The following is a 95,563-nucleotide window of genomic DNA, read 5'->3' as shown; positions in this document are numbered from 1 at the left end:
CTATATATAAGACGTATAAATAAACACTTATTATTAAAGGCTTTATATGCTTTTATATTAATTTCATGTCAATAGAATATTACCACGATTTATTACACGTCCTATTTAAAGGTCTTATATGAAAGACTTATCAATAAAACGTGTATATAGACCTATAAAAAAGAGTAATACTTCTTAAGTATTACTCTTTTAACTATATAGTTTTATATAAAACACTTAGTTTATTAAACAGATCTTTATGATCCTGCTTCTTTTTCAATAACTCATTTTTCTGTTGGTTGTCTACAGAAAGGAAAGGGGATGTCAATGTCATGTTATATTTCGTTATTTCTTTTATTAATTCCGTAGTTATTTTTGAGATTTGTAGAAATAACACATAAAATTGTGATTCATTTTCATTCATTTGTTTTTCTCTAAAATTAAGTTCTACAAACTTGTCAGTATAACTTGTCAATTTCATATCAATATAATCACTATAACTCACATGTAAAGCCATAAAGCGATTAAACTCTGATAAACTAATTAATTTCTTTGTTAAACATAGATGTACTAAATAAATCTTATATACAGCTTTAAATGAAATAACATATTTAGTTCCTTTTTTTATTAACTGGATGTATTCACCGTATCTGTTAATTAAATACCTTAATTTATTAGGTTTCAGTCTCAATAGTCTACTAACTTGTGAAGTATTGTAGATTTTATAAGGATCTAGAGCAGCAAACTGTAATGGGATTATCTCATATTCGTTATTTAATGTGTTAGTTACCATGTTATAAAGAACGTCTGTTTCAAATTCACTTTGTATAATTGTTTTTATTAGCCCATATTCTGTGTTTAAATTCCGCATTTTTTCACCCCTTAAATCAGATTGTAACATGCAAAATATGAAATATACACAATTTTCATTTACTTTATTATGTTTATTTACTTATTTCTTTTATGATGTGATTTTTCCTTCTGATAAACAAATAGCTCTACAGAATTAAATACAATTTTGTTTAATACTTAATATCATCTATGCAAAAGAATATTCACTGTACATTTTATTTATTTTTGTTACTCTACACATATATGACGAGATACATATGCCGAACCCTTTTTTCATTATTAGAGTTCATCATATGTTCTTTTATCTATGTCGAAGTACAAATGACGAACTCTAATAGTAAATTCTCACTTGATATCATTGATTTTAATTACCTACACCTGATGAAATAATATGTGTTTTTAAACCGAGATTCTATAGGGGATAATGGGTTACTTTTTTGCAAATTTCCGTTAAAATATACACTAATCATTTTTATGTACTGAACTGCTTAATTTATCCAACATTAATTACTTTCATTTCATGACAATCGCAACCGATTTTATTCAGATTCCCGTACATTATTTCCATATCAAGGGAGTGTTTTAAATTGAAAAAATCATTTGATCATGCCGTTAAATATATCGTCGGAGAGAATGACCGTGGAGTTTATTTTAATCGTTCTGACATTTTTACAGTCTTATTTTTATATGAACAACGAACAGTATCTCAAATTCAATTACGAAAATTTTACGAATTGATAAGTGGGGGACCTATAAGTCGAACCACATTTTCATCCAAGTTAACAAAGTGGGCAAAAATGAAATTAATAAAAAAAGAAAATATAAGTGTGAGAAAAAAGCGCGGCTTTACATTGGATTTCGTTTCTATATCTTCAAAAGGAGCAGAAATATTACATCGTTTAAAATTAATTACTGATTGCAATACCTCGTTTGTTACCAAGAGACAATATGAACACAATATAGCTATTACACAATTTGTGCAAAATCTACTTGAAGCAGAATCCAAAAATGAATATACCGGTGCAATTGTAGGTGGTAATGGCGATTATCTTTTTCCATTAAACTCAATTGTGAAGCAAAACTTACATTTACCCAACCTAATGTATTCCGATTTAAATGATGTTTACTTCTTATACGAAGATGAAGAGTATCGCGAAATGTTTCAGCCAGAACTTCAACCCGTTTCCTTCCAACAAGATTTACCTCAACTCGTTTATTCATTTCGTCCATCTAAAGAGTTTTATCCGGACGCAAAGGGAAACCCATTAATCATTCCTGATTGGGTTCTTACATGTAACGATTCTATTATCAATATTGAAGTTGATACAGGAACAGAAAACATTCCATTTCTAGAAAACAAACTAAAAAAATATCTTGATATCGCTGCTTCTAATCCGTCTAAACGGTTTTACGTGTTATTTTCAGTAATCGATGATTCTTATCACACAATTTCTACTTACAAAAAAAGAACTACACGTGTAACAAATTTAAAAAAGGCTTTCAGCAATATACCACGTTTAAGTGTAGTGAATAACCTACATGTTTACGTATGCAATATGGGTGGATCAGAACTTGTAATAAACAATATTCTTCAAGAAATTCGCGAAATTAATAGTTTAAGCAAAAGTCATCTGTTCAAAAAAATCACTGAACGTTTGAACATAAATTCTTCTTTCCCTTATTCGGTAGAGTGGATATCTAATAAAAACGAAATGCAAACGAAAGGGATTCAGCATTCTAAACTACTTGAGCTAACTGATGACATTTTGGTATTACGAAAAAAAGCACCTGATGAAGAAAAAAAATCTTTAGATTACTTAGAAATATTATGTATATTAACAATACTTAAGGTAGGGGAGGTTAACACACACTTAAAATTACAGCAACTATCAGGATTGTTGGCCATGCAAAATCAACACAGAACACTAAACCCAATTAAGATTTTGGGGATATATGAATCGGATGAATTAGAGCATGGGCAGCAAGCCATTTTCACTGATCTGTATCATAATTCCATAGCACCAGAGAATATATTATTGGCTACTTCTGCTGAATTGCTTAATTTCACTGCTGCTTTTTATTCGTTAAAAGAGAGGGTGAAACAAGAATTTGGAGAATGCAGTTCAAAAGAATGCTGAACTCAATAATGCACCAGGTAATGGGGAGGATCCAAAAACCGAAAAAAGCAAAAAAAATTCCTATACAGTTACAATCGACATTACAAAAAGCTGGAAATATCGTTTAGCAGCCCGCTCATCTTACTATGTTGTGACATTACTACTTCTGCTAGCTTGGTATTTTGCTTTTAGAGGAATTTATAAATACGCTTCTTTCTGGTCCATACAAATGGGGGCTCCATTACCTACTTTAAGTATCTTCGGTAATCCGTTTGAAACTAATTATTACATTGAAACCTTTTTTAGCTTTTGGATTTTAATTTATACTTGGAAACTATCAACCAAAGTTAAGACCTATCAGGAGATAAAGCGTCGATGGTTTATTTTCTCGATGATGTTAATTGGTATAGTTGCCCAGTACTTATGGGCGTTTAGTGTTCCATTAGCTAAGATATTTATTCCATTCTTACATTCGAAAGCTGGAGAGGTTTCACTAAATGACAAAGGATTAGAGGATACTATACTTTCAAATTTTAGTAATATCATGCACCTTGTATTTGCTATACCTGTAATTATTATTATTCTCGTACTTTTATGGCTCTTTAAGATTTTTTATGAACATAAAAAAGAGCTTATAGATGAATTCGGAAAATGGGAATACGTATTTAAAATACCTGGTTGGATGCTTTCCTTTTTGAATGATGATTGTCAACGGAAACTTGCTACTTCATTACACAGATTTTTCACTGAAAAAAATCCATCAAAATTGCCAGAACCCGATATCTTTCTTGGTCCTAACAGTGCTACACGGGAAATGGCAGTAATACAGGGCAAGTCTCTAACGCTTAATATAATGATCATCGGTAACATTGGTACTGGTAAATCAGCTGCACTAGGTTTGCCAATTGCCAATCAAATTCTTGACTATATGGCTTCAATGATTAATAACTTTAAAACCTTATATGCAAGAAAAGATTATCATTCAGAGGATGTAAAAGGAACACAGGTTAATGGTCTTACAGTTATCGAGCCATCTAATGATTTCTGCGAAAAAGTATATAAATTGGTATTAGCACACAAGATTCCTGAAAGTATTATTTTCTATTTAGACCCAACAAATCCTGATACCCCTTCAATAAATTTTGTACGTGGTCCAGTCGATAAGGTTGCTGAGATGTTATGTTCAGTATTAACGGGTCTCTCTGATAATGGAGCAGGAAATCCGTTCTTCGTTCAATCTGAGCGTTCCCATCTTAAACAACATATTTATTTGTTAAAACTCCATGATTCTAATTTTGAAGCTAGGTTTGAGCATTTAATTGATATGTATAATGATGCTAATCTCGTGTTTGAGATGCATCTCAAATTAAAAGAACGACTTCCAAATGATATTGAATCCATTCCAGATAGGGATGAACGAAACCATTTCCGCATAATGAAACAAGTTGATGAATGGTTTGATTTAAATTATATTCCTGAAATTTCTGGTGGCCGTGGGGGAGGGGAAGTTGTTTATCATACTGAAGGGAAATACTATGGTCAACCCAAGATAATTGATAAACAAGAAACCTTTGTTCGCGGTTTACGAAACACATTAAATGATATTTCTGCTCAACCTCTGCTCCGACGTGTTTTATGTGGTCCATCGGATTTTGATTTTGAGAAGCATTTGGAATTTGGAGGTATTCTGTTAGTCAATACAGCGAAAGGGGAACTTTCTGATTTATCTGATGTATTCGGTAAATTGTGTTTATATGCCGTACAGAACGCTGTTTTCCGTCGTAAGCCTAACGTATCTCCTTATCATCCGGTTTTAGTCGATGAGTTTGCGGATTACATTTATAAAGCATTTAAAAGTTTTCCTGCTCAATCACGTAAATATAAAGCACCTTTAATTGTTATTGCACAAACCATTAGTCAATTAGCAATTGAACATGGCCCAAGATTCATGAATATCCTGTTAGGAACATTTCGTAATAAACTTGTTTATGGTGATGTTACAAATGAAGATGCTAAATTGTTTAGTAAGCTAATGGGTACGAAAACAATTTATGAGGCACGTGAAGGTGATCAAGAAATTGATATGGTAACTGCAGAAACGAAAACTCAAAGTACACGAAGAACATCCTACTCTTATTCGAAACTAGAGGTACCCATTCTTTCTGAAAATGATATCTTAATTCAAAAAGCATTCCAGTGTGCGGCTAAAATTGTAAAAGATAATGCTCCACAAGGAGGAATACAAGTAAATGCTAACTTTGTTCCTGCCTCTGAGTTTAAAACAGCTAAGATTCAAGTTGATACAGAAGCAGCTGCTTATTGGTTAAAAATTCGTGAAGAGTCATTGAATGTGGAAACTAAATATAATGATTATGTCACAGATACAAATGTTGATAGTGAAGAAGCTGTAATTGAGGAATTGAGTACACCTAAAACAGCACCTACTGCAATAGAAGGCTGGTTACAAACGTTAAATCCTGATACTTACGATTTTTATAATAATGAAGATGATACAGACAATGAAGGAGAGTTAACTAATAGTCAGTCTGTGCAAGATTACTCAAGAAATTCTGCTCCTAAACTAGAAAAGGAAAACAGTATAGCATCAATTGCTACTTCTAATAAAACAGAACCCGAAAAAATTAATGAAGTAATCGATGTTCAAAAAGAAAATGTACCAGATACAAGTAAACATAGAGAACCTATTGAACTTAACAACAAAACATCAGTTATTACTGAAACTCCAATAGATGTGCCAAGGGCGAAGCATACACCACAATATAGAGAACCTGCTTACACATCAACTGTTACCCATAATCAGCAGGAGCAGGAAATTCAACGAACTGCAGAAATCAATGGTAAAAATACAACATCTAACTTAACAATGCAATGGTTACAACAAATGGCTGCCACTGTTCCTCAAGAAGAAGAAAATACATTACCTTTAGATGAAATGGAAGGTGGCTCTCGTCTTCGCAATCGTAAAGTAGCAGAAGTAACTCCAGAAAGTGCGGCAATTAAGGATAAACTCAGTCAATATATCGAAGGTGACATTGATCATAATTGATGCACTAAGCATATAACGAATATTTATAACGGTAAAAAGGTGTGGGTTGTATACTCATACCTTTTTATTATTTCATATTCCACTTTCCGCAAGAAGACCATTTCTTTATGCTAAAATTTAATTGAGTTTGTGTAGAAACAGAAAATGGATTAAATATTAAGGGTTGGAGGAATGACATTGGAAATAGCCAAATTAAATTTGCCCATTGATAGTATGCACTTTTTACTTAAGCATCAAATTAAAGGACATGAATTCGAATGTCTCAATGTAGAATTTTACACCTATTCAAATGGTTTTCTTTTAGATGTAGTGGAATGGACAAAACAAAATGATTTTTCTTTATCAATATTGGATAAAGAATATACAGAAGCGTTTTTAGCGAGTTTAGAGAAGTTTAAACCATACCTTGTTATTGGGAGTAATATAGATTCAGGTAATCTAATTACTATCTACCAGCCCACAGGCGAGATATATGAGCTAGAGCATGAAATTACAGAAAGAGTAGAAAGATATTTTGTTAATTCTTCTATAGAGAAAATGCATTCCTGCTTCAATTGCTTTAAAAAGTATTGGGTTCAGCTAATAGGGCAGGGGCACTACAACGATTATGATCTAATAAAGACTTTTCATGATTTGAAGAACAAATTAGTCGAGCTTGATAATAACATATTAATTAATGATGATAACTACAATAGACACTTTTGGAATTGTTTATATCACAACAAGTTAAACTTCTTTTTAAAGAAATCAAACAAAATATAGATTATTTCTAATGAGGGATACTTACATGAAATAAACTTTATATCAAAGTAAAAACAATTTTTTTTAGAAACAAAAGCAGATAATAGGAAATCTCCTTACTGGTTAAAACTTTCACTAAATAAAAAACAGTAAGGAGTGTTTTCTTAATCCCGCATTGCACCTGCTTCTCGGGAAGTCATTGCTCCTTGTCCTTCCCTTACATCATTTTGAATTTCTTGTTTCACTTTTTGCGCATCAGTTTCTGCAAAATTTGGTTTCATAATAGAACCAGACGTTTCTATATCTTTTTTATCCTGTTGCATACAAACCCTCCTGACTTTAATATTTGCAAATCTTATTATGTACAAAAGGACACATGGTATCCACCGAACAATCGAGCGCGTTTATGGATTAATACAGGCAGAATATGAACAAATTAAAAAGAAGCAGGTACCTCTCCATTTTTAAAAGGTATCTGCTTCTCTTTACATTGACTCTATAATCATTTGTCTTTCATACCACTTGTTTAGTTTTTCATTAACACTTTTTGAAATACGCTTCATTTTGTTATTACAGAATCTTGATAGCGTAGCAGGGGATAGACCTATTTCATCAGCTATTTCACGCATTGTTTTATTTTGATGCATATGCTGATACATAATTTTTTCTCGTATCATATCTTCTGATCCTTCAGGAGTTTGTTTTACAGTCTCTGCAATATAATGGTCCTCCGGATTCTCTTGCATACCTATTGCTTTTTTCTTTACCATACTATCTATATTATTCATCAATTCTTTTGGTGGTAAGATAATGATCCCTAATTTTGAATAGTAATTCTTAAACCAATTACGTTCTCCTATCTTTGTTTCATCCAATTCCTCTGCATACGCCCAATGTGAAATTACATTTTCTTTTTCTAAATCAATTAAAACATTTTCTAGTTGTTCACGAATTCGAGTTGGGCGACCCTTTGTGGTTGTAATACCCATTACAGATAGTAAACCTTTTTCTCCACCAATGGAGTATGGTCTTTTTAAAGTACTGTATTGTTGACGGATTCGCCACTGCCAGGATAAATAACGTATTAAACGTTTATGAAACTTGTGTCTATAGCTATTATACTCTAATGCTTTTTTCGATAATAAAGCAGTTGTGCTATTAGATCCATACAAATAGCCTGATAAAAAACTACCTGGTTTAATCTTACAGGATTCTATCCCCATATATTCATTAGTATTCTTATCTCTCCATAACACTACAGAGTCCAGTACGAATAACCTTTTGATTACTTCACGTTTCACTTCAAATTTTTCCCCAGTTTCAGCTTGATCGTTCAATACTACAACTTCATTATCATCATTCAAATAAATAAAGATGCTTGCTAACGCTGCAATACGTTGTGCTACTTTTATCTTATCTTCTGCACGATAATACTCTACACCGTTTGCTGATGCTTTTGGCATATTACATAATTCCAACACATTTTCATAACTAAAATCTATGAATTCATCTGGAGATTTAGCTTGATTTAACCATTGTATTGTAATGGTATCTAAACAGTCTGCTGTAAGATCATCCATATTACTAATTACTCCATCAACCAATATAGACCATCTTTCTGCTTCGTTTGTATTCACTAATCTCAAATCCTCATCCTTATGTGAAGATAGTTGTGCGACTCCGCTTGAATTTTTTGTTTCTAATGGCAGTACCGGTTTTGCTACTGCTTCATCTTCCTCAAAATGATTTTTTGCTATTCCATCACGTAATTGATAGTACATTGCGTCATTGGTTACAGGATAGTAATCATCCGATATATCTTCTATATGCTCTGTTACCTGACTATCTTCAAAAATTGAAATTTGAGTTGGTTCAACTGCTTCAACTTTTTCTCCAAATTCTTGTTCAATGATCTTATCTAGTACATTTTGAATCTCAATTTTATATTTATTCAGATTGGCATAAATGTTTAACAACGATATTCCTTGCTCTTGTTTCTGACCTAACCAAGAAACAAGTGTCGAAAAGGAAGGGGACATATTAGCTGATGTTACTAATTTATCGTGATTCTCTTGTACTTCTTTATAATATTTATTCCATTTGGCCCATAACTGCTTATTTTCTTCATAAATTGGAGCAGCAAGTAGGAGGGCATCACTAAACAATGCTAACACTTTCTCCATATTTAAATACCTCCTAACAATATTAATTACAAATATAATTTGAATCTTAAAAATGTGAAACGTCATAGCTATATGATGGCTATATAACCTTTAAGTTGAAATATTATCAGAATAATCAGCACATTTGTTGATTTTTACTCGTTCTATTGTGGATCATTTAAATTCTCTTTACTTGTCTTTAATTATATAAAACTGCTTCTATTTGTAAAATCATTACTTTACAATACAATTTCAATTTTTAAAAGTGTTTAATGCTCAAATTCAGTTACTGTTACATTTTTAACATCTATATTTTTGATTCAAAAAGTTGTAAACCCGAGTGGTAAATATGTTGATGTAAGTCCTTGAATATCGTATTCTTCAGTTTTCCATTCCCTAAATCTTCTTCATCAACAATAATAGTTTTTGGGGCGACTCGATTTGTTAGCTTGATAATTATGGGGCTTTCCTCTAAAAGGACCAAAGCAAACAATAAAAGCGCTTGCATAATTAAAAATCCGAGTTATAATACTTGTATACAAGTATACTTGATTAACATGAGGTGAATTTATGGCGAAATCAATGGAATTTCTTTATCCTGAAAAATGGCTTTCAAAAGCCTCTACAGGTGATCGTGTTGCGAGCGAACTGAGAATGCGCATTATTGCAGGGGAGATTGAAAGCGGTACCATCCTGTCGGAAAATAAATTAGCTGCCGATTTTTCTGTAAGTCGGTCACCCGTTCGTGAAGCATTAAAAGTACTAGCTTCTGAAAATATTATTCGCTTAGAAAGAATGGGCGCAGTTGTCATTGGTTTAACCGAGAAAGAAATCGAAGAAATATATGATGTTCGTTTACTTATAGAAAAGTTTATCTTTGAGCGACTTGTAAAGATGGACACAAATGATTTAGTAAGAGAACTAAATAAAATAATGGAAATGATGAAAATCGCCATTAAATATCATGATTCTGATGAGTTTTCTTATCAAGATCTTTTATTCCATGAAACGATTATTCTAACCATTGAGCATTCCTACATCCTGATGATTTGGAATAATTTAAAGCCTGTTATGGAAAGCTTAATCCTTTTATCAATGCGTACTCGTTTCAAGGAAAAGTACGAAGACTTTGAACGGGTTATTAAAAATCATGAGCTTTATATAAAAGCAATCGAATCAAAAGATCGAGCCCTCATGATTGAGGCCTTACATCTAAACTTTGATGATGTTCAAGGGAAAGTTGAAGATTTCTGGATGTCACAACAAATGTTATCTAAAGGAGTAGAGCAAGGACATGAGTAGCTATATGTTAGGTATAGATATCGGTACAACAAGTACGAAAGCAGTTTTATTTACTGAAAAAGGCGAAGTCATCCAAACCGAGAATATTGGTTATCCACTTCGCACACCGGATATATCCACAGCGGAACAAGATCCAGAAGAGATTTTCCAAGCTGTTTTACAAGCAATATCAAATATAACGAAACAGCATTCAGATAAAAAACCATCGTTTATTTCATTTAGCAGTGCTATGCATAGTGTCATTGCTATGGATGAAAATGATCAGCCGCTGACACCTTGTATCACTTGGGCAGATAATCGTAGTGAGGCATGGGCACATAAAATCAAAGATGAACTGAATGGCCATGAAATTTATAGACGAACAGGAACACCTATTCACCCAATGTCACCATTAAGTAAAATTACATGGATTGTGAATGATCATCCGGAAATTGCTATTAGAACGAAAAAATATATTGGAATCAAAGAATATATCTTCAAACAATTCTTTGATCAATATGTTGTTGATCATTCCATCGCCTCGTGCATGGGTATGATGAACTTAAAAACACTAGATTGGGATGAGGAAGCTTTAAAAATTGCTGGTATAACACCAGATCAATTATCTGAACTCGTACCAACCACCCAAATATTTAGCAACTGCAATCCAGATTTAGCCCAAAAGATTGGTATCGATTCACAAACACCGTTTGTCATTGGTGCCAGTGATGGGGTGCTTTCTAATCTAGGTGTGAATGCAATTCGAAAAGGTGAGATCGCTGTCACAATTGGAACCAGTGGTGCTATTCGGACCATCATTGATAAACCACAAACAGATAAAAAAGGAAGAATATTTTGTTATGCCTTAACGGAAAAGCATTGGGTAATTGGTGGACCGGTAAACAATGGAGGGATGGTCCTTCGCTGGATTCGTGATGAACTTGCTTCATCAGAAGTAGAAACTGCGAAAAGACTAGGAATTGATCCATACGATGTATTAACTAAAATAGCTGAACGCGTGAGGCCTGGTGCAGACGGATTATTATTCCATCCATACCTCGCAGGGGAACGTGCACCATTATGGAATCCAGATGTACGTGGCTCCTTCTTCGGTTTAACGATGTCACATAAGAAGGAACATATGATACGTGCAGCTTTAGAAGGCGTTATATATAATTTATACACTGTATTTTTAGCATTAACCGAATGCATGGATGGTCCTGTAACTCGTATTCAAGCAACAGGCGGCTTCGCAAGGTCTGACGTTTGGCGACAGATGATGTCTGATATTTTCGCATCTGAAGTCGTTGTTCCAAAGAGCTACGAAAGCTCTTGTCTAGGTGCATGTATATTAGGTCTCTATGCCACAGGAAAAATTGATTCTTTTGAAATCGTTTCCGAAATGGTTGGGAGTACCTACAAACATACACCGAAAGAAGAAGCAACAAAAGAATACAGACAATTACTGCCGATATTTATTAACCTATCAAGGGCGCTAGAAGATGATTATACACGAATTGCAAATTATCAAAGAAATTTAATAAAGTAAAATTTTCATGAGTAATTCCCCACGCCTCGCTTCTATCTAAATCTTGAGGTGGGGGGAATTACTTCCCGCGAATAGTGGGATAAATACAAATACAGCTAAGATTAGGGGGGAACTACGATGCCATTAGTCATTGTAGCAATTGGGATTTTAGCATTACTTTTACTGATTATGCGCTTTAAATTAAATACCTTTATTTCATTAATCATTGTATCGGTCGGGGTTGCTTTAGCACTTGGAATGCCACCAGAAAAGATTTTTAAAACCATTGAAGCGGGATTAGGCGGAACACTTGGTCATTTAGCACTCGTTTTTGGACTTGGTGCGATGTTAGGTAAGTTGCTTTCAGATTCTGGGGGCGCACAACGCATCGCCATGACACTTGTGAAGAAATTTGGTGAAAAGAACATTCAATGGGCTGTTGTGACTGCCTCATTTATTATCGGGATTGCATTATTTTTTGAAGTAGGATTAGTATTATTAATTCCAATTGTATTTGCGATTTCAAGAGAATTAAAAGTTTCTATCTTATATCTCGGTATTTCGATGGCAGCAGCTTTATCTGTAACACACGGATTTTTACCGCCACACCCAGGACCAACTGCTATCGCTGGTGAATTGCATGCAAACATCGGTGAAGTATTACTTTACGGTTTTATGATAGCGGTTCCAACGGTTGTGTTAGCTGGACCTGTATTTACTAAACTTGCAAAAAAACTAGTACCTGATGCGTTCACAAAAACCGGTAATATCAAATCTTTAGGTGAGCAGAAAGTATTTAAACTTGAAGAAACTCCTGGCTTTGGAATCAGTGTTTTTACCGCTTTACTGCCTGTTCTTTTAATGGCAGTCGCTACAATTATTACTTTGCTGCAAAAAACAATGGGATTCAAAGATAATAGTTTACTAGCAACGATCGAGTTTATTGGGAATGCGGATACTGCCATGTTGATATCCTTACTGGTTGCGATCTATACAATGGGTTTGGCAAGAAATATTCCAATCAAAAACGTGATGGAATCTTGTACAACAGCGATCTCTAATATTGGGATGATGCTTTTAATTATTGGTGGAGGCGGTGCTTTCAAACAAGTATTAATTGATGGCGGCGTTGGTAACTATGTAGCCGAATTATTCAAAGGAACTTCATTATCACCGATCTTGCTCGCATGGATTATCGCTGCCATCTTACGTATTTCATTGGGGTCTGCTACGGTTGCTGCATTAACAACTGTCGGTTTAGTAATTCCGATGTTAGGTCAATCTGATATTAACCTTGCTTTAGTTGTCCTTGCAACAGGGGCTGGTAGTTTAATTGCTTCACACGTGAACGATGCTGGTTTCTGGATGTTCAAAGAGTACTTTGGTTTAAGCATGAAAGAAACATTCGCAACATGGACTTTACTTGAGACTATCGTTTCTGTTGCCGGATTAGGGTTTACTTTATTATTAAGTTTATTTGTATAGATCTTTCTAAACAGTAAAAGGGATACGGAAGCTGTTAAATGTGATTTTTCATAATTAACCGGTTATTTTTCATGATTGATTAATAAGGATGAAAATTTCTCTTTATTTTTTAGCTTGATAGTGATGTACCGTGTCCCTATAACCTTTTGCACGAATACTGGCGGAGCCTATTGAAATGAAAAAGATTGATTATTTGATTAAAGTGTTATTTTAGGTATATATACTATAATACAGAGTAACATACATGGAAAGGAACGATGGAATATGGAAAAGTTACAAATTGGAGTTGTTGGTGTGGGCGTTATGGGAAAAAGCCTCGCACTTAACTTTGAGAGCAAAGGGTATTCTGTTGCCCTATATGATATTTCGAAGGAAAAAGTTGATGAAATTATTGAGGAAAACCGTGGTAAAAACTTAGTTGGTACTCATATAGTTGAAGAGTTTGTTAACTCACTTGAATCACCTAGAAAGATTTTATTAATGGTTAATGCAGGGGAAATTACAGATAAGGCGATTGATTCTCTAGTCCCTCACCTCGATAAAGGTGATATTTTAATTGACGGTGGTAATACATACTTTGTCGATACAATTCGCCGAAACAAACGTCTTGCCGAAGAAGGAATCAATTTCATCGGGGCAGGTGTGTCAGGCGGCGAAGAGGGTGCATTGAAGGGACCATCTATTATGCCAGGCGGACAGAAGGATGCATACGAAAAAGTAAAGGATATGCTTGAAAACATCTCTGCAAAAGTGAATAACGAGCCTTGCTGTTCTTATATCGGACCTAATGGGGCAGGCCACTATGTAAAGATGGTTCACAACGGTATTGAGTATGGAGATATGCAATTAATTTGTGAAGCATATTTCTTCTTGAAACAAACACTTGATTTGACGGCAGAAGAGTTCCATGAAATATTTGCTGAATGGAATAAAGGTGAACTGAACAGTTATCTAATTGAGATTACAGCCGATATCTTTAAGAAGAAAGATGAAGAAACTGGTAAGCCATTAGTGGATGTTATTCTTGATACTGCAGGACAAAAGGGTACAGGGAAATGGACAAGTCAAAGCGCACTTGATTTAGGTATCTCTCTTCCTATTATCACGGAATCTGTATTTGCACGTTGTATATCTGCTTTAAAAGAAGAGCGCGTGAACGCAAGCAAAGTTTTATCTGGCCCTAAAGATAAAACAGCGATTGGAGTTGAAAAAGCTGAATTAATTGAAGCAGTGCGCCAAGCTTTATATATGAGTAAAATTTGTTCTTATGCACAAGGATTCACGCAATTGAAGGCAGCTTCTGAGGAATATGATTGGAACCTTGATTTTGGCAGCATTTCTATGCTTTGGAGAGGCGGATGCATTATCCGTGCTGCCTTTTTACAGAACATTAAAGAGGCTTATGAGACAAACACTGACCTACCGAACCTTTTACTTGATCCATACTTTAAAGAAATTGTAGAGTCATATCAAGGCGGATTACGCCAAATTATCTCAATGGCGGTACAACAGGGCATTCCGATACCTGCATTTTCAGCAGCAATTTCTTATTATGACAGCTATCGTACTGCTAAACTACCTGCAAACTTGTTACAAGCGCAGCGCGATTATTTTGGAGCGCATACGTATAAACGAGTAGATAAAGAAGGTACATTCCATACAAAATGGATATAAAATAAGAAATGGACTAAGATTAAATTCTTAGTCCATTTTTTCATTCCACAATTCGTATGCTATAAGACTCCCACTGATGGAAGTACACTTTAAACGAATGTATGAATCAAAATGCGTTTATTTTTCCCATTTAGATGAAAACCACATAACCTTTAATTTGAAATGTTATCTGAATAATCCTCACAATTGTTGGTTTTCACACGTTTTATTGTGGATCATTTAAATTCCCTTTACTTGTCTTTAATTATATAAAACTGCTTCTTATTTGAAACTGCATAGCCTTATCATGGCTATTACTTCTTACTTGAAACTATATAGCCTTATCATGGCTATAAGCCCTTACTTGAAACTATATAGCCTTATCACGGCTATAAGCTCTTATTTGAAACTGTATAGCCTTATCGCGGCTATTACTTCTTACTTGAAACTATGTAGCCTTATCTTGGCTATTACTTCTTACTTGAAATTGTATAGCTTTATCGTGGCTATAAGCTCTTATTTGAAACTATATAGCCTTATCTTGGCTATTACTTCTTACTTGAAATTGTATAGCTTTATCGTGGCTATAAGCTCTTATTTGAAACTATATAGCCTTATCTTGGCTATTACTTCTTACTTGAAACTACATAGCCTTATCTTGGCTATTACTTCTTACTTGAAACTACATAGCCTTATCGCGGCTATTACTTCTTACTTGAAACTACATAGCCTTATCGCGGCTATTACTTCTTACTTGAAGCTATATAGCTTTATCAGGGCTATTACTTCTTACTTGAAACTGTATAGCTTTATCGTGGCTATTACTTCTTACTTGAAACTGTATAGCTTTATCGTGGCTATTACTTCTTACTTGAAACTGTATAGCTTTATCGTGGCTATTACTTCTTACTTGAAACTGTATAGCTTTATCGTGGCTATTACTTCTTACTTGAAACTGTATAGCTTTATCGTGGCTATTACTTCTTACTTGAAACTGTATAGCTTTATCGTGGCTATAAGCCCTTATTTGAAACTGCATAGCCTTATCGCGGCTATTACTTCTTACTTGAAATTGTATAGCTTTATCGTGGCTATAAGCTCTTATTTGAAACTGCATAGCCTTATCGCGGCTATTACTTCTTACTTTTAATAATTAATAGCTATATGATGGCTACAATTTCGTAATTTATGAAACGTTATAGCTATATGATGGCTACAAATTTGAAAAAATGAAACGAGAATATCTTGAAAATCATTTGACTAAAAATTTTTTTATTCTATGTAAATTAGTAATAAACGTTGATATAAAGCCATTTCATAAAATATGAAAGAAAATACGCAAAAATCATTATAGCTATATGATGGCTACAACTTTCACTTTAAAAATTCCAACAAAGCTATATACACCAACGGTTGCAGTACTTTTTAATAAAATATAATTTGTTTTAAAAACATGAAACGTTATAGCTATATGATGGCAGTAAACATGAAACGAACTGAAACGTTTATAGCGGTATGATGGCTACAACTTTCACTGCAAAAACCCCGACAAAGCTATACACACCAAGGGTTACAGCAGTTTCCAATAAAATATAACTTATTTTAAAAACATGAAACGTTATAGCTATATGATGGCTACAACTTTAAAACGAAATTAGCGTAAAACCCTATAAAATCAATGGTTTAGTAAGATTCACCCCACAACATACTACGTTTCATATTCAAAAAACTTCATAGCCCTATGGTGGCAACAAACTTTTTTTTATGAAACGTCAAACCCCTTGTCCCCCAAGGGATTTGGGCACGTTTCATTTTTTTATTTTTCCTCTTAAAGGGACAGATTTCACCAGTATTCGATTTGATATAATCAAAAATGAAATTCTATATCTAATTGTGGGGAAAACTGCAACTTAACATAAAAGGAGGTGAAAAAGATGGCAAAACCTTTCGTTATAAAGAACAAACGTAGTTTGAATGGTGAAACAACAACACCGGTAATTGTAACAATTAAATCATGGCAAAGATTAGTAGAAGCTTTAGAAGGTAAGTATTACAGTTTTAAAGATACTTATCTAGAAGACATTGTAAAGTCAATGTCTTATGAAGAACGAATTGCAGATGAAGAGGGATTTGTTGAACAAGCAAAGCCATCTTTTTCACTGAAAATGAAAAAGATTGTAGATAAAGTAAGTGGATTTGATAAAAATGAGGGCAGAAAACATAAGCTATATGGTATTACAAATGCTGATTTAGAAGTATTTCTATTTCTTCATAAAAAATGTAATACATATGGTGAGCTTTCGCATGTATCAATCCATATGCTTTGGGAAGATTATAAAAATTATAAAGAAGCATTTGCACATATTCACCACTCACAATTTTATGTAGCTTTGAAGAAGTTAAGTTTCCATAACATCATTACAATCGAAAATGAGTACAGTGGTAAATATAAAATCACCTTAACTGATTTCATGAATAAAGAAACGAATAAAGCAAATGCATATACATTTATTAGCCCGATAGTATTTACCAAAGAATTCTTTGAGTTATCCATTGCAGCTAAGAAACTATTCATGGATGTAGCAATGCAGCAGAAACGCGAAACTACCCTGAAACGTTCTTTATTCAAAGTTGATGAACAAGGAAACTCAACACACTTTGGTGGTATGTATCGTTACTTACATAAGAAATACCCACATCAGATTCGTGCTGTACTTGAGGAATTAGAAACAAAACTTTCTGCTACTGGATCTCCTTTATTTAAAATTTGCAAGTTAGAAAAAGGGAAGCAGAATAAAAAGCAATACACAACACTGCATTTATCTGTACATCCTGATTTCTTATGTGCAAAAGAAGAAGGAGCAGAATACCGTGATCCATTTACACCACGAGATACATATAAGCGTAAAGCTAAATTCATAGAAAACTTGTTAGTTGAAATGAATATTTCTGAATTTGCAAAGGATATGAACCAATTCATTAACGTTTTAAAACACTCCTGTCATCGTCAAATTCGCCAAGTAGTTCGTGGCTTACGGGAAATGATTGATCGACAAGAAGGATATCCGAAAAAGCTTGTTTATACACTAAGTAAATTATTAAAGCAATCTTCTCAATATCGTGTATTAGATACAGCTGCTAAAACTGGTATTTATCCTTTAATTACACACAATGTACCTAAACATGAACAAGAAGAGGCCATTTTTAAATTTGGTACTCATTTTGCTATATACTCTTTACGCAATGTTCAAAAGCTATTCCGTAAAGCGCATGACCTACTTCATGCAAAATATGCTGTACCTGTAACTATAGATGCATATCATCGTAATTACATGCAGTATCAAGAGGAATCACTATTTAGAAAATATGCTTATGAGCAAGGAGTAAATATTAACGCATATACAGCATTAGAAATTGAAATTCGCGAACTATTAAAGTCTAGTGGGTATAAAGGAAATCAAATCCCTAGCGATATTCGTGAACTGTTCATTGAAAAAATTGATAAATTGCCGAAGGAAAAGATTCGTGTAATTGAGGTCCCTGAAGACTTTGAGTTAATTCCGTTTCTACAATCTTTAGAAGCATATTACCGTTCAACAAATGAAATACCACATACGGTTGATCAGCTGCTTCCAGCAATGCAATGATACAGCTCTCTATTTTTGAAAAAAGCAAAAGTGGAGGGCTATTCGTGTTGGAGATAACATGTGAAGAGTATTACTTCAAACAAAACAGAGAGTAAGTTTTCAATTTTAATGATCACGACTCTCTATTTTTTATGCAATTACATACATTGCACGTAAATCAAAATAAGATATTCACAATTTCTGTTTTTTAAAATCTGAATTTTCGATTCTTTTGTGTCATTTTATCTACAAAAAAGCATAAATAATTTTTGTAATTCTGTTGATATCTTAATAATTTTGACCTGATGTGTATAACATAAAGCCTTAAGTACTGTTCTTATCATGTTTTATCTCTAAATCTACTTAAAATCAGAAAAACTTCTGTTAGTTATGTTTAAAAAGTGGATTCTGTTCCTAACTTGACCTATTTGTTAATAAATTGTGTGTAGTTTTTAAGAAATGTGGAAAGCTTGTTCATAAATCAGCAAAATTTGCATTTATTATTTATTCATTTACTCGCATCAAATTAACGATGATTATATGTAGTTTTTATATACCTACTTTACGATATTTTGTAGTTTTTAATCATCATCCAGCTCATTAAGTTCATTCCCAGTATTTACTTTTTATGATTTTTTACGGCTAGAGTAATGATGAACCCTTAGCACAGCAATGTTTTAAGACGATTTTTTCTCTGTATAAAAGTTTTATCTTTTTTCTTTATATATATTAAAGATATATATTATATTAGGTTTTTATATTGTGTAATACTTACTATAGAGAATAGATCCTGTGTAAAACCAATTTCATTTCTTAATGGAATTGGTTTTTTTATGTACTTTAATAAACAGTATATTTAGTTTTAATCATTCTAAAAAATTTTTGATATAAAACACAATTTTTTTTATTTCTCTTAGATTTCCGAAAAAAGTAAATCATACTTAAAGTAGATAGTTGATTAGTGGAAATTACAATGAACTTGGTAATCTCCTAACCATTTAAAAAGAGAGGTAAAGACATGGTAAAAAAGAAATCCCAGGAAAACGCGGAAAAAAAGAAATTTACATTCTTTAAAAAAGCAAAGAATAAAACAACTGAAATATTAGATATGCAACAAGAAAATTCAGAAGCACTTAAAGAAAAGAAGAAACGTAAAACAAGGGAGAAAGTTCCAGCGATAACAGGAAGAAAAGTAGGTAAGGTTACATTTTGGTGTGTGATGGGATTCGTATTTGCAGGAAGCTTCCTTTCATTTACCCAACTTGCCGGTCCTCCTAGAGCAGTAGCTGTTCAGGAAAAGAAGGAGGAGCCCGTAAAAATTAAAATGTCAGAAGCAGAATTAATTGCATATGCGAATAGTTTTGCTGCTAATTATTTTAATTGGAAAGTTGATATGAATGTAGCTGAAGAACGAAAAAAACGATTAGAGAAATTTCTAGTTGAAGGATCCGATGAGCAAGGTGGATTAAATAGAGATACTTTAAAAAACGCTTCTAGTAATTTAGTTAAATCGGAAGCAGTAGAGGTCCGACAAAAAGGAAATAAAGCAGAAGTTACATTGAAAATCATTCAGAAACTAGAACCTGTAAATAATCCTGCTCCTGGAACGACACAAGCTCCAGACACACCAAAAGAACCAAAAGAAGTAACAAGGTACTTCTCAATTCCAATTTTAATGGAGAAAGGGAAGATGGTAGTCCCTAACAATCCTACAATCGTTCATGGAGAGAGAGAAAAGGCACCTTATAAAGTAGCCACTTTCAAATCAGAAGGACGAGAAATTAATACAGATGCAGAAGTAAAAAAAGTAGAACAATTTTTACAATCTGTATTTAAAGTGTATACAGAAGGAACACCAGAAGAAATTGCTTACTACTTTGAAAAAAGTAATATAACAAATGGACTAAAAGGTATTATGACATTTAGCAAATTAGAAAACCTACGAATTTATGAAGATAAGGATAAAGGATACAGAGTCTTAGTTGATGCCAAGTTAAAAGACAATGATAGCAGCTTAGAGTACACATACACATATGATTTAAATCTTGTAAATAAAGATAACAAGTTTTCAATTAGCTCTATGAAGAAATTTGAAAGCACATTAGAGAAAGTGGAGGGTAAATAATTATGGAGCTTTTGGGATTAGATATGGTTGCTCAGCAATTACCTGCTATTACGGATGCCGCGGTTCTAGGAAACATTAATTTTGGGGTAAATATTAAAAACTGGTTAGTAGCTCAGTTAGGTCCAATCTTTTTAGTTTGTGCAATTATCGGTGTAATTGTTCTACTTGTAAAACGACAAATGGCAGGTTTAATTGGTTGGCTGGTACTTTGTGCAATTGTTTCAGTATTTGTATTCTCACCAGACGTATTTAAAGACCTTGGAACAAAATTATATAACTTAGTTTTCAAATGATAACTATTAAAACTCTTCAACTACTCAACACTTACGTCCTTACGGACTGTTTGAAGTGGGAGATTCCTGCGAACACCGATGTAACCACCGGTTATCTTAGCAGGCTCTACCCGTAGTCCCTACGGTGAAAATATAAGTATCTTGTACGTTGACTCACCACACTACCTACTTTAGCTTGGTTTTCGCAACTTCAGCAAGCGTGGGGCGAAAGAACGTTGAAGATTTTGCGGTTGCAACGTTTTTCTGCAACCAACCTCATATCTTCAGTTTTCAAAGAGCAATCTGTACAAGTAATTGATAGCAAACATGTTGGCTTATGCCAACCGACATTCATCTCCCACCTAAAATTGGTGCTTCACATTTTTGAGGAAGGAGTCTTCTGTCGGAAAACGATAAATTTTTAAGGAGTTGGTATAAGTGACTCAGAAACCGACTCGTAAGGAAGTAAGGACTTATAACTCTATTTGGGATATTCCAAATAGTTTATATGGGATAAGGGACATAACACTCCCTTTTCCAGTCCCTTACAGACAACTGGGAATCTTTGTTGGGACACTTTTAGTAATTATATTTTTAAATCAGTTTTTACCCTTAGGAGAGAATGTCTTTTTCAAATATTTGATATTACCTGGTGGTATAGCGTACTTCTTTGGAAATGTAGAATTAGATGGAAAAAGCCCACACAAATTTATGTATCGATTCTTTGTATTCACATTTGAAAGAAAAAAGTTGAGTCGTTATAAAGGTACAACTAGTAATATTGGAAGCTATCAATATAAGACAGTAGTTCGATTTAAGGATGATTCAATTAAGAAGAAATAATTAATTAATCTATACAGAAGAATTAGTTTATTCTCATATTCTTCTCTAAGGAGGCACAAATGAATCAGGTTGAATTTCCAGTCAAATATTTTCATGATAATTTGATTTTTAACCAAGATGGTTCTTGCTGGGCGTATTATGAGGCATACGGGATTCCTTACGAATTTAAAGGAGACGATGATAAAAATACGTTGTTTATGCGACAACTCGGTTTATTTTGGAATTATGAAGAAGAAAAACATCTATTAATGATTCCTGTTTATCAGAATTTCAAAGAAAAAGCCGATGAGTTTAAAGAAACAGTAAGCGGTGAACTAAAAGAGCTTGCAATTGATCATACTGATGACGTTGTCCATGAGTTAGAAAGAAAGTTTGGTAAAAACGCTGTAGAATATCGTTATTTTATAGGTGTGAAATTAAAAGTAAGACACATACAAGAAGGACTTAAGGAAATGCTTTACACAGCATTCCATACCTTTAAAAACACTGCAGAACAGTTTGGATTACTTGGTGACACCAAAATACTAAAAACTGATTTGGAGATGTTTAAAAGGGAAGCTAGCGCCTTTAGAAACAAAATAAGAAAACATTTAGCCGTAAGAAGTTTAGAAACAAATGAAACACAATGGATTGTATTACGCAACTTCTATCGTACATTGGAAGCACCTGTTACAGCAGGATGGACGCCACCAGTAGTTGATGATGATTCTGCTATCTTTCCGAATCAAGAGAGTTTATTACGCTTAACAGAATCCGAAATAGACGTTAAAGGAAGACATATAGAAATGTCTCAAATCGGTTCTGATGGATTAGAGTATCCAGCATATATGAGTTTCTTATCTGCATCGAAGATTCCATACACAATGGAATTTCCAGACCAAGAGTGGATGTATACGATCCAAAATATAGATTTTCCAATCGAACTAAGTGTTCGTACAGAAAATATTAACCATCGTAAAGCTCTATCTAAACTTAATAAAAAGAAAAAAGATTTAGAAGATCAAGAAGCACATGCAAGGGAAAATGCACAAACTGTTGGGTTAAACGTGTATGAAGGTGTTCAAGAAGCTACTGAATTACAAGCCCTTATACAAAAGACACGTATGCCACTAGTTAAGACATCAGTATCTTTCTGTATATGTGATGAAGATTTAGATACAATGCGCCGAAATACCAATTCACTTATTTCTATTTATAGAGAGATGATGGTTGAGCTAGTTAGACCATATGGGGATCAGTTCCTGCTGTTTAATGAATTTATCCCTGGTGCTAGAAGATATGTAAATGATTATATACATTTTATGGAGCCCGGAGTTCTGGCAGCCGGTATGTTTGGTGCCACACAAGATTTAGGTGATAATATCGGATTTTATATAGGTACAACTGGTATTTTAAACAAAGCAGTTTATATGACACCTTCTCTCGCAGCGACAAATACCGTTGCAAATCAAAAAACGAGTGCACTTTCAGTTGCAGTAACAGGAAGTACTGGTTCTGGTAAATCATTTGGAACAAACTTAATTGTTTACCTAGCGGTACTGGGAGGAGCTCAAACACTGATAGTCGATCCAAAAGGTGAGAGGGGGAACTGGACAGAAGATTTACACGGCTTAGAAGGTAAGGTAAATGTAATTACACTAGGGACTGATAGACGAGATGAAGGGAAACTAGACCCATTTATCATTTATAAACATAGCCGAAAAGATGCAATTGAGTTAGCGATGACAATTCTTACTTTCATTACAGGTATTAAACCAGATAACTCGGAGAAATTCCCGCGCTTAGCTTCAGCCGTAGAATTCGTAGCAGGAATGGAAGAGCCGTGCTTAACAGCTGTATCTCAATACCTTGAAGATAGTGAGGATAAAGTGGATCAACAATTAGCTGCTCATATTCAAGCATTTGAGAATTTATCATTTGCACACTTAATCTTTGGTGATGGAACAAATAGAGATATTGAACTTGATACAGCAGTGAATATCATACAAATTCAGCATCTTGATATGCCGGATATTCAAAAAGATCCGAAAGATTATACCTTACAAGAAAATTTATCAGTTAGTATGCTGGACTATGTTTATGCTAAATGCATCGAACATAATGGAAAACACGATCTTGAATTTGATACATCAGATGAACGCTTTTGGGATAATAAAGAATACGGTTATATAGCCAAAGGAGATGTGTTTGAGATAGTTTCCTATGAAGAATCAGACGAGGTAATTTCACATCGTAAACTTGATGTAGAAGAAGCTATGAAGGTTGAAGGGCTTATTGACTAATAACCCCCTAATAAAGTAAGGAAAAGGCACCTTAGGGTGTCTTTTTTTCATTTCGACATGATACGACAAAATAGTTATGATTATATTTGTTATGATAGTTCAGGTGAATCTTACATTTTAAACGCTGGGGGATACATACTATGAACAAAAAACTATTAACAACACTTACTTGTTTAGCTTTATTCATGGGATTAGCAGCATGTTCATCTAACGAGACAGCAAGTACTTCCAAAGAATCTAAAGCTGAGCAAGAAGCACAAAAGGAAGCTGAGAAAGCGAAGAAAGCTGAACAAGAGACGGCTGAGAAGCAACGCAAACAGCAAGAAGAGGCTACAAAAAAGGAACAACCAACAACTACTTCTGGTAACACTATTAAAGGCTTAAAAGACGAACTATCCATTGGTATGCCATTTAAAGATTATCTTGCTAAAAAGAAATCATTAAATGTAGAGAATCCCTTCAGTATTTCACTCGGAAAAGGTAATGTAGGTAGTGTTCTTCAAGCTCAAGATGGAGTATTAGTTGTATGTATTGATGGAGAAAAGATATTCGATTTAAAAACATTTAAAAATGTTGAAGAAGCTAAAGAATACGAAAAGAGCTTAAAAGTAAAATAATAGATTCAATTCATATTTCTCAATCACCAATATAACTTAATATGGTAAAATGTTATTTGGATGAAAGTCCAAATACATATTATTAAAATTAAAGTGGTTCAAGTCGGAGGAAGGCATCTTAGGGTGTCTTTTTTTCTACCTATAAATGATTAATTGTTATATAATAATATTATTGTATTTTAGGAGGAACATAAATGAATAAAAAACTAATCATTGGAATTATCGCTGTACTAGTAGCTATCATTGCTTCCGTAGCTATTTTTAAAGATTCCAAATCAGAAGATATGAAACCTAAGTATTCACAAAAAGATATGGATAAACTTATCGATCAACACTTTAATGAACAGCAAGAATTAAAAACACAAATCAAAGAGTTGAAATCTAAAGTAGACACCTATGAAAAAGAGCAAACTAGGTCACTTCAAAAAACTACACAGCCGAGTCAAGAAACACCTAAACCGCAAGAACAAGAACAGCCTAAAAAAGAAGACGTAAAGCCGGAGTCTCAACCGGAAAAGAAAGAAGTACCTAAACCAGAACAAACTACTGGAACATTAGCGAACCCAGTAAAGAACATCGACAAAACAGAAGCTATGAATAAGGTTAAAGAAAAAGCTAAGAAAGACTTCCCAGATGATTATTCTACTCAAAATTATGTTGCAAATAAACAATCCAAAGCATTTGACTATTTAAATAACATTGAAATTAAATCGCAAGAAGAATTAAATATTATAAATAAGGCACTACGTGATTTTCCTACTGATTTTTCAACAGCAAAATATGTATATGAAAAACAAATGAAAGCTAAAGGTGAGCAAGAGGCCCAGTAATAATTTAATAAAATAGATAATAAATATGGTAAAATAATATTTGGATGGGAGTCCAATACATATTATTAAAATTAAAGTGGTTCAAGTCGGAAGGCACCTTAGGGTGTCTTTTTTTATTACCATTCGACATAATATGACAATATACAGATTGACAGTTTGTTATGATAGTCTAGGAAATCTTACATTTTATACATCGGAGGATATATATTTTGAAAAATAAACTATTACTCGCACTAACAAGTTGCATTTTAATTATGGGATTGACAGCATGCTCATCTAACGAAACAGCAAGTAATTCTAATGACTCTAAAACTGAAGAAAAAGCACAAAAAGAAACAGAGAAAGCCCAGAAGTTGGAAGAAAAAACGAAGCAAGAAGAACAGCAACGTCAAGAAGCAGAAGTTCAAAAACAGGCAGAAGAGAAAGCAAAACAAGAAGCCGAAGCTCAAAGACAGGCGGAAGAGAAAGTACAGCAAGAACAAGCAAAAAGAGAAGAACAACAACGTCAAGAGCAGGAACAGGAACAAGCCCGTAAACAACAAGAAGCACAAGCGCAAAAGCAACGTGAAGTGAAGCAACAAAAGAAAGAAGAACCTGAACTTTGCGGTTCACCAGAAGTTGGAATAACATGTGAACATGTTCAAAAAGAATGGGAAAATGAGCAAAAGATTGAAAAAGAACTCAAAGAAAAAGAAGAACGTCAGGAACGAGAAGATTTGGAGTATGCAAAAAGGAAAGCACAATCATTTGAGGATAAAGAACGAGAAAAAATGAGTTGTGATGACGCAAAAAATGTTCTTGAACAATTAAAAAATGCCGAACAGAATCCGGCCACAAAAGAAAGTATTGTAAAGTACCAAGAAAAAGTTAATATGTGTAGCAAGTAATAAAATAATATTTGGATGGAAGTCCAATACATATTATTAAAATTAAAGTGGTTCAAGTCGGAAGGCACCTTTGGTTTTCTTTTTTTATAAAAAAGGACTCATAAAACGCCTTGAATTATTTAATTTAAATATTTATATTATATTAATACATTATAACTAAATATATTAATATAAAACACTAAAAATTTGTTATAATTAGTAAATAATTCTATTAATTAGATAGAGAGGATACAATATTATGGGTTATAAATTTCGTAGAATTATCCAGTTTTCCCCGGGTGTGAAAATTAACTTTACATACACAGGTATGGGAGGGAACTCTATTTCACCTGAATCAAGAACAACAACTTATGTACCTGGAACTGGAATCTCGTATACACCACGAATAGCTGAGTCAAACAACTATTATATACAACGAGGGTATCAAGGACCAAACACTTCCTATCCCACTATGGATGAACAAGATTACAATACGGTAAATGCATTTGAGCCAATAAAAGAAACCCAAACTTACCTTGTTACTGCTTTTCGTAAAAAGGATAATCAAGTAAACTCCGTAGGTAGAAAACTAATGAAACCACTTTCCATAATTACAGGCTTGTTTGCGGGCCTATTCTTAATTATGATGCTTATTATACCTGCTCTAATTATGGCATTCTTTTCTTTCCTATGCTATAAAAATATAAAAACACCATTTGCAGTTGTATGCCCAGAATGTGATGCTGAAAATCTATTCATTTTTGAAGAAGAGAAGATTGCTTGTCGTAAATGTGAGAGTACTCTTATAATCCAAAAATAAATGGTTCTCAAATTAACGTCTCTTTATTAGTCAAAACAATATAAATCTAATTATAAATATAAATAGATAAAAAAGAGGGATAAGTGAATATCATTATTAACTTTGAAGCGTTTAATCCAACTATAAACGACTTAGCTATCAAACTTGCTATGGTACTATTTATACCGTTATTCTTAGCATTGATTGTCAAAGTGATACTTATGAAATTTATGAAAGAATCAATTGCTGGCAGATTAGCAAGTCTATCTTTGTTATTCTTTATGTACTATGTATTTAAATTTATTACAGCGTAAAAGGCACCTTTGGTTGTCTTTTTTCTGCATTAAAAATGCCTACCTATTTCCCTAGGTAGGCATTTTGTGACTTTGTATTTGCAAACGATGATATTATGACAAAACTCCTTAATCCCCAAACTCTCTGATCGTTCTTCTGCAATACGCTTAAAATGGTTCTATGTATACTAGTCTAAAGTACGAGCAGCTGCATAGAACGATCCAGAACCACCATTTCTGTGAGTAACTTTAAGCTTATATTTACCTTTTGGAAGAGTATTGTACGTATTTGTAAAACCCTTTCCTGCTGCTAACGATCCAGAACCAATAACATTACCTTTTGAGTCTTTTAAAGACCAGTCAAGTGTACCTTTAGTATTGTTTGTCATATGAACTCTCATATCTGCTTTTTTTACATGCTCAAACGATACTTCTCTTTCACCATTTATCAGACTGAAATCATCTTTAAGTATTTGGGTACGTTGGATAATTGGTGCTGAATTTTTAGTATTATCTACACCTTCTGTACTTGCTGATGCTGCTCCAATCCCTCCAGTTAATGCGATACCAGTTGCTAATGTTCCTACTACTAATTTCTTAAACATAATAAATCCTCCTTAAATGTATCACTTTTTAAACTTTTGTAAATATTTTGAATTTGTGGAAATATTTATTTAAATATTTATTAATATTGGTAATACACTTTATCAAATGGAAAATAGAGGGGTTTGTGATGATATGTAATAATGCATGTTCATTCGGCAAAAGAATATGATAAACTCTAACCACCTGTTCTATTTTTTCAGTTATCTTGGAAACCTTACTTCTTATTTACCCAAATGGGAGGCGCTTTATGGCGTCTTTTTTTTATTTTTAAGAGGACCTGCTCAATTCATTCCTAAATACATAAGGTAATGTGAACCCATTAAATCACATGGAATGAACCCTATTTTTACCTTCTGATCTAAAGGAGGCACCATTGTTATGGGATATGGTGGTAGTTGCGGCGAAGGCTGCGGTTTCGCTGGAGGATTTGCTTTATTAGTTGTATTGTTTATTTTATTAATCATTATCGGATGCAGTTGTTTCTGCTAAAAACTATTGGAAAAGGCACCCTTATATGGGCGCCTTTTTGTAAATTAAAAACTTACCTATTTCCGTAGGCGGTCTAAATGTGATTTTGCACAATTGAGTTATAGCAAAATCATTTATATTGAAAGTAATTAAAATTAACTTAGTAATCCTAATACCCTAATAATCTCAATTGTTTTATTATCTTTTATTTTAAAATGTAGTCTTTTCCCTATGCGTTCACTAATTACAATATTTTCAGAGGCTAATTTACGTAAATGTTGTAGAATCAAATCTTCTGTAATTTTTGTTTGTTTACTTAAATCAGAAACTGACAACGATCCATATGTAATCAATTTACAAACAATTGATAATCGAGTAGAATTCCCTAATAACCCTAAAACTTTTATACTTTCGGTATAGAAACTAAAATCCATATGAAAAGCATGTAACAGATCTTCCAACCTCCTAAAATAAGATGAATATCAACCAAAATATCTTAACATAAAAATAGTAAAAAACACCCTAAAATATACCAATTGTTCATTGAGAAAAATGATACTTGAAAGGAAGTCCAATACATATTATTAAAATTAAAGTGGTTCGAGTCGAAGGGAGGCACCTTAGGGTGTCTTTTTTAGTATAATACTTCTAAACAAATAGAAAAGCCTCATTAGTAGAGGCTTTTCATGATATATTCTATTATTTTCTTCCCTCATATAAAGCGACATATTTTCCACAAGATAATTTTTTCCAACCTTTAAAATAAAAAGTAATCCCATCTTCCTTGTATACATTATTAAACTTGTCACCAGGTTGAACAAGATATTTAGTATATACACCATTATTATAAGATACATGCGAGCTATAACATTCGTCATATGGAATATATACGTTTGCTGATGCTGCACCAATTCCTCCTGTCAATACAATACCTGCTGCTAATGCTCCAACTACTAATTTCTTGAACATAATAAATCCCCCTTTAATAGTTCTTTATAACTTGCACCTTAAATATATCACTTTTTTCATTTTTGTAAATATTTTGAATTTGTAGAAATATTTATTTAAATTTTGTCAATATTGGTAATATACTTTATCAAATGGAAAATAGAGGGATTTGCGATGATATGTAATAATGCATGTTCATTCAGCAAAAAATCGTGATAAGATCTAAGCACCTGTTCTATTTTTTCAGTTATCTTAGAAACCTTACTTCTTATTTACCCAAATGGGAGGCGCTTTATAGCGTCTTTTTTTATTTTCAAAAGAACCTGCTCATTTAATCCATAAAAACATAAAGTAATTTGAATCCATTAAAATACATGAGTGACTCCTTATTTTTCTCCTACTATTTAAAGGAGGAATTATTATGGGCTTTGGTGGTAGTTGTTGTGGTGGTTGTGGCTTTGCAGGAGGATTTGCTTTATTAGTGGTATTATTTATTTTATTAATTATTGTTGGAGCTTCTTGCTTCTGCTAAAAAACTATCGGAAAAGGCACTCTTATATGGGTGTCTTTTCTTTATGCATAAAAAAGCCTCATCTTCCTATAGAAAAGATAAGGCCTTTATATACTATTTATTATAAACACATTTTGCTTCTCCAAAAAGACCACCAGTGTCCCATTCGCCACCATAATGAGCACAATTCAAAGGTGTACGATTGTTTCGCATACTAGGATTTGAAGGTGGTTTATAGCCATTATTTACAATACTACCAACAATAAATATTCCTCCAATTACAAATACCATAGTAACAATTGATAGTGTTTCCCATTAGGACCAGTGACAATGTCGTTTACAACTTCTTTTGCTTCTTGCTAAGGTTCACCTTTTGAAAATAATGAAAGAATAATAGGGATTATAAATATGAAAAATAGCAAGATTATAAATTTCAGAAAATATTTCTAAAAAGCTTAGTTTCTTAGCTAAAAGTAACAATAATTCAAGTAGAAGTATTATTTTTGAACTTTATAAATATTGAACAAGAGAGAGGAGATATTTTTATGGATTCAAAAACTTATGAAAAACTACAGGCACTACGTAGATATAAAGAGCCAATTCAAGCGGTATTGAGAACGGTTAAAAGACACGATAAAGACGATCCAGATACTGAATATGCTGAGTTTGCCCTTGAAAACGGTAAGATTATAGGTGTTTGTAAAAAAGAGAACTTCTCTGATTACTCTTTTAGAAGTATTACACAATTCACAGGTAATATTTTTAATGTAGTAATTACTCAAATGTCTGATGAACTAGATGTAAATAAAGTTCAGGTTTCAGTAAAAGAAGCAAGCAGAAGATCTGCGGATGCTTTAATGCGTGAGTTAATAGAATTGGAGCAAGATCAAAGACTGCAAGAGCCAACCTACGAAGCAGAGATAACTGGATACAACATGAATGCTCAGGTTCCTACTATATTTTTACGCATTAATGGTGCGGAATGCTTCATGAAATTACATGAACTAAACTATGGAAGAGTTTATAAAAATGCTGTGGATCGCTATGCGCCTATTGGTGAACGCATCCCAGTTAAGGTTCTACAATTTAGTCCGGAGCAACGACTAATTCATGTTTCTAGGAAAGCGGCAGTGGAAAATCCTTATCAGCTGTTATCTGAATTAGCTGAAGGGGACACAATTGTAGGGCGAGTTGTAAATGTTGATCCGCGTTTTGGAGTTTTTGTTGAATTGGACCAAGGCTGCACAATTAAAGGAATTGTCCCTAAAACAATCGAACAGCCAGTATTGGATGAAGTAGTAAGTATGAGAATTGTGAATGTGGATGTAGAAAAAGAGCGAGGGTCGGGGGTTATTTTTAAGTTTCCTTTTGGACGCAAAAAAGTTAACGACCCAACGGCGTTTTTATATAACTAATGAGTGCGCCGCAGGTTTCCGTACAAGAGAAAGGAAAGGCGGTTCAATATTGGCTTAATAGGGACCAATCTTTATCACTTTGGGATGACCCCTCTTTGCAGGGGGGACCAATTCTTCCAGATAAATTCAAACCACTCACAGATTTACGTAGTATTTATGACAGGATTAATTCAGGTTTTATAAATGAAAAAGATAATTTAATACTAAAGCTTATTTGGGATTCATTAGCGATTACTGAAGCACAAATCAAAAATTTTGTGGAATCTAAAATTAGTAGGTCACAGGTTTCAGAATCGTTGAAAAAACTGGTACTGTATGGGTTTGTTAGTCGATGGGAGATAAAATCGGGGTTATTTCCGGATCAGCCCAAAACCTCTGCTCCAATTACATTAAATACTGCTGGTCATTTGATGATGTGGGCTTATCATAACCGTAATACAAATTATTCTTTAAAGCCAGAACAGTGGTTAAAGCTTGGGGTGGCAGGTGTACAAAGATTTGTCACTATGAATCAGATAAAATATGAGTTTGCAGTAGGCCAACAATTATTAAAAAACTGGTGCTGGTATCCAAAGCTAAAAGGTACTGGTAATGGACATAATCCAATTGCTGTTGGAGAAATTCAAACTCCAATTGGAAATCAAAACTTCATATTTGAAAGGGTACAACAAGGTCAGCGATATGCACAACATTTAAAATCGCGATTGAAAATTTGGGAAGATCAAATTCAAAATGGACCAAATAATGTATTGAATTTCGAAAACACAAAGAGTTTACCAGGAATTTTTATATTATCTATATCTAATCTTGCTTTAGCAGAACATGTTAGAAAGGAGCTAATGTTAGACTTACAAAAGATTCCTATAATGCTTTTAATAGATGAATGTATTCACAGTGAGGGATTCGCAAAATCTTTTTATATCTCAACTCAAAACGGAATTCAGCAAGCACCATTACCATTTTTGAGATAACAAGAGCTGCTTCAGGTAAATATGCTGAAGCGGTTCTTTGTTGTTTTAACGATGAATCGATATTCACAACTCAATTTTTGTTTGCAATATATCTAATTTCATTTTTTATAGACTTCAATTAGAGTTGTTTTAATGAAAAAACAATGTGTTGAATAGATAATTAAATAAGGCTTTTCTATTCCTTTCTAGAATGAACAGTAATGTATAATCAAATGTCCCTAAATGTAACAAGGGGGCAGTAAAATTTGGTTTATATTCATTTTTTTAGCTATTTTAGTAGCTAGTTATGTTGTGGCCCAATATTTTATTATGGATGGATTTCAAACAGGACTTGTCAAAATGAAGCTTATGTTTGTATCTAAATTAATTGTTTTTTGGTATATAATGTTATTTATACATATTACAACTAGTATAGTAGCATTAGTAATCGGTCCGTTTACATTATCCACAAAATTTAGAGGAAAGAATATTAACCGTCATCGAATAGTTGGGAGAATCTATATGGTTGATATATTATTAGGCGGCATTTCAGGACTGTACTTATCCTTTTACGCTATGGGGGATTGGTAGCAAAGCTTGGTCTCGGTTTGTTATCCGTATTTTGGCTAACATCAGCATATCAAGCATTAAATAGAGTTAAGAATAGGAAAATTCAAGACCATCGAAATTGGGTGATTAGAAATTATTCTTTAACCTTTGCGGCAGTTACATTAAGAATTTGGCTACCTTTGTTTGTATTGTTATTTGGATTACAGCAGTTTGAAGTTAGTTATACTGTTATTGCTTGGTTAGTATGGGTACCAAATTTAATTATTGCAGAATTATTTATAAGACAAAGACTTAATAAAGGAAAATACCTGGTAAATGAGGATGTACATTTATGATGCAAATCTGATTTAATGTTAAGGATTGAAATCCTCAGCAATTCAATGTTTTTTGTAATTTTTCCCGCCGAGATTATGGAGTAACCTACCTTGGCGCTAGCGAGAAAATAATTGAACGAATGAAGTACGTTATTCAAAAGATTACTTTACCTTTTAATATTTTTACAGTATTCAACCAGACCAGAGAACGTTTCTTATGTAAGGAAGGGATATGAGGGGTTATATGAAAAGAATGAAAAATGTATGGTTATTAGTGTTATGTTTCTTATGTTTGAGTGGGTGCAATTATGAAAATGAAGATCAGGTGAAAAAATATATAAAAGAAAAACATGGTTTCGATGTTGTTGTAACAGATTGGGGCGGGATACATGAAGGAAATATGGGACATACGTACCATACTGTTCAGGCAAAGGATAATAAAAATATTCAATTTCGAGTAGAGGTAAATGGTATCTTCTATTCCACAATACAAGGTGATGAATACGAATATGGGAAAAACACATACGAGGAATATAAGAAATTCAAACCCATTCTTGAAGAAATGAAAAAGTTAGGTTACGAGGAATCTGAAAATAAAAATGTTCTTCAATATATAGTAGATTATAACAATGCAGCAGAAAAACCAACAGATGAGTTGTTATTAACCTTAAAAATGAGTAAGGAAATCGATTATAGTCAATTTGAAACTATAGAATTAGATCGTTTACATGCATTATTCCAACTCATTCAAAAGAGTAATAGAAAGATAACAGAACTTGAAATTGAGGATCATAATGATAAATCGATTGGTCTTCCTTTCGAAGATGTGCAAAAGGGTATAACGAAAGAAGAACTTCTACTAACAATGAAAGACACAGTAAGCGGTTATTGGACATATTTAATTGAAACACAAACAAAAGTCGTTGAAAGATTAAAAGAAATTCAAAATGACCGCTTTGTAATTAAAGATATTACTTGTGCACATCCGAAGGAAGGGAAATGCCCAAAATATGAAGCTACGATAGTTTTTAATGACAGTTCTATGGAGTATAAAAATGATCCCGATGTAATGGAGGATTTGACAAAGGTGGTCACGATTCTTAAAGAAGAACTACATAACGAGAAATTTGATATATTTGTATCCAACAAAGATAGAACAAGCTATTCACTCTGGCTAACGTCAGAGAAAATTCAAAACAGTAGTAACATTTATGAACTTATAAAATAATTGTATATCAAAAATAATATGTAATAGGTTCTATTGATAACTTTGTTTTTTCGACGCAAAGTGTATGAATGGTTTTGCTGCTTTTTACAGAAAATGAAAGTTTGTATTGGTTTTTCAATAACTAACATAACCATCTAACTCTTAAACGATAGATGGTTATGTTAGTTCTAAATGCTATATTTTTAAATGAAAGTCGTATAATTTTAAAAAGTATAAAGTTATGAATTAAGTTGTATCAGTATGAAATATCTCTTTAGAATGAATCAACCAAAAGTTTATATTTTCTAGGAACATGAACAGAAAATGAACAAATTTTTTTATGAAAACTGTTCATGCAATCCTAATGAAAGAGTTGATTCTAATCAATCTTTTTTTTAAAATCGATTCTTTTTTGTGAGTCATAGAATCTAATTTGGTAAGAGATTTTTGATTAAACTTTATTTTAAAGCAACGTTTAAAAGGAGTAAAAAATGAATACAATTAATAAAATCTTAAGTGATTTTGCAGATATAAATACAGATGAATACGTGAGGAATTATTATGAGCTTAGTATTATGTCAGAAAATAAAGAGGACAATATTTTTGTACTTGCCAAAAAGGCGACATATGCTACTAGTAATGACACATTAGAACTCATCCGCTTGAAAGAATGGAAAAAAGAATTCCTAATTTGCCAATATTCCAATGGAGAGTCTTCTTGGTTTGGGAAAATACCGTGCGGATATGATTTACATGGATTGACTCCGAAGGAATTTATAATAGAGCAGTTATTAAATGTATTCAAACAAGAACCAGATGAGGTTTATTGGATTAAATTAGATCCAGGAGGTTATTATGCATGCTGTTATGAAGAATATTTGTTTAAGACAAACACAGGAATTTATTTTTTTAGTATGCAAGTACACGATTAAATAATCAGGATTTGAAATGTAGTTTTATTAATAAAAAAGATTGATAACTTAATAATAAAGAAGAAGTCTCCATGTCCAAGGAATAAGAATTAAATGAAGAATACAGATAGTCCAGGTGAATTTTGTATTCTTCTTAACTCCTATTATCTTTTTGAAAATAAAGTTAAAAAACCAAGCACCTAAAATTGTAACAGATAACTCAAAAATCGTAATTATCCATTCTAGTATAGTATGTTCTACATCAGGAGAAGCACCAGCCATACTAAGAATAACTATAACTGGAAATGAGGGTATATAAACAAGTAAATAAGAAAAAAAGTAAAAAATATATTTTATCAATGTTTTTCCTTCCATAAGATCCACTCCTAATATAGAACTAATAGTTAAAGGCGAATTATCAAACTTAGTCAAAAGTTACACATGTTATATTTTAAGTATATAAAGTTAGTGCTTTTATACATAATTGGAGGTCCCTAAATAATGTTATTTTAGAGGTCTTCAGTGGTGAAATATCATATAATATCAAGAAGTGATAAGGAACTATAGCAAACAAATAGTCTGCATATATCAATCTAATTATAGTAAAAAAGGAAAATTATTAGAATCTTGACTTTTTTCTACATGCATATCAGAAGGAAATGAGGAATTATAGCTTAATCCTTTAAAATATATCCATATTATAAAGAAAAATAGAACTTGAATACAAACAGGAGTCTGAATATTCTGTTTAAAATAAATTGAATATGGTGATGATAATTTATATAATGTATGTAAGACTTTCTTTTTTCTTTTTTTAATCCATAAATACTACAACCCTTTCGGGGAAATGACTTTGTAAAGCAGCCTTGCTTACAAAAATTCATATACCCGAAAGGGTTTTTTGTGTTTAAAAACAATTAGGCTTATGCCGTTTATATAGATATTTCTATAAGGAAAGGATGAAGGGTGTTGTATATATTTGAAAAGGAATTTTATTATGCAGTTACTCTAAAGGGGTTGTAACACTTCCACTAACTTATTAAACAAATTTCATACTAAGTAGTAGGAGTAAAAATAATGTATGTTACTACTAAAACGAATGAACTAAATGGATTTGAGCGAATAGCTAAGATTTTAGAGGAAGTTGAGAGATCTGGTACTCATCAGCAGATGATAGAAGTTCTAGTAGAAGGTAAAACATATCAATCTGCCTTTTGCTTTGCACATGTTGTTGCGGATATAGGACAGTGTGTTTCCTTACTACTTTGCACAATAATTGGGGGCATTGAGCGTACAGTTCAAAGTATAAAAGATGCGATTGATAATGGGATTTTCAATTTGAAGTTTGGTACTGAAGAAAAAACCTCAATAAGTTATTTAAATATTTCTAGGTGTTAAAGTTCAATTTCAATGAATATGAAATGAATTATTGTATTAGTGAAATGGTAAAAGAGTAGAAAATCTTGTTTCCGAAGGTGGATTATGGAAGCGTGTTAGAAGAGGGTAATAGTTTAACTGACTACATGCTTAAATATGCAGAAATTATAGTAGAGAAGGTTTTACATGAGGTGAAACCATCCTATAACCCTCTAATAGATTTGCCTTTAGAGCATTTTCTTTCATAAAGGGAGGAAATTATAATGATAGGTGAAACTTTTAAAAATTTATTATTAAATCTGGCTGGTTTAATAGTGGGGTTAAGTGCTATATATTTAATAATTAAATATAGCTTCAAATTAACAGTAGAAAAAGCTATACCTAATTTAATAGCCTATGCTAGCTTATATTTACCAGGAGTTATAACATTTAGCTTAGTTGGGTATTTTTCAAGCTCATGGATTTTTGGAATTGCAATGGGTGTTATAGTTGAGGCAATTCGTTTCTATGGATTAGGAAGAATACTAAATAAAATATCCTCTTCATTAAGAGCGATGAAAGTGAAAATTGCTATAGCAAAAGCAAATAAAATTGCAAATACTAAAAATAAACCTTTCGAGGTAATTGAAGTTGCTCAATTTAGCCTTGAAAAAGAGAGCATAGTACAAGAGCAACCAGCAGTAATTGAATTGAAAAAAGAACAGAGGGAGATTATAAAAACAGAAGGATCAGAAATAATTGACGATGCAGATGATGTAGAAGATTTAGATGAAATGGAAGGCTTAGAGCGTGTAGCGGTACTAGAGCACATAGAAATGGTCGCAGAAGCTAAAGAAGAAATATTAGTGGAAAATGATACTACAGTTAAACGTGAACGTAAGCAGGCAGAAAGTACACCTGATACACAGGAAATATATGAACAATTACAACTTGTTTTAGTTGGTGGGGATTTATAAAAAAATAATCAAGAAATTAGTTTGGATTAATATAAGAGCTATCATCATGTTTAATGATGATAGCTCTTTGTATTTAGAATTAAAAAGCCCGCTTTAAGATGAACTAGCTACTATCTTACTCTGTTTTAATAATGGCAAAATAAATATCATTGTACACTTGATGTACGCGAATAATAAACCTGTTAAAAAGTAATAACGTCATTTCAAAAAACTTTAGAAACGCATGGTAATAATTGGTGTAATCATTCTTTATCCTGTATGATAAAAATGGGAATATTCAATGTTTTAATAGACAATAATTGGCTTAATAGAAGTAGAAAAAATTATTAATAGGAACGAAAAGGATGACCAAAATGGGAATAAAAAGGAACCTATAGAATTTGCAATTTATATTTAATATATGAATTGTTTAACAGGAAAGGAGGTAGTGAAAAGCATTGAAAAAAAACAGTTGTAGTAAAGGGAATTACTGTTTTATATGGTTATAGATATGTATCACTACGTTGAAAATATTTTAACTTTTAAACAAAATAAACAACAAGGGGTAGATAAAATGGGGAAATATGTGAAAGACCAAAAGGTAGTTGCCTATACACTATTAGGATTAGAACCTTGTACAGTTGTAAGAGTTGGTTGGATTTTTATTACGGTAAGAGAAGAAGAAACGGGTCATCTATATTCTGTTAGAAAAAGTAAAATGACACCTATAGAGGAAGAGGAACACTATCTTGTAGAAGAAAGTATTGATGATGAAGGGTTATTCGGTATAGGTAGATTGTTTGCTAAAATAGAAGCAGAAGACATGGAAGTTGCAAAGAAATCATTTGAAGAGAATGAAGACTTCCCTAAATACGAAGATTTCCATAAACCATCAGAAGGGAAACTGTATGGTGGAGAGTACTATACTACAATCAAAACAGGTAAAGAGTTACTAGAACAATACTTTAATCGAGAAGAGCTAGAACGTAATGGTACTAATTAAATTAGATGTGTAAACGGTTAAAGGTCAAATTTTATTTATGTTAGGTATATAGACTAAGAAAATTTATATTCGTTTTTTGGGAGGACAAAATAATGGATTTGGTAAACAAATTTTTAAACGGTTTGAAAGAAGCCTTATCAACAGATGATCTCGAAGCACTAAATAAAGCATACGGTGCTACAAAAGGGGATATTGATATATTAAGAACGAAATATCCAAATTGTCCACAATCGTTAATCACTTTACTTGAAAATATCGATGGTACATATTGGCGGAAATATGGAGAAAACGAAGTCACGGTATGTATTTTAGGTTCAGATGTTGAAGGGTATCCATATTATTTGCTTTCTACACAGGAAATGATCGAAAGTTCAAAAGAAGGAGAAGACGTCTCCTATCTTTTAGAATACCAAGATGACGAGGATGCTGTTGACTCCAAGATAAATCCAGAAGGTCTTCTCCCTGGCACGTATATTCACTTTTCAGATTGTATGAACAACGGTGGAACATCAAAGCTGTATATTGATTTTAATCCTTCTGAAGAAGGGGTATGTGGTCAAATCATTCGTTTTTTACACGACCCCGATGAATATGAAGTGATTGCAAACAGCTTTGATGAGTATTTACAGAATCTTATTGATGGTAAATTTAATTTTCTAGACGGAGAAGAATCTCAATAATGTGTGAAGAATTTTACTCAAATATTGGAGGAGATTACGATGAATCAAGATCCAATTTTACCAAAAGTAATAAATGGGAAAATATGAGCCATGATTCTTCTTTCCGAACAGTATATGAAGCTCGAGAGAAATTACTTCTAGATGAACAAGCTAAGTTAGCGCATGCAGAACAAGAGGGCATGGAAAAAGGAATTGAGCAAGGTAATATGCTGATAATCCGAGGAATGCATGAAATTGGTGTACCACTTGAAACTATTGCAAAAGCAAGTAAGTTGAGTGTGGAGGAAATTGAACGTATCTTAAAGCTAAAATAAATATATATGAGTATACAAAGCCTATGTGTAGAAAAAATTAGTCGTTTATTATCATAGTAGGTTTAATGGGAAAGCATTGTTGAAGATTTTGGCAGTGCTTTTTCTTAATCAATTTTTGGATGTTTTTCATGCTGCTCACAATTATATAAAAAAGTCGAAAGAAGAACGTGAAATGTATTCACGATTAATAAATATGATGCAAATCTAATGTAATGTTGAGGACAGAATTCTTCAGTAATTCAATGTTTTTTTTATGATTCTTCCCGCTGAGAGTTTGTAGGAAGAAAATACTAAAATGTTTACTATAAAGCCTCAATATATGAGATTTTTTCTATGTGTAAAGTTACTTTTCAAAAAGAATAGCTAACTTAAGGAGCCTTTCTCATACTTGAACCGTCTTAATTTTAATAATATGTATTGGACTCTCATCCACATCTTATTTTCCCGTGTTATGTAATGTCGGTCAGTGAGAAAAAAAAGGTACTCTTTCGAGTACCTTTTTACTATTCTACTTTTAACTTAATTTCTTTACCCGTCATACCACCACTAGCTTTTAAGAAAATTCCTTCAGCATCTTTTGGTATATCAAATACAATTTTACCTGTTTGTGTTAGACCAGGATTCAATTGTTTTAAGAAGAAGTCAGTTTTTCCACCGTTAGCTAAGTCAAAAGATGTTTGACCTTGTGTTGAATATGTGAATTCGCGACCTTTACTATCTACTAATTTAAAGCTGTTAGCATCAACAGTGATAGCGTCTTTTTGATTATTAGTAAGTGTAACTTCTAAAATTTTAAATACACCTTGTGCTTGTTCTTTTGTATATTCATTGCCTACAGAATCTACTGTTTCCATAGATCCTACAGCGATTTTCACATCAGAAGATACCCCTTCTTTTGATACTGCTTTAGTGTCTGTTGAAGTTGTTTCTGTTGAATCACCGCCACCAGCAACCATAGCAATTATTCCGATTACAAATAAAACTATAATGCCTAGGCATCCAAACTTAAATATTTTTCCCACGTTTGTTCCTCCAATTATGTAAAATTTAAGATTGCAACAGTAATAATAACACATTATATATCTTTATATTGTCATATTATGTCGAAAGGAAATAAAAAGATAGTTTGGAAGTTTCAGATATCATTTCTGTCCTATGACCTATTTTTCCAAGTATTTCGTCTGTATCTCATATTCATAAAGGTAAATGCGCTATAGCCAAAAATTTTCATCTATTTTTGGTAATTGATTCATGTAAAATTTGTTTGTTGGTACATAACTTCATCTATTTTTTAAATATTGTATTATTAGGATGCCGAGGTGAAAATAATTATGTATATGGGTTTCGACAATCAGGAAGATTGACAAAGTATTGAGAATTACTGGACTGTCTGGCCAAATTTAAGAATTTAAACAAATGCATTATTAAAAAAGAACTCTTATGGAAAGATAAGAGTTCTTTAAAAAATGTTGTATTTGAAACCCGTGATGTTTCACAAAAATATTACGTATATGCAATATATAGAGTCAATGAAAATAATAAAGGTGCATATAATCTATATTTTAATTAGTTCAGCCCCTTGGAGGGCGCTCCAAGGGGCTAAGATTCGAGAATTTTTAAACTCTTGTTAATTTATATGAGAACTCCGTGAACTACTCGCCACTTAGCAAAGCTTGAAGGGGGAGCTTCTCAGTTCCACGACGAAAGTAACCTTTCGTCTCCCTGAGCGTTACTTCGGGGTGTTCCATCCCTAGATGTCCAACGCATGGATGCTCAGTTGGTACGGTTGATATTTTACGCAGGAACCGAATGGCTTGGTTTTCGCACTCTATTTTCTTCCTGCAACCTTCTATATCAAGTTATCAAAGAACTTCATATAGCAAGTTTATCAAAAGTTTTTGGCTATGCCAAACCGAAAGTCATCTCCCACCTATCGTAGGGCTACGCCCTTCACACGCTTGAGGAAGGAGAATTCTTTCGGGGAATACGTTAAAGAGTACCTATGCAATTTTAACACTCAACCATATATTTTTGAAACTATATATAGAGATTTATGTGTTAGTAGGTATCATGTTGCGTAACCATAATTGGTGAGCGAAGGTGAGGGGACAACAGAAGTACTGACTGGACCTACGGAGTATAAATGAGAAGATTCTTGGTTTTCTCCCAACCACCAAACATAAAGCGAATAGTTAAGAAAGATAGAAAGTTATATGATGCAGGTGCTTTTTTTAGTTATATAGAAATTATACATTAAACATACTTAAGGAGTCATTTAAGTATAAAGATAATTTATAATCATACAATGATATGGAAAGTCTTTTCGAACATGTTAGTTAATTCAAAGTATATGTATTATTTGGAACCTGTGCGAGGGTGCTTTTTTAATGCACATTATTATAAGGACAAGCATATTATGTAATAGGACGAGTTCTTCGTGTCCTATTCAATGCTCAGGAAAACCCCGATTCACATTGAGAGTACCGGTAGCGGGGGTGCTCTCTTTTTATTGAAAAATATATTTAAATGTATATAATATGATTATTCAATTTATTTTTCGATATAAGGGGTACAAATTCGATGCGACGTAAAGAGGATTTGTTAAAACAATGGAAGGTGGATCTGCAAGCTGTTCAAGAAGAAAAGAGAATGAAGAAGAAAGCTAAGAATAAAAAATATAGCATTCCTGGTAATACAGCGGGATTCATGAATGGAAAGAATACTTATCGTAAAGAGAATGGGGTATGGAAACAAAGAAGTAAATGAAGTGAAGGTAAATAAGTTTAGTTAAGTTTATAGCAAGTATTGTAGGCGCTTCCGTGATCTGGTTGGCGTCTTGTTTTTTGTTAAGGAAAAATAACAAAATCAAAGAATATAAGTACGGGATTAGAAGAAAAAATAATAGTCTTGTCGTTTACTATAACCCATTAGGAAAAAGCGAATAACAAGACAATAGACAAGTAGTGAGAGGGAATTCCCATTCTCGATTGAAATTACATCGCAAAATCCAAATGCCGTATAAGAAATATTAAACTTATAAATGAAAAAAGAAACATGCTAGTGTCCCAAAAATATAAGTTTTTAAGGCTCTACCAGGATATGAATTGCAGGTACATCCCCGTATCGGTATAACGAGGAACACAATGTTCTTGGAACGGTGGACAGTAGTTGCCATGGAGAAGTCGGAGTGTTGGTTGTTAACAATGAAGTTCCTAAAGAGGATAATTATGCAAGATCATGAAATTGAAAGAGGTACTCGTATTGCTAAAGGCGACATAGCTTCGGTGGAAAAAGCTCATTTATAGAAAAAAAGAATGAGGAAAGTGGATTGGATTATTAGCTAAATCCAACCATAATCATTTCTTCATTTTTTATTTCAATTATAAATTTATATTCTTTATCCAATAACCAGAAATAAAAACTGACTGCATCAATATCAACTAGTGATTGGAATACTTTATCAAGATTTGTGCTTATTACAGGGATTTCATTATTATCCCATAATATAAAAATCTGTTCATCAAAATCTGGTTTGTTTTCTTTAATAAGGGAAATTAGTTGCTCTTTATTTAAAGCTATTAATTGATTGTCTATCTGTTCCCAATCTATTCTTCCAGAGACAGTTATGGGAAATGAATTTATTAAAGTATTTACAATCTGTTGGCTTTTATTTTGAGAGAAAATGAGAGTTTCTGCTCCGAGGGATTCAATACATTCATTAAACAAAGGGTTTGTATCATTGTTATTTTTGGTTTTCAGTGCCCGTAATTTTTGTTGCATTTTCCATCGTCTTGAGGATCTATCACTCATTTTTATCATTCCTTCTACAATTAATTAGGAGTCAGTATAGCATATAGAAACAGTTCTTTGGGAAGAAACTATTAGGCAATTGAAATCAGCCTCTACTTTCACCATATTTAGTTTAAGAATTAGATTGTTCAATTCTTTTGAAACATAACTATAATAATTCAATTTCAATATTGTAAGCAACTCAGTTATTATATAGAAATACAAATTCAATGACTTGAATTCAATGTTTTGTTACGCTATAGATAGCTTGATTTGTTTTAACTTAAACATATTAAGAGTACTTAATAATTTTTAGGAGGCTTTTTTGAATGAAGTTATGTAAGGCGAAAACCTGGTTACCATTATTTGCTGCAATGATTACAGTAGTAACAAATCCAGTAGGGACTGCGGCTTCAACGGTTTATACGGTTCAAAAGAATGATACCCTAGAAGCAATAAGTAAACAATATGAGGTTTCTGTACAATCACTTAAACAAGAAAACAATAAAGCAAATGATCAAATTAATATTGGAGAACGTTTAACAATTCCGGTATCGTCAACTGCAAACAAATATGTTCAAAAAAATAATTCAACAGTTTCAACTAATACATATCAAGCAATTTACCAAGTGAAAAGCGGGGATACACTAAGTTCTATATCACAACAATATAAGGTTTCAATACAGTCAATAAAACAAAACAATAACGTAGATGAAAATCATATTTTTGTCGGGCAGCACTTAAAGATTGATACTGGTATTTCATTACAAGAAGTGGATTTAATGGCTCGATTAGTAAATGCAGAAGCAGGAGGAGAACCGCATGCAGGAAAGGTTGCAGTTGCAAAGGTAGTATTAAATCGTGCTAACGCAAATGGTTTTCCAAATACAATTACAGGTGTAATTTATGAACCCATTAAAAATGGTTATGCATTTACTCCTGTTACAGACGGTAGAATTAATCAGCCTGCTACACAGGAAGCAAGAATGGCAGTAGAAGAGGCTCTCACTTCAAAAGGAACAAATTCTGATTGGCTTTATTTCTACAATCCCAAAACCTCGACTGATAAATGGATTACAACACGTCAAACCGTTGCACAAATTGGAAACCATCTGTTTGCTAAATAAAATAATAGTACATTAATATGTTTCCAATGAGATAAGGAGAGGTTATTTTTGCGTGTAGTTCATTCACTATTAGCAATATTAGCAGTTATATTTTTAATTTGTGGTGTTATTATTCACGAGTATGTATTGGTGTTTTTGGTAGGGATTTGTTGCATGGTGATAGTAAGTTTTATAATTTCCAGTATACGTAATTGGAAAGAGAATAGAAAGCGTATTTCCATCTTGTATTTTACTTGTGTATTAATATTATTGCTATTAACAATATATCTTTTGTTTGTCACTTTTTATACACGTTCTTTTGAATTTTAGCACTTTTATATAATTTAACATGGCCCCAAAATCAAAAAGAATGATGAAATCCTTAAAAAATAATCAGCTCGATTTATCGAGCTGATTATTACATCCAGAAATCCTCAAAGTCTACGCGTCATTTTACTTTATGAAGATTATCCCATTATTGAACTACTCCCACTATTATCTCGTATAGACGAGGGAAATTAATAAGTAATGGGGCTTAATCGAATTCTAACTTATTAGTAGGGTATCGCCATAATTATTGTGGTTAGAAGCCCTATCCCTTCATTCTTCCAATTGATATTTACGGAAATATCCAGACTATGGTTTGTTTGCTATACCATTTCGCTATCAAGCTAACAAAGAGATTAAAAATATTAAAGAGGATTTTTCTAAAAATGAAAGCGCTTTACAATTAAGAGGAATATGCAATTATGCATATCCTTTTTTTATTATGTTTTTATATGCAAAATCTTTTACATATGCATTATCGATTATATTCAAAATGTCACAGGCCTTGGCATCTCTGTAAAAACGTATCAAAATTTTACTTTAAGACACACGGTATATAAATTTTTGATTGGGCAAATTCCTCTTGTTTAGGAAGAGTAAAAACATCTACTATAAAAATTTTCACAACAGAGCCAGATAACGTGATAAAGTATTTATTGCTGTGCATGTAAATAAAAAAAAGCCTTACAAAATGATGTTTGTAATGGTTTATTTAGCTTATATGATTTTAGGAAATTAATAGCATTTTATGCCGTTATTATTAACCTAGTTACCAAGAAATAGAGGTGAATATAGAATGACTAAACCTTTTAAAAAAAATAGTCGTTATATGGTTGGGTTGGACAGTCTAAGAGGGCTAGCTATACTAGGTGTTATTTTGTATCATATTAATTTTAATTGGTTACCTGGAGGGTTTTTAGGGGTTACAGTATTTTTTGTACTTTCAGGTTATTTAATTACAGATATTCTAGCCATGGAGTGGAAGAGAAATAAGAGAATTGATTTGAAAAAATTCTGGCTTAGTAGAGCAAGAAGATTGCTTCCAGGAATGATTGTTATGCTCGTTATAACATTGGCATGGATTACGATTTTTCATAGCTCTTTACTTGAAAAAATGCGCGGAGATTCATTAGCGGCATTATTTTATGTTAGTAACTGGTGGTATATTTATCATAAATTATCTTACTTTGATAATTTTAATCAGATTTCTCCATTAAATCATTTTTGGTCGTTAGCAGTCGAGGAACAATTCTATGTTGTCTGGCCGTTTATTATTAGTTTAGGACTTTACTACATAAAAAAACAATCCCGTATGATTTTATTGATTTGTCTAGGAGCGTTTGCTTCAGCTTTAGCAATGGCAAATTTATATGAACCTGGAGTTGATCCGAGTAGAATATATTATGGTACAGATACGAGGGCCTTTTCTTTACTTATCGGAGCGGTACTTGCCTTAGTTTGGCCAAGCAATAGGCTTGCTAATAAAATTATCCCGAAGGCGCGTTTCATTCTTGATGTAGTGGGGGGCATAGCTCTTATTATAATTTTGGTTATGTTTTGGAAGACCAATCAATATGATCCATTTCTATACAAGGGAGGAATGGTTCTCTTATCAATTGCAACAGCATTGTTAGTGGCAAATCTAGCTCATCCAGCTAGTCGCATTGCTCAATTTTTGCGATTTAGGCCTTTACGTTGGGTAGGGGTAAGATCGTATGGCATATACCTCTGGCATTATCCAATTCTTACATTAACGACTCCAAAAGTAAGTGTAGGGGATTTTTCAATAATAAGAGCAATCTTTCAATTTCTTTTAATCATATTGATTGCGCAAATTTCATGGAAGTTTATCGAAAAACCAATCCGACAAGGTGCGCTTCGGAACATTCAGTTTAAGAACTTAAGACTTCAAAATGTCACTTTAGGTGTTAAGTTAGCTTTAGTTTGTTCATTATTCTTTTCGTCAATAGCAGTTTTAGGGTTATCAAATGCTAGTAAGGCTAAGGAGAATTCTCAACAAGATAAGGTGGAAACAGTACAAACAAAACCGGCGCCACATCCAGTTGCTGTTTGGGAAAATGCAGATCAAGAAACTCCACTAAATCAAGGGGAATCAAAAGAAGTAAATCCTGCAAAACCTAAAAATCCACTCACAGTTACTGCGATAGGCGATTCCGTTATGATTGATATTACTCCATATTTAAAAAATACTTTTCCTGATATTAGGATTGATGCGCAAATTGGTCGTCAGCTGTCAAAAGCGATTCCGGTAGTTGAACAGTTAAAAAATGAAGGGAATTTAGGAAACTATGTCATTATCGGATTAGGTACAAATGGAGCCTTTACTACTGAGCAACTTGTTTCATTAATAAAATTAATTGGAAACGAACGTAAAATAATATTTATTAATACGAGAGTGCCACGTCCGTGGGAATCAATTGTGAACGAGAGACTGAAAGTAACAGTACCTAAATATCCTAATGTAACTCTAGTTGATTGGTATGCAGCAAGTGCTGGAAAGAAAGACTACTTTGCACCTGATGGTGTGCATTTAACCAATATAGGTGCAGAAGCATACGCAGTACTTGTAGCTAAAGCGGTTAATCAATAATTAATTATATTTGATCAAATTCTTTTGCAAAGTTAGCTGAAATAAAAAAGATTTATATTTGGAGAAATACACTTTTGGCATTTAGCAATAATTCCTGTAATTCATAATACATTGAAAAGCGAAGTTTAGTTAAAGACTTCGCTTTTTTGTACGGGACATGAATGGTGTCGATGCCTTTTACTATACATACGGTATAACGAAAATGTTGAATTTCTGTAGTTTTGAAAAATAGGTTGTCACTTTACATGTTAATAAACCTGTTCTGCAGGGTTCTTTAACGGGCTACCTATATTTTTTCTTGAAATATAAGGATACCGTCAGTTATTAACAATAATAGCTAAAAAACCATTTTCTTTCTTAATCCACATAATTTTCAAAAATAAATCCCGTGGATGTTAATATTTGTTATATAATATATTTGTCAAAGCATTACCCCTAAAGTTTCTACAGTCAATCTGTAAGATAGTTTGTTTGGCCCGTATATTCACCTTAAACTAAAAAGAACTTGTAGAGAGTCCTACAAGTTCTTTTTGTTTTAAGGGTTAAATGTGGATTTAAAATATAGTTGCAATTCTTTGAGGGGGAAAAGTAATGTTTATAGAAACAGAAAGGTTATTAATACGAAGATTTGAGTTCAAAGATTGGCAAGCTGTTCATGAGTATACATCAGATATTAATGTTATGAAATACATACCTGAAGGGGTTTTTACTGAAGAAGGTGCAAGAAACTTTGTGAATGAAAACATTGGTGAAAACGCTAAGAACTTTCCTGTAGTATTAATTGATAAAGGTATTCTGATTGGTCATATAGTTTTTCATAAATATTTTGGTGAGCATACATATGAGATTGGTTGGGTGTTCAATCCTAAATATTTCAATAAAGGATATGCTTCTGAAGCAGCACAAGCTACAGTAAAATATGGCTTTAAGGAAATGAATTTACATAGGATAATAGCTACATGTCAGCCACAAAATATTCCATCATATCGGGTGATGGAGAAGATTGGAATGAGAAGAGAAGGCTATTTCAGGAAGTGTATACCACATGGGAATGAATGGTGGGATAAATATTATTATGCTATTTTAGAAGAAGAGTTGTGTCTCAGAACGCATTATTTAAATTGAAGCTCCTATCTCTAAAGAGGCAAGTTGACTAACGTTAGTAGGATTCTTGTTACCAAAGGCAAAGTCCATTTCTGCTATGGCTGACGTGCAAGACCATGGTGTCCCATTGCCACTCTCGTGATTGCCCTATGCATTCTCAAAATAAAGAATATTAGAAATATATTATGGTAAAATGTGTATAACTATAAATTATTAAATAGATTGGAGAATACTAGAATGAAAGTACAATTACTAAGAATAGGGATATTGGCTTGCTTCATGATATTCTGTTGGTCCTATGAAGATGTCTCTGCTGCATCTACATGTGAGCCATATGGTGAAATTAAGCCGAACCAAAATCCCTCTCGTCAGCACATAAATTGCCTACTAACGAACGCAGCATTAAAAGAAAATGTTCCTCCTGAAGTTGTAAAAGCTGTAGCTACACAAGAAAGTGGATGGAAACAATTTGATGGAAACGGCCAGCCAATCATAGCACAAGATGGTGGAATTGGGATTATGCAAATTACCAATCAACCTCAGTTCAATCAACAAAAGTTAAAATATGATATTAATTATAATATTGAAGCAGGTGTTAAAGTTCTTCGTAGTATGTATCAGCGAACAGATCTACCTAAGGTAAAAGTTGCTGGACCAGAAATAATTGAAAACTGGTACTTCTCTGTTATGGCTTATAATGGAACAAAACCTGTAAACAGTCCTTTGTATAAAGCTACCGGTCAAAAAAATTTAAATGCTTACCAGGAAAAAGTGTTTTCTATTCTAGAACAATACAGTTTTTTAAATGATACAAAATTGGGGCAGTTTCCTTTCAGTACAGCTGATTTCGAATATGATCCTAACACGAGCACAAACATTATATTTAAAAAGAAGGAGTACATACTAACTAATCTACATTCTTCTATCTATCACCTAAAAACAGGTGATCAAGTACTTGTAACAAGAGATGGAGTAAATTTAAGATCTAAACCTACTTCCGCTTCAAGTGGGAAACCATTAAGTAAAAATACGAACTTGATTATTCAAGGAAACGCAGCATATGATGAATCTGTAGATAGTAGCAATCAGTTTGTATGGTATCCAGTTAAAACTGCAGATCAAAAACTAGTAGGTTATATTTCTTCTACATATATTATGAAAAAATTATAATTTAAAATCAAACGGTGAAGATAATCACTGATAAAGATATGGTAGTGATAGGAACGGTTGAACCAAATATAGTTGTGGGTTCTGGTACAAAAAAATATTAAACTTGAACATACCGATACTGCTACTCTACAAAGGACTGTAACAGTTATGGAACAAAATGGTTGTTCAAGTGGAAGCATTTCGTTCCTAACTGTATTTTGTAAACAGTGAAATGATACAAGCGGTACAACTTGAATCTTCGTAAAGAAGCACCCCTGCGTGATATTACTTAGGAAAGTTTGGGAGGAAGTGAAGAGAGACGAGCTCCCAACGAAAGTAAAAGAAAGAATAGATATGAAATAATTAGTTACTTGTGATGGCGGATTCTCTTACATGGAGGAATCGCCGTTCTTTTTATTTACAATGAGAAACGCATGTTAGGGTGAATATTGAGGTTAATTGGAATGCCAGACTGATCGATACATTGAACGTATCAATTATTGATTTATATAAGTACCTATACATACCAGGTTAACGAAATTTTGTTCATTTGTTTTCATTAGAGGTGCATCTCGGGGAAAGAAGAAAGTGTGCAAAAGAAGTGCTAGAAAGCCGTAGCGTGTTTGACAGAATTAAACTCGTAAGATATCTCGTAATAGATAGCATAATAGAGAATTAAATCGTTGTATATTTTAATATATTGTTATAATATTACGAAAGGGAATAAGGTAATATAAGGTAAATACGCTAATGTTATTGTATAAATATAGCGCAAACAGGGAGAATGAACATGAAAAAGTATCTAGTAGCAGGATTATTGTTGTCAAGTTTATTAGTGGGGTGTGGTCAGGAGAACGCCTCTACCAAGAAAGAAACGCCTAAGAGTGAGCAGGAAGTGAAGAAGGACCCGCAAGCCAATAAGAAGGTAGACGAAACAAAGCGTGATGAATTAAAGGACACGGAAAAGTTGGATGATAATGTGCCAAAGGATAATGAAAACAAAGCGCTTGATACGAAAAATAGTGAAGATAAAGTTGATATTGTGCAGTATCAGCTTCCATCAGATGAAAGTAGTTCTACGATGCCTGTGGATTACTTTGAAGCACTTGAACATGGTATGCCATATGAAGAAGTAGCTAAGGCGTTACACCGTAATGCGACAAGTGCAATTAAAACTAAGAAATTTGATACTGAATTAATTGAATATACTTATGAGGCGCCAGAAGCGGTGATACAAGTTCAATTTAAGGATGGTAATTTATTTGGTGCGGAATATGTTGGTCAAGATAAGGAAATGTATTCAGTTATTCCTGTTGGATGGGATGTAAAAAATAATCGTTGGGATGAAGAGAGAAACGTAGGCTTGCAATCTAGTGAGAGTAAGTCAAACAATCACAAGTCTCAAAGGAACGAAGGTAAGAATGTTGAAGCAAATGATAAGCCCGCATCTAGTACAGCAGGTGTAAAGGCAAATAAAAAGCCCGGAGAATTTACTACGAATCATAAACCTAATAATAACGAAGTTGAACAACATCATAATAAGGAACAGCAACGTGAGGAAATAGAAGAATTTAAGCCAAGTGATGCAGACATGGAACGCATTAAACGACAAGAAGACCGTTGGAATACGCCATCAGGTGGGTTTGGTGCTACATGGCAGCAAGAAATGGAAGAGATGAAAAAACAGAAATAAAATACTGTATATACCTATTATGCGGATTAAATGAATTTAAAGCGGGAATTTTATAGGATTTACTAACTCTTAATAAGAGTTAGTAAATCATAAGGTAAATTAATTATTGTTTTAAAATACTTTGGGATAATTTATAACAGAGTCTGATTCTTGATAGAAATACTTGTTGAACTACTCACCACTTAACGTCCTTACGGACTTTTTGAAGTGGGAGATTCCTGCGAACACCGGTGTATCCACCGGTTATCTTAGCGGGCTCTACCCGTAGTCCCTACGGTGAGAACATAAGTATCTTGTACGTTGATGCACCACACTCCCTACTTTAGCTTGGTTTTCGCAACTTCGGCAAGCATGGGGCGATAGAACATTGAAGATTTTACGGTTGCAACGTTTTTCTGCAACCAAGCTCATATCTTCAGTTTTCGAAGAGCAATCTGTACAAGTAAATGATAACAAACATGTTGCTTATGCCAACCGACATTCATCTCCCACCTAAAATTGGTGTTTCACACCTTCACACTTTTGAGGAAGTAGTTTTCTGTCTGAAAACGATAAAAACCCCTATTAATTTTTAAGTTAATAGGGGTTTTTATCGATCTTATTTTCAAAAAATGCTCTTTAGACTTGCCTATAAATCAAATTTTATTTTTAACTAATACTAAGTTTTAGAAATAATAAAAGTTAATCTAATTCTAAATTTAATTGGCTACAATTAAATTTCTTGTCTTATCAATATGATTAAGTAACATACGATACTCTTCTTCGTACATAGTTACACTTTGTAGAAGGGACTGGTTTTCTGCTTCTAAGTTTTTTATTTGGTTTTGTAAGTTTGTAAATTCATTTGTTTTTTTATAATTTTGTAGAAAGAGAATAATATCATCTAATGTCATAGATAAAGAGTTTGTTTCTTTTTTTGGTTGAGAGGGAGAAATATTGTTTCCCCCTTTTCGATTTTGTTTTGCTTGTTGTATTTCCTCTTGGTATTGTTTTCTCACGTATGAATTCCAACGAAATCCACAAGCTGCAGGTGTCCTATTTAGTAGTTTTGCTACTTCTTTGAATGCAGCTAACTGTGTTCCTCCGTTACGAATATTCTGGAGTACTGTTGATGCGAGAAGTGAATCGTTATCGTTAGTCCAGGAATCTTGCCTTGAGATTACCACGTTTTGACCTCCTTTACATGCTTTATATTACATATATGCAATTACCTATAATGATAGAAGCCTAACTTCTATTAAAATATTTAAGACTAATTGGATGTAATTAGACATTCTTTCTTTAAAATGCGAAATTGCATAAAAAATTAGATTGACTATTCGTTATAGGTGTAACTATAATGGTTACAGTTATGTAGCTAAATTAATAGGTTTGATGGTATGAAGTAGTTGTATTAATGATGGTTAAGCAAATATTAAAAAATGAACGGAGTTGGAAATATAAGAAGCTTATATAAATAAAGAATTAAGGCCATATAAAGCATTTTATAATCATATATAAATTAAAAGAGGTGCACATTTTGAAAATTTTTAAGGGAATTATAGTTTCTTCAATTGCATTAACAGCATTTAATGGGGTGGGTGGACTACTTCCAAGTGATAAATCAGAAGTTGCCTATGCAGCTAGTTACAATTATTCAAATAAGCAATTGAATTCTACTGTACATAAGCAAGTTACGAAACAATTAATTTTGAAATTTAGAAATGAGGCAAATTTGCCATATCAGGATGGAATAGAAAAATTCATTAAAGAAGAAAAACAAGATCCTGAATTAATTGGAATTTTAAACGAATACCCAAATGTAACTATAAATCGACTTTTTAGTTCTTTAAATCCTAAAGAAATTAAAAATTTAGGTAGAGAAATAAACGACTCCGAACATATTTCTTCCAATTTGCTAAACTATTATATTGTAGAAAACCAAGGTGATATTGATGTACAAGCCTTACTTGTAAAGTTTGAGAAATCATCTCTTATTGAAACGGCGTATTTACAGGAAGAAGAAACGCTACCTCAAGAGCGTTTACCAAATTTATCTGTTAATCCATATGATGAGCCTAGACTTACAAGACAAGGTTACCTTGAACCAGCACCATTAGGAATTAATGCACCTTATGCTTGGAGTATAAATGGTGGGGATGGAAAAGGAACTACTTTCGTAGATATGGAGTATGGTTGGTTACTAAGTCATGAAGATTTAGTGAATCAAAAGATTGAATTGATGTCCGGACAGAATAAGAGTGAACACCATGATCATGGTACCTCAGTATTGGGAATTGTTTCTGCAGAGGATAATAACATAGGTGGAATTGGGATTGCACCAAAGGCTAAGGTAAAGGTTGTATCCCAGATTAGGGATAGCGGAACTTATAATACAGCTGATGCTATTTTAAGTGCGGTTAACAATATGCAAGCTGGAGATATTCTTTTACTAGAGGCACAAGCAACTTACGATGGATATGGAGATAAGAACTATTTTCCAGTGGAAGTAAAACCAGACATATTTGATGCAATTCGTATGGGAACAAATAAGGGAATTATTATTATTGAAGCAGGTGCAAATGGTGGAAATGACTTGGATCAATTTAGAGACCGTAATGGTAAACAAGTTTTAAATCGTAATAGTCCTGATTTTAAAGATTCAGGGGCAATTATGGTTGGGGCAGCTTCTGCAAGGGTTCCTCATAAACGTTCATATTTCTCTAATTACGGTAGTAGAGTGGATGTGTATGGATGGGGGAATGCAGTAGATACTACAGATGCTAAACCAAGTGAATTTATAACAAATCTATATACATCTAGTTTTGCTGGAACATCTAGTGCATCACCTATTATTGCTGGTGCTGCAGCATCAATTCAAGGAATTGCAAAAAATAATCAGGGGAGAGTATATACACCAAGACAGCTTAGGGATATTTTAAGTGATTCTAGCACCGGAACGAAATCTAATGATCCAACTTCTGATAAAATTGGTGTTTTACCTGACTTAAAAGCCATTTTGTCTAAACTTGGTTTTTCACCAAACTTAAGTAATGATTCTTCCATTGTATTTCCTGAGGAACAAGAAATAAATAAAGGAAATAAGGGAAATGAAGGATCTACTATTACATTCCCGAAAGAAGATACTGTTAATGAAGAGGACTCTAGCTTTATTTTCCCAGAATAATAGAAATACCTCCTATTAAGCATGGGGCAAAATAGTTTACTCAATAAGAATAAAGGATATGAATTCAATAGAAATATGAATTTATATCCTTTTTATTTTAAGCTGTTTTTACTACCTTACAAAAACGTAATGTTAGCGTAATGGAAATGAATTTTGGCAGCCAATAGATTAGGATATAATTTTTGTGAGAAAAGATATGAGGTGAATAATATGAAACGAATAGTGCTTATGTGTAGCGTTTTTGTGATGTTTACTGTGGTGTTATCCGGGTGTAATTTAAATCGTCTTGGTACAGATACATATTATGTGCAAATTACCAAGGATGGTGAAAAATTAAAAGAGAAAAATGTAAATGGGGATACGACTTACGAATATAAATTACCTGGATTTGATAAGGATGGTAATGAGAAAGAAATGGAGTTTACAGCGTTAAAAAATCTTCGTAAAGAAGCGTTTTTACGTATATATTACTCTGAGAAAAAAGGTGTGAAATCTTGGGAAGAAGTTAAAAAAGATGAACTCCCTACAAAGGTAAAAGAAAAAGTAAAGGTGGATTAATATATAATGCTTTGTTAGAGCAATATATCCTCAAACTATTAGAATGTATATTGTGAAATAGGCTAAAGTTCTTTAGAGTTGTTAAAGTAAGAGGCTGACAGTTATTGTCAGTCTTTTGCTTTTGCAGGAAGAAAATATAAAAGGTATTTAACAGGCAAGTGTTGGATTATTAACAATTATTTAAGATCCAAAGCTACAATATATCTACCCCTGAACTATAATAATTTTAGGTCAGAAATAAGCTTCTGATTTTGTGAGGAGTTAAGTACTAAAAAAGCTTAATTTTGTTTACGTATTTATAGTCGTTTAAAGGATTTATGATTGGTTATGATATAATAAAATTCAAGTACAATAAGGGGGATTAATTAAATGATTTTTCAAAGCATGATAACAGCTATTATAGAAAAATTACAAGAGACGGTGAATCCCTATTGGATAATTGTGTTTGGATCAACGGCTGAGAACAGAGAACGAGAAGACAGTGATATTGATATAGCTTATGTAAGTGACACAACATTAGGGAACTATGAACGTTTTTTATTAGCACAGGAGTTAGCTAACATTGTTCATAGAGATGTTGATTTAGTTGATTTATCCGAAGCTTCTACAGTTTTTCAAGCTCAGATTATACATACAGGTAAGACAATATTTTGTTCGGATGAAAAACGTAAGGTTATTTTTGAAATGAAAACCTTAAAAATGTATTCAAAATTGAATGAAGAACGACAGGTAGTATTTGATGATATAAAGAAAAGAGGTTCTATATATGAAGAATGAGGTTATTTTAAATAAAATTTCTACAATAGAGCGTTGTATAAAAAGAATCCAAGATGTGTATGGAAATGACCCTGAAAATTTAGAGGACTTTACAAAACAAGATTCAATAATATTGAATATACAAAGAGCTTGTGAAGCGAGTATTGATTTAGCAATGCATATTGTTGCAGGGAAAAAATTAGGATTACCCCAATCTAGTCGAGAGGCCTTTGACTTATTGGTTACAGCAGGATTACTTAGCGCTGATCTAGCAAATAAGTTAAAGGCGATGGTTGGATTTCGTAATATTGCTGTTCATGATTATCAAAGTGTAAATTTAGATATTGTTCGTCAAATTATTGAAAAACATTTAACTGATTTCAAACTATTTACGAAGGAAGTAATGGGGATATTGGAATTTTAGGCGAAAGAACAGAATAATAAAGCTGAGAGAGAAAGTAATTCTATGACTAAAAAACCAGCTATTGAAACAATTACTTAATTTCGTAAGAAGAAACGCGGTCATAAGATGAGTTTGTTTTTGATTTTAGTGAATAAAAACAACATAAAATAATAGAGTTTCAAAAAAATAGCCCTCCACCAGACCTTTTTTGGTCAGATGGAGGGCTATTTTTTTCATGTTTTGATAAGTTGCGGTGAGATAAGCCTACATTTGGACAGACTTCAGCCCCCGAAATCGAGCATATCGATAGCCATGTAGTTCTTTGGCGTCCGCAAAGCTTCGCTCTATAGTTGAACAGCGTACTTTGAAAAACATACCTCACGTAGCGGACAAACAGCGTAGTCTTCTGGGTTGGATTTATATTGATGATATCCTTTATGATCCGTTGTCGCATACTCTAAAATACATCCCATGGGACAAGCAAATGCATTTATTTTAATTGGCTTTTTGACCCTTTACGCTCCTTGAGGAAGGAGTCTTCTTGGCTAAAATGATAAATTTGAAGCTATAAAAGCAACAGAATTATGTAATAAGTGAATCAAAAAAACAACCCCAAAAGCAGACATGGTAACCTGATATTTTTCATTCTTTTTTTTATATACCCAATAAGCATAGTTATATAAAAGACCAATTATCGTTGTACCAACTATATAAGTGATTCCATATTGATGATTTAATCCAAATATAATTGAAGCTATTAAAATGATAAGGTAATCGCGATTTTTAATGTAAGGAATCCAACTTAATAGCCAAAATAAAAATACTTGAAAAACTACTGTTTCATATATAGGTGCCGCTAATACCCCTAATAAAACTTGAAGAATAAGAGGTGCTTCTGTTATTGGGTTTTTTTGTATTTCAGGTAAGAATAGATCTAATGGTATTACAAATAAAAATGATCCTAATAAAATAAGAAAAATAAAAGAAATTGTAGGCAAAGCAAACATAAATTTATTTATTTTTTTGAGCATATATATTTCTCCTATAATCTTTTATTACATCTATACGAAAAGTAATAAATAATTGAGTCTCTTTTTGTTTGACATGTTTTTGTCTACTATTGATGAAAACCGTTCTGTAATTGAATTCTTGGCTTATATGTAGGTGTAGCGATAAAGTAGGGATATATTAACACTATATTGTTAATATTAAAATATTAAAGAGTTAAGTGAGATATTAAGGTCACACCAATTTTATGATGAATATAGTATCAAGCCCGTTAAGGAAATATGCTGTATAGGACACGCTTGTACTGTTTATTTTACTATATGAATATTTAAGTGCATATAGTTTTGGAGGAGTATGTATTTTTGCATTTTTTAATACAAAAGTTTTTTATTAAAAATTTACTTTCTGCGCTACCTCATATGAATTTAAGACAATTGAAGGGTAAAGGCCAAAAGAGTCCGCGTTCAGATTGTACAGGTAAATATTATAATGTTATAGAAAAATAAGGAAAAAAGTTATAAAATAGGAGATTGAATTAAACTTTCAGATTTTATTGTTCTGCAAGATAAAAATAACTAAAGATGGGGCTCTTAAAAATTCTTATCTTTATTTAAAACTAACGATATTATAAAAAATCCTCGCTGAAGGTACTGCAACAAATCTAATTTGAAAATCTTTAGGAGATAAATATGGAATTTTAAATATTCTTAGTCGTCTATTAAACATTATAGCAATTATTATAGGAAAATCCTTTAATATCATCGATTTAGAAGAAATCAGTACAAATAGAAAAGATGAGGTGGTAGAAGTATTACGTCTTCCTTTTAATAGATTTCCAGGAGCAGCTGGACATATAAAAGATGCAATTGTAAATGAAAAAAATTGGAACGTTTGGTTGAATGATTAGTATGCTATTTTAAAGTTTAAATTAATAACAGAAAGAGAACCTCTTAATATGTTACTACTTTGTTTTTGTATTGTTGAAAATAAGAAAGGAGAAATCAATGAAAAAATATTGGCATAAGCTATCGTTGCTTCAAAAAAATGTATTACTAACGGTATTAGTAATTCTGACCCTTGTTGGAAGTATAGGAGCGTTAAGTTTTAATATGTTTCAAAGTAGTATCATGTCTATATTTGAGAGGCAGTCTTTTGAAACAGGTGATGCAGTATTAAATCAATTAGATCTAGAAATAGTAAAAGATGTAGCAAAAGACCCCACAGCACAAAGAGAGAAGAAAGAAAAATTGACAGAGCAATTAGATAAAGCTATAAAAGATATGAAAAGTGTTGGGCAAACATATGTTACAGGAGCCAAGCTAAATAATAAAGCTGAATTACAAATAGTAGCTTTGGATACAAAATTAGCAAATACTGTTTCTGTAAAACCAGGTGAATATTATGAGCAGCCTACTTATTGGATGAAAACATATGATAAAGTAATACAAACAAAACAGGCACAAATGACAGAAGTGTATGAAGATGAATTAGGGTTCTGGGTAACAATTTTAGAGCCAGTTACAGATGAAAATAAAAATATAATTGCAATTGTTGCAGCGGATTTGGATGCTTCTATTATTCCTCTTACAAAGAAACAATTTATGATACAAGGTTTACTATTTATTATAATTTCATTAACAATCGCAATTACAATCCAAATATTTATCTCACGAAACTCTCTATCGCCTTTAAAGGATTTACAAGAAGGGTTACGTAAAGTTGGTGAAGGGGATTTAAGTATTAAATTGAATGAAAGATCTGATGATATAGGAATAACTAATATCTATTTTAATAATACTATTAAAAAGTTTAATAGTATTATAGATAAAGTAAGGCAGACTGCTGAACAGGTGTCGACATCTTCACAGGAATTGTCGGTAAGTACAAAAGAGAATAGCATAGCCTTTAAAGAAATTGCAAGTGCTATTACAGGATTAAATTTAGGAGCACATTCTCATGAATATGTAGTGCAAAAATGTTTAGGGATTGTTCAAGAAATGGAAAGTAAGATGAAAGAAATTAAAGGAGCTGCAAAACAAGTTGGCAATGCTTTGGAAGACATGGACCAGCATTCTGTAGAGGGAAAAGATTTGATTAAGCAAATCGTGAATCAAATGAAAAGAATCAAAGATACAGTTCAGGATGTATCTTCTAGTATTTATGCATTAGAAGTACGATCTAAGGAAATTCATGAAATTCTTACTGTAATTACAACCATTTCAAATCAAACAAATTCATTAGCTTTAAATGCTTCTACTGAATCCTCATGTGCTGGAGAGATGGGAGAAGAATTTTCAGGTGTCGCGGACGAGGTACGTATATTAGCGGAAAGAACCGAGGCATCTGCAAGGGATATAGCTAAATTAATTGGTGAAACCCAGGCTGAAGCAGAGAGAGCTGTAAAATCCATACAGAAGAGTTCAAAGGAAGTTGAATCAGGAATAACACTTGTTCAAAGTAGTGGTGCTTTCTTTGAAAAGATTTCAGAATCTGCACAATCTGTTACAAATCAAATTAAAGCGAATTCGAATAATTCAAGTGACATTTTAAAAGATAATCAAACAATTGTTCAGTTTGTAAATGAATTATCACACATTGCAAATACATATGTGAATAGCAGTAGTAATGTGGAGACAAGTATGAAAGAGCAAGAACTATATGTACAAGATATTGCAGAGTTAGCAAATTCTTTAAATTGGCTCTCGCAAGAGTTACAGGGGTTAATAGGGGAATTCAAAAGTAAGTAGGATAGGAGAAGGTGTAGGTATAGAGTATGACCTATACCTTTATTTATTCCCACATTAGAGATGAAAGCTTAGGTATATATGAAAAATAGCTAAACGAATAATTTTTTTGCATATTTTGTTGGAAATAGAGCATGATATTACCAAATTCAACGGAGGTGTTTAAAAAATGCAAATTCGCGAAAATAATAATTCAAACGAAATCTTAATAGCAGCGGCAGCAAGTGCAATTGAGCAAATGAAGTATGAAATTGCTCAGGAGTTTGGCGTTACACTTGGACCAGATTCAACATCACGAGCAAATGGTTCAGTAGGTGGAGAGATTACGAAACGTTTAGTTCGTATGGCGCAAGAGCAGTTATCTGGTCAATATAAAATTCACTAAAGTTAAAGGTATATCCCATTGAAGGGATATACCTTTTTAATTTGCTTTTAAAGAGGATCGTTACATTTTTTATTGTTGGTTAAGTTTAGATACCGCAAATTTAGCTGTGAAATTCATTTTCTTCATGTAAGAAGAATTTACTCCTGCTTGAAATTGAACAGAAATATTACCGTCTTTTTGTGCTTTGAATACGCGACCATATGGTGAATTAGCATTGTATGTGCCAAGTACTTGATTATCTGCATCAAAGACTGTATAAGAAATTGGGAACCCGGAATTTTGTACAAAGACTGTAAGTTCTTCCCCTTTACTAAGATTAAATGATTCTTTTTGAGAAACTTCATAGGAATTCATAGAGTAATATTTTGTAACTTCTTGAATTTCTAAATTCGTAGTTGCCGCACTCGCTTTTGGTGCCTCTACTCCTGGTAAATTCATACCTGATAGTACTGCAATCCCTAGTGCCCCTGCTAAAATAACTTTTTTCATAATGCTAGTTCCTCCTTTAATATATTTTGAGATTTGAAAAGGAAGTGAAAATACCACTTCTTGAAACCATTATAGTTACAGCGAGAATGATTTTCAATATAGTTTGATATGTAATTCTGCATACATAAGGTGGCGCTATAAGATAATCTATCTGGGATTTAGAATATTCTTAGAAGAAGAGGAGGACAAATTTTTAAAACTATGAATGGAATTGTAGCTGTTTTTTACATACGTTGGTTTTTTAAGTGAATATTTCGTTGAGTTTATTTTTGTTCGTTTGCTTTAAATGAAATATTTTAATGTTGATAAAGTTTTATGATTTGGAATTATTAAACAAAAATGAGATATTGTATGTTATGCTAAAAGAGCTACAAAGCACACCATCCTGATAATATTGTGTATATTTATCCTATGTATGTCGTTTGTATTAGAAATAAGAAGTCTCTTAAAAAGAGACTTCTTATTTTTGTATGGAGGGGGTATTATAGATGGTTGATTATTATCAAATCTTTTTAATTATAATGACAGGTAGTGCTTTATTTTTTTATATACAACATGCTGGAAACCAACAAAAAGAAACAAATGGACATTCTTTGTTGTAGTATTTTTCTTTTTAAATTATTTATTTCTTAATTTTGTATAAGTGAATGTAGGTAGGGATACGTTTTTTATAATGGATATTTTTTAAAACTATAATAAGGATTCAAATAAATAATACGATGAATAATTCCTAAGATGAAAATTGTATTAGCTAGTGAGAAAGAGGCATGTTATTAAATATTAGGGGTATGAGAAGGTAAGGAATCTAGGGAAAGGAAAAAAAAGAATATAAAAAGGAGTCGCTATTTGACTCCTTTTTATATGGGATAGCTAAATTATTGGAAATATTACCTACTGAAATACTTTTTCAATTGTAGGCATAACAGCTATTGGTGGTAGGGATTTAGTCCATGCAGCTGCATATACATTTAATTTCTCACCTAATGTGTAGTTTTCATCATCTGAAACAGGAACTCTTAAAATCTTATTTTGAGAAACTAGATCCCACCAATCATGTTGATAAGCAAGAGCTTCATCTTTTGTAGGCGTAGCTGCAACTACTAAATAATTGTTCTCTACTGAAATGACATATCCAGTAAAAGGTTCTTGTTCTTGGTTCTGAATAGAATGAACAGGAATATTGTTGGCGGAAATTTTGTTAGAATCTGCAAAGGCCGGTGTTAATCCGAATGTAATTCCACATCCTAGTGTTAAAGCTGTTACCGTTGTTACGAATGTTTGTTTTTTGTTAAACATGATATATCCCCCTTATATTTTATCCTTACACTATCCATTTTCAATTTACATACATATAAAGCCTTTTAATATTAAGATACTTAACAATTTTGTAACAATTATTCCATAAATGTTAATATTATCTATTAATGGAATTGGGTTTATGTTATAATTCACTAGGTGAACTATTATTGTTCATTTCATCTCTTGATGAATGTATGCCCTTCCTTAAGTGTAAAGATGTTCGATTTTATTGGTGAAGAGAGGATATATCCCTCTTCTTTTTTTATTAATATGGGACTTTAGGGAATGAACAGAAAAAGAACCCTATAGGGTTCTTTTTCTAGGCATATTAACAGTAAGGAGAGTAATGAAATGCTATTTTCAAATCTTTACAAGGAGAAAAATTTGAAAAAGCTTATCATGTCATTATTTTTACATACATGTAATATAAAGTGAATTGATAATATTTAGACTTACTATTACTAATATTCAATTAAGATAGTTAGTACTACATTGATAGTGTTAATTATCCTGATTGGTGTGGAATGTGATAGGAAGCATAAGTTTGCCGCAAACTTATGCTTTCAGGATCTGAAGATATTCTTAATATGGATTTTAAAGAAAATACAAATTTTTTATTAGATGTGAGAAAAAGGAATTGAAAATATCCATTAAAACAAGATATATTCTGGTCAAAAAATTAGAGGGCATCAATTCATTAAAGCAGTAAAAAATGTTTTTATGAATTGGTGTCCTTTTTGTTTTAAAAAGAGAATATATTTTCTCAACAGGACAAATGGTAATCAGCTATAAGTATTAATTATAAGGATAAAAGGAAAATAGAAATTAATAATAAAGGAGAATGTGAAATGACAACATTAATAACTGAAAGAAATCTAGCTGAAATCCATGAAGACGATGTAGATGTATTAAAAGTAATGGCACATCCTGTTCGATTACAAATTGTAAATGAATTAATGCAACATAAAATATGCAATGTTACACAGTTAACGGAGATATTGAGACTTCCACAATCCACTGTTTCACAACATTTATCAAAATTGAGGGGAACCGTACTCCGCTCAGAAAGAAGAGGGTTAGAGATGCATTATTATATAGATAATGCTAAGGCCCGTCAGATTGTTGAAATTTTAGGTTTGTAGGTTAATAACATGTAAAAGGTTTCCTGTTATATGGCAGAAAACCTTTTTTTATGTATAACTAATTGTGTGATAATATCATACCGTAGAAACTACCTAACAATAATTAAATTTAACAGCTTGTTTTATCTTGCCACACACAATTTAACACGATATATAGGTATAAACTTACAAAGAAGAGTTTTAAATAGAAATTAGATATAACAATGGATAATGGTAAGTGTATTAAAGAAATTATAGAATTAATAAAATGAAAAATAATAAATAGTTGTTGTAAAGGCTTATTCTGATAATAAAAGGAATTAGATATATTAAATTCAACTATGAGTTTTTTTACTAAAAATATGTAGGTGAAGAGTATAAGCAACATAATCCTTTTGTTGCTGATGGACGAAAAGCCTTTATGAATTTCTTTAAGGAGAATTTTGTTAAAAACCCTAATTCCTCTGCAGAGATTAAACGTGTAGTAGCTGAAGGGGATACAGTTGCTCTTCATGTATATTCTCGTACTAATTCTCAAGATAAGGGAGTTGCTATAGTCGATATATTTCGTAACAAGGATGGAAAGATTGTCGAACACTGGAATGTAATTCAAGAGATTCCAAGTGAAGCAGCTAATGACAATACGATGTTTTAGGTAGAATAAATATTTATTTATTAGAGATGTATAGAATCTTGATATTATAAAATGAAGGGGATGTCCTAGGTATACTACTAAGACATCTCTTTTTGTTTTACCAAGATTCAATTTGTTATAATTTGTAAGAGAGGTATTTTGTATTGAGCAAGAAAAAGCATTCAAGTATAGATTTTGAAGAAGTACCAAGTATGATTGAACGTTTAAGAGGCGAAAGCGGACAGTATATGTCCCTATAATAAGTGTTTCAAACCCTTGACACAAAACGTGCTGAGTTTTTTTATGTTGTAGGTAAAACACTTTTATTTGAAAGAAGAGTAATTCACCCACAAAACACACAAGAAAAATCAAAATTTCCTGAAACTAGACAAGATAAATTCCTGCTATAAAAAAGAAGGGGAGAAATCCCCTTTACTTTAAAATTTATTAAAAAATAACTTAATTCATTGATGAAATATTATTGAATTGGTGCACAACTCCAAATGTATTTTCCAACTACTTTTATTTCTGGACAATTTTCTATATCTGTACAATCAAACATTAATGGATGTATACTAGGATTAAAAGAATCTGGTTCTAGGATAATTCTATTATTGGTTTTGTAAATTCTTTTTAAAGTGGCGTCATATCCGTTGATGAGTACAGCGGCAATGTCGCCATTATTTATATTTGTTGTCCTCTCAAGTACAGCTATATGTCCATCATGTACAATTCTATTCATACTGTCTCCGTTTATACGAAGTGCTAATAGTTTTTCAAATCCATATTTATCTAAAATGATATCAGGTACCTGTATATCCCCAATTACATTTTCTATAGCCTCAATTGGTTTACCAGCTGCGATTGTACCATAAATGGGAATATTCCGTTTGGTAATTGCGTGATCTTCAGGACAATAGGATTCATTTTCATCAATAAAGTAGGTTGCAGAGACATTTAATATCTTAGCAATTTGAGATATTTTTGACATTTTAGGGCTTCTTTCACCATTTCTCCACCGCAAAACAGTAGTTCTACTAACAGATAATAATTCAGCTAATTGCTCGTCTGTCATATTATTTTTCTTCATCAATTGAGATAATTTTAAACCGAATGATTTCATGACTTTTTGTCACCTCCGTCTTGATTGATTATATAATTGGTGTGACAAAAATGCAACTTTCTTCGTGATTTGGTAAAAAAATTCTTGACTGTTTTGTCACGTAGTACTATATTTGAATTTGAAAAGAGGTGACAAAAATGCACAAGATGATATTTTTAGAAAGAAAATTAAAGAGAAAAACTATTGAAGAAGTTGCTGATTTTCTTAATGTTTCTCCACGTACATATTGGGCAAAAGAACATAATAAAAGTGAATTCACTCTGAAAGAGGCACATATGCTATCGTGCTATTTAGAGAAATCTATAGAAGAATTATTCCCTGATCTTTTTTTAAATAATTTGTGACAAAAATGCACGTATTTATATCTGGATTATAGGATGTTTATTGGGGTATTTTAAACCAAATATCTAATAATTCTACTATTAAAGGTACTTCATATATAGTTTTTTACTTGGAAAATAAGGAAAGAGATTCAAAAAATGAAACGCTAAAGTGTATTTGGTATATAAAAATTGAGATGAAATATAGAATGCTAAATATTCAAGTAGATGAAAGAGCAATCAGAAGATTATATTTAGAAAAATTAGAAGAAAAGCTTAAAGAAGTGGATGCAGAATTTGTATTTTGGGATACAAGGGAATTTTTAAAAAGAACGTGCATGTCGTGGAGTACTATTTAAAAAGAATTCTTTTTTGATCAGCGTGTTCAAAAATTTAAAGTGGGCGGGACATGGTATTTTCCGGCTAAAGAAACGAAAGCATTTTTATTGAATTGGCTAACAGAGAATGTGGTGTAAGAAAAGAAAGACTATCGTCTTAAAAAACAAATCTTATAGGAAATCCTATTGTAAGGAGGATTAATCATGGTTTTTAGAGTGACAAAAAAACAAGGATATGTCAGCAAGAGTACTAATGAGAATGAAGAATTTAGAAATCCTAGTTGTTTTGAATCGGAAAAGCTTTCGCATAAACAGTTAAAAATGATTTATGCCAAAATGCATATAATAGCATTGAAATATGATGGAGTAATTTCAAAAGAGGAAATCAAAAATAAATTAAAAGTAAAACTTAAAATTCAATCACTGAGTGATCTTACAAGGAAGCAAGCTAATCAAGCTATAAAAGTATTAATAGGTTGGGAAATTTAAAGGTTTTGGATAATAAAACCCCTAATATTTAAGAAGCTTAATATATTGATTTTAAGAAAAAATCTGGAGGAAGATAAAATGAGCAGTTTGCTAATACAGGATGAGCCATTATTAGTATTACCTCGATTAGCAAGTAAGATTGGATTGAACGAGGCAATTTTTCTTCAACAAATACATTATTGGCTTAAGCGCTCGAAACATTATTATGATGATCGTTATTGGGTCTATAATAGCATTACAAATTGGCATAAACAATTCCCGTTTTGGAATGAAAGAACGTTGAAACGTATTGTTAAAAATCTAGAAGAGTTTAATTTATTGATAAGTGGTAACTATAACAAATTAAAGTTTGATAAAACAAAATGGTATTCAATAAATTATGACAGACTAGTTGAATTAGAAATAGATAACGATTGTGACAAATTGTCTCAACGAAAAGAACATATTGTCATGATGGAAAATGATAATATGTCTCAACCAATACCAGAGACTACACAAAAGATTAACTCAGAGAATACCACTCAAAAAGATATAGTAGAGATAATTAATTATCTCAACAGTGTATGTAATACAAGTTATCGTATTTCAACTAAAAAGACACAAATGTTAATTAAATCTAGACTACAAGAGGGATTTAATATAAATGAATTCAAAGAAGTTATTGAGACGAAGGCGAAAGAATGGCTTTATACAGAACAGGCAAAATATTTAAGACCAGAAACCTTATTTGGAACTAAATTTGAGGGATATTTGCAGCAGAGAAAGATGGTGAAATCAAATGGCTTTAACAAAGGTAACAGATATAGTACAAAGTCTTTCGAAGAAAATGAACTTCCTTTCTGAAACATGTGTGATATGTAATCAGGAGAGGAAGCGAATTGTAAGATTGATGGAGATTCAGGGTGAAACGATTTGTCCAGTATGTCGTTTAGAAGAAGAAAATAGAAGGTTAGAAAAAGAAATGAATGTTTTTCGTTATGAGAAAGAGGAAAGAAAACGTAAAAGTATATTTTACGATCAGAGTCTTATTAAAGATGAAACTATTAAATTAGCTAGATTTTCGACATTTATATCAGAGTGTGAAGAGGATGAAAAGAATTTAATTTTAGCTAAAAAGGCTCTTACAGACTATTTAAATGATATTCGATTTAATTTGATTCTTGTGGGGAAAGTTGGAGCCGGAAAAAGTCATATTGCATACTCTATAGCGCATGAAATGAATGAACAAAGTTCGGATAAAGTTATGTATGTTACAAGTTCAGAACTCTTTGATTACATACGTTCGACATTTAATACGCAATCTTGTGAAACAGAGCATAGTATAACAAATATGCTAATTTCTATGGATTTATTAGTCATTGATGATCTAGGAGCAGAGCTAGGGGATATGGATATTAATGATTTAAAAGCAACAGCATTTGTAAATCGTGTGTTATTTAAACTCTTTGATGGACGACAAGGGAAAAAAACAATTGTTACAACGAATTTAACAGGTGAGGCAATTATAAAAGCGTACGATGAAAGAGTTACATCTCGTATGTTTAATACATATCGACACATAGAATTTAAAAAAACAAGGGATAAGCGTAAGAGAAAATTACCTTTTTAAGAAAAGAATATATATGTAGATAAAAACATATTATTCAAGAAATTTGTACTGTATGAATTGGTTCGGAAGTTAAGAAAGAATATGAGGAATGGAAAGAGTATTTAATCAGAAATTACACGTATGTACATTGAAAGTAGTTTTTAAGTTTATTTAATATGTTTTAAATAATTAAATGGAGGCATCTTAAAAATGAGAACATATAAAGGATTTGAAGCAATTAAACGAATGAAAACAAATTGGATTACAACAGTACAAGAGACACCGATGTGTTGGAAAATAGAAGGTGAAAGAGTGATTGCTGATTATTTAGGTAAAAAAGAAAGCTATCAACAAATTAATTTCTTTTTTGAGAATGAATTTATAGATTGTAGAGAAACAATTCGAAAAGGAGAACTATTGTATATTGAAAATGAAAAAAGTGAAAAATTCATCGCTGAATATTGTAAAGAAAATGAAAAAGAAATAAAGCATGGTAGTTGGTTTTGGATTAATGGAGAGGAGTTCTCTAATAATTATGGTCATTTTGAAAAGAGTAAGAAATTAAAAATTAGGAAAGCTGAAAAAAGTGAAAAATTATTATTTGAACAGGCAAAATTATTCGCTATCAAAGGGCGTAAAATAAATGAGTTTAGACTTGGTGATGTAGTTGAAAGAGATAATAAATTGTATAAAGTGGCTATTGTAAAAAGTGGAAGTGAATCTCAAATTGTAGTAGGATGTGTTCCGATTAATGGGGGCGCAATTTGTTATTATAATTCAAAAGATATAGAGATTCAATTTTTCGTTGAAGATATGGTGGTGTAGCAAGATGAAGTTATTTTTAATTAATCAACTTATTGAAAATGGAATTTACAAATATAAGGATAAACAATTATACGAATTAAATAGTGATGAGTTAATAAAATTAATCAAAAATCATAAGGATAAGAAAATAAATGTTAGTAATACAATGTATGAAATAATACATGAAGGATATAAGCCTTAGTAGCAAATCATTGTAATGATTTAGAGATATGAAATTCAAATTATGATTAAGGATAAATGATAAGAAAGGGGCTTAACATGTTAAATATAGAATTACCAGTATTAAATAAAGAAGCTACAAAAGAAAATGTATTGAAAGCTATAAAGAAATACAGATTATTTATGAAGTGTAATTATCTTAACGAAACGATACTCTCGAAAGAAAATATATTCAAAGAAAATGCGAAAGAAGAGCGGATCAATTATATTATTGCGATGAACAAAGGTTTAGAAAAGTTAGATATTGAAAGTGATAGAATAATTATTCAAAAATATTTATTAAAGAATCGAGTTAATAGATATGAGGTCATGAAAGAGTTGAATTTATCCGAGGGAGATTATTATAGAAAAAGAAATATTGCTTTTTACAACTATGCATATGCATTAGGGATTGAGGTTGAGGAGTGTTAAGATTACTACTAATAATGAATAAGTTTTTAATATGGATTATAACCACCTGTGTAAACAAGCAGGTGGTTATTTTTATGTAAAAAAATGATGAAAAAGAGATAAAAACGAATCGTTATATACATATATCATATAAGTACAAAGTAGCAATGATAAATAGTATTAAGCAAGATTTTTTTTATAATTTTAGTTTTTTGGTGAGAAAAAATAAATGGAAATTAAATGTAGATTTAGATGGTCTCTATTTTTAACAATTTTGCTTTGTTATAAGGGTGGGAATGGTATATGCGAGATTTAATTATCCAATATAAAGAAACGTTATGTAAGCTAGAGAGTGCCAAAATAAGTGCAAAAGAAGAAGAGATTAAAATATTAACAAGTATGATTAGTGATGTCACATATGCTTTGGAGTGGATGAAGAATGCAAAGATGCCGGGTAATCGCAGGGGAATAGAACGTAGAGCTGCTTATCAACGAGAGAAATCATATGATTCCTTGTTAATGCAAAGGTATTTTCGTAGTACTGATACAACATATGAATGGGATGATGAAAACAAAGAAAGTGTCATTTCAGAATGGGAGAGAATAAAACTAGAAGATGCGCTCTCTACTTTGACAAAATATGAAAGAGAAATATATATCATGTCAAGAGGAAGAGGCATTACACAAGAGAAAATTGCTAAATATTTGAATGTTTCAAGAAGCACAATTAAAACGATTCTATATAGATCTGAAATAAAAATTGCTAAACAAGTAAGAAAAAGTCTTTTCTGCGAAAGTAGTTAAGGCTTTTTTTTATTTACAAATACATTCTTGTCACCATAGTGCCACCTATAAATAGAGAGTAATAAAATAAGTTTAAATGAAATATAAAAAATGAAGAATGGATACTAGCAAAAAGAAAGAGTAATCCAAAGGATATCTATAAATTAAATGAGAGATTTTAAAAGTGACGGCATCTTTTTATTTACTACAAAATAGGCAGTAGTACATGAAAAACTACAGAAGGATGCGATTAGATGTTAGAACAAGATATAGATACTATGCCAATATGTTCAATTTGCCTTGAAAAATGTTTGTGGGTTTTGAAATTTCCAATCACAATTCAGTATTGTGAACAAATGTTAATTCGTGAGGTAGTTGACGACAATATAACAACAATATGTATTGAGTGTTTAGAAAAAGAAATACAAATGATGAGTTAAAACGGGAGGGAATGCTAGTGGCGCGACCAATGAAATTGAATGATGAGCTGATAAATAGGTTGACCCAATATATTAAAGTAGGGAATTATATTGAAACCGCATGTGCGTTAGTTGGAATAAGTAGAAGTATAGTTTATGTTTGGTTAAAACAAGGGCGTAGGGCAATTGAAACGAGTGAAAAGACAGGTGAAGTAGTACCGAGAAAAGATAAGATTTATGTGAAGTTAGTCATGGAAATTGATCAGGCATTAGCATTTAGTGAAGCTAGAGACGTTGAGACAATTGGGGAGCATGCAAAATCTAATTGGAAAGCCGCAGCATGGAGATTAGAAAGAAAATTCCCAACTAAATGGGGAAGAAAAGATCAATTGCAAGCAAATGTAAATCATTCAGGAGAAATGAAAGTAGAGCATAATAAAATGGCTATGAAAATTGGGTGTGATGAGGAAATGCTTGATTTAGCTATGAAATTATTTGAGAAAGTTCAAGGAGGAGAATTACAATCATGACACGGATGAATGTGCATAAGTTAATAGATGAAAATACATTTAAGGAATTGGCAAAAGTGAACTACCCCTTTCTATGTTCAGTATACACATAAGGGATTCTATAAACATGCAAAGCACACAAAATTAATAACAAAGATTTGCCAAGATTTAATTGAAGAGAAATTATCGACTAATAGATTAATGGTGTTTATGCCACCTAGGCATTCAAAATCACAGTCTATAACAGAAACATTGCCAAGTTGGTATTTAGGAAATTATCCAAATAAGAGAGTTATAGAGGTATCTTATGCATCAAGTTTAGCTGAAAAGTTTGGTAGAAGAAATCGTGCTAAGATTGAAGAGTTTGGTAAAGAGATATTTAACATTAGAATTGATGAGCGACAAGGTTCCGTAACAGATTGGGCACTACATAACCACTCTGGTGGAATGTTGTCTGTAGGAGTTGGTGGTTCGATTACAGGGGAAGGAGCAGATTTATTAATTATTGATGACCCTATTAAAAATCGCCAAGAGGCCGAATCAATTACATACCGAAATAGACTATGGGATGAATGGGAAGATACTTTATCTACACGTTTACAAAAAGGTGCAAAGGTAATTCTAATTTTGACGCGATGGCATGAGGACGATTTAGCTGGTAGATTGTTAGAGAAAGAACAGGAGAAATGGACTGTGTTATCAATTCCCGCTATAGCAGAGTCAAGGAACGATCCATTAAACAGAGAAATAGGAAGAGGCTTATGGGTGGAACACTATGGCCAAAATTATTATGAAGATAAAAAGAAGTTTTCCTCTGCACGCTCATGGTTATCTTTATGGCAACAAAAACCATCAAGTGATATAGGGAATATTTTTAAAAGGAACTGGTTTCAATATTACGATGTATTACCAAATTGGGAACAATTTGATCAAATTATTACTTCCTGGGATATGGCTTTTGATAACACTACAAATAAAAGTTCATTTGTGGTTGGACAGATCTGGGGAAAAATAGATGGAGACAAATATTTAATTGATCAAGTGAGGGCGCAAATGAATTTCCTAGAAACAAAGAAAGCATTTGTTGTTTTTCACCATAAATATGAGTCGATCCTTCGGAATTCTGGGTTTAAAAAGTCCATTCCGAAATTAGTTGAAAAAAAAGCAAATGGCCCTGCCATTATTAGTTCATTGAAGAATGAAATAAGTGGAATTATTCCTATAAATCCACAGGGTTCAAAAGAAACACGCGCTGAGGCGATATCCCCTGAATTTCAATCTGGAAATGTATATATACCTAATCCTAAAATACAATCTTGGGTATATGATTATATAGATGAATTAGCTTCTTTCCCATCTGGTAAGCATAATGATCAAGTAGATACAACGTCACAAGCCTTAGAATACTTTTTTACTAAGCAAAAAAAAATAATGGGTGGAAAAATAAAAAGAGTTTAGCTGAACATGTAATGTTCAGTTTTTTTATATTGGTAAAGTTTTTATGAAAAACATTGAATAAATGATTTGTATATGAAAGGAGGCATAAATCTTATGGTTGAGAAAAAAGCAATTAAAAATGTGAAGGTACTTAATTTACAAAGTCGTAAGATGGCTTTACGTGATGAGGAACTTCAAAGCAAACAAATGACAATTGATCCATTTGCACAAGTGTACGGTGATAAAGAACTAGTGAAGCCTCCATATGATATGCAAGTATTATTAAATTTGAGAGAAAGTAACCCTATTCACTCGGCATGTATTAGTGCAAAAGTAAATGATATTGCTGGTATGGGATTTGATTTTGCACCGCTAGATGAAGTGACAGAGGCAAATCAGGAACAATATAAAGAATTAAAGCGTTTTATGAGGTATTGCAATAATGAAATGACAAGTAGCGAAATACTTAGGGCAGTTTGGGAGGATTATGAAACTGTAGGTTGGGGAATTATAGAGGTTGTTCGTAATTTGAAAGGGGAACCAGCGCAGCTTCACCATATCCCAGCACATACGGTACGTGCGCATAAAGATAAGATTCGATTTGCACAGATTGTAAATAATGAGGAGAGATGGTTTAAGAGATTTAGTTATCCATCAGATTTTAGGTTAGTAGATGGAAAAATGATTAGTGATAGCTTAGATGAAAACTCGTTATTAGACACTGAAGAAAAAGCTGGTGAAGTTATTGTAATTCGTAAATTTGGTTCTAGATCATCATACTATGGTATTCCGGATTATGTGAGTTCAATTGGTTCCATTGTAGGATCACAAGCTGTAAGAGATTACAATATTAATTATTTTACTGGTAAAACAATTCCAGATGCTGTTTTGTTTGTTGAGGGTGTTGATGAAATAGATGATTCAGTTGAAAGAGAATTAAAAACATTTTTCTCTGTCGAAACAAAAGGAGAACATCATAAGTTAGCAGTTGTTCCTGTCCCTGAAGGAGCCAAAGCTCGCTTAGAGAAATTAGGGCCTGATGTCAAAGAAGCGAGTTTTCGTTTATATCGCCAAGATAATGCTATGGAAATTTGTGTAGCTCATCGAGTTCCACCATATAGAATTGGTTGGGCTATGACAGGATCACTTGGACAGACGACAGCAAAAGAAATGAATGAAATGTATAAAAGATCAATTATTGAACCAGGTCAACAAATTTTAGAACATCGATTAAATACACAATTATTTAAAGAGTTTACAGAAACGTTGGGGGAATTGGACTGGCAGTTTCAATTAAATGAAATTGATACAGATGATCGAGCAAGTGATATGCAATATGCAATAGATGGATACGAAAAGAGTATATTAACAAGAAATGAATGCCGAAAAGTTATTGGATACGAACCAGTTCTAGAAGGAGATAAATTTTTAAATGAAGATTCAAATTCGATTTAGTAGTCTTGCTAGAAAGTAGGAATATATTATGCCAAATGAATTGAAAAATGTAGAAATTAGTTATGTTTCATTAGTAACAAAGGGGGCTAATGGTAGGCCATTTGCAATTATGAAGGGTATGAACATGAATGGCTCTAACGTTTTGAAAAATGTCCCTATTTTAAAGAGGGAAGATGAAAAACAACTTGTAACAGGGGTTGTTTATGAACCAAATATAGAAGATGCACATGGTGATATCATGACGGCTGAAGAAATTGAAAGAGCGGCTTATAATTTTTTAGAGAAATATAGATACATAGATAAAAACCATGACGAGTTGGCAGGAAAAGGAACAGTAGTAGAAAGCTGGATTTCTAAAAATAATACGGTTGTTGGGAAACAAAATATTAAAAAAGGAACATGGCTTATGACTGTTCGAGTAGACGATAGTGAAACATGGAAAGAGATCAAAAAAGGGAAAATCACAGGCTTTTCGATGGGAGGGGTTGGAGAAAGAATGGAGATGCCACAAATGGATGAGTTTACACAAGATGAGAAAGGTGTAATTCGTAAGATGTTTAATTTTTTTAAGTCACATTATGACGAGGAACAAACTCAGGAGATGGATAATCAGTCAGTAAATAGTAAACAAAACTCTAAGATGCAAAAGGTATTTAATTTGTTTGAAGATGTATTTTATGTTGGGATTTGGGAGGGAAATGTAGATATTAAGCAGATGGTTTCCACCTTAGATGAAATGAAGGACATTTTAAATACAATGAAGGGTGGTGATACAGATTTCTCGCCGGAAGATATTACTATTAATTCCATAAATGAAGTAGGCAAAATCTTATATAAGAAAAATGATAAAAAATTTGATGAAATGATTTCTTTGATGAACCAAATTAAAGAAAATAAGTTACAAAAAAACGCAGATCAAAATTCAGATGAGATTGCAGACATTGTAAAGAGAGAAATGGGTCCTTTTCTTGAGAGATTACAGGAGTTGGAAGAACAGTTAAATAAAGAACTTGAATCAACTCATGATACTAATGAATTAGAAAATGACAGAGAATCTAAAAAGACAAGTGAATTTATTCAGAAGGTAATAGACCCCATTTCAAAGAGACTTGAAGTAATTGAGCGATCAGCACAAGTTCGTAAAAGTCTTGGGGCTGATGCCAAACCAACAAACGAGATGAGAAAACCAGTAAATAAATGGGTAGGATTAGATCTATAAAGATAAGGAGAAATGAATCTATGAATAATAAAGAATTATTAGCACGTATTGAACGAATTGAAAAGAGTACAATGACAACAGGAGGAATGAAAGCGGGGCTATTATATCCGGAACAAAGTAAAGAATTTTTCCGAATGGTATTTGATGCAACTCCATTTTCTCAATTGCATCGCAAAGAGATTCGTAAAGCGAAAAAAGGTGAATTAGATAAAATTGCAATCGGTGGTCGAATTTTACGTAGGAAAATGGAAAATAGTGATGATGGCTATCGAGCGGGTGTAGAAACGTCGAAAGTTGAATATGATACAGTTTCTATTCGTTTACCATGGGAGATTACGGAGGAGCTACTTCGAGAAAATATCGAAGGTGAAGGATATGAAGATACTGTTATGACATTAATGTCAACTCAGTTAGGTATTGACCTTGAAGATCTTCATTGGAATGGGGATGTAACTTCAGAAGATCCATTTCTTCAAATTAATGATGGCTGGTTAAAACAAATTAAACAATCAAGTAAATCTCATATTGTCGATCATTTTAAATTAGTGACGGGAACGGGAGATGCTGAAGCTAGCGCCGGGTTTAGTAAAGACTCAATCTTTAATTTATCTAAGGCGATGCCTAATAAATATAAAAATGAAGGTTTAAAGTGGATTATGTCACCTGCTCGTAGAGAGAAGTGGATTGAATATTTAACAACTCGTTCAACTGGCTTAGGTGATGCTGCGTTATTAGGTACAGGGGATCAAGTTAATAAGCCGTTAGGGTATGAAATTGTCACAGTTCCTTCTCTTCAAGATGATGTAATTATTTTTGCAGATCCTAAAAACTTTATTGCGGTAAATACGTATGACACGCGAGTTCGTAAGACTGTAGAAGGTAAATCTGCTGTTATGGAAGATAAGCGATTTTATGTTATTCATTTGGATGATGATGCAGTTATTCAAGAAATGGACGCAGTAGCAATTCTTACTAATATACCTGATAAATTTGGGAATTAAGTAAGGTAATTTGTATATGAAGATTATAGAATTAAAATTAGGCGGTACATATACTGCATATGGCTATACTTTTTTCAACGGAGTAAAGGAAAAGGTTGCAAATGAGAAAGCAAACTATTTACTGAGTACAGGACATTTTAAGTTAATAGATAGTATAGAGGTTAAAAAGAAAGAGAAGTAAAAGAGGTGGAAGGATGGAAATTACTGTACAGGACATAAAGAACAGGGTAAATGTTCAACGAATGCCCGATACGGTAATCCAGGAACTCATTAGTCAATATGAATTGATTACTAAAAACTATTTGAGAAGTAAGCCAAGTAACCCAATGAAAGAGAAAGTTAGAACTAGTAAATTGGCTTGGCTTTCTTTTCGAGCAGAAAATTTGATCAAGGTAATCCATATTGGTTCTGGAGAAGAAGTTACCAGTTCAGTTTTTTCTGATGGTTGCACTGTATATGGTTTAAGTGAGAATCAATTATATGAATTTGAGTATACCATACAAGATTATGATGGGCTTTTGACTTTAATGAAAAAATGCATCATCGATATGACGTGTTATGCGGTAATTCGAACAAATCTACAATATGAAAATATGAAAAAATCAGCAAATATCGGAGATTATTCATATGAAATAAATATTGAATCGCTAGATGAGGAAACTGTTAATAAAAAGATTTTAAAAGTATTAAAAAAATACCGAAGTAGAAACCCTTTAATAGCATTATGAATGAAAGAATAGGCTGTGAACATTAGATATGGAAGAATTATATATACATGAAGTAACTGTGAAAAGGAATCAAAAGGTAAAACAGCCGGCAGGAAATTTTAAAGAAGAGCCTGTCATTATTTATGAAAGAATGAAGTGTCGTGTAACAACACACACAGCGGTAGATAATGAAAGGTTAAAAAGAAATAAACAAAATTTTGAGCCGAATTATAAAATTTATACTTCTGCAGAACATAACATCCATACAAATGATGTAATCTATTTTCATGATTATGTATTTGAGGTAAGAGGAGAACCAAGAAATCCATCATTTTTAAATCACCATATTGAATTGTATTGTGAGCTGTTGGAATAAAATGACGAATACATCGGAGTTCATGGTTACACGTAATGTAGAACAGGTTAAAGAACAACTTAATAAAATGATGGTAGAAAGAATTATAAGTGCTTGCAATCAACTGCAACGAGAAATGAAACAAACAGTATCAGGTAATCACAATGGTGTGAAGTATAAAATTCCACGATCGAGTCGCACATATATTGCTTCAAAACCAGGAGAGACATTTGCTTCTAGAACGGGAGAATTACAAGATTCCATTAAATATGGCTTACATATTACAGATAACGAAGTAGTAGGAACGATTGGAAGCCAATTAAAAAGAGCGGTGTATGTCGAAAATGGTACAAGTACTGTAGAAGCCCGACCTTTTTTCTTAAAAACGTTTGAAAAAGAGCGTGGGGAATTAAAAAGGACATTGGGAGGAGAACAATGACGACAAAAGCGATTGCAACAATTAGAAATATTATTGAGAAAGATACAATTGTGCAAAGTAATCTATCGAAATATGAAGGAGAGCCCGCTCTAACATTTCAAACTGCACAAAATGATATGAAAATGCCTTATGTGGTAATGAGAATTGAATCTAATAATCCGGATGATATAGAGGTAATTGATCGTATGATCCTCACTTTTGATATATATTGTGGCCAAGGTGATTATGAAAAAGCGGATGTAATTTCAAGGCGAATAGAACATTTGTTAGACAGAGAAGCGGGATTGTTAAGAGATTCTGGTATTATTACAATTCATCGAGCAGGCAGTATTACAGTTCCAGATGAAGATCCATCAATTATTCATATTAGTATTAAGTTTCTTGTACGGGTAGGAAGAATGGAATTATATTAAGGAGGGAAAAAAATGAGTTGGAAGCTTATTAATGGTGTACGTGAGGGTACAACTGATAATTTTGTTATTGGACCGGGTGTAATGTATAAAGGTTTTAAAAGTGTTAAAGACCTAGGTGAGATGTTAGGAGCTACTACAGGTGGCTGTAAAGTGGGGTTTACTAGAGAATACTATGATGCTGATATTGATGGTGTTTTAGGAAAACTAGTTCGCGGAAAATGGCTATTAAAAGATGAACCACATATGGAGGTTACACTAGTAGAATTTACGAAAGAAAATTTAGAGTTAGCTCTACCAGGCGTAGATGTAGATAGTACGACTGATAACGATTATAACATTGTAAAACCAACCAATGAAATTAAAGACGCAAGTTATAGTGATATTGCAATAGTAGGTGTAGTTTCAGGAAGTGATATTCCGGTTATTTTTGTTATCCGAAATGCAATGGTAGTTTCTTCTGTAGAAATTGATTTAAAAGATGGTAAAGGAACTGTAGGACTTAAATGCAAATTTATTGGTCATTATAGTGAAAGTTCGCCTAATACACCCCCTTATGAAATTTATTTACCAAAGAAAAAAGCACCTAAATTACCTACAACAAGTAAATAAGTTGTAGGTTTTATTTTTAGGTTATAAAAGGAGATATTGAATATGACAACAATGCTAGAAAAAATGATGCATAATAGTACAGAAATTACAATTTCAGGTCAGAAGATGAAGATGAGACGTTTAAATGTAAAAGATGTTTGGCGTTTTACTAAGATTATTTCTAAAGTTGGTCGTCATGCAATGACTGATTTTATGGAGTTTGGGAAAGAAAAGAATGAAATTGATGAAAAAATTCAATTGGCCCAAATGAATGAAGAGCAACAAGAACAGTTAAATGAAATTGAAAAACAAAAAAAAGAAAAGGGTTTAGAGTTTGTCTTTCAATTATTGTCTATGATTCCGGAATGTGAAGATGAGTTTTCGGAATTTTTTTCTAGTCTATTACAGATTAAGCGTGAAGAATTCGATCAGTTACCACCAGAAGCTATGGTAGCAGTTATTGAAGGATTATTAGAAAGTGAAGATTTAATGTCTTTTTTCAATCAGGTCAAGGGTCTAATCAAATCTCAAAGTCTCAAGTGGAACAAACAAGAAATGTAGAAAATGACTCTAATAAATACATAGAAGAAACAGAGCAAAATATGCTAAGGGCTTTTGATAAAGTCCAAAAACGGTATGGATGGACAGATGATTATGTCTTATCCATACCGTATTCTCGTTTAATGGACTTATTTTCTTTTATTAGTCAGGAAGAGCAGCAAGAAGAATTAAATGAATGGAAAAAGATGGCCTTTATCGGATTTCAAACAAGGCAATTAGAAGAAGGAACAACTTTTCAGGACTATTTGCAAGCTTTTGGACTTACGGAATCTACGTCGGATGGGGAAGAAAATGAGACTATGGAAGTTTGGTCCAAAGAGGAATGTATCGACCATGCAAATAAGCTGATTGCAGAGTTTCAGTTTGAAGACGATCAGGAATAAAAAACTTCCTAGTTAGAAAGGGGGGAGTGAATGTTTACAGAAGTATTCCAGTTGTTTGGTACAATTGGAATTAAAGCAGATGAAGCTTATAAGGATTTAGCAAAGTTTGAGGAAAGTTTACAAAAGGCTTCTAAGAACATACAAGAAAAATTTCAGAAACCAGCAGAAGTACTTAATCAAATAAATGGACAAATTCAAAAATTTGGTAACGGGGCGACCAATGTTTTTGGGAAGATTGGTAACAAAGCGGATCAGGCATATAAAGGTGTAGAAAAGTTTGAAGAGAGAGTGCAAAAAGCCTCTAATACAATGCAAGAAAAAATCCAAAAATCAGCAGATTCTCTTGGGAATATTAGTAAGCAAATGCAAACGTTTGGTGACACTATTTCAAATAAAGTTACAAAACCTATAGAACAAGTCAATAGCAAAGCTTTACAATTTGCTACCGATGTGGAAGGTTCTCAAAAAAAACTACAGGATATGCTTGGGTTAACTGAAAAAGATGCAAAGAGTTTAGCTGGAACTATTCAACCTATCGCTCAACAAGTCGTGAAGATTTCCAATATAGTAATACCATCGTTGAAGCAAACGGTTGAGTTAATCAAATCTGTTTCTAGTCTTATATCTAAGGCGAGTGAAATCATTGGTGGCCTTGTAAATATAGTTAAAACATTAATGCAAATACCGGGTGCAATTACGGCGATTATTAAAGATGCCTTAAAACTAATTAAAGTTTTTAGTGAGTTCGCACAGATATTGACTGGTCTTGGAAAATCAATGTTTTCATTAGTATTAAGTCCATGGGGCATTGCAATACTTTTAATGGTTGGTTTAGTATATGTGCTGTATAAAAATTGGGATTCAATTGTGAAATATACAAAGCAGGCAGTGCAATGGATCAGTGATATTTGTTCTAAAGCCTGGGATGCTATCGTTAAAGTTGCGAAGTCAGTATGGGATAGTTTGTCAAAGTTTTTCTCAAGTTTTTGGGAAGGAACAAAAAAAGTATTCCAATCTGCGGTAGCGTTTATAGATAAAATACTTAGCGGGGCATGGAAAATAATTACTACTGTAATTACAATGTATATCAACATATGGAAAAAGACATTTGAAATTGGTTGGAATTTAATAAAAACGATATTTAATACAGTGCTAAACGTAATAAAAAGTGTTGTTAAGTTTGCTTTAGAATTTATTAAAAGCTATATTTCTACTGCTATTAAAACATGGCAAAATATTTTTAAAACTGGCTGGGATATTATAAAAACAGTTTTTACGACGGTGCTAAACTTTTTGAAAACATTTATAAGTGGTGCATTTCAAGCAATTCGCAGCATAATTACGACTGTGATGAATGGGATAAAAACCGTCATTTCTACAGTGTGGAATGGAATAAAGGCAATTTTTACGACTGTATTAAACTTCTTAAAATCAGTTGTAAGTAGTGTGTTTCAAGCAATTCATAGCATAATTACAACTGTAATGAATGGAATAAAGACGGTTATTTCTACGATTTGGAATGTAATTAAAACAGTTTTTATAACTGTATTAGAGACTATAAAGAATTTTGTGGTTACAGCATTTCATTTTATAAAAAACACAATTACGACTGTAATGGATATCGTAAAGTCTATTATTGTAACCGCATGGAATTTTATTAAAGAAACAATAATAGTTGCTGTTCGGACATTTGTTAACTTTGTGGTGGATAACTTTAATAAGATAAAAAACACAATATTTAGTGTTGTTGGTGCTATTAGAGATTTCATAGTAAGTAACTTTGCAGCAATTAAAAAAGCTATCGTCGGAGCGTTTGACGGCATTGTTGATACAGTAAGGGATGTATTCGGTAAAGTTGGTTCTATAGTTAAGGGGATAGCAAACGACGCTGTAAGCTGGGGGAAAGATATTATTGCTGGTATTGGTAAAGGTATGACATCTATGGCTGGCTGGGTTGTTGATAAAGCTAAAGGCGTTGTAGACGGAATACCAAAAGCAGTTAAAAGTTTCTTTGGTATAAAATCTCCTTCTCGTCTAATGATGGAGTACGGCGGATATATTACAGAAGGTCTTGGTGTAGGGATGGAAAAAATGATCCCGGCTGTGGACAAGGCTTCTGGATTGTTAAATAAAGCGGTTGTTCCACCGAAACCGATGCAACTAGTAACGGATGTATCTACCCGAATTGGACAAATGGGAGCACATTCTGCTGATATGATTGGAAAATCTGCACATCCATTTGCTGGGCACTCTTCTGTTGAAAAGAAAACAGATAAAGGTGTTACAATTCAAAATGCTACATTCAAAGTTGCTGTTGAAAAATTGCAAACTGCAGAGGATTTTGTGAAAATGAGAAAATTACTACAAAACGTAGTTGCTGACGATCTAATGGGAATGGCGGTGCGTAATGTATGAGTATATTAAAAACATTGCATAGAAGAGCTGGTTCATATCATCTCTTATGGGATGTTACAGAATTAAAAAGTACAATTAAATATACTATTAATTTTTCATGGCCTGGGACATATAATTTTTCTTTTATGTCCCAAGTTCCTATTGGTTCTGATGGTATGTTACCAGATAAATACTTTATTGTTCGAGTAAATGGTATTGAAAAATTTAGAGCAAGAGGTGCTTATGCCTGGGAAGCAAGAGAAATTTTTGTTGGTGCAGGGCCACAAACAATTGAATTTACAACAATCGGTTACGGTTCTTCTGACGTAGCCTATTTGCGTGATGTTTATTATCATGCATATGGGCCTATACCTACAATTGCAATGATTGAACAAACGAAAATGCCTAAATCCTTAAACGGATTAAAAAATTACAATGTTATGCATGGATATCCTCGTTACCAAAGTACTGGTAATAAAGGATGTGAAGTAGAATTTACTGCTTTATTCAATGATATCAGTCATTGGCGTGAGTTCATGAGTGAAATATATCGCCCTCATATTATTACAGGTGATTATGGTACCTATGGTGGTATTATTCCACCTAATGAAGTTGATGCAATACGTAAAGGAACACTAGTAATAGCAAAGTGTAAATTAATATCTATGTCACAAGCAGGTATTGGAGTTGATGGAATGTGAGAGAAGGATCAATTTCTTTAATCAGAATGTTGGGGAGCTATTTCCAAGTGGGGAATAATGCTCCTAATTTAATTGTTTATATGAAAAAAAGAGAATCTTCTTCTTATGTACAAATACAACATCGTGTAGTGAGCCTGGAAGTGCAGGAGAACGCAGATCAGTTCGCAAGTACATTTTCTATTACCTTTGCTAATGAATATGGGCAAATGGCACCTGATAACTGGTATGGTAAGTTTTCTTCCATTCAAGAATGGTTTTACAACAGTGAAGTAACAAACACAAACCAACTATATCCGCAGACTGAATTTAAGGTTTCTATCGGTTATGGCGAAGAAGCTTTACCGTATATACATGGTTTTGTATCTGACGTAAAGGTGAATGCCGAAAGCGGCACAATATCAGTTACCTGCACAACATCTTATAAAAAGGTTCTACAAAAATCAGTAATTCCAACGCCGGGATCAGATGAAATTGTTGCACCAACTGGAAATGTGTATGATGTAGTGAAATTCTTCCTTGAAAAAGCAGGAGTTACATTACACGGAAGTAGGGTAAACATTCCTGGGACCAATCAAAGCTGGATTGTTGAAGGGGCAACTGGAAAGAGGTTTCAAAAGTGGGATGAAATTGTACGCGATATTATAGATACAACATTCCACTACATTAAACATGAACCAGATGGAAGTTGTACATTTATGAAAATGCCAGACTACGAAATTAACGAACTTGCCAAATTTAGTTTTAGAGAAGGGGAAAACCTAATCTCTTTAGATATGCAATTAACAGATCAGGACATTAGTAATAGTATTGTTATTAAATGCGGAGATTATGCTAATGGTTTTGTTAATTCATTCTTACTTAAAAACGTCTCTTTAGGGGATTTGCGAGAGGAAATGATAGAGGTACCTTGGGCAACAACATTCTTTGCAAGAAGGGCAGTTGCTGCAGCTTATCATTTAAAAGCGATTCAAAAATTCAGAACACTAACAGTTGCTGTGATAGGGAATCCGCGAATTCAATTGTTCGATGTGGTTTCCATTTACAATAGGGATTCTGGGCAACAGTGGAACTACTTTGTTAAAGGAATTAACACAATGATTTCTGCTGATGATGGATTCTATCAAACTTTAGATTTATCCGTTAACTATGGATATGAACCTACTCCGTATACCGATATAACAGGAATCACAGTAAATGTAGATACATTACGATTAAAGCTGTGGGATTGGGATTATGAGGATGGAGATTTATTAAATATTTATTGTAATAATAAATTAATAGTGGAAAACTACTTTATCCGAAACAATCCTACGTATGTTGATATACCACTAGAATATGGCGTGAATATTATTATTTTTGAAGCGGTGCGCACTCCTTTAGGAATACTTACCGGGCGATTACAAGTATTAGATACACAAAATAATATCTTATTTGATTATGGTTCTTTACCAGATTTAACGTTTGATGAAACAGATTTAAATGCAGATAGATATTATATTAAACGCCCAGCTAAAACATGGCCTGTAACAAGGGTAAATTAGGGGTGATTCTATGATAATGCAAAAGAATTTATATGATCCTATTATGTATTTAATGAAAGGATTAATTGATAGGGAATTTTACAGCGGTGGAAAACCGATGCCTGGTAACGATCCAAATGATGTTTTTAAAGAGGGTATGACCGAGGGGTATACACTGGTTCGTGATGGTGCTCGGTTATCGGCAGTTGTTGGAGATAAATATTTGCACTACGATTTGGTTTTTAATGGACAAGCACTGCTTGAAAAGGTCCTTATATCCCATAAAATAACGGGTAAAAAGATGGAGATGCAACTAATTTATAACGCAAACAAACAATTAGATCGAGTACAGCCAAGGCTTATTAATAAAGGTAGCGGTATGTTATCTAATTTACCAATTCCCGATGTGTCGTAATGATGCATGGGGATTTTTTAATACAATAAAAAGGGTGATTACCTTTGTTTGAAACAACTTATATAGCTGGTGGTCGATTAGATGCGCCATTTTATCCAACAAAAACCTTTCCGTATATGAAAGGTTTTATAATGGATTCTAAAGCATGGACAGAAGATAAGATGGAATACGTATTACCAATTGACATGGAGTTTTATGCCATTAGTGTGAGTAGTTCTATGTATGAAATCGATGATAAATGGTCGCTTATTGTAAATGACGGTATTGTCTGTGAGGATATTTATACAAAAAAAATACCAGAAGGTATAAGTCTTATGTCCTATATGCAATTAAAGGCTGGAGATAAAATTATTTTTAAATTTCATAACCAAGGAATTAATAATAAGCAAGTATGGATTGCTTTACAGTTTTTGAAGTAATGGGAGGGAGATTATGAGTTTTGCTGTAAATTATATGGCAGGTGGCCGATTAGATGCTCCATACTTTCCAACCAAAACGATTCCTTTTATAAAAGGAAGAAGAATAGGTGTTTATGAAAATATTCATCATAATGAATTTATAGCACCAGTTGATATGGAGATGATTGCATTTTCTATTGGTGCATCAAAATATAACGATAATGATTATTGGAATTTATATATTAATAATGAAAAAATAGCAGATGAAATTTATATGAAAGATGTTCCTGAAGGATTTAATTTTTCTGTTGTTAAACAAATTCCTGCGAAAGCGATTATCCGTTTTGAATATATAAATAAATCTTTAGAGAAAAAAGCTATTTGGCTTAATTATCAATTTTTAAAAGATTAGGAGTGAAGTAAAGTGGCGTTTATTGAAAAGGTATTTCAAGAAGGAAGTTTCTTAGATGATCTTATAAATGTAGCAACTAGTAACGGATGGACAAAGGTTAAAAGGTTTCAAAAAGCAGGTTATCCATTAGCAATTTTAAAGAATTCTGGTATGGATGAAACATTATACCGGTTTGGAATTGCGGAACATACGATTATTAAAAATGCAGAAGGGGCTATGTATGGATTAGTCCAAATCGCATCTTGGGATATTGCTAAAAAGGATCTTTCGTATAAATTTAATACGGAAGAGGATAAAGCGGAGTTTATTAAGGATGCAAAATTAAGATATAGTAAAAATCTTGATCGTTCCTGTTTTTATGTTTATATGATTGAAAAAGATCCTGCATTTAAAGATGGGACAGCGACAGCAGTAGCTTATGATTCTTTCACAAAAATTTTAATAGATGTAGAAGTGAGTAAAACGGATATTCTTATGAAGAATGGCAATCCAAGTATAGATTATACCAGTGCTAATACGGATGTTATGATGTCACCGTTTGTAAAAATTACATTACGTAACCCGAATTTAGAAGGGGTTGATGTAAAAACAAATTGGTGGCCTGATTCATTAGTTAGAGTGACTGGCCAAGTAGATAAGGATCGTGTAGTTTTATTAATTCAAGCAGATAATACACCTGCATTTGAAAATAATGTAGTTCCGGTTACACCTTTATACATGGGCAAAATTGAAAGCTATGCGAAAGATGATCAAATTGGTGACGCACTTTGGGCTGGGACAGCATTTGATACAGGTGCAGAAAATAGCTCACATGCATTTGATTTTAATGATAAGAAACCATATAGAAATGTGAATGATAGCTTACCAATTTTAAAAACATATCCTAAATCACCAGGTAATGGTATTGATAACGTTATTATTAAGCGCTCGCGATTAGGGGCTAGATATCAAGCTCATTATATTGCTTGGAATGTTGCTCCGAATGAGATGCCACCTGATAGAAAAGGAGTAAATGGTGGTCAATATCCACTAGCTTGGCAGTCTCATGATAATGATGAATATAAGTATCAATTTAATCCTTCGGTATATAGTGGTCGAGTTCATACATCTCGTGCTTATGTTGTTCATCCAGATGAAGGTGTGCGAGGTTTCTTACCTCACATGGTTTTACTATCTCCTTTAGGATTATTGAATGGGGATAAGTTAAAAGTGCGAAAGAATACTTGTCCAGATACATTTGATATTTATCGTTTTTATAATGTTGATGCCATTTCGCCAATTACAAAAAGACCAGCGACACCATATCGTCCAGCTGGATTAGGAATTTATGAGAAGTCAATGTAAAGGAGAGAGAAAACATGTGGTTTGATAAAGTAGCATATTTACAAACATTACCAGTTGAATTAGAGAAAATGATTACAGAGCGAGGATGGAGTCGAAAGCTATACTTTAAAATTAGAAGTGGTATCAATAAGTTTATTGATGTTCGATTATTTGAATCGTTAGGTAGTGATGGAGAATGGCGCAGATTTGGAGTGGCAAATGCTTATGATACGAGCGATTCTGATTTTACAGATGGTAGATTTATTCCTGTGGATTCTCCATTAGGAAAACTAGGCATGGGAGATGGAGTGAAAAAGGAATTTCAAATTCCGACATTTCCTGTAGTTGAAAGTTCTTTATTAGTGTATGTAAATAGCATTTTACTAGAAAAGGATAAATATAAAGTTGATGCTAAAGCGGGGAAAGTTATTTTTAATCAAGCGATTGCAAAAGGAGATAAAATCACCTGTGAGTATCGATTAACAAATGATGCATACGAACCAAATAATGATATGATTTTCTTTACGTTTAACCAATATTTTATTGAGAAGGAAGTAAAGTTATCAGATGCTGAAAGTGATTTAGGAAACGGTACCGGTTCAAAAAAATCATTTAATTTGCCATTTTCAAATTTTGATGAAAGTCGTTTTATGGTTTATAGAAATAATCAGATGGTCGATCCGGGGGAATATACAATTTCAGATACAGCAATTGAATTTCAAACTGCCCCAAAAAGTTCCGAGAACATTAAATTTTCTGGAGTGTATTTTCTAGCACCAAAGGCAGACGGAACGTTAGATACTTTAGTAGCGAAGACATCATTTGACGTACAAAAAATGGAAAGTATTATGGCTGAAGTATATTCTACAGTTAATTTTGTAAATCCTTCGCCTTATACACCGATTAGTTTTACACCAGAAGCCCGTTTTACAAAAGATTGGAAACGTGATTCTGTCGTTTATATGTATGGTAATGGAAATAAAGATCGTATTGTTATGTTTATGCGTGTAGATCCAACACCAAGTCCTGTTCGAGCATTATTTGTACCATTATATATTGGAAGAATGTACACATTTGATAATGCACCGCGTAAAAACACTGTAATTATTGGTGGTTGTCGTAACGGAGATCAATATAATTATGCGCCTAATAAAAAAATTGGAAATGCAAATTTAGACTACGGAGAAAATACAGGTAATGGAAATGATTCTGTATTATTAGCTCAATCATATACAGGTGCAATGTATCAAAAACATTATTTATCATTTATTACTCACGATATGGATATTGATAGTGGACAAGGTCGATTTAATCCATCTGTCTATAGTGGGAAATATCATTTGTCACAGATTTATATCGTTCATCCTAATGATGGATATGTTGGAAAATTAGATGATGTCTATGCTGTTCACCCAAAAAATATTCAACAGGCCGATGAATTGGAAATTGAAAAGGAAGTTACAAGTGAATCTTTAGGAAAAGGAAATGGAATGAGAAAAGTTTTCCATTTAGAGCATAAACCAAAAGCAGGAACACTTAAGTTGTTCAATGCATGTACTCTAGTTCCTAATACTGACTTTATTTTAAATGAAGATGATAAAACAGTGACGTTTAAAGAAATCCCAATTAACGGGGTAGAGATTACAGCAAGTTATGAATTTGCACAATTATATCGTTATACGTTGCCGACTACCGCAGTCTCTCCGATGACACAAGCGAAAGCAACGCCATTTAATCCGATTGGTCTAGCTATTTATAAAGAAGATATTTAATCATTAATCATATAAGGGGGAATGCAGAGAGTGAGTGAGAAAATTTATTCTATTGCTTCCCCTTCTTTATGTACGAAAAAGAAGAGTCATGTTGTTTCGATTCCTTTGGGATCAACAATGAAGAAAACATATAGTCTCTCGCTTTCTGTTTTAAATCCTTTTGTAAAAAATGCGAATAATTTTCCAGTCAGTTTGCCTCCATATTCAAGATTCAAAGCTGTTAAGGAAGAAGATGCTGGGGTATTTGCAACCAAAATAGTAAAGGGAAAAGGTATATTAACAGACCTTGTTGTAGAGGCAATAAGGCAAGTTGAGGTGACTGCTAATATTGCTAAAGTGGATATTGCAAGCCTAATGCGGAGTATCAACATGGAACTGTTAAGCATACAGGATTCTAAACCGCTTAAAGAAATTCTTGCAGATGTTCATTACTATCAGAAAGCAATGCAACATGACCGAACTTTTGATATGGAACATATGGAAGGGAACAATGGAAGCAGATTAGATACAAAGTATGCAGATGTAACAGAAATGTCTAGTACAGATCGTAAGATATATAAAGCAGGTAATATGCTCCCAATTGAGCAAGAGAGAGTAAAACAGAAATTACGAGAATTTGCAACCAATGTAGATGAAATACCGCGATGGGTACAGGTTGCACGTATTTTATATGGCGAAGGATTTTATGAGACAATATTGACTGAAAGAAGAGAAAAAGAAATAGGTAGTACTGTAGTTAGAAATGTGGATCATGTAGAGATTAGCCAAAAAGAATTACCTGTACAAGAGATAAGTGATTTTGAGCTTTATAATAACTTGCCAAGAGAAGTAACTACTTCTTATGAGGAATTTGATTTATTTACTGATACAGGGATTCCGGTTTATATGCCAGATTATGATTTGTTTGCTCGTAAACAAAGAGAAATACAGGCTTGTAATATAAATTACAATACAGCGAATAGAGATGCCATTCAGCGAAATGGTGAAATAAATTATTTTGAATTTGTAAATAGAAAAGCACTGAAGATAGATGGAAGATTTATTAATATAGAAGATTTAGAACGTAAAAAGCTAGAACTTCAAACTAATGAATATGATGTGTCATTTGCGGACCGCATAATGGAAGACATATATACATATGGTGGCCATGTATATAATAACGCTCAAAAACTATTAATAGAATATGATTCATCTCACATAGAAATGAATGACATGAATCATATAACGCATGAATATGAAAGTAAATTCATAAGTGAATATGAGTTATTAGAAAGACAGTACCATTCTAATGAGGTAAATTTAGTAGAGTCATTGATGGTATCAAGTCAGAATCATTTGTACATGGATTATAATCTTCCAGAAATGATACAGAGTGATGTGCTCACAAAAGAAGTAGAAGTAAAATTAGCTGAAGACGAACAAGTTAATAAGAAAACGAAACATGTATGGACTGACTATATACACCATGAGGAAATGGACCTAATACATAAACAATTATTGGGGACTATTCAAGATAACTATGAATTTGCTAGTAGACAAATCAAAAAATTGACTGGATTTTATGAGGAATTTGATCTTTTTAATAGTTTAGGAATCCCAGTTTATATGCCAGACTATGATTTATTTGCTCGTGTACAGAGAGAACTACAAGCGAAACAAATAACAGTTAATTCAGCTAAAAGAGACATACGTTCAGTATATGGTAATGTTCGTGATACGGATCTAGCAGATAGAACCATGCAAGAGAAAGAGGGAGTCTTTTTCGATGTAGCTGCTATAGATAGAAAAGTATTACAAATGGAAGTGAATGTACCTTCTTATGAACTTTCTAATCGAGTTATAGGTGAGCAAGAAGATATGGGAATATATGGATATGAACATTTCAATCGAGTAAATGGACAGTATCATACTGCTCAAGCAGATATATCTTCCATGAATCGGATTCTATGTGAAATAGAAACTCCATTTACAAATGCGTATGAATTAGCAAAGCGTGACCTTCATGAGTTGTTAGTGGAGGATGATAAAGTAGCGGATTCTGTATTGTATGATCGATTGTTTATAAGTGAAGAAAGTAATGAACCAATAACAAGTGAAAGAGTTAAAGTCGATAATGAATCAGAATGTATTAGCCCTGTAGAGTTTACAAAGCAAGAACAATTGATAGCGCATAATGATGAAGGATATGAACTTGTTAATAGACGCGTAAAAGAACAGGATTCTCGTTATGAAGAATTTGATCTTTTTGATTTAATAGGAACTCCAGTTTACTTACCGGAGTATGATTTATTCGCAAGGATTCAAAGGGAATTACTAACGAATATTGAGACAGCTGAAATAGCAAATAGAGAAAATAATATAGAAGCAGAAATTAATACGGTTGATTCGATTGGTCATCTAGTGAAAGAAGTAGCAACTAATATAATTGATAGTAATGATATAGGACATATTGAGAAAGAGTTACAAACTAGTATTGAACAATATGAAACTGCAACGAATGATAGGAATTGGTATGCAGAAAGTACTATATCTGATCCGATGACAAAGCGAGTGCCAGAAATAGATACGCATATAATCGCTACTGATCAATTAGAGAGAATAATAAAAGAACGTAATACAAATGTAATTAAGGATGAAGAATTAGAACGACTTACGAAACAACTCATAATGAAAATTAAGCATTTTGATGATATGCGACAAATTAATAATGAGTACGAGTCAAATATTCTTGAAACAGACCAATGGCAAAGAAAATTAGATAATAAAGCATCAATACATGAATATCATGTAAGTGAGTCTGAAAGAGAACTAGCTAGTGAAGAAATCCGTACAACTTTAACGAATAAGTACAATACTTTTAATACTACTATTGGTGAGATAGAACAATCCAGCCGAACAGTAGACAGCGAAAGTATACTTGTTGAAAGTGATACTTTTGTATTAGAAAAAGAACTAGAAGCATCGTATGAAGAGTTTGATCTATTCGAAGGATTAGGAATTACAGTTTACTTACCAGATTATGATTTGTTTGCAAGAACCCAAAGAGAATTACAAACAAATATAGATACGTATGAAATAATGAATAAAGAAAATGAAACAAGAGCAGAAATTAGTTCATTCTATCAGTTTGGTAATGTCTTGCAAGAAGTTGATGCGACTGTTGCAACGATAGATAATGTAAAAGTCGTAAAAGAATTAGCTGCAAAAATGATCGATAAAGAGAATTTTAAGATTATTGACAGAGAGTTACAGATTAGTATTGAACAATATGAAACCGCAATAAATGATCGAAACTGGTATGTAAAGAATATTACATCTGCCCCAATGGAAAAGCTTATGAAAGAGGCAGAGGCAAATATAGTAGTCACGGATCAATTGCATAAAGGTGTAAGAGAATTTAATACAGATGTAGTGAAGAATGAAGAATTAGATCGTACAGTACGAAATATAATGATGAATATCTTTGAATTGAAGGATATGCATCGGAAGTCAATTGAAGAGGCTTCAAATATACATGAGCTATATGAATGGGAAAGAAAATCAACTCATAAAGCATCCATAAATACATACGGTATGTTTGAAAATGTAAGAGAATTATCTAGTATAGAGATCCAATCAACTCCAGTGAATAGAAGAAATCTCGTTCATACGAATATAGATGAAATAGAACAATTTAATCGCATTTTAGACAACGAAAGTATACTTGTTGAAAACGATACGTTTAAATTAGAAAATATCTATCAGGCAGAAGAACCGGTTGAATTTGAGGAAAGCGATATATTAATCGAAGAAGAACCAAAAATATGGTTAAAACATAGCCGGGAATCTTGGTGGAATAATTGGAATTGGAAGAAAACGAGATAATAAAGTAGAGTGCTAGATTAGCTTTTACTTAAGTATATGATATCGAATATTCGTATTTTCATGACATTATGTAATTTTTAAAATTGAACTGCTAGAGCTGTTGTAAAAGTAAAAGCTTAAGCAGTTCAATTGTATTTTAAATGTCTTTTAGTAAGTAAATTAGTTCCTTTCTGTTATGCATGAAATATTTAAATTTATTGATCCATCAAGCTGTTAATACAAATAGTTAGGGCATAGTAATTGCTACTGATGGAGCAATTGAAATTATTTTAAGATAAAAATGGAGAGGTGATATGATGGTGAGAGTATTAACTCAGCCCGAACCAGGGTGGCAGCGTATTGATGATAGCGATAGGAATATTATCTTTGAAGGAGAAAATTGGTTTAGTGGATACTCTAAATACTCTGATAATTATTTGAAAACATTCCACTATAAAAGTTCTAGTCAACCATCAAACTCAGTACAGATTAAATTTTCTTTCGTAGGTACTAAACTTCGGCTTATTGGACTTGTTAATAATGGTGGTTATGATAGATATGCAACAATCGTTATTGATGGCAATACAGAGAGATTAGATTACGATGCATGGGAGGGAACAAGGCAAGCTGTTATATATGAGAAAACAAATCTTAATAAAGGGCCGCATACAGTAACGATTCTAGGTACATACTTAAATCTTGATGCAATTGATATCGATTCTGATGGTTATGTATTTACACCCAAAAAAGTAGGGGAGATATTAGATAAACCTGATCCTGGTTGGAATCGTTTCGATGATGCTGATTCATTAATTAAGTATGGTGATGGTGCTTGGAATAGATTTACTGATGATAGGTACTATAATAGTACAGCAGTATATTCCCTTACCAAATCAGTTGTAGAATTTTCATTTAAAGGTACAGGTGTCAGACTTGTTTCTAAAAGTGTTAATTTAGGTTATGGTCCTGTAGATATAACGATCGACGGTGTCAAAGAATCATACAATCCAGTACTAGGTTCAGATAACTGGAAAGTTCTACTTTACAATAAAGAAGGTCTAAAAAATGAATTTCATTCAGTTAAACTTGAGGGTCCTGAAGGAATTATAATGGATGCTATTGACATTCTTGATGGAGAATTAGTAAAAACTGCTAAAGTAGGTGACGTTCTGCTTCAACCTGAAACTGGTTGGAAACGAATTGATGATACTGATGTTAATATTAAGTATAGAGGAGTTTGGAAGAACGATGTTGTTAACTCAAGCCTTTATAACTCTACATGCCATTATAAAGCTCCTGAAGTAGATAATAACCCAGCATCGATACGTTTCGACTTTGAAGGTACAAAATTAAGAATTATAGCCTTGACAGTTAATCCTTACGACTCTGATGCAAAAATACTGATTGATGGCAGAGAAGAAGTAATAAACTTCTCGTCAACTGATACTATATATCAACGTTTAGTTTATGAAAAACTGAATCTACCTCAAGGAGTTCATAAGGTCGAGATAAAAGGACTGTATATAAACTTAGATGCTATTGATATAGATGAAACTGGTTCGATGATTAAACCGCCTGTTGAAGTTGGAGACGTTCTATTACAACCCGAAGATGGTTGGAAACGATTTGACGATTCAGATAGCTTAATTAAGTATTCTGGAACATGGACTATCTCTACACCTGATGACAGTGGTTACAATAGAACTGTTCATTGGACTGGTCGTACGTCTGCAGGTATTGTTTCTGCTACGTTTGCATTTTATGGCACGTCCTTACGAATTATTGGATTAATGACAGAGTATTATCAAAAAGGAATTATCACGATAGATGGTATTACAAACGATATAAATTTCAATCGAACAGGGGTAACAAAATGTGCTCTTTTATATGAGGAACTTAACTTAGTAGAAGGGAAGCACATTGTTACAATATCAGGAGAAAAAATCAATTTAGACGCTATTGATATAGATAATAAGGGCTACTTAGTAAAACAAGCTGAAGTAGGTGATGTACTTAATACACCGGAATCGGGTTGGACAAGGCATAACTATGATTCTAAGTTATCTAGTGAGAAGCGCAAAATTGAGTTATTACCTCAAGACGTATGGAAGACTTTCGAAGATTATACTTGGACAGGAGTTAAGAATGTCGGTCAGATTAGATTTAAGTTTTTCGGAACGGCATTTCGAATCATCTCTAGGTGGTTTAGTGATGCTACAAAATCAGCTAAAGTAACGATAGATGGAATGGCTAGTGGTACTTTCGCACAATACGGTGATCCGAAAGATGGATTAAAATTATGCTACGAGAAAATGGGTCTTTCAAAAGGTATTCATAGTGTAGTAATTGATGTAAATGAAAACATGAACTTGACTTTATGTGCAGTCGATTTACTAGGCGCAGACTATTTTGTAGATTATGATGCAACTATAGGGGAAGTTATAACTATTCCTGAAGTTGGTTGGAAACGAATTGAAGATTCTAATTCAAACTTTAAATATACAGGAGACGGATGGGCAACTCATTCAGATGCCAAATGGTCTGGAGGATCTACTCACTATTGCCCGAACTCAGATAAACTTGCTACTGTTGAGTTTGTATTCAATGGCACTAAGTTACGAATAATAGGATTACTTTCTGCTGGGTATAGGGAAGGTCAAATTTGGATTGACGAACAACCGGTTGAGACTATAAACTTCGAGCAACCAAATGCTCAATATCAGTCCTTAGTTTATGAGAAACTAGGTTTAGCAAACGGTGAGCATAAAGTTAAACTATCCGGCCTTAATATAAACTTCGATGCTATTGATATTGATAGTGACGGAAGTATTGAAAAACCGCTTGCTAAAGTAGGTGATCAATTAATTCAACCAGAACCGGGTTGGAAACGAATTGAAGATTCTAATTCAAACTTTAAATATACAGGAGACGGATGGGCAACTCATTCAGATGCCAAATGGTCTGGAGGATCTACTCACTATTGCCCGAACTCAGATAAACTTGCTACTGTTGAGTTTGTATTCAATGGCACTAAGTTACGAATAATAGGATTACTTTCTGCTGGGTATAGGGAAGGTCAAATTTGGATTGACGAACAACCGGTTGAGACTATAAACTTCGAGCAACCAAATGCTCAATATCAGTCCTTAGTTTATGAGAAACTAGGTTTAGCAAACGGTGAGCATAAAGTTAAACTATCCGGCCTTAATATAAACTTCGATGCTATTGATATTGATAGTGACGGAAGTATTGAAA

Annotated in this window: 87 protein-coding genes and 8 pseudogenes; 78 read left to right on the top strand and 17 right to left on the bottom strand. The window is 32.7% G+C overall.

Going from position 1 to position 95,563, the window contains the following annotated elements:
- Positions 1 to 193: 193 nt before the first annotated feature.
- Positions 194 to 880, bottom strand: coding sequence for a hypothetical protein (locus ES895_RS23275; RefSeq protein WP_048538513.1), 687 nt, complete (start codon positions 878 to 880; stop codon positions 194 to 196).
- A gap of 538 nt (positions 881 to 1,418) precedes the next feature.
- On the opposite strand from ES895_RS23275, the gene ES895_RS23270 reads away from it, so the two are divergent.
- The 3 genes from ES895_RS23270 (at position 1,419) to ES895_RS23260 (ending at position 6,777) form a co-directional block, all read left to right on the top strand.
- A complete protein-coding gene (locus ES895_RS23270) occupies positions 1,419 to 2,969 on the top strand; it encodes a replication-relaxation family protein (RefSeq protein ID WP_135238687.1) in 1,551 nt (516 codons plus the stop codon).
- Positions 2,941 to 6,015 (top strand): type IV secretory system conjugative DNA transfer family protein, encoded by a 3,075-nt coding sequence (locus tag ES895_RS23265; protein ID WP_135238686.1) that lies wholly within the window; start codon positions 2,941 to 2,943, stop codon positions 6,013 to 6,015. The genes ES895_RS23270 and ES895_RS23265 overlap by 29 nt, the downstream gene beginning before the upstream one ends.
- A gap of 171 nt (positions 6,016 to 6,186) precedes the next feature.
- Positions 6,187 to 6,777 carry an SUKH-4 family immunity protein gene (locus ES895_RS23260; protein WP_098620202.1) on the top strand — a complete coding sequence of 197 codons (591 nt, stop codon included), beginning with the start codon at positions 6,187 to 6,189 and terminating at the stop codon, positions 6,775 to 6,777.
- A gap of 143 nt (positions 6,778 to 6,920) precedes the next feature.
- Here ES895_RS23260 and ES895_RS29460 read toward each other — a convergent pair whose 3' ends face one another.
- The gene (locus ES895_RS29460; protein WP_001183576.1) at positions 6,921 to 7,079 is read right to left on the bottom strand and encodes a hypothetical protein; all 159 of its coding nucleotides are present in this window, start codon (positions 7,077 to 7,079) and stop codon (positions 6,921 to 6,923) included.
- A 162-nt stretch (positions 7,080 to 7,241) separates the two neighbouring features.
- Complete coding sequence (locus ES895_RS23255) at positions 7,242 to 8,939, bottom strand: helix-turn-helix domain-containing protein (protein ID WP_000416748.1); 1,698 nt, start codon at positions 8,937 to 8,939, stop codon at positions 7,242 to 7,244.
- 549 nt (positions 8,940 to 9,488) lie between these two features.
- Between ES895_RS23255 and gntR the strand changes: the two genes are divergently transcribed.
- From gntR to gndA, 4 genes are all read left to right on the top strand, one after another.
- The gene (gene gntR, locus ES895_RS23245; protein WP_001130025.1) at positions 9,489 to 10,220 is read left to right on the top strand and encodes a gluconate operon transcriptional repressor GntR; all 732 of its coding nucleotides are present in this window, start codon (positions 9,489 to 9,491) and stop codon (positions 10,218 to 10,220) included.
- Complete coding sequence (gene gntK / locus ES895_RS23240) at positions 10,213 to 11,748, top strand: gluconokinase (protein ID WP_069603956.1); 1,536 nt, start codon at positions 10,213 to 10,215, stop codon at positions 11,746 to 11,748. The genes gntR and gntK overlap by 8 nt, the downstream gene beginning before the upstream one ends.
- 117 nt (positions 11,749 to 11,865) lie before the next feature.
- Positions 11,866 to 13,212: a gluconate permease GntP gene (gene gntP, locus ES895_RS23235; RefSeq protein WP_135238685.1), complete on the top strand. Its 1,347-nt coding sequence runs from the start codon at positions 11,866 to 11,868 to the stop codon at positions 13,210 to 13,212.
- Positions 13,213 to 13,476: 264 nt separating this feature from the next.
- Positions 13,477 to 14,886 carry an NADP-dependent phosphogluconate dehydrogenase gene (gene gndA, locus ES895_RS23230; protein ID WP_000413550.1) on the top strand — a complete coding sequence of 470 codons (1,410 nt, stop codon included), beginning with the start codon at positions 13,477 to 13,479 and terminating at the stop codon, positions 14,884 to 14,886.
- A gap of 739 nt (positions 14,887 to 15,625) precedes the next feature.
- Here the strand turns inward: gndA and ES895_RS29455 are convergent.
- On the bottom strand, positions 15,626 to 15,982 hold the full coding sequence (locus tag ES895_RS29455; RefSeq protein WP_167754533.1) for a hypothetical protein: 357 nt from the start codon (positions 15,980 to 15,982) through the stop codon (positions 15,626 to 15,628).
- A gap of 817 nt (positions 15,983 to 16,799) precedes the next feature.
- Here ES895_RS29455 and ES895_RS23220 point away from each other — a divergent pair.
- The 10 genes from ES895_RS23220 (at position 16,800) to ES895_RS23165 (ending at position 27,439) form a co-directional block, all read left to right on the top strand.
- Entirely contained in the window at positions 16,800 to 18,512 is a 1,713-nt protein-coding gene (locus ES895_RS23220) for a hypothetical protein (protein ID WP_097863201.1), read from the top strand.
- Between the two features lie 997 nt (positions 18,513 to 19,509).
- A complete protein-coding gene (locus ES895_RS23210; RefSeq protein ID WP_135238683.1) occupies positions 19,510 to 20,616 on the top strand; it encodes a conjugal transfer protein in 1,107 nt (368 codons plus the stop codon).
- 2 nt (positions 20,617 to 20,618) lie between these two features.
- Positions 20,619 to 20,909 carry a hypothetical protein gene (locus ES895_RS23205; RefSeq protein WP_000421395.1) on the top strand — a complete coding sequence of 97 codons (291 nt, stop codon included), beginning with the start codon at positions 20,619 to 20,621 and terminating at the stop codon, positions 20,907 to 20,909.
- A 417-nt stretch (positions 20,910 to 21,326) separates the two neighbouring features.
- Positions 21,327 to 21,731: a TcpE family conjugal transfer membrane protein gene (locus ES895_RS23200; RefSeq protein WP_135238682.1), complete on the top strand. Its 405-nt coding sequence runs from the start codon at positions 21,327 to 21,329 to the stop codon at positions 21,729 to 21,731.
- Positions 21,732 to 21,790: 59 nt separating this feature from the next.
- Positions 21,791 to 24,013, top strand: coding sequence for an ATP-binding protein (locus ES895_RS23195; protein ID WP_277680609.1), 2,223 nt, complete (start codon positions 21,791 to 21,793; stop codon positions 24,011 to 24,013).
- Positions 24,014 to 24,153: 140 nt separating this feature from the next.
- Entirely contained in the window at positions 24,154 to 24,630 is a 477-nt protein-coding gene (locus tag ES895_RS23190) for a hypothetical protein (RefSeq protein WP_097863203.1), read from the top strand.
- Positions 24,631 to 24,824: 194 nt separating this feature from the next.
- Positions 24,825 to 25,460 (top strand): hypothetical protein, encoded by a 636-nt coding sequence (locus ES895_RS23185; protein WP_135238681.1) that lies wholly within the window; start codon positions 24,825 to 24,827, stop codon positions 25,458 to 25,460.
- A 209-nt stretch (positions 25,461 to 25,669) separates the two neighbouring features.
- A complete protein-coding gene (locus ES895_RS23175) occupies positions 25,670 to 26,347 on the top strand; it encodes a hypothetical protein (protein WP_097863204.1) in 678 nt (225 codons plus the stop codon).
- A gap of 238 nt (positions 26,348 to 26,585) precedes the next feature.
- Positions 26,586 to 27,146, top strand: coding sequence for a DUF4236 domain-containing protein (locus ES895_RS23170; protein ID WP_000540754.1), 561 nt, complete (start codon positions 26,586 to 26,588; stop codon positions 27,144 to 27,146).
- Between the two features lie 83 nt (positions 27,147 to 27,229).
- Positions 27,230 to 27,439 carry a hypothetical protein gene (locus tag ES895_RS23165; protein ID WP_001021325.1) on the top strand — a complete coding sequence of 70 codons (210 nt, stop codon included), beginning with the start codon at positions 27,230 to 27,232 and terminating at the stop codon, positions 27,437 to 27,439.
- Positions 27,440 to 27,606: 167 nt separating this feature from the next.
- Here the strand turns inward: ES895_RS23165 and ES895_RS23160 are convergent, their stop codons facing one another.
- Positions 27,607 to 28,023 carry a hypothetical protein gene (locus tag ES895_RS23160; RefSeq protein ID WP_000473846.1) on the bottom strand — a complete coding sequence of 139 codons (417 nt, stop codon included), beginning with the start codon at positions 28,021 to 28,023 and terminating at the stop codon, positions 27,607 to 27,609.
- 379 nt (positions 28,024 to 28,402) lie between these two features.
- On the opposite strand from ES895_RS23160, the gene ES895_RS23155 reads away from it, so the two are divergent.
- The gene (locus ES895_RS23155; protein WP_000540371.1) at positions 28,403 to 28,513 is read left to right on the top strand and encodes a YjcZ family sporulation protein; all 111 of its coding nucleotides are present in this window, start codon (positions 28,403 to 28,405) and stop codon (positions 28,511 to 28,513) included.
- Between the two features lie 134 nt (positions 28,514 to 28,647).
- On the opposite strand, the gene ES895_RS23150 is transcribed toward ES895_RS23155, so the two are convergent.
- Both ES895_RS23150 and ES895_RS23145 read right to left on the bottom strand, forming a co-directional pair.
- Positions 28,648 to 28,926 (bottom strand): ArsR/SmtB family transcription factor, encoded by a 279-nt coding sequence (locus ES895_RS23150; protein ID WP_000347622.1) that lies wholly within the window; start codon positions 28,924 to 28,926, stop codon positions 28,648 to 28,650.
- Between the two features lie 265 nt (positions 28,927 to 29,191).
- Positions 29,192 to 29,461 carry an LCI fold-containing protein gene (locus ES895_RS23145; RefSeq protein ID WP_000473809.1) on the bottom strand — a complete coding sequence of 90 codons (270 nt, stop codon included), beginning with the start codon at positions 29,459 to 29,461 and terminating at the stop codon, positions 29,192 to 29,194.
- Positions 29,462 to 29,861: 400 nt separating this feature from the next.
- Between ES895_RS23145 and ES895_RS23140 the strand changes: the two genes are divergently transcribed.
- Positions 29,862 to 29,972, top strand: coding sequence for a YjcZ family sporulation protein (locus tag ES895_RS23140; RefSeq protein ID WP_097863205.1), 111 nt, complete (start codon positions 29,862 to 29,864; stop codon positions 29,970 to 29,972).
- Between the two features lie 93 nt (positions 29,973 to 30,065).
- Here ES895_RS23140 and ES895_RS29885 read toward each other — a convergent pair.
- Positions 30,066 to 30,388 (bottom strand): annotated as a pseudogene (locus ES895_RS29885) (hypothetical protein).
- A 108-nt stretch (positions 30,389 to 30,496) separates the two neighbouring features.
- On the opposite strand from ES895_RS29885, the gene ES895_RS23130 reads away from it, so the two are divergent.
- From ES895_RS23130 to ES895_RS23110, 5 genes and pseudogenes are all read left to right on the top strand, one after another.
- Positions 30,497 to 31,366 carry an RNA-binding protein gene (locus ES895_RS23130; RefSeq protein ID WP_097863206.1) on the top strand — a complete coding sequence of 290 codons (870 nt, stop codon included), beginning with the start codon at positions 30,497 to 30,499 and terminating at the stop codon, positions 31,364 to 31,366.
- Positions 31,366 to 32,337, top strand: a complete 972-nt coding sequence (locus ES895_RS23125; protein WP_097863207.1) for a hypothetical protein — start codon at positions 31,366 to 31,368, stop codon at positions 32,335 to 32,337. The genes ES895_RS23130 and ES895_RS23125 overlap by 1 nt, the downstream gene beginning before the upstream one ends.
- 309 nt (positions 32,338 to 32,646) lie before the next feature.
- Positions 32,647 to 33,221, top strand: a pseudogene (locus ES895_RS23120) (DUF2306 domain-containing protein).
- A gap of 223 nt (positions 33,222 to 33,444) precedes the next feature.
- On the top strand, positions 33,445 to 34,428 hold the full coding sequence (locus ES895_RS23115) for a hypothetical protein (protein ID WP_097863208.1): 984 nt from the start codon (positions 33,445 to 33,447) through the stop codon (positions 34,426 to 34,428).
- 470 nt (positions 34,429 to 34,898) lie between these two features.
- Positions 34,899 to 35,339, top strand: a complete 441-nt coding sequence (locus tag ES895_RS23110) for a hypothetical protein (protein WP_001092362.1) — start codon at positions 34,899 to 34,901, stop codon at positions 35,337 to 35,339.
- Positions 35,340 to 35,387: 48 nt separating this feature from the next.
- Here the strand turns inward: ES895_RS23110 and ES895_RS23105 are convergent, their stop codons facing one another.
- Positions 35,388 to 35,693 carry a hypothetical protein gene (locus tag ES895_RS23105; protein ID WP_135238679.1) on the bottom strand — a complete coding sequence of 102 codons (306 nt, stop codon included), beginning with the start codon at positions 35,691 to 35,693 and terminating at the stop codon, positions 35,388 to 35,390.
- Positions 35,694 to 36,395: 702 nt separating this feature from the next.
- Here ES895_RS23105 and ES895_RS23100 point away from each other — a divergent pair.
- The 6 genes and pseudogenes from ES895_RS23100 to ES895_RS23070 form a co-directional block, all read left to right on the top strand.
- On the top strand, positions 36,396 to 36,716 hold the full coding sequence (locus tag ES895_RS23100; protein WP_097863210.1) for a hypothetical protein: 321 nt from the start codon (positions 36,396 to 36,398) through the stop codon (positions 36,714 to 36,716).
- Between the two features lie 242 nt (positions 36,717 to 36,958).
- Complete coding sequence (locus tag ES895_RS23090; RefSeq protein WP_000578902.1) at positions 36,959 to 37,651, top strand: hypothetical protein; 693 nt, start codon at positions 36,959 to 36,961, stop codon at positions 37,649 to 37,651.
- 361 nt (positions 37,652 to 38,012) lie between these two features.
- Positions 38,013 to 38,158, top strand: a pseudogene (locus ES895_RS29880) (transposase); the annotation flags it as partial.
- A gap of 46 nt (positions 38,159 to 38,204) precedes the next feature.
- The gene (locus ES895_RS23080; protein ID WP_003193323.1) at positions 38,205 to 38,633 is read left to right on the top strand and encodes a hypothetical protein; all 429 of its coding nucleotides are present in this window, start codon (positions 38,205 to 38,207) and stop codon (positions 38,631 to 38,633) included.
- Between the two features lie 92 nt (positions 38,634 to 38,725).
- Positions 38,726 to 39,313, top strand: coding sequence for an SMI1/KNR4 family protein (locus tag ES895_RS23075; protein ID WP_135238678.1), 588 nt, complete (start codon positions 38,726 to 38,728; stop codon positions 39,311 to 39,313).
- Between the two features lie 6 nt (positions 39,314 to 39,319).
- Positions 39,320 to 39,627: pseudogene (locus ES895_RS23070) on the top strand (Rpn family recombination-promoting nuclease/putative transposase); the annotation flags it as partial.
- Between the two features lie 503 nt (positions 39,628 to 40,130).
- Here ES895_RS23070 and ES895_RS23065 read toward each other — a convergent pair.
- Positions 40,131 to 40,649, bottom strand: coding sequence for a DUF4352 domain-containing protein (locus tag ES895_RS23065; RefSeq protein WP_000516011.1), 519 nt, complete (start codon positions 40,647 to 40,649; stop codon positions 40,131 to 40,133).
- 1,558 nt (positions 40,650 to 42,207) lie between these two features.
- Here ES895_RS23065 and ES895_RS23055 point away from each other — a divergent pair.
- Positions 42,208 to 42,393, top strand: a complete 186-nt coding sequence (locus ES895_RS23055) for a hypothetical protein (protein WP_001253021.1) — start codon at positions 42,208 to 42,210, stop codon at positions 42,391 to 42,393.
- A gap of 377 nt (positions 42,394 to 42,770) precedes the next feature.
- On the top strand, positions 42,771 to 42,932 hold the full coding sequence (locus ES895_RS29450) for a hypothetical protein (RefSeq protein WP_017658151.1): 162 nt from the start codon (positions 42,771 to 42,773) through the stop codon (positions 42,930 to 42,932).
- Between the two features lie 31 nt (positions 42,933 to 42,963).
- On the opposite strand, the gene ES895_RS23050 is transcribed toward ES895_RS29450, so the two are convergent.
- Positions 42,964 to 43,437 (bottom strand): CDI toxin immunity protein, encoded by a 474-nt coding sequence (locus tag ES895_RS23050; protein WP_001283878.1) that lies wholly within the window; start codon positions 43,435 to 43,437, stop codon positions 42,964 to 42,966.
- A 308-nt stretch (positions 43,438 to 43,745) separates the two neighbouring features.
- On the opposite strand from ES895_RS23050, the gene ES895_RS23045 reads away from it, so the two are divergent.
- From ES895_RS23045 to ES895_RS23020, 5 genes are all read left to right on the top strand, one after another.
- On the top strand, positions 43,746 to 44,543 hold the full coding sequence (locus ES895_RS23045; protein WP_135238677.1) for a LysM peptidoglycan-binding domain-containing protein: 798 nt from the start codon (positions 43,746 to 43,748) through the stop codon (positions 44,541 to 44,543).
- Between the two features lie 1,102 nt (positions 44,544 to 45,645).
- Positions 45,646 to 47,460 carry an acyltransferase family protein gene (locus tag ES895_RS23035; RefSeq protein WP_000165409.1) on the top strand — a complete coding sequence of 605 codons (1,815 nt, stop codon included), beginning with the start codon at positions 45,646 to 45,648 and terminating at the stop codon, positions 47,458 to 47,460.
- Between the two features lie 591 nt (positions 47,461 to 48,051).
- A complete protein-coding gene (locus ES895_RS23030; RefSeq protein ID WP_000469487.1) occupies positions 48,052 to 48,585 on the top strand; it encodes a GNAT family N-acetyltransferase in 534 nt (177 codons plus the stop codon).
- A 216-nt stretch (positions 48,586 to 48,801) separates the two neighbouring features.
- Complete coding sequence (locus tag ES895_RS23025; RefSeq protein WP_002196107.1) at positions 48,802 to 49,734, top strand: transglycosylase SLT domain-containing protein; 933 nt, start codon at positions 48,802 to 48,804, stop codon at positions 49,732 to 49,734.
- A 769-nt stretch (positions 49,735 to 50,503) separates the two neighbouring features.
- Entirely contained in the window at positions 50,504 to 51,406 is a 903-nt protein-coding gene (locus ES895_RS23020; protein WP_000760445.1) for a hypothetical protein, read from the top strand.
- A gap of 698 nt (positions 51,407 to 52,104) precedes the next feature.
- Here ES895_RS23020 and ES895_RS23010 read toward each other — a convergent pair.
- A complete protein-coding gene (locus ES895_RS23010; RefSeq protein WP_048538550.1) occupies positions 52,105 to 52,572 on the bottom strand; it encodes an RsfA family transcriptional regulator in 468 nt (155 codons plus the stop codon).
- A gap of 353 nt (positions 52,573 to 52,925) precedes the next feature.
- Here ES895_RS23010 and ES895_RS23005 point away from each other — a divergent pair, with 353 nt between their 5' ends.
- The 4 genes from ES895_RS23005 (at position 52,926) to hepT (ending at position 56,310) form a co-directional block, all read left to right on the top strand.
- The gene (locus ES895_RS23005; protein WP_135238676.1) at positions 52,926 to 54,572 is read left to right on the top strand and encodes a S8 family peptidase; all 1,647 of its coding nucleotides are present in this window, start codon (positions 52,926 to 52,928) and stop codon (positions 54,570 to 54,572) included.
- A gap of 210 nt (positions 54,573 to 54,782) precedes the next feature.
- Positions 54,783 to 55,130: a YxeA family protein gene (locus ES895_RS23000; RefSeq protein WP_000822915.1), complete on the top strand. Its 348-nt coding sequence runs from the start codon at positions 54,783 to 54,785 to the stop codon at positions 55,128 to 55,130.
- A 369-nt stretch (positions 55,131 to 55,499) separates the two neighbouring features.
- Positions 55,500 to 55,907, top strand: coding sequence for a type VII toxin-antitoxin system MntA family adenylyltransferase antitoxin (gene mntA, locus ES895_RS22995; protein ID WP_000577226.1), 408 nt, complete (start codon positions 55,500 to 55,502; stop codon positions 55,905 to 55,907).
- Entirely contained in the window at positions 55,897 to 56,310 is a 414-nt protein-coding gene (gene hepT, locus ES895_RS22990) for a type VII toxin-antitoxin system HepT family RNase toxin (RefSeq protein WP_000787540.1), read from the top strand. Before mntA ends, hepT begins: the two co-directional genes overlap by 11 nt.
- A gap of 123 nt (positions 56,311 to 56,433) precedes the next feature.
- On the opposite strand, the pseudogene ES895_RS22985 reads toward hepT, so the two are convergent.
- Together ES895_RS22985 and ES895_RS22980 are read right to left on the bottom strand one after the other, a co-directional pair.
- A pseudogene (locus ES895_RS22985) lies at positions 56,434 to 56,786 on the bottom strand (transposase); the annotation flags it as partial.
- A gap of 48 nt (positions 56,787 to 56,834) precedes the next feature.
- Positions 56,835 to 57,320 carry a CPBP family intramembrane glutamic endopeptidase gene (locus tag ES895_RS22980; protein ID WP_097814455.1) on the bottom strand — a complete coding sequence of 162 codons (486 nt, stop codon included), beginning with the start codon at positions 57,318 to 57,320 and terminating at the stop codon, positions 56,835 to 56,837.
- Positions 57,321 to 58,301: 981 nt separating this feature from the next.
- Here ES895_RS22980 and ES895_RS22975 point away from each other — a divergent pair.
- Positions 58,302 to 60,044, top strand: coding sequence for a methyl-accepting chemotaxis protein (locus tag ES895_RS22975; protein ID WP_000761115.1), 1,743 nt, complete (start codon positions 58,302 to 58,304; stop codon positions 60,042 to 60,044).
- A gap of 166 nt (positions 60,045 to 60,210) precedes the next feature.
- The gene (locus ES895_RS22970; RefSeq protein WP_001167049.1) at positions 60,211 to 60,426 is read left to right on the top strand and encodes an alpha/beta-type small acid-soluble spore protein; all 216 of its coding nucleotides are present in this window, start codon (positions 60,211 to 60,213) and stop codon (positions 60,424 to 60,426) included.
- A gap of 69 nt (positions 60,427 to 60,495) precedes the next feature.
- On the opposite strand, the gene ES895_RS22965 is transcribed toward ES895_RS22970, so the two are convergent.
- Together ES895_RS22965 and ES895_RS22960 are read right to left on the bottom strand one after the other, a co-directional pair.
- Complete coding sequence (locus ES895_RS22965) at positions 60,496 to 60,915, bottom strand: hypothetical protein (RefSeq protein WP_000755790.1); 420 nt, start codon at positions 60,913 to 60,915, stop codon at positions 60,496 to 60,498.
- 891 nt (positions 60,916 to 61,806) lie between these two features.
- Complete coding sequence (locus ES895_RS22960) at positions 61,807 to 62,211, bottom strand: DUF3221 domain-containing protein (protein ID WP_135238675.1); 405 nt, start codon at positions 62,209 to 62,211, stop codon at positions 61,807 to 61,809.
- Positions 62,212 to 63,062: 851 nt separating this feature from the next.
- On the opposite strand from ES895_RS22960, the gene ES895_RS22955 reads away from it, so the two are divergent.
- On the top strand, positions 63,063 to 63,356 hold the full coding sequence (locus ES895_RS22955; RefSeq protein ID WP_000209274.1) for an ArsR/SmtB family transcription factor: 294 nt from the start codon (positions 63,063 to 63,065) through the stop codon (positions 63,354 to 63,356).
- A 337-nt stretch (positions 63,357 to 63,693) separates the two neighbouring features.
- Positions 63,694 to 63,990: pseudogene (locus ES895_RS22950) on the top strand (nuclear transport factor 2 family protein); the annotation flags it as partial.
- A 457-nt stretch (positions 63,991 to 64,447) separates the two neighbouring features.
- Here the strand turns inward: ES895_RS22950 and ES895_RS22945 are convergent.
- Entirely contained in the window at positions 64,448 to 65,092 is a 645-nt protein-coding gene (locus tag ES895_RS22945; protein ID WP_000834513.1) for a LexA family protein, read from the bottom strand.
- 137 nt (positions 65,093 to 65,229) lie between these two features.
- Here ES895_RS22945 and ES895_RS22940 point away from each other — a divergent pair, with 137 nt between their 5' ends.
- The 33 genes and pseudogenes from ES895_RS22940 to ES895_RS22785 form a co-directional block, all read left to right on the top strand.
- A complete protein-coding gene (locus ES895_RS22940; protein WP_000549412.1) occupies positions 65,230 to 65,436 on the top strand; it encodes a helix-turn-helix transcriptional regulator in 207 nt (68 codons plus the stop codon).
- A gap of 185 nt (positions 65,437 to 65,621) precedes the next feature.
- Positions 65,622 to 65,888: pseudogene (locus ES895_RS29875) on the top strand (group-specific protein).
- A gap of 66 nt (positions 65,889 to 65,954) precedes the next feature.
- The gene (locus ES895_RS22935) at positions 65,955 to 66,239 is read left to right on the top strand and encodes a hypothetical protein (protein ID WP_000231991.1); all 285 of its coding nucleotides are present in this window, start codon (positions 65,955 to 65,957) and stop codon (positions 66,237 to 66,239) included.
- A gap of 78 nt (positions 66,240 to 66,317) precedes the next feature.
- On the top strand, positions 66,318 to 67,082 hold the full coding sequence (locus ES895_RS22930) for a conserved phage C-terminal domain-containing protein (protein WP_017657781.1): 765 nt from the start codon (positions 66,318 to 66,320) through the stop codon (positions 67,080 to 67,082).
- Positions 67,018 to 67,848, top strand: a complete 831-nt coding sequence (locus ES895_RS22925) for an ATP-binding protein (RefSeq protein WP_098542616.1) — start codon at positions 67,018 to 67,020, stop codon at positions 67,846 to 67,848. The genes ES895_RS22930 and ES895_RS22925 overlap by 65 nt, the downstream gene beginning before the upstream one ends.
- A gap of 189 nt (positions 67,849 to 68,037) precedes the next feature.
- Positions 68,038 to 68,652 (top strand): hypothetical protein, encoded by a 615-nt coding sequence (locus ES895_RS22920; protein WP_135238674.1) that lies wholly within the window; start codon positions 68,038 to 68,040, stop codon positions 68,650 to 68,652.
- Between the two features lie 4 nt (positions 68,653 to 68,656).
- Positions 68,657 to 68,833 carry a Fur-regulated basic protein FbpA gene (locus ES895_RS22915; RefSeq protein WP_000765291.1) on the top strand — a complete coding sequence of 59 codons (177 nt, stop codon included), beginning with the start codon at positions 68,657 to 68,659 and terminating at the stop codon, positions 68,831 to 68,833.
- Positions 68,834 to 68,910: 77 nt separating this feature from the next.
- Positions 68,911 to 69,282, top strand: coding sequence for an ArpU family phage packaging/lysis transcriptional regulator (locus ES895_RS22910; RefSeq protein ID WP_000931946.1), 372 nt, complete (start codon positions 68,911 to 68,913; stop codon positions 69,280 to 69,282).
- A gap of 282 nt (positions 69,283 to 69,564) precedes the next feature.
- Positions 69,565 to 70,065 carry a sigma-70 family RNA polymerase sigma factor gene (locus ES895_RS22905; RefSeq protein ID WP_001205173.1) on the top strand — a complete coding sequence of 167 codons (501 nt, stop codon included), beginning with the start codon at positions 69,565 to 69,567 and terminating at the stop codon, positions 70,063 to 70,065.
- A 233-nt stretch (positions 70,066 to 70,298) separates the two neighbouring features.
- The gene (locus ES895_RS22900) at positions 70,299 to 70,484 is read left to right on the top strand and encodes a hypothetical protein (protein ID WP_000892959.1); all 186 of its coding nucleotides are present in this window, start codon (positions 70,299 to 70,301) and stop codon (positions 70,482 to 70,484) included.
- 11 nt (positions 70,485 to 70,495) lie between these two features.
- A complete protein-coding gene (locus ES895_RS22895) occupies positions 70,496 to 70,993 on the top strand; it encodes a hypothetical protein (protein ID WP_069603977.1) in 498 nt (165 codons plus the stop codon).
- 189 nt (positions 70,994 to 71,182) lie between these two features.
- Entirely contained in the window at positions 71,183 to 72,430 is a 1,248-nt protein-coding gene (terL, locus tag ES895_RS22890; RefSeq protein ID WP_238601938.1) for a phage terminase large subunit, read from the top strand.
- A 93-nt stretch (positions 72,431 to 72,523) separates the two neighbouring features.
- Positions 72,524 to 73,864, top strand: coding sequence for a phage portal protein (locus ES895_RS22885; RefSeq protein WP_074593173.1), 1,341 nt, complete (start codon positions 72,524 to 72,526; stop codon positions 73,862 to 73,864).
- Positions 73,865 to 73,892: 28 nt separating this feature from the next.
- Complete coding sequence (locus ES895_RS22880) at positions 73,893 to 75,083, top strand: XkdF-like putative serine protease domain-containing protein (RefSeq protein ID WP_086391823.1); 1,191 nt, start codon at positions 73,893 to 73,895, stop codon at positions 75,081 to 75,083.
- A 20-nt stretch (positions 75,084 to 75,103) separates the two neighbouring features.
- The gene (locus tag ES895_RS22875; protein WP_001060157.1) at positions 75,104 to 76,084 is read left to right on the top strand and encodes a phage major capsid family protein; all 981 of its coding nucleotides are present in this window, start codon (positions 75,104 to 75,106) and stop codon (positions 76,082 to 76,084) included.
- A 16-nt stretch (positions 76,085 to 76,100) separates the two neighbouring features.
- Complete coding sequence (locus tag ES895_RS22870) at positions 76,101 to 76,265, top strand: YqbF domain-containing protein (RefSeq protein ID WP_000691127.1); 165 nt, start codon at positions 76,101 to 76,103, stop codon at positions 76,263 to 76,265.
- Positions 76,266 to 76,278: 13 nt separating this feature from the next.
- The gene (locus ES895_RS22865; protein ID WP_000406978.1) at positions 76,279 to 76,812 is read left to right on the top strand and encodes a hypothetical protein; all 534 of its coding nucleotides are present in this window, start codon (positions 76,279 to 76,281) and stop codon (positions 76,810 to 76,812) included.
- Between the two features lie 28 nt (positions 76,813 to 76,840).
- Positions 76,841 to 77,167: a hypothetical protein gene (locus ES895_RS22860; RefSeq protein WP_000392020.1), complete on the top strand. Its 327-nt coding sequence runs from the start codon at positions 76,841 to 76,843 to the stop codon at positions 77,165 to 77,167.
- A gap of 1 nt (position 77,168) precedes the next feature.
- A complete protein-coding gene (locus ES895_RS22855) occupies positions 77,169 to 77,585 on the top strand; it encodes an HK97-gp10 family putative phage morphogenesis protein (RefSeq protein ID WP_033668458.1) in 417 nt (138 codons plus the stop codon).
- Positions 77,582 to 77,998 carry a hypothetical protein gene (locus ES895_RS22850; RefSeq protein ID WP_000208342.1) on the top strand — a complete coding sequence of 139 codons (417 nt, stop codon included), beginning with the start codon at positions 77,582 to 77,584 and terminating at the stop codon, positions 77,996 to 77,998. The genes ES895_RS22855 and ES895_RS22850 overlap by 4 nt, the downstream gene beginning before the upstream one ends.
- A 12-nt stretch (positions 77,999 to 78,010) precedes the next feature.
- On the top strand, positions 78,011 to 78,607 hold the full coding sequence (locus ES895_RS22845; protein WP_000118565.1) for a hypothetical protein: 597 nt from the start codon (positions 78,011 to 78,013) through the stop codon (positions 78,605 to 78,607).
- A 42-nt stretch (positions 78,608 to 78,649) separates the two neighbouring features.
- Entirely contained in the window at positions 78,650 to 79,147 is a 498-nt protein-coding gene (locus ES895_RS22840) for a hypothetical protein (RefSeq protein WP_000210326.1), read from the top strand.
- A complete protein-coding gene (locus tag ES895_RS22835) occupies positions 79,126 to 79,530 on the top strand; it encodes a hypothetical protein (protein ID WP_000438521.1) in 405 nt (134 codons plus the stop codon). The genes ES895_RS22840 and ES895_RS22835 overlap by 22 nt, the downstream gene beginning before the upstream one ends.
- A 30-nt stretch (positions 79,531 to 79,560) precedes the next feature.
- Positions 79,561 to 81,945 (top strand): phage tail protein, encoded by a 2,385-nt coding sequence (locus tag ES895_RS22830; RefSeq protein WP_135238673.1) that lies wholly within the window; start codon positions 79,561 to 79,563, stop codon positions 81,943 to 81,945.
- Positions 81,942 to 82,625: a hypothetical protein gene (locus ES895_RS22825; RefSeq protein ID WP_000025596.1), complete on the top strand. Its 684-nt coding sequence runs from the start codon at positions 81,942 to 81,944 to the stop codon at positions 82,623 to 82,625. Before ES895_RS22830 ends, ES895_RS22825 begins: the two co-directional genes overlap by 4 nt.
- A complete protein-coding gene (locus tag ES895_RS22820) occupies positions 82,622 to 84,166 on the top strand; it encodes a hypothetical protein (RefSeq protein WP_086391825.1) in 1,545 nt (514 codons plus the stop codon). The genes ES895_RS22825 and ES895_RS22820 overlap by 4 nt, the downstream gene beginning before the upstream one ends.
- A gap of 10 nt (positions 84,167 to 84,176) precedes the next feature.
- Positions 84,177 to 84,560, top strand: coding sequence for a hypothetical protein (locus ES895_RS22815; protein ID WP_025117880.1), 384 nt, complete (start codon positions 84,177 to 84,179; stop codon positions 84,558 to 84,560).
- Between the two features lie 44 nt (positions 84,561 to 84,604).
- The gene (locus tag ES895_RS22810; RefSeq protein WP_000464270.1) at positions 84,605 to 84,979 is read left to right on the top strand and encodes a hypothetical protein; all 375 of its coding nucleotides are present in this window, start codon (positions 84,605 to 84,607) and stop codon (positions 84,977 to 84,979) included.
- Positions 84,980 to 84,992: 13 nt separating this feature from the next.
- The gene (locus tag ES895_RS22805) at positions 84,993 to 85,370 is read left to right on the top strand and encodes a hypothetical protein (protein ID WP_000006644.1); all 378 of its coding nucleotides are present in this window, start codon (positions 84,993 to 84,995) and stop codon (positions 85,368 to 85,370) included.
- 12 nt (positions 85,371 to 85,382) lie between these two features.
- Positions 85,383 to 86,714, top strand: coding sequence for a hypothetical protein (locus tag ES895_RS22800; RefSeq protein ID WP_097862638.1), 1,332 nt, complete (start codon positions 85,383 to 85,385; stop codon positions 86,712 to 86,714).
- A 14-nt stretch (positions 86,715 to 86,728) separates the two neighbouring features.
- Positions 86,729 to 88,465 carry a hypothetical protein gene (locus ES895_RS22795; RefSeq protein ID WP_085311994.1) on the top strand — a complete coding sequence of 579 codons (1,737 nt, stop codon included), beginning with the start codon at positions 86,729 to 86,731 and terminating at the stop codon, positions 88,463 to 88,465.
- 21 nt (positions 88,466 to 88,486) lie between these two features.
- Complete coding sequence (locus ES895_RS22790) at positions 88,487 to 92,329, top strand: hypothetical protein (RefSeq protein WP_240690242.1); 3,843 nt, start codon at positions 88,487 to 88,489, stop codon at positions 92,327 to 92,329.
- Between the two features lie 293 nt (positions 92,330 to 92,622).
- A pseudogene (locus ES895_RS22785) lies at positions 92,623 to 95,563 on the top strand (hypothetical protein); the annotation flags it as partial.

Origin of the sequence: Bacillus sp. 007/AIA-02/001 (assembly GCF_004634455.1) — a bacterium.
Taxonomy (GTDB): domain Bacteria; phylum Bacillota; class Bacilli; order Bacillales; family Bacillaceae_G; genus Bacillus_A; species Bacillus_A cereus.
The sequence above is the reverse complement of the archived record's forward strand: the minus strand, read 5'-3'. Positions and strand labels throughout refer to the sequence as shown.

Coding starts and splice junctions, on each gene's coding strand:
- ES895_RS22830 (WP_135238673.1), top strand. CDS start 79,561: ATGTTTACAGAAGTATTCCAGTTGTTTGGTACAATTGGAATTAAAGCA.
- ES895_RS22860 (WP_000392020.1), top strand. CDS start 76,841: ATGGAAGAATTATATATACATGAAGTAACTGTGAAAAGGAATCAAAAG.
- ES895_RS22870 (WP_000691127.1), top strand. CDS start 76,101: ATGAAGATTATAGAATTAAAATTAGGCGGTACATATACTGCATATGGC.
- ES895_RS23220 (WP_097863201.1), top strand. CDS start 16,800: ATGGCAAAACCTTTCGTTATAAAGAACAAACGTAGTTTGAATGGTGAA.
- ES895_RS23020 (WP_000760445.1), top strand. CDS start 50,504: ATGAAAAAGTATCTAGTAGCAGGATTATTGTTGTCAAGTTTATTAGTG.
- ES895_RS22910 (WP_000931946.1), top strand. CDS start 68,911: ATGTTAAATATAGAATTACCAGTATTAAATAAAGAAGCTACAAAAGAA.
- ES895_RS22925 (WP_098542616.1), top strand. CDS start 67,018: ATGGCTTTAACAAAGGTAACAGATATAGTACAAAGTCTTTCGAAGAAA.
- ES895_RS23125 (WP_097863207.1), top strand. CDS start 31,366: ATGAGTGCGCCGCAGGTTTCCGTACAAGAGAAAGGAAAGGCGGTTCAA.
- hepT (WP_000787540.1), top strand. CDS start 55,897: ATGAAGAATGAGGTTATTTTAAATAAAATTTCTACAATAGAGCGTTGT.
- gndA (WP_000413550.1), top strand. CDS start 13,477: ATGGAAAAGTTACAAATTGGAGTTGTTGGTGTGGGCGTTATGGGAAAA.
- ES895_RS22815 (WP_025117880.1), top strand. CDS start 84,177: ATGATAATGCAAAAGAATTTATATGATCCTATTATGTATTTAATGAAA.
- ES895_RS22955 (WP_000209274.1), top strand. CDS start 63,063: ATGACAACATTAATAACTGAAAGAAATCTAGCTGAAATCCATGAAGAC.
- ES895_RS22975 (WP_000761115.1), top strand. CDS start 58,302: ATGAAAAAATATTGGCATAAGCTATCGTTGCTTCAAAAAAATGTATTA.
- ES895_RS22795 (WP_085311994.1), top strand. CDS start 86,729: ATGTGGTTTGATAAAGTAGCATATTTACAAACATTACCAGTTGAATTA.
- ES895_RS23000 (WP_000822915.1), top strand. CDS start 54,783: ATGAAACGAATAGTGCTTATGTGTAGCGTTTTTGTGATGTTTACTGTG.
- ES895_RS23155 (WP_000540371.1), top strand. CDS start 28,403: ATGGGATATGGTGGTAGTTGCGGCGAAGGCTGCGGTTTCGCTGGAGGA.
- ES895_RS23045 (WP_135238677.1), top strand. CDS start 43,746: ATGAAGTTATGTAAGGCGAAAACCTGGTTACCATTATTTGCTGCAATG.
- ES895_RS23275 (WP_048538513.1), bottom strand. CDS start 880: ATGTTACAATCTGATTTAAGGGGTGAAAAAATGCGGAATTTAAACACA.
- ES895_RS22805 (WP_000006644.1), top strand. CDS start 84,993: ATGAGTTTTGCTGTAAATTATATGGCAGGTGGCCGATTAGATGCTCCA.
- ES895_RS23075 (WP_135238678.1), top strand. CDS start 38,726: ATGGATTTGGTAAACAAATTTTTAAACGGTTTGAAAGAAGCCTTATCA.
- ES895_RS23130 (WP_097863206.1), top strand. CDS start 30,497: ATGGATTCAAAAACTTATGAAAAACTACAGGCACTACGTAGATATAAA.
- ES895_RS23190 (WP_097863203.1), top strand. CDS start 24,154: ATGAACAAAAAACTATTAACAACACTTACTTGTTTAGCTTTATTCATG.
- ES895_RS23090 (WP_000578902.1), top strand. CDS start 36,959: ATGATAGGTGAAACTTTTAAAAATTTATTATTAAATCTGGCTGGTTTA.
- ES895_RS22965 (WP_000755790.1), bottom strand. CDS start 60,915: ATGAAAAAAGTTATTTTAGCAGGGGCACTAGGGATTGCAGTACTATCA.
- ES895_RS23025 (WP_002196107.1), top strand. CDS start 48,802: ATGAAAGTACAATTACTAAGAATAGGGATATTGGCTTGCTTCATGATA.
- ES895_RS23150 (WP_000347622.1), bottom strand. CDS start 28,926: ATGGATTTTAGTTTCTATACCGAAAGTATAAAAGTTTTAGGGTTATTA.
- ES895_RS22895 (WP_069603977.1), top strand. CDS start 70,496: ATGCTAGTGGCGCGACCAATGAAATTGAATGATGAGCTGATAAATAGG.
- ES895_RS23160 (WP_000473846.1), bottom strand. CDS start 28,023: ATGTTTAAGAAATTAGTAGTAGGAACATTAGCAACTGGTATCGCATTA.
- ES895_RS22915 (WP_000765291.1), top strand. CDS start 68,657: ATGAAGTTATTTTTAATTAATCAACTTATTGAAAATGGAATTTACAAA.
- ES895_RS23145 (WP_000473809.1), bottom strand. CDS start 29,461: ATGTTCAAGAAATTAGTAGTTGGAGCATTAGCAGCAGGTATTGTATTG.
- ES895_RS23205 (WP_000421395.1), top strand. CDS start 20,619: ATGGAGCTTTTGGGATTAGATATGGTTGCTCAGCAATTACCTGCTATT.
- ES895_RS22905 (WP_001205173.1), top strand. CDS start 69,565: ATGCGAGATTTAATTATCCAATATAAAGAAACGTTATGTAAGCTAGAG.
- ES895_RS22945 (WP_000834513.1), bottom strand. CDS start 65,092: ATGAAATCATTCGGTTTAAAATTATCTCAATTGATGAAGAAAAATAAT.
- ES895_RS22940 (WP_000549412.1), top strand. CDS start 65,230: ATGCACAAGATGATATTTTTAGAAAGAAAATTAAAGAGAAAAACTATT.
- ES895_RS22930 (WP_017657781.1), top strand. CDS start 66,318: ATGAGCAGTTTGCTAATACAGGATGAGCCATTATTAGTATTACCTCGA.
- ES895_RS22970 (WP_001167049.1), top strand. CDS start 60,211: ATGCAAATTCGCGAAAATAATAATTCAAACGAAATCTTAATAGCAGCG.
- ES895_RS22880 (WP_086391823.1), top strand. CDS start 73,893: ATGCCAAATGAATTGAAAAATGTAGAAATTAGTTATGTTTCATTAGTA.
- ES895_RS22875 (WP_001060157.1), top strand. CDS start 75,104: ATGAATAATAAAGAATTATTAGCACGTATTGAACGAATTGAAAAGAGT.
- ES895_RS23115 (WP_097863208.1), top strand. CDS start 33,445: ATGAAAAGAATGAAAAATGTATGGTTATTAGTGTTATGTTTCTTATGT.
- ES895_RS23170 (WP_000540754.1), top strand. CDS start 26,586: ATGGGTTATAAATTTCGTAGAATTATCCAGTTTTCCCCGGGTGTGAAA.
- gntK (WP_069603956.1), top strand. CDS start 10,213: ATGAGTAGCTATATGTTAGGTATAGATATCGGTACAACAAGTACGAAA.
- ES895_RS23100 (WP_097863210.1), top strand. CDS start 36,396: ATGTATGTTACTACTAAAACGAATGAACTAAATGGATTTGAGCGAATA.
- ES895_RS22855 (WP_033668458.1), top strand. CDS start 77,169: ATGACGAATACATCGGAGTTCATGGTTACACGTAATGTAGAACAGGTT.
- ES895_RS23080 (WP_003193323.1), top strand. CDS start 38,205: ATGGGGAAATATGTGAAAGACCAAAAGGTAGTTGCCTATACACTATTA.
- ES895_RS23030 (WP_000469487.1), top strand. CDS start 48,052: ATGTTTATAGAAACAGAAAGGTTATTAATACGAAGATTTGAGTTCAAA.
- ES895_RS22850 (WP_000208342.1), top strand. CDS start 77,582: ATGACGACAAAAGCGATTGCAACAATTAGAAATATTATTGAGAAAGAT.
- ES895_RS29460 (WP_001183576.1), bottom strand. CDS start 7,079: ATGCAACAGGATAAAAAAGATATAGAAACGTCTGGTTCTATTATGAAA.
- gntP (WP_135238685.1), top strand. CDS start 11,866: ATGCCATTAGTCATTGTAGCAATTGGGATTTTAGCATTACTTTTACTG.
- ES895_RS23035 (WP_000165409.1), top strand. CDS start 45,646: ATGACTAAACCTTTTAAAAAAAATAGTCGTTATATGGTTGGGTTGGAC.
- ES895_RS23140 (WP_097863205.1), top strand. CDS start 29,862: ATGGGCTTTGGTGGTAGTTGTTGTGGTGGTTGTGGCTTTGCAGGAGGA.
- ES895_RS23260 (WP_098620202.1), top strand. CDS start 6,187: ATGACATTGGAAATAGCCAAATTAAATTTGCCCATTGATAGTATGCAC.
- ES895_RS29450 (WP_017658151.1), top strand. CDS start 42,771: ATGTTCTTGGAACGGTGGACAGTAGTTGCCATGGAGAAGTCGGAGTGT.
- ES895_RS22980 (WP_097814455.1), bottom strand. CDS start 57,320: ATGCTCAAAAAAATAAATAAATTTATGTTTGCTTTGCCTACAATTTCT.
- ES895_RS22900 (WP_000892959.1), top strand. CDS start 70,299: ATGTTAGAACAAGATATAGATACTATGCCAATATGTTCAATTTGCCTT.
- ES895_RS23255 (WP_000416748.1), bottom strand. CDS start 8,939: ATGGAGAAAGTGTTAGCATTGTTTAGTGATGCCCTCCTACTTGCTGCT.
- ES895_RS22790 (WP_240690242.1), top strand. CDS start 88,487: ATGCAGAGAGTGAGTGAGAAAATTTATTCTATTGCTTCCCCTTCTTTA.
- ES895_RS23195 (WP_277680609.1), top strand. CDS start 21,791: ATGAATCAGGTTGAATTTCCAGTCAAATATTTTCATGATAATTTGATT.
- gntR (WP_001130025.1), top strand. CDS start 9,489: ATGGCGAAATCAATGGAATTTCTTTATCCTGAAAAATGGCTTTCAAAA.
- ES895_RS23055 (WP_001253021.1), top strand. CDS start 42,208: ATGCGACGTAAAGAGGATTTGTTAAAACAATGGAAGGTGGATCTGCAA.
- ES895_RS23105 (WP_135238679.1), bottom strand. CDS start 35,693: ATGGAAGGAAAAACATTGATAAAATATATTTTTTACTTTTTTTCTTAT.
- ES895_RS29455 (WP_167754533.1), bottom strand. CDS start 15,982: ATGCAGTTTCAAATAAGAGCTTATAGCCACGATAAAGCTATACAATTT.
- ES895_RS22845 (WP_000118565.1), top strand. CDS start 78,011: ATGAGTTGGAAGCTTATTAATGGTGTACGTGAGGGTACAACTGATAAT.
- ES895_RS23210 (WP_135238683.1), top strand. CDS start 19,510: ATGGTAAAAAAGAAATCCCAGGAAAACGCGGAAAAAAAGAAATTTACA.
- ES895_RS22840 (WP_000210326.1), top strand. CDS start 78,650: ATGACAACAATGCTAGAAAAAATGATGCATAATAGTACAGAAATTACA.
- ES895_RS22960 (WP_135238675.1), bottom strand. CDS start 62,211: ATGTTTAACAAAAAACAAACATTCGTAACAACGGTAACAGCTTTAACA.
- mntA (WP_000577226.1), top strand. CDS start 55,500: ATGATTTTTCAAAGCATGATAACAGCTATTATAGAAAAATTACAAGAG.
- ES895_RS22825 (WP_000025596.1), top strand. CDS start 81,942: ATGAGTATATTAAAAACATTGCATAGAAGAGCTGGTTCATATCATCTC.
- ES895_RS23050 (WP_001283878.1), bottom strand. CDS start 43,437: ATGAGTGATAGATCCTCAAGACGATGGAAAATGCAACAAAAATTACGG.
- ES895_RS22920 (WP_135238674.1), top strand. CDS start 68,038: ATGAGAACATATAAAGGATTTGAAGCAATTAAACGAATGAAAACAAAT.
- ES895_RS23110 (WP_001092362.1), top strand. CDS start 34,899: ATGAATACAATTAATAAAATCTTAAGTGATTTTGCAGATATAAATACA.
- ES895_RS22865 (WP_000406978.1), top strand. CDS start 76,279: ATGGAAATTACTGTACAGGACATAAAGAACAGGGTAAATGTTCAACGA.
- ES895_RS22885 (WP_074593173.1), top strand. CDS start 72,524: ATGGTTGAGAAAAAAGCAATTAAAAATGTGAAGGTACTTAATTTACAA.
- ES895_RS22935 (WP_000231991.1), top strand. CDS start 65,955: ATGGTTTTTAGAGTGACAAAAAAACAAGGATATGTCAGCAAGAGTACT.
- ES895_RS23185 (WP_135238681.1), top strand. CDS start 24,825: ATGAATAAAAAACTAATCATTGGAATTATCGCTGTACTAGTAGCTATC.
- terL (WP_238601938.1), top strand. CDS start 71,183: ATGCCACCTAGGCATTCAAAATCACAGTCTATAACAGAAACATTGCCA.